This window comes from Bryocella sp. (assembly GCF_058498515.1).
Genome location: NZ_JBMHYI010000021.1, coordinates 56,328 through 171,670 on the forward strand (window position 1 = coordinate 56,328; position 115,343 = coordinate 171,670).

At 62.0% G+C, this 115,343-nt stretch carries 77 protein-coding genes and 1 riboswitch (2 of these 78 cut by a window edge); of the genes, 53 read left to right on the forward strand and 24 right to left on the reverse strand.

The features are described from left to right. A protein-coding gene (locus AC5E6W_RS06255; protein ID WP_491751405.1) for a family 78 glycoside hydrolase catalytic domain crosses the window boundary here: on the reverse strand, positions 1 to 104 show its start. The gene continues 1,693 nt to the left of window position 1, outside the view; the window shows 104 of its 1,797 coding nt (coding positions 1–104); the start codon lies at positions 102 to 104; the stop codon falls past the left edge of the window. A gap of 252 nt (positions 105 to 356) precedes the next feature. Next, positions 357 to 3,929: an outer membrane beta-barrel protein gene (locus AC5E6W_RS06260; RefSeq protein ID WP_491751406.1), complete on the reverse strand. Its 3,573-nt coding sequence runs from the start codon at positions 3,927 to 3,929 to the stop codon at positions 357 to 359. A gap of 389 nt (positions 3,930 to 4,318) precedes the next feature. Between AC5E6W_RS06260 and AC5E6W_RS06265 the strand changes: the two genes are divergently transcribed. Beyond that, positions 4,319 to 5,653, forward strand: coding sequence for a hypothetical protein (locus AC5E6W_RS06265; protein WP_491751407.1), 1,335 nt, complete (start codon positions 4,319 to 4,321; stop codon positions 5,651 to 5,653). Between the two features lie 88 nt (positions 5,654 to 5,741). Then, positions 5,742 to 9,002 (forward strand): glycosyl hydrolase, encoded by a 3,261-nt coding sequence (locus AC5E6W_RS06270; protein WP_491751408.1) that lies wholly within the window; start codon positions 5,742 to 5,744, stop codon positions 9,000 to 9,002. 83 nt (positions 9,003 to 9,085) lie between these two features. Here the strand turns inward: AC5E6W_RS06270 and AC5E6W_RS06275 are convergent, their stop codons facing one another. The 5 genes from AC5E6W_RS06275 to AC5E6W_RS06295 form a co-directional block, all read right to left on the reverse strand. Continuing rightward, the gene (locus AC5E6W_RS06275) at positions 9,086 to 10,363 is read right to left on the reverse strand and encodes a hypothetical protein (RefSeq protein WP_491751409.1); all 1,278 of its coding nucleotides are present in this window, start codon (positions 10,361 to 10,363) and stop codon (positions 9,086 to 9,088) included. A 1,008-nt stretch (positions 10,364 to 11,371) separates the two neighbouring features. Next, positions 11,372 to 11,920: a DNA-3-methyladenine glycosylase I gene (locus tag AC5E6W_RS06280; protein ID WP_491751410.1), complete on the reverse strand. Its 549-nt coding sequence runs from the start codon at positions 11,918 to 11,920 to the stop codon at positions 11,372 to 11,374. An 89-nt stretch (positions 11,921 to 12,009) separates the two neighbouring features. Further along, entirely contained in the window at positions 12,010 to 12,423 is a 414-nt protein-coding gene (locus tag AC5E6W_RS06285; RefSeq protein WP_491751411.1) for a hypothetical protein, read from the reverse strand. Between the two features lie 219 nt (positions 12,424 to 12,642). Next, positions 12,643 to 13,320, reverse strand: coding sequence for a response regulator (locus tag AC5E6W_RS06290; RefSeq protein WP_491751412.1), 678 nt, complete (start codon positions 13,318 to 13,320; stop codon positions 12,643 to 12,645). Then, positions 13,313 to 16,963 carry a CheR family methyltransferase gene (locus AC5E6W_RS06295; protein ID WP_491751413.1) on the reverse strand — a complete coding sequence of 1,217 codons (3,651 nt, stop codon included), beginning with the start codon at positions 16,961 to 16,963 and terminating at the stop codon, positions 13,313 to 13,315. Before AC5E6W_RS06295 ends, AC5E6W_RS06290 begins: the two co-directional genes overlap by 8 nt. Before the next feature lie 254 nt (positions 16,964 to 17,217). On the opposite strand from AC5E6W_RS06295, the gene AC5E6W_RS06300 reads away from it, so the two are divergent. Beyond that, entirely contained in the window at positions 17,218 to 18,306 is a 1,089-nt protein-coding gene (locus AC5E6W_RS06300; RefSeq protein WP_491751414.1) for an ATP-dependent DNA ligase, read from the forward strand. Between the two features lie 19 nt (positions 18,307 to 18,325). On the opposite strand, the gene AC5E6W_RS06305 is transcribed toward AC5E6W_RS06300, so the two are convergent. After that, complete coding sequence (locus tag AC5E6W_RS06305) at positions 18,326 to 19,333, reverse strand: SDR family oxidoreductase (protein ID WP_491751415.1); 1,008 nt, start codon at positions 19,331 to 19,333, stop codon at positions 18,326 to 18,328. Positions 19,334 to 19,676: 343 nt separating this feature from the next. On the opposite strand from AC5E6W_RS06305, the gene AC5E6W_RS06310 reads away from it, so the two are divergent. Next, positions 19,677 to 20,195 (forward strand): Dps family protein, encoded by a 519-nt coding sequence (locus AC5E6W_RS06310; RefSeq protein WP_491751416.1) that lies wholly within the window; start codon positions 19,677 to 19,679, stop codon positions 20,193 to 20,195. Positions 20,196 to 20,310: 115 nt separating this feature from the next. Further along, positions 20,311 to 20,424: riboswitch (cobalamin riboswitch) on the forward strand. Here the strand turns inward: AC5E6W_RS06310 and AC5E6W_RS06315 are convergent. From AC5E6W_RS06315 to AC5E6W_RS06325, 3 genes are all read right to left on the reverse strand, one after another. Then, the gene (locus AC5E6W_RS06315) at positions 20,402 to 20,839 is read right to left on the reverse strand and encodes a helix-turn-helix domain-containing protein (RefSeq protein WP_491751417.1); all 438 of its coding nucleotides are present in this window, start codon (positions 20,837 to 20,839) and stop codon (positions 20,402 to 20,404) included. It overlaps the preceding riboswitch by 23 nt. Before the next feature lie 226 nt (positions 20,840 to 21,065). Continuing rightward, positions 21,066 to 25,226 carry a carboxypeptidase-like regulatory domain-containing protein gene (locus AC5E6W_RS06320; protein WP_491751418.1) on the reverse strand — a complete coding sequence of 1,387 codons (4,161 nt, stop codon included), beginning with the start codon at positions 25,224 to 25,226 and terminating at the stop codon, positions 21,066 to 21,068. 384 nt (positions 25,227 to 25,610) lie between these two features. Further along, entirely contained in the window at positions 25,611 to 27,059 is a 1,449-nt protein-coding gene (locus AC5E6W_RS06325) for an amidohydrolase (protein WP_491751419.1), read from the reverse strand. 443 nt (positions 27,060 to 27,502) lie between these two features. Here AC5E6W_RS06325 and AC5E6W_RS06330 point away from each other — a divergent pair, with 443 nt between their 5' ends. The 3 genes from AC5E6W_RS06330 to bglX all read left to right on the forward strand — a co-directional run bounded on the left by AC5E6W_RS06330 (position 27,503) and on the right by bglX (position 33,654). Beyond that, entirely contained in the window at positions 27,503 to 28,786 is a 1,284-nt protein-coding gene (locus AC5E6W_RS06330; protein ID WP_491751420.1) for a M20/M25/M40 family metallo-hydrolase, read from the forward strand. A gap of 54 nt (positions 28,787 to 28,840) precedes the next feature. After that, positions 28,841 to 31,084: a transferrin receptor-like dimerization domain-containing protein gene (locus AC5E6W_RS06335; protein WP_491751421.1), complete on the forward strand. Its 2,244-nt coding sequence runs from the start codon at positions 28,841 to 28,843 to the stop codon at positions 31,082 to 31,084. Positions 31,085 to 31,344: 260 nt separating this feature from the next. After that, the gene (gene bglX, locus AC5E6W_RS06340; RefSeq protein ID WP_491751422.1) at positions 31,345 to 33,654 is read left to right on the forward strand and encodes a beta-glucosidase BglX; all 2,310 of its coding nucleotides are present in this window, start codon (positions 31,345 to 31,347) and stop codon (positions 33,652 to 33,654) included. A gap of 24 nt (positions 33,655 to 33,678) precedes the next feature. Here bglX and AC5E6W_RS06345 read toward each other — a convergent pair whose 3' ends face one another. Beyond that, complete coding sequence (locus tag AC5E6W_RS06345; protein WP_491751423.1) at positions 33,679 to 35,400, reverse strand: pectate lyase-like domain-containing protein; 1,722 nt, start codon at positions 35,398 to 35,400, stop codon at positions 33,679 to 33,681. 223 nt (positions 35,401 to 35,623) lie between these two features. On the opposite strand from AC5E6W_RS06345, the gene AC5E6W_RS06350 reads away from it, so the two are divergent. Further along, entirely contained in the window at positions 35,624 to 36,682 is a 1,059-nt protein-coding gene (locus AC5E6W_RS06350; protein WP_491751424.1) for a LacI family DNA-binding transcriptional regulator, read from the forward strand. Here AC5E6W_RS06350 and AC5E6W_RS06355 read toward each other — a convergent pair. Then, entirely contained in the window at positions 36,679 to 37,839 is a 1,161-nt protein-coding gene (locus tag AC5E6W_RS06355; RefSeq protein ID WP_491751425.1) for an MFS transporter, read from the reverse strand. The two genes, AC5E6W_RS06350 and AC5E6W_RS06355, sit on opposite strands and share 4 nt — an antisense overlap. 293 nt (positions 37,840 to 38,132) lie before the next feature. Between AC5E6W_RS06355 and AC5E6W_RS06360 the strand changes: the two genes are divergently transcribed. From AC5E6W_RS06360 to AC5E6W_RS06420, 13 genes are all read left to right on the forward strand, one after another. After that, a complete protein-coding gene (locus AC5E6W_RS06360; RefSeq protein WP_491751426.1) occupies positions 38,133 to 38,504 on the forward strand; it encodes an NADH-quinone oxidoreductase subunit A in 372 nt (123 codons plus the stop codon). Positions 38,505 to 38,583: 79 nt separating this feature from the next. Next, complete coding sequence (locus tag AC5E6W_RS06365; RefSeq protein ID WP_491751427.1) at positions 38,584 to 39,270, forward strand: NADH-quinone oxidoreductase subunit B; 687 nt, start codon at positions 38,584 to 38,586, stop codon at positions 39,268 to 39,270. 3 nt (positions 39,271 to 39,273) lie between these two features. Continuing rightward, on the forward strand, positions 39,274 to 39,942 hold the full coding sequence (locus AC5E6W_RS06370) for an NADH-quinone oxidoreductase subunit C (RefSeq protein WP_491751428.1): 669 nt from the start codon (positions 39,274 to 39,276) through the stop codon (positions 39,940 to 39,942). Further along, the gene (locus tag AC5E6W_RS06375) at positions 39,939 to 41,093 is read left to right on the forward strand and encodes an NADH-quinone oxidoreductase subunit D (RefSeq protein WP_491751429.1); all 1,155 of its coding nucleotides are present in this window, start codon (positions 39,939 to 39,941) and stop codon (positions 41,091 to 41,093) included. The genes AC5E6W_RS06370 and AC5E6W_RS06375 overlap by 4 nt, the downstream gene beginning before the upstream one ends. Positions 41,094 to 41,169: 76 nt before the next feature. After that, entirely contained in the window at positions 41,170 to 41,835 is a 666-nt protein-coding gene (locus tag AC5E6W_RS06380; RefSeq protein ID WP_491751430.1) for a 4Fe-4S dicluster domain-containing protein, read from the forward strand. Position 41,836: 1 nt separating this feature from the next. Beyond that, positions 41,837 to 43,027, forward strand: coding sequence for an NADH-quinone oxidoreductase subunit NuoH (gene nuoH, locus AC5E6W_RS06385; RefSeq protein ID WP_491751431.1), 1,191 nt, complete (start codon positions 41,837 to 41,839; stop codon positions 43,025 to 43,027). A 4-nt stretch (positions 43,028 to 43,031) separates the two neighbouring features. Beyond that, positions 43,032 to 43,559, forward strand: a complete 528-nt coding sequence (locus AC5E6W_RS06390) for an NADH-quinone oxidoreductase subunit J family protein (RefSeq protein ID WP_491751432.1) — start codon at positions 43,032 to 43,034, stop codon at positions 43,557 to 43,559. After that, complete coding sequence (gene nuoK / locus AC5E6W_RS06395; protein ID WP_491751433.1) at positions 43,556 to 43,867, forward strand: NADH-quinone oxidoreductase subunit NuoK; 312 nt, start codon at positions 43,556 to 43,558, stop codon at positions 43,865 to 43,867. The genes AC5E6W_RS06390 and nuoK overlap by 4 nt, the downstream gene beginning before the upstream one ends. 30 nt (positions 43,868 to 43,897) lie before the next feature. Then, the gene (nuoL, locus tag AC5E6W_RS06400) at positions 43,898 to 45,991 is read left to right on the forward strand and encodes an NADH-quinone oxidoreductase subunit L (RefSeq protein ID WP_491751434.1); all 2,094 of its coding nucleotides are present in this window, start codon (positions 43,898 to 43,900) and stop codon (positions 45,989 to 45,991) included. Next, positions 45,988 to 47,547: a complex I subunit 4 family protein gene (locus AC5E6W_RS06405; protein WP_491751435.1), complete on the forward strand. Its 1,560-nt coding sequence runs from the start codon at positions 45,988 to 45,990 to the stop codon at positions 47,545 to 47,547. Before nuoL ends, AC5E6W_RS06405 begins: the two co-directional genes overlap by 4 nt. 24 nt (positions 47,548 to 47,571) lie before the next feature. After that, a complete protein-coding gene (locus AC5E6W_RS06410) occupies positions 47,572 to 49,107 on the forward strand; it encodes a complex I subunit 4 family protein (RefSeq protein ID WP_491751436.1) in 1,536 nt (511 codons plus the stop codon). Beyond that, positions 49,104 to 50,576 (forward strand): NADH-quinone oxidoreductase subunit N, encoded by a 1,473-nt coding sequence (locus AC5E6W_RS06415; RefSeq protein WP_491751437.1) that lies wholly within the window; start codon positions 49,104 to 49,106, stop codon positions 50,574 to 50,576. Before AC5E6W_RS06410 ends, AC5E6W_RS06415 begins: the two co-directional genes overlap by 4 nt. A 157-nt stretch (positions 50,577 to 50,733) precedes the next feature. After that, on the forward strand, positions 50,734 to 51,045 hold the full coding sequence (locus AC5E6W_RS06420; protein ID WP_491751438.1) for a hypothetical protein: 312 nt from the start codon (positions 50,734 to 50,736) through the stop codon (positions 51,043 to 51,045). A gap of 13 nt (positions 51,046 to 51,058) precedes the next feature. Here AC5E6W_RS06420 and AC5E6W_RS06425 read toward each other — a convergent pair whose 3' ends face one another. Further along, positions 51,059 to 52,378 carry an L-fuconate dehydratase gene (locus AC5E6W_RS06425; protein WP_491751439.1) on the reverse strand — a complete coding sequence of 440 codons (1,320 nt, stop codon included), beginning with the start codon at positions 52,376 to 52,378 and terminating at the stop codon, positions 51,059 to 51,061. Positions 52,379 to 52,588: 210 nt separating this feature from the next. Here AC5E6W_RS06425 and AC5E6W_RS06430 point away from each other — a divergent pair, with 210 nt between their 5' ends. From AC5E6W_RS06430 to AC5E6W_RS06455, 6 genes are all read left to right on the forward strand, one after another. Then, positions 52,589 to 53,365 (forward strand): SDR family NAD(P)-dependent oxidoreductase, encoded by a 777-nt coding sequence (locus AC5E6W_RS06430; protein ID WP_491751440.1) that lies wholly within the window; start codon positions 52,589 to 52,591, stop codon positions 53,363 to 53,365. 166 nt (positions 53,366 to 53,531) lie between these two features. Next, on the forward strand, positions 53,532 to 56,609 hold the full coding sequence (locus tag AC5E6W_RS06435; protein WP_491751441.1) for an amidohydrolase family protein: 3,078 nt from the start codon (positions 53,532 to 53,534) through the stop codon (positions 56,607 to 56,609). 56 nt (positions 56,610 to 56,665) lie between these two features. Next, positions 56,666 to 58,255, forward strand: a complete 1,590-nt coding sequence (locus AC5E6W_RS06440; RefSeq protein WP_491751442.1) for a flavin monoamine oxidase family protein — start codon at positions 56,666 to 56,668, stop codon at positions 58,253 to 58,255. Positions 58,256 to 58,375: 120 nt separating this feature from the next. After that, positions 58,376 to 58,861 carry a Rid family hydrolase gene (locus tag AC5E6W_RS06445; protein ID WP_491751443.1) on the forward strand — a complete coding sequence of 162 codons (486 nt, stop codon included), beginning with the start codon at positions 58,376 to 58,378 and terminating at the stop codon, positions 58,859 to 58,861. A gap of 263 nt (positions 58,862 to 59,124) precedes the next feature. Further along, positions 59,125 to 61,584 carry a putative bifunctional diguanylate cyclase/phosphodiesterase gene (locus tag AC5E6W_RS06450; protein ID WP_491751444.1) on the forward strand — a complete coding sequence of 820 codons (2,460 nt, stop codon included), beginning with the start codon at positions 59,125 to 59,127 and terminating at the stop codon, positions 61,582 to 61,584. Positions 61,585 to 61,646: 62 nt separating this feature from the next. After that, positions 61,647 to 63,086: an FAD-binding oxidoreductase gene (locus tag AC5E6W_RS06455; RefSeq protein ID WP_491751445.1), complete on the forward strand. Its 1,440-nt coding sequence runs from the start codon at positions 61,647 to 61,649 to the stop codon at positions 63,084 to 63,086. 70 nt (positions 63,087 to 63,156) lie between these two features. Here AC5E6W_RS06455 and AC5E6W_RS06460 read toward each other — a convergent pair whose 3' ends face one another. Continuing rightward, a complete protein-coding gene (locus tag AC5E6W_RS06460) occupies positions 63,157 to 64,239 on the reverse strand; it encodes a zinc-dependent alcohol dehydrogenase family protein (RefSeq protein ID WP_491751446.1) in 1,083 nt (360 codons plus the stop codon). Continuing rightward, entirely contained in the window at positions 64,199 to 64,801 is a 603-nt protein-coding gene (locus AC5E6W_RS06465) for a hypothetical protein (RefSeq protein WP_491751447.1), read from the reverse strand. The genes AC5E6W_RS06460 and AC5E6W_RS06465 overlap by 41 nt, the downstream gene beginning before the upstream one ends. 156 nt (positions 64,802 to 64,957) lie before the next feature. Between AC5E6W_RS06465 and AC5E6W_RS06470 the strand changes: the two genes are divergently transcribed. Both AC5E6W_RS06470 and AC5E6W_RS06475 read left to right on the forward strand, forming a co-directional pair. Next, a complete protein-coding gene (locus AC5E6W_RS06470) occupies positions 64,958 to 66,580 on the forward strand; it encodes a sensor histidine kinase (protein WP_491751448.1) in 1,623 nt (540 codons plus the stop codon). Positions 66,581 to 66,624: 44 nt separating this feature from the next. Further along, positions 66,625 to 67,041, forward strand: coding sequence for a response regulator (locus AC5E6W_RS06475; protein WP_491751449.1), 417 nt, complete (start codon positions 66,625 to 66,627; stop codon positions 67,039 to 67,041). 28 nt (positions 67,042 to 67,069) lie between these two features. Here the strand turns inward: AC5E6W_RS06475 and AC5E6W_RS06480 are convergent, their stop codons facing one another. Continuing rightward, complete coding sequence (locus AC5E6W_RS06480) at positions 67,070 to 68,416, reverse strand: sigma-54-dependent transcriptional regulator (protein WP_491751450.1); 1,347 nt, start codon at positions 68,414 to 68,416, stop codon at positions 67,070 to 67,072. Positions 68,417 to 68,759: 343 nt separating this feature from the next. On the opposite strand from AC5E6W_RS06480, the gene AC5E6W_RS06485 reads away from it, so the two are divergent. Beyond that, on the forward strand, positions 68,760 to 69,449 hold the full coding sequence (locus AC5E6W_RS06485; RefSeq protein WP_491751451.1) for a Crp/Fnr family transcriptional regulator: 690 nt from the start codon (positions 68,760 to 68,762) through the stop codon (positions 69,447 to 69,449). A 212-nt stretch (positions 69,450 to 69,661) separates the two neighbouring features. Here AC5E6W_RS06485 and AC5E6W_RS06490 read toward each other — a convergent pair whose 3' ends face one another. The 3 genes from AC5E6W_RS06490 to AC5E6W_RS06500 all read right to left on the reverse strand — a co-directional run bounded on the left by AC5E6W_RS06490 (position 69,662) and on the right by AC5E6W_RS06500 (position 72,618). Further along, positions 69,662 to 70,561, reverse strand: a complete 900-nt coding sequence (locus AC5E6W_RS06490) for a universal stress protein (protein ID WP_491751452.1) — start codon at positions 70,559 to 70,561, stop codon at positions 69,662 to 69,664. 122 nt (positions 70,562 to 70,683) lie between these two features. After that, on the reverse strand, positions 70,684 to 71,433 hold the full coding sequence (locus AC5E6W_RS06495; RefSeq protein ID WP_491751453.1) for a cytochrome b/b6 domain-containing protein: 750 nt from the start codon (positions 71,431 to 71,433) through the stop codon (positions 70,684 to 70,686). 30 nt (positions 71,434 to 71,463) lie between these two features. Then, complete coding sequence (locus tag AC5E6W_RS06500) at positions 71,464 to 72,618, reverse strand: hydrogenase small subunit (RefSeq protein ID WP_491751454.1); 1,155 nt, start codon at positions 72,616 to 72,618, stop codon at positions 71,464 to 71,466. Between the two features lie 574 nt (positions 72,619 to 73,192). Between AC5E6W_RS06500 and AC5E6W_RS06505 the strand changes: the two genes are divergently transcribed. The 6 genes from AC5E6W_RS06505 to AC5E6W_RS06530 all read left to right on the forward strand — a co-directional run bounded on the left by AC5E6W_RS06505 (position 73,193) and on the right by AC5E6W_RS06530 (position 81,434). After that, on the forward strand, positions 73,193 to 74,947 hold the full coding sequence (locus AC5E6W_RS06505; protein ID WP_491751455.1) for a nickel-dependent hydrogenase large subunit: 1,755 nt from the start codon (positions 73,193 to 73,195) through the stop codon (positions 74,945 to 74,947). Positions 74,948 to 75,008: 61 nt separating this feature from the next. Beyond that, complete coding sequence (locus AC5E6W_RS06510; protein WP_491751456.1) at positions 75,009 to 75,539, forward strand: hydrogenase maturation protease; 531 nt, start codon at positions 75,009 to 75,011, stop codon at positions 75,537 to 75,539. A 479-nt stretch (positions 75,540 to 76,018) separates the two neighbouring features. Continuing rightward, positions 76,019 to 76,858, forward strand: coding sequence for a DmsE family decaheme c-type cytochrome (locus AC5E6W_RS06515; RefSeq protein ID WP_491751457.1), 840 nt, complete (start codon positions 76,019 to 76,021; stop codon positions 76,856 to 76,858). 291 nt (positions 76,859 to 77,149) lie between these two features. Beyond that, the gene (locus tag AC5E6W_RS06520; RefSeq protein ID WP_491751458.1) at positions 77,150 to 79,501 is read left to right on the forward strand and encodes a hypothetical protein; all 2,352 of its coding nucleotides are present in this window, start codon (positions 77,150 to 77,152) and stop codon (positions 79,499 to 79,501) included. Between the two features lie 54 nt (positions 79,502 to 79,555). Beyond that, positions 79,556 to 79,858 (forward strand): c-type cytochrome, encoded by a 303-nt coding sequence (locus tag AC5E6W_RS06525; RefSeq protein ID WP_491751459.1) that lies wholly within the window; start codon positions 79,556 to 79,558, stop codon positions 79,856 to 79,858. 142 nt (positions 79,859 to 80,000) lie between these two features. Next, on the forward strand, positions 80,001 to 81,434 hold the full coding sequence (locus tag AC5E6W_RS06530) for a cytochrome c3 family protein (RefSeq protein WP_491751460.1): 1,434 nt from the start codon (positions 80,001 to 80,003) through the stop codon (positions 81,432 to 81,434). A 70-nt stretch (positions 81,435 to 81,504) separates the two neighbouring features. On the opposite strand, the gene AC5E6W_RS06535 is transcribed toward AC5E6W_RS06530, so the two are convergent. After that, entirely contained in the window at positions 81,505 to 82,107 is a 603-nt protein-coding gene (locus tag AC5E6W_RS06535) for a hypothetical protein (protein ID WP_491751461.1), read from the reverse strand. 307 nt (positions 82,108 to 82,414) lie between these two features. On the opposite strand from AC5E6W_RS06535, the gene AC5E6W_RS06540 reads away from it, so the two are divergent. The 9 genes from AC5E6W_RS06540 to AC5E6W_RS06580 all read left to right on the forward strand — a co-directional run bounded on the left by AC5E6W_RS06540 (position 82,415) and on the right by AC5E6W_RS06580 (position 99,411). Continuing rightward, positions 82,415 to 83,293 (forward strand): universal stress protein, encoded by an 879-nt coding sequence (locus AC5E6W_RS06540; RefSeq protein ID WP_491751462.1) that lies wholly within the window; start codon positions 82,415 to 82,417, stop codon positions 83,291 to 83,293. A gap of 77 nt (positions 83,294 to 83,370) precedes the next feature. Next, a complete protein-coding gene (locus AC5E6W_RS06545) occupies positions 83,371 to 84,690 on the forward strand; it encodes an acetyl-CoA hydrolase/transferase family protein (RefSeq protein WP_491751463.1) in 1,320 nt (439 codons plus the stop codon). Between the two features lie 102 nt (positions 84,691 to 84,792). Beyond that, positions 84,793 to 85,743, forward strand: a complete 951-nt coding sequence (locus tag AC5E6W_RS06550; protein ID WP_491751525.1) for a carbohydrate kinase family protein — start codon at positions 84,793 to 84,795, stop codon at positions 85,741 to 85,743. A 381-nt stretch (positions 85,744 to 86,124) separates the two neighbouring features. After that, positions 86,125 to 89,733 carry a TonB-dependent receptor gene (locus tag AC5E6W_RS06555; RefSeq protein ID WP_491751464.1) on the forward strand — a complete coding sequence of 1,203 codons (3,609 nt, stop codon included), beginning with the start codon at positions 86,125 to 86,127 and terminating at the stop codon, positions 89,731 to 89,733. A 151-nt stretch (positions 89,734 to 89,884) separates the two neighbouring features. Further along, entirely contained in the window at positions 89,885 to 91,378 is a 1,494-nt protein-coding gene (gene glpK, locus AC5E6W_RS06560; protein WP_491751465.1) for a glycerol kinase GlpK, read from the forward strand. After that, the gene (locus AC5E6W_RS06565; RefSeq protein WP_491751466.1) at positions 91,375 to 92,946 is read left to right on the forward strand and encodes a glycerol-3-phosphate dehydrogenase/oxidase; all 1,572 of its coding nucleotides are present in this window, start codon (positions 91,375 to 91,377) and stop codon (positions 92,944 to 92,946) included. Before glpK ends, AC5E6W_RS06565 begins: the two co-directional genes overlap by 4 nt. Positions 92,947 to 93,147: 201 nt before the next feature. After that, complete coding sequence (locus tag AC5E6W_RS06570; protein WP_491751467.1) at positions 93,148 to 94,320, forward strand: glycerophosphodiester phosphodiesterase family protein; 1,173 nt, start codon at positions 93,148 to 93,150, stop codon at positions 94,318 to 94,320. Between the two features lie 33 nt (positions 94,321 to 94,353). Then, on the forward strand, positions 94,354 to 95,178 hold the full coding sequence (locus AC5E6W_RS06575; protein ID WP_491751468.1) for an MIP/aquaporin family protein: 825 nt from the start codon (positions 94,354 to 94,356) through the stop codon (positions 95,176 to 95,178). Between the two features lie 312 nt (positions 95,179 to 95,490). Next, on the forward strand, positions 95,491 to 99,411 hold the full coding sequence (locus AC5E6W_RS06580) for a carboxypeptidase-like regulatory domain-containing protein (protein WP_491751469.1): 3,921 nt from the start codon (positions 95,491 to 95,493) through the stop codon (positions 99,409 to 99,411). 137 nt (positions 99,412 to 99,548) lie between these two features. On the opposite strand, the gene AC5E6W_RS06585 is transcribed toward AC5E6W_RS06580, so the two are convergent. Genes AC5E6W_RS06585 through AC5E6W_RS06595 form a run of 3 tightly spaced genes read right to left on the reverse strand, consistent with a single transcriptional unit; the run spans position 99,549 to position 106,367 of the window. Further along, positions 99,549 to 101,597 carry a glycoside hydrolase family 88 protein gene (locus AC5E6W_RS06585; protein WP_491751470.1) on the reverse strand — a complete coding sequence of 683 codons (2,049 nt, stop codon included), beginning with the start codon at positions 101,595 to 101,597 and terminating at the stop codon, positions 99,549 to 99,551. Further along, positions 101,594 to 104,383, reverse strand: coding sequence for a glycosyl hydrolase (locus tag AC5E6W_RS06590; protein WP_491751471.1), 2,790 nt, complete (start codon positions 104,381 to 104,383; stop codon positions 101,594 to 101,596). The genes AC5E6W_RS06585 and AC5E6W_RS06590 overlap by 4 nt, the downstream gene beginning before the upstream one ends. 1 nt (position 104,384) lies before the next feature. Further along, entirely contained in the window at positions 104,385 to 106,367 is a 1,983-nt protein-coding gene (locus AC5E6W_RS06595; protein WP_491751472.1) for a glycoside hydrolase family 35 protein, read from the reverse strand. Between the two features lie 191 nt (positions 106,368 to 106,558). Between AC5E6W_RS06595 and AC5E6W_RS06600 the strand changes: the two genes are divergently transcribed. The 8 genes from AC5E6W_RS06600 to AC5E6W_RS06635 all read left to right on the forward strand — a co-directional run. Further along, positions 106,559 to 106,873, forward strand: a complete 315-nt coding sequence (locus AC5E6W_RS06600) for an L-rhamnose mutarotase (protein WP_491751473.1) — start codon at positions 106,559 to 106,561, stop codon at positions 106,871 to 106,873. 91 nt (positions 106,874 to 106,964) lie between these two features. Then, positions 106,965 to 108,401, forward strand: a complete 1,437-nt coding sequence (locus AC5E6W_RS06605) for an aldehyde dehydrogenase family protein (RefSeq protein ID WP_491751474.1) — start codon at positions 106,965 to 106,967, stop codon at positions 108,399 to 108,401. A gap of 168 nt (positions 108,402 to 108,569) precedes the next feature. Next, the gene (locus AC5E6W_RS06610) at positions 108,570 to 109,805 is read left to right on the forward strand and encodes a sialidase family protein (RefSeq protein WP_491751475.1); all 1,236 of its coding nucleotides are present in this window, start codon (positions 108,570 to 108,572) and stop codon (positions 109,803 to 109,805) included. A gap of 141 nt (positions 109,806 to 109,946) precedes the next feature. After that, complete coding sequence (locus tag AC5E6W_RS06615) at positions 109,947 to 111,101, forward strand: four-carbon acid sugar kinase family protein (RefSeq protein ID WP_491751476.1); 1,155 nt, start codon at positions 109,947 to 109,949, stop codon at positions 111,099 to 111,101. A 14-nt stretch (positions 111,102 to 111,115) separates the two neighbouring features. Then, on the forward strand, positions 111,116 to 112,102 hold the full coding sequence (gene pdxA / locus AC5E6W_RS06620) for a 4-hydroxythreonine-4-phosphate dehydrogenase PdxA (RefSeq protein ID WP_491751477.1): 987 nt from the start codon (positions 111,116 to 111,118) through the stop codon (positions 112,100 to 112,102). A gap of 9 nt (positions 112,103 to 112,111) precedes the next feature. After that, complete coding sequence (locus AC5E6W_RS06625) at positions 112,112 to 113,656, forward strand: sodium:solute symporter family protein (protein ID WP_491751478.1); 1,545 nt, start codon at positions 112,112 to 112,114, stop codon at positions 113,654 to 113,656. Between the two features lie 16 nt (positions 113,657 to 113,672). Further along, positions 113,673 to 114,467 (forward strand): HpcH/HpaI aldolase family protein, encoded by a 795-nt coding sequence (locus AC5E6W_RS06630; RefSeq protein ID WP_491751479.1) that lies wholly within the window; start codon positions 113,673 to 113,675, stop codon positions 114,465 to 114,467. Beyond that, positions 114,467 to 115,343: the 5' portion of an iron-containing alcohol dehydrogenase gene (locus AC5E6W_RS06635; RefSeq protein ID WP_491751480.1), read on the forward strand. The gene runs 275 nt beyond the window's last position; only the first 877 of its 1,152 coding nucleotides appear in the window; it begins with the start codon at positions 114,467 to 114,469; its stop codon lies beyond the right edge, outside the window. The genes AC5E6W_RS06630 and AC5E6W_RS06635 overlap by 1 nt, the downstream gene beginning before the upstream one ends.

Consider the following 115,343-nt stretch of genomic DNA (forward strand, 5'->3'; position numbering starts at 1 on the left):
GATGCAACCTCCTGCCCCCGTGCCAAACACGCCAGCGTTCCCACAACAAGAGCAATCAACCAAAGTCTGAGCATGTTTGTTCCCTGACTAAGCGTGCCATACAAGGTTCCAATGAGCCATCCACCGTTTCACTGCGCCGTCGATGCGTTGCTTGCAGTGAAGCCGCCCCCCGCAGTTTTATCGAACCAGCTCGAGCGCTAGCACACGAAGTCGTCCCACAAGATTCTCACTACCGACGCGCCGTGCGCGCCGCAACCTTCTGAGGGCTTGTTCTCGTAGAGTGCGCGCCGCCGCGATGGACTTCCGCATCTGCGGGCCAATGGGCTCCGGGCGGAGCCCATTGGACACGCAGCAGGCTAGAAGTTGAGGCGGACAGTAAGTTGACCTACTCGGGGATCGTTGGCTTGAGTCAAGGTCACCACGCCGAAGGTGGAGCTGCCTATGCTGGTGCCCGGGCCTCCAAAGTTCGGCGTGTTGAGGACGTTGAAGAACTCGCCACGGATTTCCAAGCTACTGGATTCCGTGATCGCGAACTTTTTGAAGAGGGAAGCGTCCATCAGCGGGTGAATTCTCGCGCGGACATCGATGACCGTGCTGTTGGCTTGCGACGTATAAGAGAGCCGCTGCTGGTACGCGGGTACCGGCGAGAGAGAGTCGCAGGCAGGAGCAGACGGAGTCGATTGCACCAGCTGGCCGCTGACGTTTTCGTAGCAGGTGTTGAAGAAGCGGGCATAAGTCCGGTTAGGCTGGTTGACCGGTCCAATGATGTTGACGTTGCTGGGCGCCGAGATAAGCCCGCCATTGGCGGCGCGGAAGACACCGTTGAGTTGCCAGCCGCCCAGAGACTCCCGCATCCAAAGAGGCCGGGCCTCGAACTTTGGCAGTTGCCATGATCCGAAGACGTTGGCCAGTACTGTGGAGTTGGCGTCCTGGACGGATTCGAGCTTCGTGTCGAACGGATTCAGATAGCCGGTGTGCAGCATCACCTTATCCCAGGTGAAGTTCGCTTGCAGCGAGAAGTGATGCTTCATCGGCTTACTCACCTGGATCTGCAGAGCGTTGTAAGGTGCCGTGCCGATGGAGGAGTAATTCTCGGTGACCGAGCCGAATTCCGGGTACGGTTGCAAAAGTAGATACTGCTGAATGGTCGTGGCATTCAGCGTGGCATTGCCAGGAATCGAGCCAGCCAGGGGGTTCGGGACTTTGTTGTTGAGATAGGTTACCTCAGCGCTTCCCTGGTTGTAGTACTGGGCTGGCAGGAAGTTGATATTGTGATTGACATCGAGTCTCGTCGGTCTCGCACCCACATATCCGATCTGCAGGGCGAGATCGCCAGGGAGCTGCTGCTGGACGTTGAGGGTATAGTCCGCTGTCCTCGGCTGCACGTGGCTCTGATCGTTGTAGTTTACGTTCTGCCCCAGAGCGGTTCCCAGACCGAGTGTGTTCCCGGAGGGCAACGTTACGCCAGTCGGGAACGGATTAGTCATGGTGTTGATGGGCGTTCCGTTCGACGGTGCACTGGGCGCATAGGTGTAGCTCGTCGACTGGCTGTAGCCGGAGGAGAACGGCGTCTCCAGCGTGTTGAAGAACATGATCCCAAAACCCGCACGGACAACGGTACCGGGATAGACCTGGTAGGCGCCTCCCACGCGCGGCTGCCAATTGTGTAGATCACGAGGATAGGGGAAGCGATCGGCGGGATTGACGAACTGCAATCCTCCCTTGAGGGCCATACCTGGCACCGAGGCTTGCAGCGGGCTCGTGCAGGTCGTGCAGAAGTTCGAGATCATGCGGTTATACCGCTCGGTAAATGGAGATTCATAGTCCCAGCGGCCGCCTAGATTGAGCGTGAGCTTATTGCTCACGCGCCAATCGTCCTGCACATAAGGCGCCATGTAGATTTGTTGCATGGCATACGCGATGCTGATGTTGTAGTTAGCAGTGGTGAAATATCCCAGCAGCATCGACGCCAGGGGATCCCCCGAGTTGGCTTCCGAGCCAACCGGGACATTAACATTCTGCTGTGTAAAGCTTCGGTCGAAGACAAAGCCGGCGCCGCTCTGGGAGTTGACGCCGAAGCCGCTCTGCGGATTCTGCACGTTGTACCGCGTAAAATTGCCCTCAAATCCGAAGCGGACGGAGTGCCTACCCCAGACCTTGCTCAGGATTTCGTCGAGTGACATGAGGGCATCCGTACTGACCTGGCCCCCTGCGCCGGGCGCCAGACCCGCATACCCGTCGCTGTTCATGTATTCGCCGGGGAACGTGTTATAGGGAAGGCCTGTCGTCGTCATGTTCAGGCTGCTCAGGCTGAACCCGGAGTTACCGGGATACACCAGGCCGAAGGGGTGATAATCCACTCCAAAGCGCGAGTCCAACACCATCGTTGAGGAGAACTGCTGCACATCGTCAATACTGCCGCCGCGGTTGTTCCGATGAACGCTATAACCATAGCCCGTTGAGCTATTGGTAGGGCCGATGCCTTTGGGGAAGCCTTCCAGCGGGTAGCTCTGGGTCAACCCCGAACGGAACCCAATGATGTTGATCTTGTTTTTCTGTCCAAAGGCATGGTCGAAACGCCCGATGAAGGAAGGGTATGTGCTCGGATACGTGGTTTGGGTGGAGATGTAGTTGGGGTTGGTCAGCGCCGTAGCGTTCGTCACGTTAGGGCTTGGGAGATACAAAGCAAAGGCCTTGCCGGTGGCATTCAGCGCCGCAGCGATATTGTTATTGGGGAAATACTGGGTGCGGTTTCCATTGGCATCCAGCGGAGAATTAGGAACGTAGAGCTGAACTCCCGAGGTGCACAGTCCATTGCCATTGAACGCCGAGCAAAGGCCGGAGAAATCACCATTCAACTCCGCAGCTGTTGGCACGCGTGTGCTGTAATTTTGCGGGGTATGCGTGGCATAGCGTTCGAAAGAAAACATGAAGAACGTCTTGTCGCGCCCGTTGTAGATCTTCGGCAGCACGACGGGCCCATCGATCACAAGACCGGTTTGGCTCACCTGGTCGTTATTGCGTGGCTGGCCGAGTCCGGCCTTTTCGTAGGTGTTAGCATTCAGGTAAGTATCCTGGAAGACATAATAGGCGGAGCCGTGAAGGCGATTCGTCCCATTGCGAACGACGACGTTGGTCACGGTTCCATCGCCATGGCCGATCTGGGCGTCGAACATGCCATTTTCCACCTTGGTCTCCTGCACGGCTTCCGGTGAAGGTACGAAGTTGGTGTAGCTTGCTCCTGAGAAACGTTCGGCCGCGTCGTTGGGTATCCCGTCGAGCGTCAGCCTGTTGTGGCCGCTGATCCCATCTACGGTGACGGCCACGGCGAAGCCGCTGTACGGGTTGGTATATTGGCTCGACTTTGCCTGAAAGTAATTGCCTGTGCTCGGAATCATGCCGGGAGCCAAAGCCTCCTGCACATAAGGATTTCTCCCCTCGTTGGGCAGGTCGGTCACCTCCTGGGTACTCAGTGTGGTGGCGATGTTGGCGGAGCCAGTATCGAGCAGAGTATTTTCGGCCGTCACCTGAATGGTCTCCGCCTGGGCACCAGGTGCGAGCCGGAAGTCAACCTCCTGCAATTGACCCGCGGTCAGGATGACTCCGGTTTTTGTCTCAGTCTTAAAGCCGGGGGCTTTGATGGTGACCGTGTATGTGCCCGGATTCAGGGACGAAACGCTGTAGGTTCCCGCGGCACCGGAAGTGTCGGTCGTCTTGAAGTGGGTAGAGGTCTCCTCGACGACGACTGTGGCGGCGGGGATCTTTGCTCCTGAGGGATCGCTCACCTCGCCTTGGATGCTTCCCAGATACCGTTGTGCCGATGCTGGCAATACCGTGAGCAGAGCGGATAGCAGGGCGAGCGCCCAGAGTGAGCCTTTGGCTTTCAGGGCATTCTTGAATAGATTGTCGTTCGATTGACGATTGCGCACGTGATCCTCCGAAGCGTGACTTAGCCCGATGGGGACGGAGGCGTTGAGCCCATCCTGTCGATTTCCCCAATTCGTTTGGCTAATGGGTCCCTAAAGCGGCCCAATCCTCGCTGTGACGGTTCGCGTGCAGCAAGTTAATTTACCGGAAGGCATGATGGTGAAGAGTCGGCTCCGACAAGGAGGGTGGCGACTCAAGACCAACTGACTCGCTTTGCCCGCAATGTGACGTCTTGCCTCAGGGGCAGAAGCCCGAGATTTTGGTGGATCAGGGAGCAAGTCTTAACGGTTAGAAGTCCGGATATTGCTGCTCCATGCTTGGGCCTGCCGCACTCGCCAACGATTCACAACCCGTGCTAGACTCTGCACCGGACGATTCCCTGGCGTGATCCATGAAGGCGACGATTGAGGCACCGGAGCTCCAACCCACTGCGTCCCCCGGCCAGGAGGAGCAACGGGCGCTCGTGCAGAGGATCGTTGGGAGTTCCCCGTTTCGAAGGTCGGCTCGACTTCGCGACTTTCTGATCTTTGTTGCCGCGGAATCTCTCCGCGATCCGCATGCGGAACTGAATGAGCAGGAGATCGGCGAGAAGGTCTTCGGCCGGCCTGCCTTCTACAACCGGAGCCAGGACAACATTGTTCGTGTGAATGCGACCGAACTACGCCGCCGCATCGAGCAATACTTTGCGGAGGAAGGCTCTCGCGAAACGCTGGTCCTGGAGATTCCTCGCGGAGGATACAAACCTGTCTTCCGGCATCGCGCGATCCCAGAACCATCGTCGTTGGCTCCCCTGGTGCCCGCACCACCTCACCCGCCGGTCGAGGTGGCCAGCTCCGGCTTCCGGCTGGTCCGCTGGCAGTACGTCGTCTGGGCCGTTGGGAGCGCCGTATTGCTGCTCTGGTGCGGCTTCCTCTGGCAACAGAATCGGACCCTTCGCGAAAATGCTTTCCCAGCCACGTCCGGACCTGCGCTGAAAGATTTCTGGAACTCGTTTGCGCAGAATCATCAACCCGTCGACATCGTTCTTCCCGATGGCTCAGCCAGTGTCGTGGAGGACATCACGCGTCAGTCCATCTCACTACATGATTACCTTCGCAGCGAATACATGAAGACCGTCGATGCCTCGCATGTGAGCGCGGATCGCAGGATGGACCTCGATGAGATTGCGAATCATGACCTCATCACCTTCGGAGATATGAAGGCAGCACACCAGGTGACACAGGCGATTCCAAAGATGCCGGCCCCGCACCTTACGTTCGCCCGCTATTACTCCGCTGACGATATGAAGCGCAACAATGTCATCTTCATCGGAGGCCGGAAGGCTAATCCATGGGTCCGCCTTCTCGAAGACCATATGAACTTCGTCGTCGAGTTTGATTATGCCGGAGGATACGGGGTCGTGTTGAACACCCACCCTCGCACGGGAGAGCAGGCTCGGTACGTGGCGCCAAATTCTCCTAACACAATTACAGCGTATAGCGTGGTCTCCTATCTCCCGAACCCCAGCCAGAGCGGTCGCGTGGTGGTTCTTGCTGGATTGGACGCCGACTCAACCAGTGCGGCGGCGGAGTTCATCACCTCTGAGGCTCAGATGGAGCACTTCAGGCAGATGCTAAAGGTCAAGGAGTTCCCCTATTTCGAGATGCTGTTACGGACCTCGAAGGTCAAGGGCACCACCTTCAGCTCAGAGATCGTGGCGTATCGAACTTACCCCAATCTCAACTGACGCTCTCGCGCGCATCGCCGGTCCGCGCACCGGAACGAATGTTCTTCGCGAGAGATGTGAGCCCTCTGGGCACTAGAATGCGAGGGTCATGAAAATCCTCGTGTTTGCTCTCCTCAGTGCCTCGGCTGTTGCGCAAGGCGTGGGAACTCGTCCAGCGGATCCATTGCTCGATGGCTTCAAGAATCCACCGCAGAGCGCGCGCCCCTACGTGTGGTGGCACTGGATGAACGGCAACATCTCGAAGGAAGGTATCCGCGCGGACCTCGAGTGGATGCATAGGGAAGGGCTTGGCGGCGTACAGGTTTTCGATGCCGCACTCGCGACGCCACAGGTTGTGGATCATCGCATCGAGTACATGACGCCGGAGTGGAAGGATGCCTTTCGCTACGCGACGACACTGTGCGATCAACTGGGACTGGAGATGGCGATCGCGGGAAGCCCAGGGTGGAGCGAGACGGGAGGTCCATGGGTCACTGGCCGCCAGGCGATGAAGAAGTACGTGTGGAGTGAGACGGTCATCGAGGGCGGCAAACCGTTCGGAGGTACGATTGCTCATCCTCCAGTTGTGACGGGAAAGTTTCAGAACACACCGATTCTGAAGCCAGCCATCGACGAACCAGAGTTCTACGCTGATGCTGCTCTGATTGCCTTTAGAACACCGAGTGACGAGCGTCCCATGCCCGCGTCGCAAGTCGCAACCAGCGACGGTCCTGTCGCGGATGCGAAGGTTCTATCGGACGAGAATCTTGCGACGTCCCTCACGATTCGGAACCGGGAAGGTAAAGACAAACAATGGATCCAGGCTCGTTACGCGGAGCCGGTCACGATCCGATCCATTACAGCGTCGGTTGGCGCGCCGATGAGCGCAGAGCTGCAGGCGAGTGATGACGGCTCGAACTTCCGCACGATTGCGGCGGCCGACCTGGACGGTGCTGCAGAAGAGACGCTGTCCTTTGCGCCTGCCACAGCGCGATTCTTTCGTCTCACATTTGCTTCTCGCGCACCTTCCGGCGAAAGGATTGCGGTGAATGAGTTCACGCTGCACGCGGGGGCTCGCGTAAATCGTTTCGAAGCGAAAGCCGGCTTCCGGCCGGTCCAGGACCTCTATGGCTTCGCAAGCATGGAGGCAGACGCCGCGAGCACGATCCCGAAGTCGGAGGTGATCGACCTGACGGGTAAGCTTCGTCCCGATGGCACGCTCGACTGGTCAGCGCCTGCGGGACGATGGACGATCCTCCGCATCGGCTATTCGTTAATTGGGACGACGAATCATCCTGCGACGAAGGAAGCCACTGGCCTTGAGGTCGACAAGCTCGACCGCCGTTACGTCAAGGACTACATGGAGGCCTATCTCAATAGCTATCGCGATACCGTTGGAGCGGACATGATGGGCCAGCGCGGTATCCGTTCGGTCATCACCGATAGCTGGGAGGCGGGCACGCAGAACTGGACCGATAACATGCTCGCCCAGTTTCGTGAGCGCCGCGGCTACGATCCGACCCCGTGGCTGCCTGTGTTAGCCGGCTATGTAGTTGATAACTCGAAGGCCAGCGACCAGTTTCTCTGGGATCTCCGCAAGACCATTGCGGATCTCACCGCAGACGAGCATTACGGCCAGGTACAGGCTTCGCTCGCCAGCCGCAACATGACTCACTACGGCGAATCGCACGAGTCGGGCCGCGCCTTTGTTGGCGATGGCATGGAGGTGAAGAAACTCGCCGATGTCCCCATGGGAGCGATGTGGACACAGACGCTTGGGGTGAATGATGAGATCTATCGCTTCAACGCCGACGACCGCGAGTCGGCATCGGTCGCGCACATCTATGGCCAGAACCTCGCGGCGGCGGAATCCATGACCGCAAAGTTCGATCCCTGGGGCTGGTCGCCCGCAACCCTGAAACCCACCGCGGACCAGGAGTTTCTCAATGGGATCAACCGCATCGTCATCCATGAGTCGTCGCATCAGCCGCTCATGAACTGGAAGCCGGGTCTGACGCTAGGCAAATACGGGCAATGGTTCAATCGTAATGAAACATGGGCCGAGCAGGCGCGTCCATGGATCGACTATCTCGCGCGGAACAGTTACATGCTGCAGCAGGGACGATTCGTCGCCGACATCCTCTATTTCTATGGCGAGGATTCCAACCTCACAGCGATCTTTCGCGACAGCGCTCCAAACATCCCGCCGGGCTATGGCTTCGACTACATCAATGCCGACGGCCTGATTCACGCGGTACATACTGCGGGCGCTCAGATCACGACCGCGTCTGGGATGAGGTATCGCTTGCTGATCCTCGATCCCTATTCACGCCATATGTCGCTGCCGGTGTTGCGCGCGATCTATACGCTCGTCCAATCGGGCGCAATGGTTGCGGGTCCCAAGCCTCTGGATACTCCCAGCCTGGCGGATGACCGCGCCGAGTTCGATCGCCTCGCCACGGAGCTCTTCGGAGAGGGGACAGGCACACACACTGTTGGCAGGGGCAGGGTCTTCGCGGGTGTTGATGCCTCGACAGCGTTGCGCACGCTGAACGTCCTTCCCGATTTCGATTACGACCTTTCGCAACCGGATCATCGCGTCGAATTCGTGCACCGCACCACACCCGACGCCGAGATCTATTTTGTAGATAATCGCAGCGATCACGATGTGGCCCTGGATGCTACCTTCCGCGTTGCAGGCAAGGCTCCTGAGTTATGGCGCTCGGAGACCGGGACGAGCGAAGCGCTCTCATATCGCATCGTCGGAGAACGGACCTCCGTTCCGCTACGACTCGAGGCCTGGGGCTCGGCGTTCATCGTCTTCCGCCATCGCACGACAGTGCCGTCGGTTTCCGTGCCTGCGAAACTCACAGCTAACGTCGCTACCGTAAGCGGACCATGGACCGTCGCTTTCCAGCCAAATCTCGGGGCACCAGATTCAATAGAATTGCCGTCGCTCATCTCCTGGTCAAGCAGCTCGAATGCAGGCGTGAAGTACTATTCAGGTGCCGGCACGTACACCACAACGATCGACGCTAAGAAGAAGTGGTTCGAACGGGGCTGTCATCTGTGGCTCGATCTGGGCGACGTGAAAAATCTTGCCTCGGTTAGCGTGAACGGTCAGGACCTGGGCATCGTCTGGCACGCGCCGTATCGCGTCGATGTGAACTCTGCCCTGCGACCAGGAACGAACACGCTTCGCATCACCGTGATCAACGCGTGGGTCAATCGACTAATCGGTGATCTGCAGCCGAATGCCACCACGTACACTCACGCGGACGTCACGCCGTATCGAGCCGATTCCGACCTCTTACCGTCAGGACTTCTCGGCCCAGTGAAACTCGTTCAAGAATCCGATCGCGAACGATGAGGGTTGACGCCGCCTTGGCAACAGCAGATATGCCGACCTAGGTATGCCCCGGTCCGCAGCGGACCGGGACTCACTCGAGGCTTCTAGGTCTTCGGACTTAGCTGAAGGATGAGGTGCCATTTATTGAAACCCGAAGGGCTGGTGGTGTCAAAGGCCGCTGAGGGACCAAAGAACCGTTGCGCTCCGATTTGAAGCAGTCCCGCGAACTTGACCCCGAAAGAAACCTGATTCAGATAGAAGTTATGGTGAGAGAGGCCGGCGTTCTCGGCGAAGCCTCCTGGAACGGACTCAAGACCGCCTCTGTAGTCAAAGAACAGTCCTCCTAGGTTAGCGATCCCATTCACGCTCGCGTTCACGTCGAGTGGGAAGTTGAAGTATTGCTCTGTTCCCTGCGTAAGTGTTGCCTGCTGCCCGAAGCCATTGAAGTTGAAGCCAACCTTCGGGTCCAGGGCGGCAACCAGACTAGCATGGGTTGTCTTCTCGTACAGGACGGGATACAGAACGTGGATAAAGAAGTTCCCTCCCGCCTCGACGGTTTGCAGTGCTGTCGCGGTTGTAGTGTCGGAAGGCGTGCTTGTGGTCGCTGCGCCCCTGCTCGCTGCGTTCGTGATCGATGTAGTCGTGGTCGATGCGTTCGTGGAACTCGATGAGCCTGTCACGCTGGTTCCCAGAGAGATCTGTGTTCCGAGTGGAGCGAAGAGCTGGAAAGAGACCAGGTCCGAAGAAAGAGTATTCGCGCCGCTTCCGAATCCATAGATGTACTGGACTTGTGTAATTGCTGCAGTCGGTCCACCAGTGCTGTAGAAACACTGGACGTCGGAATCGGTCATGTTGGAGTAGACACCAGCGCCATAGGGATCAACGTTGACCTTGTGGGACAGAGGAACGAAACCCTTGAAATAACTTCCATCGGTATATTTGGCCGCGTTACATCCTGGAGAATCGAGGATCTCGGCACCGATCTTCATCGTCTGAGAACGATTGCTATCGTCCGTTGCGGTCGCACTGATCTGATAGGTTCCAGCGGTTGTGGGCTTTCCGGAGATCACACCATTCGCATTCGCGACGAGGCCCGGGGGAAGCGTGGAAGGATCGATGTTCCAGACGTAGTGAGCCTCCGGGCTCTCATGCACTGTGAGGTACTCATAGTAGGCCTCGTTCACTGGCTGAGAGGGGAGACTGCCGGACAAGATCGTCGGCGATGCGACCAGCAACACCTGAATGGTCACTTTCGCTGGTGCTCGCAGGGGATCATTTGGATCGAGGGCTATCCCGTGAGGCCGGGATGCGGTTACCGTCGCCTGGAAACTGACGACGTGGCTGGGCGTCCCTACGAACGCCCCATCCGGGTCGATTGCCATCCCCGGGACAAGCCAGGGCTCAACGGTCCACGTGCAGTCCGTACATTTGGATTTGAGAAGGCTGGGCAGAGCGGCGTCCGGTTTCTGCCCTTGAAGAAAGCTAATCGATCTAACAACCTGAGCACCGGACGTTGTCACCGCGGCGGTTGACGTCGCGCCAGGTAGAGTCGGCTGTGCTCGCCACGTTATTGACGTCGTCCCATTGGCAGAGTTACTCGGGGAGAGCGGTGCTAAAGTCGGCGCGGGCCTCGATTTGGCCGGCGGCGCCTTGGTGAGACTTGGATTCAGTTGGGCGTGGCTGCTTACGACGCCCGCAAGCAACGTGATGATGAGCAAGACGAGTTGACGACGATTGCCAAATAGCATGGTGCCTCCTTGCGTGAGTTGAGCGCTGTACTCATGTGAGCGGGCGCGGGATTTTGCGATGTCGGACGCGCTAGCAGCTGTTTCCACGGTCCCTATGGCTTGCCTGCGTGACGGAGAGGATCTTCGCCGAACTCACAGGAAGAGCACCCAGCGATCCCAAGCACCGCGGGCAGGACGTAAGCGATGGCGATGATGGCAAGTCGAACGATGGAACGACGGGTCTGGGCGCGCATGGGAACCCCGCGACGGAGTCAAGATATGCACCCATGCAGCAGAGGGTCGCGACCGTCCTGCTCGACAACGCAAGTTGCGATTCGGCGCAGCTCAACCTGGTTCCGTGTCTCGCTGCATGTGGTGCTATCCGTGTAGGCGCGACGCGGCGGAAGAAAGGGACACGGAGAAAACGCACGTCCTAAGTCGTGTCGTGCAGGTGAGTGGATTTTCGGGAGTTCGCTTCGGGGAGTGCTGGTGACGCACGGCGCGAGGTCGCGGTTCGATGCAAAGGCAAAGCGCGTGGCGTACGGCCTGAAGATTGCGCGGCCTCCGCGGAGACCGCGCTTCCTGCGGGCATTGTGCTTCAGCGTCAATGCCCGCAGACGGCCGACGATCCACCGGCTGTCTATGAAGACGTCAAGGGCCTCGTTACGACTTTCTGCGGAAGCAGTCTGCAGAGTGATCGTCGACCATGCCGACTGCCTGCATCCACGCGTAGACGATCGTCGGTCCAACGAACTTGAAGCCGCGCTTCTTCAAAGCCTTCGAGATCTCCGCCGACTTCTCTGTCTCTGCGGGGACAGCGCCGAAGTTCTTGACCGGCTTGCCGTGCAAGGACCAGACCCATTTGCCAAAGTCCTCGCTGCTCTTCTCCATCTCGACGAAGATCTTCGCGCCTTGAATCGTTGCGTTGATCTTGGCGCGTGCTCGGATAATGCCGGGGTCCTGCATCAATCGCTCGACATCCAGCTCGGTCATCTTCGCGACCTTCTTCGGGTCAAATCGATGAAACGCCTTGCGGAAGCCTTCACGCTTGCGCAGAACAATCTGCCACGACAGGCCAGCCTGGAAGCCTTCGAGCATCAGAGTCTCCCACAGCTCGCGTGGGTCGCGAACGATCCGACCCCATTCCTTGTCGTGATATTCCGCCATGAGCGGATCGCTTTGCGCCCAGCGGCAGCGTACTTTTTCGACCATGGTTCAAGTCTATCGGGGCATGACTGCCGGAGTGCTCTCGTGCGGAGGTTTTGGCGTTGCGTGGCTCGATCACATCGAGCGCCACATCTCTACTGCTGCGACGTGACACTTGGTCCCGAGGAAATGAGGCGACCGATCTCTCCCAGTAGGGATCGTGGCGTCAACGCACCTGTTACCAGAAGCTCACTTGCATCGGCATGGCCGTCCGCGGGAGTGGAGAGATACAAGACGTTCAATGTGGGCGAATGCTCATGGGTGCCTTGTCGGATCGATTCAAAGGTGCTTCGAGCCACAAAATGGCAGACGATTACGAGATCGACGGTTTGCCACAGCACGCGCTCCTCATACGCATTGGTTCCGCGGATGATCGCGGAGTAACCGTCTCGCTGCAGAATGGCCGCACGAGTACTTTGCAGGGTTTCATCATCGCCAATGAGGAGGATCTGACCTTTGACTCCTGCTGGAGGGGATGCCTTTGGATCGGCGCTGTGGAGTCCAAGCATGGGCGTCAGTTGCTGGGAACGCGACGCGGGATGGCCCTGCTCCTGACCTTCGCCTTCGCCGGATCGGTCGCGAGGGGAATAGTCCCTTGATGGATGGAGCCCTATCTCAGGGAAGGGAAAGAAGAGCGCTCTATCCATTCCGCGAAGGTAACTGGAATTCTGCGCAGACGCACCTAGGGAATTCCCTAGCCCCCGGCGTGCGTCGATCTATCCATTGATCTATTCGACGCCGAGGACCGCGCTCGGCGTCGGCTCATGAGCGATCAGGTGATGGCTGAGGGCATACCGTGTGAGCTCCGCCGTCGTTCTCAGGCCGAGCTCGTCCATCACGCAGCTCCTGTGGAATTCGACCGTCTTGGGGGAGATCTTCAGCAGCGTCGAGATCTCTTTGGTGGTTCTTCCCTCTGCGATCGACTGCAGTACCTCTCGCTGTCGAGGAGTAAGTGCGTCGGTGAACGCGCCTCCCGGGTTGAAGGCCAGTTCCTTCGGATCATGCGAGATCTTATCCGCAAGCAGGGGTGTGATGAATGTCCCTCCGTTCATCACGGTTCGCATCGCCGTCATAAGCTCGCTTCCCGCAGACTGCTTTGCGACGTAGCCCACACCGCCGGCTCGGAACGCGGCGCGCAGGTACGGGAGTCCGATCTGCTGCGTGACGAAGATGATCTTCAACTTAGGGTGCATCCGATGCAGCTCCAACGCGGCCTGAATCCCATTGAGGCCCGGCATCCCAATATCCAGGCAGACAAGGTCAGGCATTACCCGTGACGTTTCCGCGAGGATCTGCCGCCCATTGGAGACGACGCCCACAATCTCGAACTCGGAGGCGAGAATACTTGCCAGACCTTCCGCCATCAGGGAGTGGTCGTCGGCGATGAGAACTTTGGCTTTACGCATGTTCCTCCAGCGGCACTTGCAGCACAACCGTGGTTCCTACGCCGAGCGATGATCTCACCTGCAGGCTTCCACCGACAATCCTTGCCCTCTCTTTCATACTCACAAGCCCAAGTCCACGCCTTGGGATCTCGGCATCCAGGTCGAACCCTGTCCCGAGATCCTTCACCGTAAGCTGGAGCCATGGGCCGTTACCTTCCAGCATTACCTTTACATGCGTTTTGCCGGCATGTTTGCTCACGTTGCGCAACGCCTCCTGGGCGATGCGGTAGACGGCCGTGGCTGAGGTCGCCGGGATGTGTTCGGGAATGTTGTTTCCGATGTAGCTTGCGATCATGTGCTCGTGCTCGCGGAAGTCATCGACCAGTTCCCGCAGCGCGGCAGGCAATCCGAGATCGGTGAGAATCGAGGGATGAAGCTGGTGCGAGAGCTTGCGGACATCTTCGTTGAGCGTCTTCAGATCCTGATACATCTCCTCGAAGTGCGCGTCTTCGGGTGAAGTGTTTCTGAGCCGCTCGAACGCGATCTGCATCAGGCTGAGGCGCTGGGCGACATCGTCGTGCAGCTCGCGGGCAACGCGCTGCCTCTCGGACTCCTGCACCGAGAACAGGTGCGCCGCGAGATCGCGAAGCTCTTCCTGCGCGGCCGACAGCGTGATGTTCGTTCTCTCGACCTCGGCCTCAAGCTCGGCCTTTTGCTGCGAAAGCATCTCCTCAGCGCGGCGGCGGAGCGTGACGTCCTCAATCGTCAGGAGGATGACGCGGTCGCCATCGGTCGCGTGCGCCTGAGCTCGAAAGAAGAGGACCTTGTCGTCCGAAGTGGTCGAGACGTGTTCCACCTCGAACGTCGCCCCAGCCTCTCCGTCGAGGAGAGTATCGATTCTTTGACCCAGCTCGACTCCCCAGAGGTGTTGCACAAGGTCAGGGAATGAGCGGTCCACCAGCTCCTTGTCCCGCATCTTCGTAAGCGCGCGGAAGGCAGTATTGACGGTTCGTATGGAGCCGTCCTTCTTCAGCACAACGACGGGAACGGGCACACCCTCCACCACGGAGCTGGCGAAGTCGCGTGCCTCGCGCAACTCCTGCTGGCTGTTGCGGAGCTGATCGATATCGACCAGCACCACGACCAGGCCTTCAATCTTGTTGTCGGAAGTCCGGTAGGGACGGACGCGCATGAGATGCCATCGTCCGGCCTTGTCTTGCACCTCCAGCTCCCGGGTTCCGAGCGTGTCCAGGACATCGCGAAGGATGGGTTGCACATCCTCAACGGAGAGCTGGAGCCGGATCTCACTGATCGGTCTGCCGACATCCGTGGAGCGGACATTGAGGAGCTTCTCCATCGGCGGAGTGAATTGCCGGATCGTGAAATCATCCGTGAGCATGAGCAGCGGGATGTTCACGCTGGTCAGCAGATTGCTCAGATCGTTGCCGGTCTGTGTGAGCACGGCATTACGCTGCTGCAGCTCGTCATTGACCGTCTGCAGCTCTTCGTTGGCGCTCTGCAGCTCTTCCTTGGTGGTCTCCAGCTCTTCGTTGGTGCTTTGCAGCTCTTCGTTCGCGGACTGGATCTCTTCGTTCGCGGAGACGAGCTCCTGGTTGCGCGCATCGCGCTCTTCGATCAGCGACTGCAGATGATAGCGGGTCGCGGACAGGTCTTCGCGCAGTTGCAGATTCTGGCGGTCGCGCTCTTCCTCAGGCACGTCCGGGAGCCGAGGCTGGTCGACGGTGTGAGCCGAGCGGCTCTCTTCCCGTTCGGAAAAGAGAATCATGAAGCAGCGTGCGCGGGATCCTGCTCCTGGGATCGGCAGAACATCGATCTGAATCTCTTGCTGGTTGTCTTCAGGCCCGATGCTGCCCGACCGCGACACCGGGATGTTTTCGCGGATGGCCCGTTCCACGGCGTTGAGGACTTCTTTGTTGATCGAGGAACGCACGATCCGGCCAAGGTTGAGGGTGACGGCGCCGCTGGAAAACTCCACGTAAGGCGCCGTCTGACCACGCGCCTGCAGCACGTTGAGCCGGTCGTCGACGATCAGGCCCGGCGGTCCGAAGCGCGACAGGACGATGCGGTCGGCAGCGCGTTGCAGCTCCAGCTCCGGCCAGCTCTCATCCAGATGCAGGTGTTCGGCAGGTCGCATTCCCAGGGGAAGCAGATTGTGCAGAAGAGGGAAGCGTGGAGTCCCTCCGGCCTCTCCATCCTTCCTCTGGTAGATCTTCTGCTTGCGATCGACGATGGAGAAGCCGCTGTCATAATCGCGCAGCGTCTCGGAGAGACCCAGCAGCATGTACCCGTCGGGCTCGAGGGCGTAATGGAAGGTGGCGATCACCTGTCGTTGCAGGGACTCGTTGAAGTAGATCAGAACATTTCTGCAGGCCAGAAAGTCGATATGGGAGAACGGCGGATCGTTGGCCAGGTTCTGACGCGCAAAGATGCAGCAATCCCGCAAGCGCTTGGAGACCTGGTAGCCGCGAGCGGTCTTGGCGAAGAATCTCCGCAGCCGCTCCTGGCTGATGTCCGCGGCCAGCGACTCCGGGTAGGTGGCGTTCCGCGCCATCTCGATCGCTCGCTCGCTGATGTCGGTGCCGAAGATTTGGACCGTTGTCTCGAGTCCGTTCGCGATGAGGTACTCAAGAATCGCGATGGCAAGAGAGTAGACCTCTTCGCCCGAAGAACATCCCGCGCACCACACGCGAATCCCCTTCTCGGTCGGTCGATCTTTGAAGAACGTTGGCAGGATGTCCCTGCTCAGCGATTCCCAGAACGCAGTGTCGCGGAAGAAGCGCGTCACATTGATGAGGACGTCTTCCTGCAGGACCTTCAGCTCATCGGAACGCAGCTGGAGGAAGCGCGCATACTCGGCGAGCGTCTCGATGCGCAGGAGCACCATGCGGCGGGCGATGCGTCTGCGGATCGTGTCCGGCTTGTATTGTCGAAGGTCAAGGCCGGAGGCTGCCCTGACGATCTGCAGGACTCTTAGGAAGCTTTGGTCGTCTGTAAGTGGAGCCTCTGGCTGCTCCAACAGGCGAACCTGAGGGTGAGTGAACTGCGCAGCCAGCCGCCCAAGTTCGAGGGCGAGTTCACGCGGAGGGACGACGAGGTCGACATGGTCCGCAGCGATGGAAACCCGCGGCATGCTGCTGTGGAGCGCCGATTCGGGGGATTGCACCAGCGCGAATCCGCCTTCGCCTTTGATGGTCTTCAGCCCCAGTGCGCCGTCAGAGTCCGCTCCGGAGAGGACGACACCGATGGCGTGGCTCTTTTGGTCCGCAGCCAGGGACCGGAAGAAGATATCGATGGGCATCGGAAACCTGCCGTCTTCCGAGCGAGGCTGGACCCGCAAGCGGCCCTGCTGCAGACGCGCGATCTGATTGGGCTGCAGCACGTACAGATGGTTTGGTTCGGGCGTCATCCCATCGCTAATGGGATGAACCGGCATCGCGGTCAGGTGAGACGTGATCTCGGCAAGGTAGCTCCGTTGCTCGGGCGCGAGATGGCTCAGCAGGACGAACGCCATCCCTGTCGTCGGAGAGAGATGCTGCAGGATCTCCTTCATCGCCTGCAGACCGCCAGCGGAGGCCCCGAACGCTACGACCGGGTAGGGCAGAGCCGGGGTCGACGGCTCCTCGTCCGTCGTGACGGTCGGCATTCGCGCGTCGTACCCGTCTTCGCTCCCCGTGAACACTCGGACGGCCGGCCCCGATTCTATTTCAGCTCTCGAGGATTCTCCGGGTTGTGCCTGCTGGTCTTCTTCCACTGGAGCTCTCTCCCGATATCCGGATCTCATGAAGTCCGGTAACCCATGATAGGGGAACAGGGCCAGGACGACACGCGGCATGCAACCAGAGATTGGCCTCCACAGTCAGACGGAGGAGCGCATCGCTTCAACCGTTGGCTCTTGCGATGCGTCGGAGGCTCGTTATCGACCTTGTGCTCACCCCCCCGCTGCTTCCCATGCTCGCCAAGCGGGTAGAGGCCATCCCCCAGGAAGGCTCGTGGATCTTCGAGCCTAAGTGGGACGGTTTTCGCACCGTCGTCTTTCGCGATGGCGAGGAGCTTCTTCTCCAGAGCCGTGATGGAAAGTCGCTGAACCGATACTTCCCTGATCTGATCGCGCCGTTGCTCCAGCAGCTGCCATCCCGGTGCGTGCTGGATGGCGAGATCGTCGTGGTTACAGGGCGCGGCCTGGACTTCGATGCGTTGCAGCAGCGCATCCATCCTGCGGCATCGCGTGTAAAGCTTCTCTCAGCACAGACCCCCGCTTCGGTTGTCTTCTTCGATCTCCTTTGCGAAGAGGACGCAGATCTGACGTCGAAGCCGTTCTCGGAGCGTCGCGCCCGGCTGGAGACGGTGTTGCGGTCTGCCAAGCCGCCGCTGCACATCACACCGTCGACCACTGATCGCGAGACCGCACTCGACTGCTTCAGTCGCTTCGAAGGCGCAGGGCTGGATGGCGTGATGGCCAAGGCAACAACGGGCTCTTATGAGCCTGATAAGCGGGTCATGCTGAAGGTGAAGCACGAGCGCGACTGCGATTGTGTGGTGGCGGGCTTCCGCTGGCACAAGTCCGGTGAGGATGCCGTGGGTTCGCTTCTGCTGGGTCTCTATGACGATCAAAGGAGGCTCCAACACGTCGGTGTCTGTGCAAGCTTCACGATGGCGAAGCGCAGGGAACTAGTGGAACTCCTCACGCGATACCGCCGCGATGCATTAAGAGATCATCCGTGGGCTTCATGGGCAGAGCAGGGAAGCGATGGCCGCATGCCGGGAGCGCAGAGCCGGTGGAGTCAGGGGAAAGACCTTGCGTGGGAGCCGCTTCGCCCCGAACTCGTGGTGGAGGTGGCGTACGACCACATGCAGGGTGATCGATTCCGCCACACCGCTCAGTTCCGCCGCTGGCGTGACGACAAAGCGCCGGCGGCGTGCACTTATGCCCAACTGGAGGTAGTGCCGCCGGAGGAATTGAGGAACATCTTCGCCCGCGGCCGTTGAGTCCACAAGCGGAGCGGGCCTATGGCTGGCCTCCGCCTCCGCCTGCGCCATAAATGTTGCCCGTGGTGTAGCTCGCATCGTTGGAGGCAAGTTGCACATAGATGCTCGCGAGTTCTGCAGGCTGTCCCGCACGCTTAAGGGGATACGTCTCGCCGAAGTGGATGAGGTGCGCCTGCGTTGCGCCGCCGGAGACCTGAAGAGGTGTCCAGATCGGCCCCGGCGCCACGCCATTCACTCGAATGCCCTTCGGGCCAAGCTGCTTGGCGAGAGACTTCACGTAGTTCATCGTCGCAGCCTTGGTCTGCGCGTAGTCGTATAGATTCGCGGCCGGGTCATACGCTTGCTCCGACGTAGTGCCGATGATGCAGGATCCCGGCTTCAGATGCGGGACCGCTGCCTTGATGATCCAGAACGGCGCATAGATGTTCGTCTTCATCGTGGCATCGAATGCTTCCGTCGTCAGCTGGAGGATGTCCTCGCATTGCTGCTGACGCCCCGCGTTCGAAACGACGATATCGAGTCCTCCCAAGGCCGCAACGGCCTTGGCGACCAGCTCCTTGCAATAATTCTCCTGGCGCAGATCGCCGGGTAGCGGAATCGCCTTGCGTCCCTCCGCCTTGATCAGTTCGATGACTTCCTTGGCATCAGGTTCCTCCGTCGGGTAGTAGCTGATCGCGACGTCCGCACCTTCACGCGCGTAGGCGATCGCCGCCGCGCGGCCCATCCCGGAATCACCGCCGGTGATCAACGCCTTACGACCCGCCAGACGCCCCGAGCCCTTATAGCTGGTCTCACCATGGTCCGGGCGCGGATTCATCTTGCTCGCGAGGCCCGGCCAGGGCTGCGACTGGCCCGGATACGGAGGCTTCGGGTACTTGGTTGTGGGATCGACGAAGGGCGCGGCGGTTGTACCTCCCGTCGCCTGTCCCTCGAGGGGAAGGGCTGCGCTGAGAGCTGCACCGGTGATGCCCGCTCCGAGATGGCTGACGAGCTTTCGCCGGGAAATTGCATTGTTGTCCGACTGCATTCTTATATCTCCTGTGTTTCAGCATGTGCGTGCAAGAGGGACATTCCGTTCGCCCTGTCCAGTACATGGAGGCTTTCCCAGACCATTACGTTGCCTCACGTGGTAGCGGCGGATGCGGTACGCAGGCTCACGCAAAATCGCGCCTGATTTGTCGATCAGCCGATGATCGCCTACTCTTTTGGGTCTATCCGAGCTTTCACGTACATGGTGTATTGCTAGGAGTGCCTTTGCTGGAACTACGTGCCGGTTCGCGACATCTAACGGAGGTAAAACGTCGGGACCGGAACATCTCAACTGGCCTGCCATCTGGTTGCGGGCCATCACGCAAGAAGGAGAAAGCATCGTGTCTACAACGAGCGAGAAGATCGCACTACAAAAGTCGCCCTTGAACGTCCATTCCGACCTGCCCAAGGAGGCAGTGCAGCAGCTAAGCGGCGCGCTGAACGCATTGCTGGCAGACGTATTCGCCCTCTATCTCAAGACCAAGAACTTCCACTGGCACATGAGCGGACCGCACTTCCGCGACTACCATTTGCTGCTGGACGAGCACGGCGATCAGATCTTCGCGATGACCGACGACATCGCCGAGCGCGTGCGTAAGATCGGCGGCACCACCATCCGCTCGATCGGTCAGATCTCCAAGCTGCAGCGGATCCTCGACAACGACGCCGACTTCGTAACCCCCCAGGACATGCTGGCCGAACTGCACGAGGACAACAAGGCGCTCACGCTGAGCATGCGCGCCGCGCATGACCTGTGCGACGACACCGGCGACGTGGCCACAGCGAGCCTGCTCGAAAACTGGATCGACGAGACACAGCGCCGCTCATGGTTCCTCTTCGAGACCACCCGCAAGGCGTAACGAAGATCTCTGCGAAGAACGAAGCGAAGCGGCCGGGAATCTTCCGGCCGCTTCGCTGTTGCCTGCGGATGGCTTATCCATAAGGACTCGTATGGTGTTGGCCCGTGGCCCAGATTGTGGGCGTCACTCTGTTGGTTCTTCCGGCGACGGAAGATGAAATGGGAGTCCGGTGCGACTCCCGAGCCGCCTCGCAGACCTGAAGCAGGCTAGCTCATGGGATGAAGTGATGCTGACCTGACCTCAAATATTTCGAGGGGCTGCCGCCGAAGTCCCGCATATCCTCGAAGCTCGGAACCGTGTTGCGTGCGCCAGCGTGCCGGGGAAGTTCCGACGCTCGCTGCGAAGGTGCGACTGAACGCCGCCTGGTCGGAGAAGCCGGTTTCAGCCGCGATCGCGGCGAGCGCGAGGGACGAGCGCAGCAGCAGATCCTTGGCCCGCTCCACCCTCCTGCCAATGACAAACTGATGCACGGACGTGCCAAAGGACACGCGGAAGCAGCGGCAGTAATAGCTGGTGGAGAGCCTGCATTCGGTGGCAAGCCGGGCGAGACGAAGATCGCCTCGCAGATGGAGCTCGATGAGCTCGAGGGTGCGACGACGCTGCCACGGCGCGAGCCCGCCGCGATGGATTGGTTGAGCCGGCACGTCCACCTCCTGAAGCATGGAATGACGTTCAGTCCTTGCATTCTGTGCCTAGCGTAGGTGTTTCAGCGTTGAAGTGAAACCACTGGGATTGGCGAAAGGAGGCGGTCCTTTCGAGGGGCAGGCGTAAGCCTGCTGCGAGATCGCTTTAGGCGAGAGTTTGCGCGTACCAAAGAAAGGCGGCGCGGGAGGATATCCTCCAGCGCCGCCGGGTTTGTGTTGCGTTGAGTTAGAAGTTGGCGCGAAGGCCCATCTGGATGGCGCGCGGGCTGTTACCCTGCGTCTTCGTGACGCCCCATGCCGTCGTGCTCTGCAGGCTGAGGCTGGGGTTCGCGAAGTCCAGGTGATTCATGGCGTTGATCAGGACGCCCGAGAACTCGACGCTGTACTTCTCCCAGATGCGCATCTCCTTCTTGACGCTGAAGTCGAGGTTCAGGTAGCCAAGACCGGACATAGTGCTCGAAAGGCTGTCCTTGGTGTCGTAGCCGAGGATCGGAGCGCGAGCGAGAGCATAGATCGCGTCCGGGTTGGCGAACATGTTGACGGCAGCCGAGCCCGAACCCTTGACGGCAGTACCGACACTAGAGCCGGTAACGCCGCGGTAGGTGTGCTGGATGGCCGGCAGCGACTTGGAGAAGATGCAAGTTTCGCTGTCGGTGAAGGTCGAACCGTCTTCACCACCGAAGTTCTGACCGCTGTTGTTGGTGGTGCAGACCAGAGGCTGACCGCTCCCCGCCGTGACTACCGGCGCGAACGTCCAACCGCCGGCGAGCCGGCCGATGATGCCTTCCTGCCCCTTGTACCACTCAGGCGTGTAAACCAGGAAGGTGTTGAAGATGTACTTCTGATCGAAGCTCTGACGACCGTACTGGTTCTGCAGGTTGTACGAGTCCTGCGCCGTGATGGACGACGTGGACTGGTTGTAGGTGCCGAGGCCGAGCGCCTTGCTCCAGGTCAGGTTCTCCTGCAGCGTGATGCCGTGGAAGTTGCTCATCTTGTACGAGACGTAACCGCCATGGTAGTTAGCCCAGCCGTCGGGTGTTCCGATGCTGATGCCGGTGACGGTCTGTCCAGCCGAGCCGTAGGTGGTGTTGCCGGTTGCAGTACCAGCGAGCGAGCGGGGAACGGTGGTGGGGTTGAAGATACCGGTGTCAAGCGCCTGCCAGAGTGAGAAGACCTGCTGGGCGCGGAAGTTGCTGACCTTCGAGTTGACGAGTGCCTGCGTATAGCTTCCGGCAGCGCTGGCGGTGGAAGTAGATATGGATCCTCCCGCTAGGGCCTTCTCAAAGAACGGTTGAGCCGACACGGTGGGCGTGGCGCTCGACTTGCAAGCGGCAGCGCTCAAGGTGCAACCCATGGCCGATTCGACTGCAGCATAAGCCTGCGCGAAGGACTGGCCATTCAACGTCAGGTTGTAGGGCACCTGATTGGGGTTCTTCATGATGTAGTCGTGGTTGATGTAGCGGCCGATGTAACCGACCTCGAGCAGCTGACGATGTCCGATCTGGCGCTGGATCGACAGATTGAACGTATCGGCATAGCTGGGACGGAGCGACGGATCGAGCGGCGAAGCGATCGAAACGCCAGGGCCGTCGATACCGGGACGGTAGGGCTGTGGGAGGTTGGTGGGGGGCGCAGCCGATGCGAGGACGGGCGAGGTGCCGTCGGTGCCGAATCGGAAGGCCGTAGTTTCGTTGTAGTTACTCTGGTTGCAACCGCCCGATCCAGTGGTGGATGACTGTGCGCCTTTGCACTGCGTCGCCAGGATGAGGCCCGGGCTCAGCAGCGGATTCAACACCTGCAGGTCGCCGTTGATGCGGCCATACAGACGACCGTAGCCGCCTCGGATGACCGTCGCACCGTCGCCAAAGAGGGCCTTCATGCCGGAGCTCTCGAACTTGGGGTTCCACGCGAACGAGATGCGGGGGCTGGCCGAACCGTAGTAGGGGTTGTAGGCATACTTGCGTCCGCCGCCGTCGACGTTCTTCAGCAGGGCGAAGGCGAAGAATGGGTTGTAGACGGTGCCGTTGGAGGCTGCGGTGTACCGGTTCTCGAGCCACTTGTCGGTGCTCAGCTCGTTGCCGGAGGGATCGGTCCACATCACCTGGTTGCCGTTCGCTTCATGCGGCGGCATTTCGATGGCGTAGCTGATGCCGTAGTTGAGGGTCAGCGTCGGGCTCACCTTCCAGGTGTCCGTTGCGTAGATGTTGTAGTACGGAATCGTGGTGTGGGCTCCGATGGGAGTTGCAGCCGGGTTCAGGGTGAGCACGCCGCCGTTGTTGGTGTAGGTGTTGGCCACCTGCGTGTCGGTCACGATGCCGTAGTACGTATCGAGAATACGAGCATACGCGGGGGTGCCAGCACCGACGCAGTTGAGGCCGATGGCCGTGCAAGGGACGCCGACATTGCCAGCACCTGTGCCGTTATATGTAACGCTGCCACCGCCGCCTGCATCGCCGATCTGGTAGGTCGGTGTGTAGTTGATGCTGGCACCGTTATCGGTGCGCTGGTGATAGTTGAAGTTGTGCTGGTACTGAAAGCCAGCCTGCAGGACGTGGTTGCCCTTGATCTTTGTGAGGTCGTCGCGGAAGAAGTTATCCTTGCCCAGCCAGATACGGGTACGGATGTTCTGCGCGTTGACGTTGTACGGAGCGAGAACCGTGGTCGCGGAGCTCTCACCGAGGGGCTCGACGACACCACCCGCACCCGAGATCTGCGGAGGAGCGCCAGCGCCCTTCCACTGCCAGAAGTTGCGCAGGTAGCTATAGTGGAAGTCGTTGGTCAGCGAGGAACTGATGTTGGTGGTCATGCCAACGGCCAGAAACCATGGCTGCTGCGGACGCGGGGTGAGGGCCGTCGGTACGCCCAGCTTGTCGGTACCGATGCGGCCGCCGATATCAACCTGGTTGCTGGTGACGTTCTGCAGGTTGTAGTAGCGGTAAGTCGCCATGAAATGCCACTTGTCCCCGAAGTCGTGATCGATGCGGGTAGCGAGGAAGTTGGAGCTCTGTGGAATGGAGATGTTGGCGCGGTACCCGACGGTGTTGACGCCGTCGCAGTATGCCGCTGAAAGGGACCCGCAGCTCGAATCGAAGGTGCCGTAGTAGGACTTACCATCGCCGCCGGTCGGTCCGTTGGAACTCGCAGGGGCCACTGGGAGCTGGCTGGCATAGAAGCTCTGCATCGTCGGGTCGAAGCTGTTACCAGAACCGGCGCCGCGTGGATCGGCGGCGTTCAGCTGCGCCCTGGAGCAAACGCTGTTTCCATTATTCCCGGTCGTGGGGACGAAGGTGCAACCAGGGAGTGCGGTGGTTGTGGTAGTAGCAAAGGTCAACTGGCCGTTTTGCAGGAAGTTGTACGAAGGAACCGAACGCTCATACGTGGCAGCCGCCGGATAGCGGAAACCTTCGTAGTTGGCGAACAGGTAGGTCTTTCCTCCTAGCAGTTTGGGAAGGACTGGTCCGCCTGCCGCAACGCCAAAGCGGCTGAAGTGGTAGCTGGGCTTGGCCGTATAACCGGTGCCTGGGAAGTTGTTCTGCCAGCTGTTGGCGTTGAAGGTGTTGTCCAGGTAGTACTCGTAGACCGTGCCGTGAAGCTGGTCGTGGCCGCGCTTGGTGACGACCTGCGAGCTGGAGCCGGTGGAGTTGTTGAAGTCCGCCGTCTGGCCTGAAGTGGACACCTTGAACTCTTCGACCGAGTCCTGAGGCATCGGCATCACGCCCGAAGCGCCAGCGCCGAGGAAGCCGCCCGTGGTGGAACCGAGGTTGTTGGAGGTGTAGACGCCCTGTGTGCCGTCCATGTCGGCGGAGTTCTGGCCGCCATCGAGCGAAATGCTCGCCTGGTCCTGCGCGGTACCTGCCACATAGCCAGCCGGCGAAACGCCGGGCTGCATCGTGACGAACGTGGCCACGTCGCGACCGATTGCCGGGAGTGCATTGACCAGAGCCGGTTCAACCGTCTGACCTGTAGTGGCATTGATCGTCTGCAGGTCGGCGTTGGAAGCCTCGACCGAGATGACCGTGCTCTCCGCACCAACCGCCAGCTTGAAGTTGGCGGTTGACTGGGTGTTGACGCTGACGGTCAGGTCCGGAATCTCATCGGTAGAAAAGCCGGGCTTGGTGACCTTGACGTCGTACGTACCGGGGGGAACATCGGGAAGGATGAACAGGCCGTCCTTGTTGCTGACGGTGTTACGCGTGGTAGCCGACTTCGGATCGGACACCACGACCGTGGCGCCCGGGATGACGGCCCCGGTGGGATCGGTTACGGTGCCGGTAATGACACCGGCATTCGCGGACTGGGCTCTGGCTGAGCCTGCGCCAGCCACACACAATGCTGCGAGCAGCACTGCACAGGAGATACGGCGATATAGCGATGAGAATCGGTCCATCGAGAGAAAACCTTTCCCTTTGCGTCCACCGGACGAAGGACGAAATGGCCAAAATGTTGAAGTAAAAGTGATACAGCGGGGTACGTACACCAGGTTTGTGAAGCGGTCAGTCTTGAACGAGACAGCCAGCGACATCGACTACAAAAGTTCCGACACGACGCCCTCAGCGGGTAGGGACTGGCGCTGTGCCGAATGTCCGGAGAAGGACACTTCGGACTTCAGTGGAGGAAAACTGCTTTGTGACGATGTGGTGAATGTACTATGATTTTGCTCCCTGTGCAACCAACATTTGGTCTTTTTCCGTCTCCTGATATGCGCTATTTCAGAGGGATAGAAAAAGGGCGGAAGGTTATCCCCTCCGCCCCCTATCTATCTTTGTTTGAGCTATTTGCCGCGGTAGTCGATCAGCGGCTTCTGTCCCGGCGGGATCGGCGAGCTGTACGTTTTGCCTGCCGTCTGCTTGGCGAAGTCAACCTTGGCGTCTGCCACCAGCTGGGGGGTGGTGAACAGGTCGATCGCGGTCAAAGCAAGGGCTTTGGACGCGACCACCATGCCCGTTTGACCGATGCTCATGCCAGCTGAGGCGGCTGCCTGCCAGGAATGGGCCGCCACGCCCGGCACAAAGGTCGCCGTCGAGAAGCCGATCGTCGGCACATTCCAGCTCACGTCGCCTACGTCGGTCGAGGCCGAAGGCTGGTTCGGGTCGTAGACGTGCAGCGGCTGGATCTTCTCGGTGATGTCCAGCGGCGGGATGCTCTCCGCGTTCAGCGACTTCTGCAGCTCGAGCGCGAAGGCCTTCTGCTCGGCCGTCATGGTGTAGCCGCCGACCTCTTCTAGGTTCTTCTGCGCGACCGGGGCCAATGCATCGTTGGGGATGATGTTCGCGTCGCTGCCGATGTCCGTCACCTCAAGGGTTGTTCCGGTCATCAACGCCGCACCCTTGGCGACGTTCAGGATGCGCTCCCATACCCCCGCGAGGGTCTGGTTGAAGGGGCTGCGGGCCATCAGGTCCATCTGCGCCAGGTCGGGGACGATGTTCGGAGCCGCCCCACCTTTGGTGATGATGTAGTGAATGCGGGTCGTCGCGGGCACGTGCTCGCGCATGTATTCCAGGCCCGTGCCCATCAGCATCACCGCGTCCAGTGCCGAGCGGCCACGGTCGGGAGACATCGCCGCATGCGCAGCGACGCCATGGAACGTAAACTTCGCGGAATCAACGGCCAGGGCTCCACCATTCGCGACGACGTTGGCGTTGCCCGGGTGCCACTGCAGCACCACGTCGACGTCCTTGAACAGCCCGTCGCGCACCATGTAGACCTTGCCGGAACCGCCCTCTTCCGCGGGAGTCCCGTAGTAGCGCAGCGTCCCTGCGATGTGGTGCTCGACCATGTACTGCCGCACGGCAACCGCAGCCAGCGCGGCGCCGGCGCCTAGCAGGTTGTGTCCGCAGCCGTGGCCCGGAGCGCCGTCGACGACGGGATCGCGATCCGGAACGGCCTTCTGCGAGAGGCCCGGCAGGGCGTCGAACTCGCCCAGAATGGCAACGACCGGCTTGCCTGATCCATAGCTGGCGATGAAGCCTGTTGGCTCATCGGCTACACCGGCCTCGATAGAGAAGCCAGCCTCCTTGAGGTTCTTCTGCAGCAGAGCGGAGCTCTTGGTCTCGTGATATCCCATCTCGGCGTTGTCCCACACCTGCTTGGAGACATCCTTCCACTGCTGCGCGTGCTCATCGACGAGCTTTTGCAGCTCTTTGTGGGAAGAGACGGAAGACTGCCCCCAGGTGACGGGAGCAAGGGCGAGCATGGCGCAGGGGGCAAGCAGACGCTTCATAAAAGAAATCCCTCGTGGTTTGGGTGCTGAGGTTAAGCGGCGAAGGCCAGTAAATACGCGGGTGCGGCGCACCGGCAGATGCGCGTTCGGTGCACCGGCGCAGGGCCTTCGCGCAGGGGAGCAGGGTTGACACTCGATGAAACTGTGATTACAACCGATGCTATCGCGATACATGCGGTGTCACGCAACCGGAGCCAGGAAACTGGCTTCAGCAACCGGCACCACCCTTCTGGCGCCACGCAATCAAGGGGAGCGGCGGGCCCATTCGCTCTGCTTTCCTCGCCGCCGTGTCTCTGCAGTGTTCTTCGCCGGCGCGAGAGGTAGACGCTTCGGGTTCCTACGCTCTCGCAACGAGTCTTCCAGCCTGTCTTGTCCCGGCGCTGTGTGACGGTAGAGTCCACCCGTGGCTCGCCGGACTCCCGCCGGATCTCCCGGAGTCCCGCATGTTTCTTGGAAGTCAGAAGCAAGCCACTCGCCGCGCCGTCGCGGCTGGTTGCTGTATCGCCCTCGCCCCTCTCTTCGCCGTTACGTCGCCAGCCGCCGCGCAGACGCCTACTGAGATCCTTGCCAAGCCTGAGGTTCAGAGGGCGATGGCGACGATCAAGGAGAGCGAGTCGCACTTCGTCGACGAGCAGATTCGTCTCTGCGAGATTCCCGCGCCGCCGTTCCACGAAGACAAGAAGGGTGCCGAGCTCGCGAGGCTCTTCAAGGCCGCGGGCCTGCAGAACGTGCGCATCGACAAGGCCGGGAACGTCCTCGGGGACAGGCCTGGCGCGCAGGCGCATCCGCATCTCGTCATGGCTGCTCACCTCGATACGGTCTTCCCCGAAGGCACCGACGTGCACGTGACGCGCACCGGAAACCTGCTTAAGGGGCCCGGCATCGGTGACGACTGCCGCGGACTGGCCGCGCTGCTCTCGGTCATCAACGCGATGCAGAAGAACGCCCTGAAGACCAATGGCTCCATCACCTTCGTCGCCGACGTCGGCGAAGAGGGCCTGGGCGATCTGCGAGGCATGAAGGAGCTCTTCGGCACCACGATGAAGGGTCAGATCGACGAGTTTATCTCGATCGAGCCGGGTGAAGCGGACCGCGTGAGCAATGGCGGCGTCGGCAGCTATCGCTACAAGGTCACCTTCAGTGGCCCGGGTGGTCACAGCTATGGTGCCTTCGGGCTCGTAAATCCGATCGCGGCGATGGGCCGTGCGATCGCATACATCGATCAGATCGTTCCGCCCAAGGATCCCCGTACCACCTTCAACGAAGGCGTGGTCGGCGGCGGAACGTCGGTGAATTCGATTCCCTTCGAAGCCTGGTTCGAGTTCGATGAGCGCTCGCCCGACGTGAAGTCGCTCGATGAGATGGACGCGAAGTTCAAGGCCGCTGTGCAGAAGGGTGTCGATGACGAGAACGCCCGCTGGGGGAAAGGCAAGATCACCGTCAAGCTGGAGACGCTGGGTGTGCGTCCCGCCGGCCAGACGCCGCTCGATTCGCCCATCGTGACCACTGCCTCCGCCTCCGTCAAAGCGCTGGGCTTCGGCGAGGCCAGCTACGGTGCGGGCTCGTCCGACTCCAACGTGCCCATGCATCTCGGCATTCCGGCCATCACCATCGGCGGTGGCGGCAAGGACGCCGGAGCCCACTCGCTCAATGAGACTGACGACATCACCGATTCCTGGAAGGGGCCGCAGAACGCCCTCCTCATCGCTCTCTCCCTCTTGAAGTAGCAGTTTGCCGACTTCTTCACAAAACGATTCAAGCAACCTCATTGAGGAGTTGTTATGCGTAAGTACAGTGCCCTGCTGCTGACGATGTCGATGGCCGCGTATGCGGTCGCACCGATGCAGCCCGCCCCGCTTCGTGGCTATTCCGCGGAACATTCCACTGCTGAGATCGACTGGGAGAAGAAGTTCCGCGCACTTCCCGAACAGGACCGCCTGCGCGAGAACATGCGCCGGCTCGCCGCCCGCCCGCACCACGTTGGCTCGCCCTATGACAAAGACAATGCCGAGTGGATGGTCGCGCAGCTGAAGTCCTACGGCCTCGATGCCAAGATCGAGGAGTTCGAGGCACTCTTCCCGACTCCGAAATCCCGCAAGCTCGAGTTGCTGGGGCCGAAGCCCTTCACGGCGAAGCTCCAGGAGCCCGCAATCGCCGTCGATCCGACGTCGAACCAGAAGGACGAGGCGCTGCCTACCTACAACGCGTACTCCAGGGACGGCGATGTGACCGCGCCGGTGGTGTACGTAAACTACGGCGCACCTGCCGACTACGAAGAGCTCGAGCGGATGGGAGTCTCGGTCAAGGGTGCGATCGTTCTGGCTCGCTACGGTCAGACCTGGCGTGGCATCAAGCCCAAGCTCGCCGCTGAGCACGGCGCGGTGGCCTGCCTCATCTACTCCGATCCGAAGGACGACGGCTACGAGCGCGGCACCATCTACCCCGAAGGCCCAATGCGTCCGCCGGATGGCGTGCAGCGTGGCTCCGTGATGGACATGCCTGTGTATCCGGGCGATCCACAGTCGCCGGGAGTCGGTGCCAAGAAGGGCACCACCGGTCTGATCCCGCTGGACAAGGTCCAGACGATCACCAAGGTTCCGGTGATGCCGATCTCCTACGCGGACGCGACGCCTTTCCTCGAGGCTCTCGGCGGCCAGACGGTGCCGGAGTCATGGCGCGGCGCTCTGCCGCTGACCTACAAGACCGGCCCCAGCACGGTGAAGGCGCACTTCGCGGTGTCCTTCAACTGGGACCGCAAGCCGCTGTATGACGTCATCGCGACGATCCCCGGCGCGGTGTATCCGGACCAGTGGGTAATCCGCGGCAACCATCACGATGGCTGGGTGAACGGCGCAGGCGATCCTATCTCCGGCGCAAGCCCTGAGCTCGAAGAGGCACGTGGCCTCGGCGAGTTGCTGAAGCAGGGATGGAGGCCCGCGCGCACCATCATTTACGCGTGGTGGGACGGTGAAGAACCCGCGCTGCTCGGCTCGACCGAGTATGCGGAGTACCACGCCAAGGAGCTCAAGGAGCACGCCGTGGCGTACTTCAACTCCGACGGCAACAGCCGTGGCTTCTTCCGTGCCGAGGGTGCGCATTCGCTGGAGAACTTCATCAACAACGTAGTCAAGGACGTCGACGATCCTGAAACCCACATGCCGGTATGGCAGCGCGTCCGCATGGCAGGCCGCGTCCGTGCAGGCCGTGGCGGTGGCGAAGGCGGCGCAGAAGACCGCAACCGCGCTGACACGCGCATCGGCGCTCTGGGCTCAGGCTCGGACTACACCGTCTTCATCGATCACCTCGGCATCCCCAGCGCTAACATCGGCTACGGTGGCGAGGACGAGGGCGGCGGGCAATACCACTCCATCTACGACGACTTCTATTGGTACACGCACTTCCAGGACACGGACTTCGCCTACGGCAAAGCCCTCGCGCAGACCGGCGGCACGCTGATGATGCGCATGGCCGACGCCGACGTGATTCCGTTCCAGTTCACCGACGAAGCCGAGACCATCAAGGGCTACGTGGGTGAGGTGGAGAAGCTCGCAACCACGCTGCGCACGCAGATCAAGGAGCGCAACGCGAACCTCTCCGAGGGGGCGTACAAGGCGGCAGCCGACCCGAAGAAGATCAGCGTTCCACCGGCCGTCGACACGGTTCCTCCGTACTTCAACTTCGCTCCCCTGGACCAGGCGTCGGATGACTTGACGGCTGCCGCGGCGGCGTATGAGAAGGCCGCGACGGCCCACGCCACCTCGGCTGATCCGAAGGTGAACATGGAGCTGATGAAGGCGGAGCACGCTCTTACCGACAGCAAGGGCCTCCCGCACCGTCCGTGGTTCGAGAACATGGTCTACGCTCCCGGCTTCTACACCGGCTACGGCGTGAAGACGCTGCCCGCGATTCGCGAAGCGATCGAGCAGAAGGACTGGCCGATCGTCGACAACGAGATCGCCCGCACTTCCGCGGCGATCGAGCGCGAAGTGGAGGTGTTGAAGACCGCTACTGCCGACCTCAAGTAACCACCAATCAGTACGACACAACAGGTGCTGTCCTCGTGCCCCAGGCACAAAGGCAGCACCTGTTTTTTACGTCGATCAAGTCCGCCGAAGCAGGGCTGTCTCGGTCGCGTCTCTGTCGATCTCGCTCGAAGTCTGTTCCATGATCTGGAGACAACCGATTGTCTAGAAGGATTTTGTCGCCGCCTTTGTTGACAATGACTGTGCGCATGTTGCCTCATGGGAAAGCTTTGCGATTCTCCTTCACGGAGTTGCTCCTCTTCATGCCCCCTTTTCGCAATCTCACTCGGGCCGTCTGCAGGTACGACTTCTTCCGTACGATCCCACTTTCGGCGCTCGCTCTGTGCCTCGCTGCGCCCTTCGCCGGCGCGCAGGCGCCACAGGATCGCGACGCCGCGATGCATCGCTTCGTCAGCGGCCTGATGGCGAAGATGACGCTGGCGGAGAAGATCGGGCAGATGTCGCAGATCGCCCAGCATGCCCCGCCCGTGATTCCGCATGAAGAGAGCATCCGCAAGGAGCAGGTGGGGTCGTTCCTCTTCGTGCGCGATCCAAAGGAGATTGATCGGCTGCAGCATATCGCTGTCGAAGAGACGAGGCTGCACATCCCACTCATCTTCGGTTTCGATGTCGTGCATGGCTACCGCACCATCTATCCCATCCCTCTCGCGATGGCTGCATCGTGGGATCCTTCCGTCGCCGAACACGCACAGCATATGGCCGCGCGTGAGGCCAGCGCGGTGGGTGTGCGCTTTGCCTTCGCGCCCATGGTCGACATTGCGCGCGACGGCCGATGGGGTCGCATCATGGAGGGCGCGGGCGAAGATCCGTACCTTGGATCGAAGATGGCGGCAGCGCAGGTGAAGGGTTTCCAGGGTGACAAGCTCGGCGCGCCGGACAGCATCCTTGCCAGCGTGAAGCATTTCGCCGGCTATGGCTTCGTCGCGGGAGGGCGCGACTATGACGAGTCGGAGATCAGCGAAAATCTGCTTCAGAACGTGGTCCTGCCTCCGTTCCATGCGGCCGAGCAGGCCGGAGCGGCGACCTTCATGGCCGCTTACATGAACCTCAACGGTATCCCTGCGAGCGCGAACAAATGGCTGCTGACGGATGTGCTTCGCAAGCAGTGGGGCTTTCAGGGCTTCGTCGTCAGCGACTGGGAGACAGTGCCGAACCTCGTGACCCATGGCTACGCCGTGGACCATACGGACGCCGCGGCGCGAGCAGTGAACGCGGGTGTCGACATGGAGATGACCTCGCACGACTACATCGATCATCTGGAACAGGATGTGAAATCGGGCAAGGTCAGCATGGTGACGATCAACGACGCCGTCCGCCGCATCCTCGAAGCAAAGTACAGGCTCGGGCTCTTCCAGCATCCCTATGCACCAGCGGGAGCGGCTGAGCGCGAGCTCGTCTCGGCAGAGCAGCGACATGCTGCGAAGCTTGCCGCAGAGCGCACCGCGGTCCTGCTCCGCAATGAGAACAAGACCCTTCCGCTGAACCGCAGCATCCGCTCGCTCGCTGTGGTTGGAGTGCTTGCCGATTCGAAGGCCGACACGATGGGCTCCTGGAGCCTCGCCGGCCACTACGACGACACGGTGACGATCCTCGAGGGCCTGCGAGCGAAGGTGGGCAAGAGCATCGATGTGCGCTACGCGAAGGGTGTCGAGCTCGAGCGACCTGACGAATCCATCTTCGACGCGCAGTTCCATAGTCCGAAGCCAACACTGCTCACTCAACAACAGAAGGACGCGGCGTTCCAGGAGGCGATCGACACCATCAAGCGCAGCGATGCTGCTGTGCTAGTGATGGGCGAGTTGCAGAGCATGAACGGTGAGCGTGCCTCACGCCAGTCTCTCGATCTGCCGGGCGATCAGGAGAAGCTGCTCGAGGCGGCGGTGGCTACCGGTCAACCCGTGGTGCTGGTGCTCCTCGCGGGACGGCCGCTTACCATCACGTGGGCTGCTCAGCATGTGCCCGCCATCCTCGACGCCTGGTACCCCGGCACCGAAGGTGGCAACGCTGTCGCCGATCTGCTCTTCGGCGATGCGAACCCGGGAGGCAAGCTGCCCATCACATGGCCGCGCAACGTGGGCCAGGAGCCGCTCTACTACAACCCCACCGAGAGCCAGATTCCCCATGATCGCAACACCATGTACTGGGATGGCTCCAACGCTCCGCTCTATCCCTTCGGCTATGGCCTTAGCTACGCGAAGATCGGCATCGGAGGCCTGCAACTCTCAGGTGGCGAACTGCACGCCCGCGGCACGCTGAACGCGAGCGTGACGCTGCACAACGAGAGCGACGTCACCGGCGACCAGGTAGTACAGCTCTACGTACATCAGCGCGCGGGCCTCGCCGCAAGGCCGGTGCGCGAGCTCAAGGGCTTCGAGCGCATCACGCTGCAGCCTGGCGAGACCCGCATCATCACGATCCCCGTGAAGGCGGAAGACCTGCGCTATTGGAGCGCTGCCGACCATGGCTGGCATGAGGGGGCGGGCGCCTTCGACGTTTGGGTAGGTGACTCGTCGATGGCGAGCGAGCATGCGACGTTTGTCGAGAAGCCGTAGCGCGGTCGCGAGAGTCCACGCGCTCTACTTCCCTGAAGACACGGGAAACTCCGTCAGCCTGGGGTCCACGCGGTTTGGCCCACATTTCGTAGGCTCGCCCGCGTCGTCGACGATATGCCGAATGCCGCCGTTGGTCTCCAGGCAGACGGTGACCATGTCGTGGAAGCGCACGCCTGGCGTCTTCGGCGTCTCGAACGCATGCGAGAGAAAGACGTCCGGATGAGTGAAGACGCTGTAGACGCCGAGCCCCCACGCCTCGTGCTGCTTCACGCCATCGGCTACCTTGTAGGCAGCCCATCCCTCCACGCCTTTCGCGCTGCTGTAGGCGGCCTGCGTCGGTGGATCATAAGGGATCTCTGACTGGTAGAAGTACGTGCGTCCGCGCTCGCCATTCCACTGCACCTGGAAGCGCTGATGGTGCTCGACGAAGAGGCCATAGACCGTCACATCGTCGCCGTTGACCAGTAGGCCGGTGTTGCTCAGGTTCTGCGTCCAGCCGACGCCCTTGCCGTGGTCTGCGCGCCAGATCCAGGTATGGTCCACGATGGTGCCGAGGCTGTTGATCTCCAGGTTCACATCGGCCTGGCCCAGGCTGGCGCCGCCGATGCGGAAGAAGACATCTTGCAGTGCGATCGGACGGTCGCCGTGGTCAGCCTTGCTACCACGCGGCCCGACCTGCAACAGCACGGGCGATTGCTGTTCTCCGGCGTCGATGAGCACACCCGCGATGTCGATCCCGTCAGCATCCGCGGTCTCGATGGCCGCAGTACCTCGCGTGGGCTTCAGAGTCGCAAACCCGAGGCCCAGCACGACAGTGTTCGCGCGCGTGACATGTAGCGCGCCGTCGAGCTCGTAAGTCCCGGGTGTCAGCAGCAGGTTCTTTCCGTCCGCGAGCTGCGCATTGATGCTGGCAGCCGTATCGCGGCCGGGCTGCGCGATGTACACCTCGGAGAACGGGACGCTGCGAGTTGTCGCAATCGAGCCGTGGCTCCAACTCGTCCCGGTCGTATCCTTCATCAGCGCGGGGACGACGATTCTCCAGTGCTGCGGATCATCGGCGACAAGGTAGGGTTTCTCGATCTGGAGCGGCGTTCGTGCGATGGTGGTAAACGCCGGCGAAGGCCACAGGTTCGCGGGCGCCTGCGGCACACCGACGAAGACCATGTTCCAGTTCGACCCCGTCCAGCTCTTCCACTCGGAGTTGCGCGAGATCCACTGCTGCTGCGAACCGGAGTCCACACGGCCGTCGACGAGAGTGTCGGAGATCCACCCTCCAGAGGCCCATCCCCGGTGCCTGTGCAGTGCGAGCGCGCCCATCACGTGCAGGCGGCGCATCGGTGCGGCCTGCGAAACGGCCCACTCCATGACGCCATCGGAAGGGGTGACGGAAAGGTTTTCTATCGCACGCCAAAACGTCGTGGTTGCGTTGTTGTCACGGCTGGCGGGTTCCGCATACACGTCCCCGGAGAGATGGGTCGCATCGGGCGTCGCGCCGAGCCCCGCGACCTCGGTGTAGAAGCCGACCGGCAGATTGAGGTGGTACTCGCCCGGGAGAAAGAGGAAGGCGTGGCGACCGCTGCCGAACTCGGCGTGGCGCTGGGTGGCATAGAGCTCGTTGATTGCCTTCTGTATCTGCGCGGGCGGGGTTGCAGGGGAGAAGATCGTTACGTTGGGGCCCAGATCCGGGCCCTGGGCCCGAGCCGCGAGCGCCAGGCTGAAGAACGCCAGGGACAGCCGAAGTCTCATCGCGCACAACCATAGCGTAGAAAACAAGCGTTTGTCTCCAACTTTCTTATCCCACGATGTTTCGTCTCCCGTCTTGAAAAATGCAGCTGCTCTTTCGAGCCGTTAGGACGGGCAGGCTGGTGTAGGAGCTTCTCGCCCGGCGCCTCGCAGGCCGTCTTCAACGGCGTTGCCAGCGCCCCGGCGTTTGGAGCGTTGTTTCCCTTGCACTAGACTGGCAGCGTCCATGCCTCGCAAACGCGCTGCCGATCCCAAACCCGGCGAAGCCAGCCGCCCCGTAAGTCTCAAGATGCTCGCCGAGTATCTGGATCTGAGTCCTGCGACCGTCTCCTTCGTGCTGAACAATGCCCCCAATCGCTCGATTCCGGAGCGCACGCGCGAACGAGTGCGCGAGGCGGCGAAAAAGTTCGGCTACAAGCCGAGCCATATCGCCCGGTCGCTCCAGGGTGCGCGCACCTTCACCATCGGTGTGCTGCTGCCGGAGATAGGAAACGGCTATCACTCGCAGGTGCTGGAAGGCGCTGCCGAGGTGCTGATGAAGAATGGCTACTTCTTCCTCACCGCGCACCACCGGCACAAGGTGGACCTGGTGGACGAGTATCCCGGGCTCCTCATCTCGCGCGGAACGGAAGGCCTGCTGTTCATCGACACGCATCTCGAGAAGGCTCCAGCGTGCCCCGCGGTGACCATCGCGGCGCATTCGGCGCTGGCCGGAGTCTCGAACGTGGTCCTGGACCATGAGCGCGCCGCGGAACTCGCGTTAGGCCACCTCTATCGCCTTGGACACCGCCGCATCGTCTACATGCGCGGACAGGAGTTCAGCTCGGACTCGCGCGCTCGCTGGAACGCGACCCTGCATGTGGCGCGTTCGCTGGGACTGACCATCGCGCCGGAGCTGGTGATGCACCTGGACCGCGACAGCCATTCACCGGAACTCGGCTACGAGCGCATGCAGCAGATGCTGATGCGCCGCCGCGACTTCACGGCGGTGCTTTGCTTCAACGACGTGGCGGCATTTGGCGTCATCCGTGCGCTGGCTGATGCTGGTCTCCGCGTGCCGGACGATGTCTCGGTCGTGGGCTTCGACGACATTCTCGCAGCTGAGTTCTACACGCCGCGCCTCACCACCATCCGCCAGCCACTGCAGCAGATGGGAGCCGTTGCGGCATCGCTGCTGCTGGAGAAGATCAAGGGCGCCAGGACCGCGGATCTCACACGCATCGAACCCGAGCTCATCGAGCGCGAGTCGACCGCGAAAGCCGTGGCGGCGAAGAAGCGAAGCTAGCCTGCCTCTGCCCGGCCGCGCCTGGCCAGCAGCGCATTGGCAATCGCGCCAAGCAGCATCAGAAACCCGCCCACCAGCGACACGTAGAGCCCTCGTGTCAACGAGTGCGTCGCGTTCGACACGATGCCTGTGAGCAGCGGCAGCGCCGAGGCCCCGCAGCCCGCCGCTAGGAAGACCAGGTTGCCGCGCTCGCCCTGCTCCAGCCAAAGCGCTAGCGCGAGCGGGTAGACCGGTCCCAGCGCGAAGCCTGCCACCAGCGCACTCAGAGACATGCTCCAGCTGGTGTGAACCACCACCAGCGCCCCGATCGCGGCGGTGAGCAGCGCGGGAGCCACCGCCAGCACCTTGCGCTCGCTCAACGCCGCCACACGCGGGAACGAGTGCACCAGCCGCCCCAGCAGAAGACCGAGCCAGAGGCAGGTGATCGTGTCCAGCGTACCGGTTGTCGCCAATCCCGACCGGCGGCTGTAGGTCGTCAGCCAGCCGCCGAGGCTGCTCTCGACTCCCGTCGACATGGGGATGACCACGAGTAGCGCGAGGCTGACCCAGGCCGCATGGCGCAGGACGGACGGGGCGCTGGGGGCCACCCGTTCTGCGAAAGACACCGGTTCCGTCTTTGCCGCGGAAACCTCGGTCAGCATCAGGAGAGCCGCTACGGCCAGCAGGAAGAACGCGATCGCGGCCCCCATCAGCACCGCATTGAGGCTCCAATGGGAGGCGCCGCGCAGCAGGATCGAGGGCGCGAAGCAGGCGCCCAGCGACCAGACCAGGTTGAGTCGCGAAAGTTCGGCGGAGCGACGGTCGGCGTGTCGCCGCGATTGCATGAGGCTTACCGACGTCATCACCGCGCCTAGTCCGAAGCCCAGCAAAGAGATGGCGATGTAGCTCCCCAGGCGGCTGCCGGAAGCCATGCCCACGAGCCCCGCGGCGACGATCAGGCAGCCCGCCGGAGCGACTCGCGTCAGTCTTCCTCGTGCGGTGAGGGCCCCCGCGCTGGAGAAGAGAAATGACAGGAAGAGCAACACGCCGGCGTCGCGGTCGTTGAGGGACCAGCGGGCCAGCAACTGCGGCAGCACGGTGCCCGGAAGAACCACGCCAAAGGCGGTCGCGGCAAAGAGAGCGTAATTCAGGCCTTCACTGGGACGATCGTTCGACACGCGAGAGCGAGTGTACCGTGGACGAGCGCTTGCCAGTGCGAGAACCTGGCGCGTTGAGCGCTGGCGGTCTGCGCGTTCTTCTCCAAGTTGACGGCGGCTTCACATCACCGCGAACCAACGGTGCTGCCATCACTTCCACGCTGTATGCGGTGGCTGGAGACGAATCTAGCGCGCGTGGTTTCCAACGGCGGCGTACCCAGGATGAACATGCAACTGTGCGCGCCATCACTTTCAATGCCGCGCTGGTCAGGGAATCTGGTACGGTGTTGTCGTCATCACGAAGGGATTAGAGCGTGTTCGCTGGTCCATATCTGCCGATCGTCGTGCTGCTGGCTGGAGGTCTCGGCTTCGCGCTTGCTCCCCTGGGGATGGCGTGGCTGTGGGCCTATCTGTATTCGCCGAACAAGCCTGGGCTGGACAAAAACGCCATCTACGAATGCGGTCTTGAGACCCATGGCGATGCCTGGGTGCAGTTCAAGCCCGGCTACTATCTGTACGCAATCATCTTCCTCGTCTTCGATGTTGAGGTCGTCTTTCTGTTGCCCTTCGCTACCGCCTTCACAAGGCTCGGCGCAGGCGAGTGTGTCGCCATGTTGGTCTTCATCCTTCTGCTGGTGGAGGGCCTTGCCTGGGCCTGGCAAAAGGGTGTTCTCACGTGGTCCTGATGTCTTGTCATCTTCCTTTGCTGCGGCGGTGGGACGTCGCGCGTGGTTCTAACTGCTGCATGAGCAACCGGGATCTGCTATGGATCAAACACTGAAGCACGAGCTCAGAAGCCAGGGTGTGATTGCCACCACCCTGGAAGAGCTTTACAACTGGGGCCGCCGCAGCTCTCTGTGGCCGTTGAACTTCGGACTGGCCTGCTGCGCCATCGAGATGATCGCGACCACGATGGCCCGCTACGATCTCGCGCGCTTCGGCGCGGAGGTCTTCCGGCCCTCGCCGCGCCAGGCCGACCTCATGATCGTCTCCGGCACCATCACGAAGAAGATGGCGCCGCAGGTGGTGCGCCTCTACAACCAGATGGCCGAGCCCAAATATGTGATCTCGATGGGCGCCTGCGCCATCTCGGGAGGCCCATTCAAGCAGGGTTACAACGTGCTGAAGGGCATCGACCGCTACATCCCCGTAGACATCTACATTCCTGGCTGCCCTCCGCGGCCCGAGGCGCTGCTGGAAGGCTTCATGGCCCTGCAGCGCAAGATCGATGAGCAATCACTGACCGGTCCGGATCGCCCCCGCCACCTGAACTCCGCGGAGCCCAGCGAGTTTGTGGCGCCGAAGTTCGGAGCGCACGATCTCGAGCCGCCGATGAATCCCAGCGTGTGGCATCCGCCGCTGGTGCAGATTGGCGTGGCTCCTCCCAAGCCAGCCCCTGCAGCACACGCCGCAGCAAAGCCCGCAGTCACTCCTACGACGGGGGGCGCATAGACCATGGAACTTCAAGCCCTCAAGCTGGAGATCGAGAAGAACGTGCCTGGCGCGGTCGTGGAGATCATCCCCAACCCGAGCCCCTCGGCGCAGCACTCGCTGCTGGTGGACAACGCGCATGGTTTTGCCGTCGCAACCTTCCTGCGCGATGCCACGGAACTCAAGCTCGACTACTGTTCGAATGTCACCGGTGTCGACTGGCCGACGCGCGAGATGAGCGAGAAGATCAAAGTCAAGAAGACGGTCGAGGGCCCCGATGGTCCCATCGAGAAGGACGTCGACGAGGTCCGTAAGTGGACCACGCCCGCCTATCTCGAGGTCGTCTATCACCTGTACTCGATGACCCTCGGCACCGGCCCGGTGGTATTGCGCTTCCGCACCGCGGACCGTGGCGAGAACGTCCATGTGCCTTCGATGTATTCCGTTTGGCGTTCGTGCGATCTGCAGGAACGCGAAGTCTTCGACCTGTACGGCGTAATCTTCGACGGCCATCCCGACCTGCGCCGCTTGCTGATGTGGGAAGAGTTCGCTGACTTTCCCATGCGCCGTGACTACGTCGATCCCGATGACTACGAGTACGAGCCCACACCGCACGATGAGGTGCTGGTCCGTGCCAAGGCGCACTATCCAGCCGCGCCGGTTGCATCCTCGACAGAGGAGGGAAACGCATGAGCGCCATCGCGACACTTCCTTCCACCGCGACGTTCCTTGAAGGCGAAGATGGCGGCCAACTGCTTGAAGTCTCCATGGGGCCGCAGCACCCGTCCACGCACGGTGTCTTCCGCATGGACGTCGCGCTCGATGGCGAGACGGTGGTGAAGCTGAAGCCCGTCTTCGGCTACCTGCACCGCAATCACGAGAAGATTGCCGAGAACGAGACCTACCTCGGCTCCATGCCGTACACCGATCGCCTCGACTACTTTTGCTCGCTGACCAACAACTGGGGCTATGCGCTGGCCGTCGAGACACTGGCAGGCATCGAGGTCCCGGAGCGCGCGCAGTACATCCGCGTCATCACAGCGGAACTCACGCGGCTGCAGAACCACGCGTCGCTGGTCGGCTTCCTGATGCAGGACATGGGCGCCAGCGGCACGCCGCTGATGTACGCCTTCCGCGAGCGCGAGAAGATCCTCGACCTCTTCGAAGGCCTCACCGGCGCACGCATGATGTGCAACTACATGCGCTTCGGCGGCTGCCGCTGCGACCTGCCCGCGGGCTGGCTCAACGGAGCGAAGAAGGTCGTCGCCGAGTTCCCCAAGTTCCTCGATGAGTTCGAAACACTGCTGGTCGGCAATGAGATCATCATGGCCCGCACGCAGGGGGTGGGCGTGCTCTCCAGGGAGCTCGCCATCAGCGCCGGCATCACCGGCCCGATGCTGCGAGCTTCCGGCGTGAACTACGATCTGCGCAAGGTCGACAAGTACGGCATCTACGATCGCTTCAGCTTCCGTGTTCCCCTCGGCGATCACGGCGACGTGTACGACCGCTACATGATGCGGCTGCTGGAGATGCGCGAGAGCCTCAAGATCCTCGAGCAGGCCATCAAGGACATTCCGGAAGGCCCATTCACCGACCCGAAAACCAAGGTCCGCAACTTCCGCCCCAAGGTTGGTGAAGCCTACGGCCGTATCGAGGCGCCCAAGGGCGAACTTGGTTTCTACGTCATCAGCGATGGCTCACCGAACCCGTATCGCTATCGTGTACGGCCACCGAGCCTCATCAACCTCACCGTGCTCGAGGACATGTGCCTCGGCAGGAATATCGCCGACGTGGTCATCACGCTCGGCTCGATCGATATCGTCCTGGGCGAAGTCGATCGCTAGCAGCAGACGGTTTCAATATTGAACGATTGTGCGTACGCGCGCCGAAGCGCAGCGAAACGCAAGGGGACTAGGCGCAATGGTCGGTTCGGGAATTCTGAAGGGCCTCGCGGAGACAGCACGCAACTTCCTCGGCAGCTATGCCAGCGAAGAGCGGTTGACGACCGTGGAATATCCGGAGGAGAAGCTGCCACGCATCGAGGCCAGCCGCAACTTCCCCTTCCTCGTCTATGACGGCGATGACTGGCACGCAGGCATGCGTTGCGTCTCCTGCCACATCTGCGAGAAGGAGTGTCCGCCCAAGTGCATCTACATCGAGAAGAGCACCGATAAGAAGCCGGATGCCGCAGGCAAGATGCAGGCCTATCCGGCACGCTTCGATATCGACATCTCCGTCTGCATGAGCTGCCAAATCTGCACCGAGGTCTGCCCCTTCGACGCGATCAAGATGGACAACGCGTTCGACTACTACGCGACGGATCGCTTCAACGATCTCGTGCTCGATAAGCAGGAACTCTCCAAGCCCAACGAGTACTACCACCAGATCCATCCCACCGAGGCTGCGCATGTGGATGCAGAGCTCGCCGCCGCCCGAGCGAAGGCCGCGCCCAAGCCTCCTGCGGCTCCCGCCGCCGTAGCCGCTGCGCCAGCACCCGCTGCGAAACCTGGCGCCGCGCCTGACGTGACAGCGAGCACAGCACCAAAGCCTATTGTCAGCGATCCTGCGAAGGAGAGCAATGGCTAGCATGAGCGCAGGCATCGTCAATCAGGCAGACCAGATCTTCGTCATCCTCAAGGATGTGGTTGTCTCCCATCTTCCAGTGGTACTGCAGCCGCTGGCATCGGCCATCATCTCCATGATTGGCGTCGTCGCAGTCTTCGCTGGCCTCTTCGCGATTACGACGGTCTTCGAGCGCAAGGGCCTCGGCCGCATGCAGAACCGCCTCGGCCCAAACCGTGTCGGCCCCTTCGGCTTCTTTCAGCCTGCCGCCGACGGCATCAAATCGCTGACCAAGGAAGACCTGGTTCCCCGTGCCGCGGACAAGGTCGTGCATTTCCTCGCGCCGGTGGTGCTCGTCGCCGCATCGTTCCTGGGATACGCCGTGGTCCCCGTCGGCCGCAATATGGTGGCATCCAACCTCGACGCTGGCGTGCTGTACTTCTTCGCCGCAGGCTCGATGGTGGAACTCGGTGTCTTCATGGCCGGCTGGTCAAGCCACAGCAAATACTCACTGCTTGGCGCCATGCGCGCCGTCGCGCAGATGATCAGCTACGAAGTTCCACTGGTGCTCGCGTCGATCACGGTCATCATGGCCGCAGGCTCACTCTCCACCGTCGACATCGTGGAGAAGCAGGCCCGGTACGTCGGCGGCCTCGCCCACTGGTACGTCTTCACACCGTGGGGCTTCGTGGGCTTCCTGCTGTTCATGATTGCAGCAACGGCCGAGTCCAACCGCTGCCCCTTCGACCTTCCCGAAGGCGAGAGCGAGATCATCGCCGGCTACTTCATCGAGTACTCGGGCTTCAAGTTCGCACTCTTCTTTGCGGGCGAGTATCTGGGCATGCTGGCGACCAGCGCGCTCGCCATCACACTGTTCCTCGGCGGCTGGACTTCACCGTTCTCGTTCCTTACCTGGATCCCATCGTGGATCTGGTTCTTCGCCAAGCTGCTGACGCTGATCTTCTGCTTCATCTGGGTGCGCGGCACATTGCCTCGCCTGCGCATGGATCAGCTGATGGGTCTGGCCTGGAAGTTCATGTTGCCCATGACGCTGCTCAACCTCATCATCGCGGCCGTCTGGCGGTTTCTGCCGGGAGGTGTGCTGATTCGCTGGCCGGCCTGCGCATTGATGGTGGCAATCCCGTTTCTCCTGCTTAGCCGCGGACTGCGCTCCGAGAAACGGCTGCAGACACGAACGTACCGGTTCGCGGAGTGATTCGATGACGATCCTCTTTCTCATCCTCGCGATTCTCGCCATTATGGGCGCCTCGGCGGCCATGGCCTTCCGCAGCGCCGTGCATGCCGTGCTCGCCCTCGCGCTGGCCTTCGTCGGTCTCGCTCTGCTGTACCTCAGCCTGGACGCGCAGTTCGTCGGCTTCACGCAGGTCATCGTCTATGTAGGCGCAGTCGCAATCCTCGCGGTCTTCGCCATCATGATGACTCGCAGCGATAGCGCGCACCATCATCTCCCAGTCTTCTCGAAGACCTGGCTGACGGGCGTGGTGCTCGCGGGCGGCGTCTTCACGGTGCTCGCATGGGCAGTGCTCACCGACCACTCGCAGCAGGCCTCGGCCGATGCTGCCGCCCCGGTGACAACCGTCACCCAGATCGGTGAGGCGCTCATGCAGCGTTATGCCTTCCCGTTGGAGATCATGGGCCTGTTGCTTACGGCAGCGCTGGTGGGAGCGGTGGTGCTTGCGATGCCGTTGATCACGAGCAAGTCAGAAGCGAAAGGAGACGCACAGTGACAGCACTGAATGGATATCTTCTCCTTGCCGCACTGCTGTTCTCCATAGGTCTCGCCGGTGCGCTTACGCGGCGCAACGCCATCCTTGTACTCGCTGGCATTGAGCTGATGCTCAACGCCGCCAACCTCAACTTCATCGCCTTCTGGCGTTACGGCGCACATCCTGAAGCGCTCACCGGAACGATGTTCGCTATCTTCTCGATCGGCATCGCCGCAGCGGAAGCTGCTGTCGGACTCGGCCTGATCCTTGCTGTCTATCGCCACTTCAAGACCACCGACCTCGATGAGATCGCCTCGCTCAAGGGATAAGAGAGCGGGATTGCACGCACGATGACGAACATGCCCTGGATCGTTCGAAACCTCTGGCTGATACCCGCGCTGCCGTTGCTGGCAGGCGGACTCATCGCCCTCGCAAGACAGCGCCACCGCAGCTTCGCCGCTGTGGCCGCCATCGGCTCCATGGTGCTTGCGTTCCTGCTCTCGGTCGCTGCGTTCGCGCAGGCGCTGGGGCATCCGGAGCTGAAGCAAGTCGTCAGCGTCCCCTGGTTTCAGGTGGGTTCCGGTTGGGTCCAGCTCGGCTGGGTGCTGGATCCGCTTACCGCCGTGATGCTGCTGATGGTCACCTTCGTCGGCACGTTGATCTTCATCTACTCCACCGGCTACATGCACGAGGATGAGAACTTCACACGGTTCTTCTGCTTCCTCGCACTCTTCGCCGGAGCGATGCTAGGCGTGGTCCTCTCGAACTCCCTGCTGCTGCTGTTCATGTGCTGGGAGATCATGGGCCTCACCTCGTACCTGCTCATCGGCTTCTGGTTCTTCAAGCCGAGCGCAGCCGCCGCGGCAAAGAAAGCCTTCCTGGTCACGCGCATCGGTGACCTTGGCTTCTTCCTCGGCATGGCATGGCTGTATGCTCACACCGGCACACTGCTCTTCTACGATGGCGGTGCAGGCTGCCTGGAGCATTCGGCGATCGCTTCGCTCGTCGCGCACACCACAGCCTTCGGCTGGCCACTGGCGACGATGATCTCGCTGCTGCTCTTCTGTGGCGCGGTCGGCAAGAGTGGTCAGCTTCCGCTGCACGTGTGGCTGCCGGACGCGATGGAAGGCCCCACACCCGTCTCCGCGCTGATCCACGCGGCAACGATGGTCGCCGCCGGCGTCTTCCTCATGGCGAGGATCTATCCCATGCTGAGCGCTCACGCGCTGCCCATGCCGGACCTCTCGCCCACACTCGCGCTGGAAGTGGTCACGTGGGTCGGCGCGCTCACTGCGATCTTCGGCTCGCTCTGCGCGGTCGCGCAGTTCGACGTGAAGCGCATCCTTGCCTACTCCACGGTCTCGCAACTCGGCTACATGATGATGGGCATCGGCGTCGGGGGCGTCTCGGTGGGGATGTTCCACCTCATCACGCACGCCTTCTTCAAGGCGCTGCTCTTCCTTGGTGCGGGCTCGATCATTCACGGCTGCGAAGGCGAGCAGGACATCCGGCGCATGGGCGGCCTGCGCGGCTACATGCCGATCACCTTCGCGGTCTACGCTGCCGGAACGCTGGCGCTCTGCGGCTTTCCTCTCTTCTCCGGCTTCTGGTCCAAGGACGAGATTCTCGGCTCTGCCTTCGTCTGGAGCGTCTCGCGCGTGCCGTTTTATCTCGGTGCCTTGGGCGCTCTGCTCACCGCCTTCTACATGACGCGCCAGATCGCCTATGTCTTCGCGGGGCCGCTGCGGCTCTCGCAGACCGAGATGGAGCAAGCCGTCCACGCAACCCACCACGACGGTACGGACCACAAGCATCACCCGCACGAAAGCCCGTTGGTGATGACGATCCCCCTGATGCTGCTCGCGTTCTTCGCAGTGTTCCTCGGCTTCATCGGCACAGCAGCATGGCCATGGTTCCAGAGCTTCCTCGAGGGCGAAAACGCAAAGGTCGACTTTGGCGCTTTCAGTGCCGTGTACCCGCTGATGCTTGTCTCCATCGTGCTGGTACTCATCGGCATCGCAATCGGCTGGGCCATCTACCATCGCCGCCGCATTACCGAAGCCGCAGCCCCGGATCGCCTGCAGCAAGCACAGCCACAGCTCTTCGCTCTGCTTGGCAATGCGTTCTATATCGAGCCTCTCTACTACGCCACGCTCGTGAAGCTCAACGATCTTCTGGCTGTCCTTGCAGACCTCTTTGATCGCTACCTCTGGGGTGGAATTGTGAAGCTGATCTCAGGGGTCACCGTAGGGCTCGCACACCTCGATAGCTTCATCGACTCGCAAGGCATCAACGGGGGATTCGACGAAGGCTGTGCGACCGTTTCGCGCGGAGGCAAGCTCACCTCGATGCTGCAGGCTGGCCGCGTGCAAGGCTACCTCCGCGCCATTGGAGCAGCGCTCATCGTTGCCGCCGCATTGCTGCTGTGGACGGTCGGGAGGGCCCACGCATGATCTCCCCATCCTTCCCCTGGATCAGCTTCCTTACAGCTCTGCCCGTTGTAGGCGCGATCCTCACCCTCCTAGCCGGTCGCAGCAAGAACGCCGCACGCTGGATCGCTGTAGTTTTCGCTGCAGCATCGCTCGTCACTGTTCTGCTGATGTGGCACAGCTTCAACTCAGCCTCCGGCCTCCTGCAGTTTGAAGAACGTCACGCCTGGGTGCCTGCACTGCACATCGACTACCGCGTCGCGGTCGATGGCATCGGCATCCTGATGCTGCTGCTGAGCACGATCGTGACCCTGATTGGTATGGCTGCCTCGTGGAAGATCAGCGAGCGAGTCCCACTCTACTTCGCTCTTGTCCTCCTGCTGCAGGCCTGTCTCTTCGGCGCATTCACCGCGCTGAACTTCGTGCACTGGTTCACCTTCTGGGAGCTCAGCCTCGTTCCCGCATTCTTCCTCATCAAGCTCTGGGGAGGACCCCGCCGCTCGCCGGCTGCTACCCAGTTCCTCGTCTACACGATGGTTGGCAGCGTGGCGATGCTGCTCAGCTTCCTGGCACTCTATCTGGGCACCGGGCAGTTCGACTTCACGACCCTCGCGCAGCTTGCGCAGTCGGGCTCGTTGATGCCGGAGACCTTCGCCTCACTGCATGTCCAGCACTTCTCGCAGCATGGCTTTGCGATGCTGCTCTTCACCGGAGTGTTCCTTGGTTTTGCGGTGAAGGTGCCGATCATGCCCTTCCACACCTGGCTGCCGGAAGCCTACAGCGAGGCGCCCAGTGGAACCACCGCGATTCTCACCGGAGCGATGTCGAAGATGGGCCTTTATGGCTTTCTTCGTATCCTGCTGCCGATCTTCGGTGTGGAGATGCAGAGCGCACGCACATTACTACTGTGGATGGCAGCTGGCACCATCATCTCGTCCGGCTATGCCGCCCTCGCGCAAAAGGATCTGAAGCGCATCTTTGCGTACTCGTCGATCAACCACCTTGCATACTGCCTGCTCGCGATCTTTGCGGTGGCTTCGGCCGGTGGAATGAATCCGGCGAACGTGGCGCAGCAACAGGCAGCATTGAGCGGCGTACTGTTCCAGATGTTCAACCACGGTCTTACCGCAGCAACCATCTTCTGGTTCATCGCGCTGATCGAGAGCCGCAGCGATGGCATCCGCGGTCTGAACGACTTCGGTGGTCTGCGCAAAGTCGCCCCCGTCTTCGCCGGGTTGATGGGTATCGCACTCTTCTCCTCGCTCGGCCTTCCCGGCCTCAACGGGTTCGTGGGCGAGTTCCTGATCTTCCGCGGAACGTTCCCGCTGGCCATCGCCGCAACCTCCGTCGCTGTGCTCGGCCTGCTGCTCACCGCAATGTTCATCCTCAACGTGATCCAGCATGTCTTCGCCGGGCCGCTCGCGCCGCAGTGGTCGAGCTTTCCGGATCTCACGCGCAACGAGCGCATGGCGCTGGCTCCCGCAATCGCATTGATGTTCCTGCTCGGGCTCTTCCCGCAGCTCATCCTTGGCCCCATTCACGGCACCATCGTTGCGATGGTGCAGCAGCTCAAGTTCTAGCAAACTCGAACCGGTCTCTTACGCATGCTCGCCTGGACGATCTACATCTCGATGGGTGCCGCCGCCCTCCTCCTCCTGTTGCCGCGGCGAAGTGCGCAGGCAGCACGCGTGATCGCGCTGGCTGCGGCGATCGGCGGCTTCGTGGTCGCGCTGCTCGGCTTCATCGCGCAGCGACCGGGTGACACCGTGACGGTAGCCCGTGTGCCATGGGTTCCAACGCTCGGCATCGAGTACCACCTCGCCGCCGATGGCATCAGCGTAAGTCTTGTGCTGCTGACCGGCGTCGTCGCTATCACCGGCGTGCTTTTCAGCTGGAACATTGAGGAGCGCGCGAAAGAGTTCTTCGCGTTCTTCCTTCTGCTCATCGGCTCGGTGTATGGCGTCTTCCTGAGCTGGGATCTCTTCCTGCTCTTCGTCTTCTACGAAATCGTCATCATCCCGAAGTACTTCCTCATAGCCATCTGGGGCTCGACCCGCCGCGAGTACGGCGCGATGAAGCTGGCGATCTACTCCTTCGTTGGCAGCGCGATGGTGCTCATCGGCCTCATCGCCACCTACGTGGTCTCAGGCGCGCATTCGCTCTCGCTCGATGTGCTCGCTGGCCATTACCTTCCGCAGCACTTCCAGATGTGGGCGTTCCCGCTCGTCTTCGTCGGCTTCGGCATCCTTGCCGGCCTGTGGCCCTTCCACACCTGGGCTCCGACCGGCCACGTCGCAGCCCCAACAGCAGCCTCCATGCTGCTTGCTGGCGTGGTGATGAAGCTCGGAGCCTATGGTTGCCTGCGCGTTGCAATGACGCTCTTCCCGCTGGGCCTCGCACCCTGGGGCTTCCACGTCATGGGCTTTGGCTCCTGGCGCGATGTCTTCAGCATCCTCGCGGTCATCGGCATCGTCTACGGCGCCACGGTGGCGATGGTGCAGAAGGACTTCAAGTTCGTCATCGGCTACTCCTCCGTAAGCCACATGGGCTTCATCACGCTGGGCCTCATGACGCTGAATCTCACCGGCCTCAGCGGTGCGGTTCTGCAGATGATCTCGCATGGTCTGCTGGCCGGCCTGCTCTTTGCGGTTGTCGGCCGCATGGTCTATGAGCGAACGCATACACGCGAGCTCGCACTCCTCGGGCCGATGCAGCTCAATAAGGCGATCCCATTCGCTGCGGTCACCTTCATCGTCGCCGGCATGGCCAGCATGGGCCTTCCGGGCTTTAGCGGTTTCGTGGCCGAATTGATGATCCTCCTCGGCGCGTGGAAGGCTTTCCCTGCGCTCGCCGCGCTTACGGGCGTGGGCATTGTGCTGGGCGTCGTCTATGTGTGGCGCGCCATGCAAAAGGCGTTCTTTGCGGGAGACTCCAAGCAAGCCGCAGAACCTCCAGGCAAGCATCACGATCCTTTACCCCCGATCACATTCCCCGAGAAACTCGCTGCGGGCATCCTCATCGCGTCGAGCGTCTTCGTAGGCGTCTATCCCCAGTTCCTGCTGCGCCTGATTCAGCCCGCGCTCAACTCCCCGCTCTTCGGCGCACTGCATAACGTCGCGAACAACGGAGGCTGGCAATGATCGCGTCTCCGTTCCTCGATCTTCTTCACCTCGCGTGGCCTGAGCTCTTCCTGGATATCGCGGCGCTGGTTGTAGTCGCGCTCGATCTCCTCGTACTTCGCCGCCGCTCGATCGCGCTGCGCTTCAGCTTCGCTGCGGCCTTTACGGCGCTCGGCTGCGCCATCGCGATCATCGCGCTGATCACCCATCCGATCGATGGCGGTGTCTTCGGCGGCATCCTGGTCAGCTCGGCGCTGATTCGTTCGGTGCAGGTGCTCATCCTGCTCATCGCGATGGCGACTGCGCTCATCAGCACACGCTCCGACTTCACGGAACATGTGGGCGAGTTCTTCCTCCTCCTCATCTTGGCCACCGAAGGCGCACTCACGCTGGTTGCAACGACGGACCTGCTCGTGATCTTCGTCTCGCTGGAACTGCTCAGCCTCTCGCTCTACGCCATGTCTGCAGCGGACAAGCGCAGCAAACGAGCGGCCGAGGCGGGGTTGAAGTACTTCCTCTTCGGCGGTATGTCGGCGGCGTTTCTCCTCTTCGGTTTCAGCCTCCTCTATGGCGCCACCGGCTCGACGAGTCTGCCCGTGATCGCAGCCAGCCTGCACACGCTGACTCCGCTGGTTGCCATCGCCATCGTGATGACCGCGATCGGCTTCGGCTTCAAGGTAGCTGCCGCTCCGTTGCACTTCTGGGCGCCCGACGTCTACCAGAGTGCCCCTGCTCCGGCCGCCGCATTCATCGCATCTGCTTCTAAGGTCGCAAGCTTCTTCGTCTTCTTCGAGCTGCTGCATGCGGCCCTCGGTCCGGTCGCTGGCAGCGCGGTGTGGGGACACTTCAGCACCGGCTGGGCGCCTGTCATCGCTGCGTTGGCCGCAGGCTCCATGGTTCTCGGCAACCTGGGCGCGCTGGCGCAGACCAGCGTTCGCCGTCTGCTTGCGTACTCAGCCATCGCGCACGCCGGCTACATGCTCGTCGCCATCATTGCCGGCACGCCGCAGAGCCTCGCAGCGCTGCTGTACTACGTCTTCACCTACGCGCTCACGACCGTCGGCCTCTTCGCCATCGCGGCCATCGTGGAGCACGACACGGGCAGTGACTCGCTGACGAGCTTCAACGGCCTCAGCCGCCGTGCTCCGTTCCTGGCTCTCTGCCTGTTCGTCTTCCTCCTCTCGCTGGCAGGCATTCCGCCGCTCTCCGGCTTCTTTGCGAAGTTCTTCCTGTTCGCCGCAGCCTTGTCTTCACCAAGCGGCCTCGGACTGCTGTGGCTGGTCGTGCTGGGCATCGCGATGAGCGCCGTCTCCCTCTTCTACTACCTGCAGGTGCTCAAGCGCGCGTTCGTTACGCCGCCTCAATCCGGCTCACCGGAGATGGCCGTGCCGTGGTTCACGCAGGCTGTCATCGGGGCGCTTGCGCTGCTCACGCTGCTGCTTGGCTGCGCTCCGCATGTGTTGCTGGGCTGGTTCGAGCGCGTGATCTAAGCGCGCTCGAACAGCAGAGTAGGAGATGTCGATCGTCCTGTTCCCAAGCCTGCGAGCGCTCTGCTAGACTGGGCCGCTCTGCGGGGAGTGGTGCATCGCGCGATGCGCCCAACCGCATGCATCAACTGCAACCAATGGATACCAAGGAGACTCGCGCATGACGTCGGAGCAACTCAAAGAGATCGTCGATCAGCGCATGCGGGACCCGCACGTCCTGGGCCGCGTTGCCTGCAACCTCCGCAGCAGCACACCCGTCGAGCAGACCCATCACGACGAGCAGCTGTTTCAGGTGGCATGGGAAGACTACGGCGACTTCTGGCGCGCGATCGTGACCGAGGATGGTGGCGCGAAGCTAGCACAGGTGGACGTGCACGAGAACGGCACCACGCGGGTGGATGCGTTCTCTCCGGCGCGCGTAACGGTCTCCCCCGAAGAAGAATTGCTTTGCATCACGCGCTATCGCGCATAGCAGGTAAGACGCTTCACTCCGCCGTGGCGACCACAGCGTCTTCCTGCCACGCTGCGCCCGCCGGGAACTCGAAACGGGCCAGCGACTCAGGCTTGATCTGGATGCTGTAACCAGGCTGCGTAGGCAGCAGGTAGTGTCCGCGGCGGATGCGCACAGGATCGAGGAAGTGTTCGTGCAAATGGTCGACATACTCGATCACGCGATCCTGCAGCGTGCAGGAGATACCGAGAAAGTCAAACATCGATAGGTGCTGCACGTACTCGCACAGCCCGACGCCGCCGGCGTGCGGGCACACGGGTACACCGAACTTCGCGGCCATCAGCATGATCGCCAGGTCCTCGTTGACGCCTGCAACACGGCAGCTGTCGATCTGGCAGACGTCGATGGAGCCGGCCTGCAACAGCTGCTTGAACATCACTGCGTTGTGGCAGTGCTCGCCGGTTGCGATGCGCACGCCCGACTCGCGCCGAATGCGTGCATGGCCCAGGATGTCATCGGGGCTGGTCGGCTCCTCCATCCACCACACGTCCACCTCGGCGAGCTGCTTCGTGCGCTCGATCGCCGTCTCAACGCCCCACTTCTGATTCGCGTCCACCATCATGCGATTGTCTGGACCGATGGCGTCGCGCACGATACGCGCGCGTCGCAGGTCATCGGCCGCATCGCCGCCCACCTTCAGCTTGAAGTGCGTCCATCCCTCTGCAAGGCCTTCCTGACACAAGCGGCGGATCTTCTCTTCGCTGTATCCGAACCAGCCTGCTGACGTTGTGTAGGCGGGATAGCCGCTCGCCTCGAGCTGCGCGAGGCGCTCAGCCTGGCCTTCCTTTCCCTTGCGCAGGATCGCGAGCGCCTCCTCCGGCTTCAGCGCATCGGCGATGTAGCGGAAGTCAATGGCCGCGACAATCTGCTCGGGGGTCATATCCGCCAGCAGCCGCCACACGGGCTTGCCTTCAGCCTTCGCGTAGAGATCCCACACCGCATTGATCAGCGCCGCGCAAGCGAGATGGATGACACCCTTCTCGGGCCCCAGCCAACGGAACTGCGTGTCGCCTGTGAGCTCCAGATAGAAGCCGTTGAGATCGGAAGTAATCGACTCCAGCGTGCGTCCTTCGATTCGCTGCGCGAGGTATCGCAGTGCCGACACGACGATGTCTGTGCCGCGTCCCAACGTGAAGGTAAGGCCGTGGCCCTCAAGCCCCGTGTTGGTCTCGAGGATGCAATAGGCCGCCGAGTAGTCAGGGTCCTTGTTCACCGCATCCGAGCCAATCTGCTCTCGTGAGGTGGGGAAGCGGAGGTCGAGAACGCGGGCGCGCTGAAGGATGATCGGTGGCAAGGGCCCTTCCAAGGTGTTTTGTCTTCCATCCCAGGCCGGGTGGTAGTTGGGAGACAAGTGTAAGTGTGAAAATCAACTTTCGTCAATGAAATCATAGCTCGTGGGTACTCCGTCCGGCGATTCTGAAATTTCCCAGGCGAAAGCTTCTTTTGACATTCAAAATCGTAAGAGGGTAGAACGAAGCGGGCGGCCATGCCGCCAATGGAGCTCATGAAACCGATGTTCGAGTATGAGGGCAAGCGCGTAGTCGTCACCGGAGGCGCCAGTGGCATTGGTCTCGCCATCGCCAGACTCTTCGCAGAGCAAAAGGCAAGCGTGGTGATTGTGGACCTCAACCAGCAGGCAGCCGACGAAGCGGCCTCCGAAATTGCGGCCACCACCGGCGTCGCCGTCGAGAGTGCAGCGTGCAACGTCGCGCTGGAGAGCAGCGTGGCCGAAGCTTTCGCGAAGATTGGTGGCCCCATCGATGTGCTGATCAACTGTGCGGGTATTGCGCATGTCGGAACGCTCGCGTCGACGGAGCCCGCGGACTTTGACCGTCTCTACAACGTGAACGTGCGCGGAACGTACCTCTGCATGCGCGCCGCGCTGGCGTCGATGCAGGAAAAGGGAAGCGGTGTCATCCTCAACATGGCGTCCATCGCGGCCACCACAGGGCTTGCCGATCGCTTCGCCTATTCAATGACCAAGGGCGCAGTGCTCTCGATGACACTTTCCGTGGCGAAGGATTACCTGACGAAGGGCATCCGCTGCAACTGCATCTCACCGGCGCGCGTTTTTACGCCGTTTGTAGCAGGCTTCCTCGCGAAGAACTATCCTGGGCGCGAGGAGGAGAAGAAGAAAGAGCTCGCGGCGTCGCAGCCCATCGGGCGCATGGGGACGCCGGAAGAAGTGGCGACGCTGGCGCTGTATCTCTGCTCGGACGAGGCATCGTTCCTCACCGGCGTCGACTATCCCATCGACGGCGGCTTCTTCAATCTGCGATAGAGTAAGCCCCGAGGTGTGGCGCGTGAACATTCCCGCGCTCGCTGCTTCTCTCGGCCGGCCGCGCTTCCTTGCGTACTCCCGCGATTCAGCGTGACGGCGTTCGCGGCACGCCCTACAATCGTCTTGACTCCCGGCTTCAGAAACTCTTCAACGCCCACGAGGTTGCATGCTTCGCGCGGTTGCCGCCCGTTTCGCTCTGCCATTCTCTTTGGCTCTGTTCATGCAGCCCACGCTGCATGCAGCCGTTCCGCCGCCGCATGCGATCCCGGTCACGGAAGGCACGAACATGCAGGTGACGGTGTCACCCGATGGCAGGCGGCTGCTGGCGAACATCCAGGGCCTCATCTTCGCGATGCCTGCCGCTGGGGGCGCTGCGAAGCAGATCACGCAGCCACTGCAGGAGGCCTCGCACCCGGACTGGTCCGCGAAGGCCGGCCTGGTGGCGATTCAGTCCTACGCCGGTGGCGCCTTCCATGTCTGGACGATGAAGCCCGATGGCAAGGGCCTGAAGCAGGTCACCTTCGGCCACGGAGACGACCGCGAACCCTGCTTCTCGCCCGATGGCAAGACCATCGCTTTCGCTTCTGATCGCGCGTTTGAAGGCTCCTACGACATCTGGACAGTCGAGGTTGCGACCGGCAATCTCAAGCGCATCACCTCTGCGGCTGACGATGAGTTTGGTCCCGACTGGACGCCCGACGGCACGCATCTCGCGTTCATCAGCGGCGCCGGTTCGGCGGGTCGCGAGATCAAGCTCGTCGATGTCACGAGCGGCAAGCAATCGACGCTGGTGTCGATCGCGCCGACGAAGGGAACGCTGGAGGCGCCGAGCTTCTCTCCCGACGGCCACAAGCTGGCCTATGTCCGCTTCGATCTGGCCGAGGGACCGCCAGGCAGGCCGTCGATGCTCAACGCCGCGCACCTCATCGTGATCCCCGTCGCAGGCGGTGAAGCAATCTACGAGGGCAAGGCTGCAGACACGTTCCCGTTCCCTGCGGTATGGCGCTCCAGCGCGGAGCTCTACTACACGGGCGATGGAAAGATCCTGAAGACGAACATCCTTGACGGCACAGAGACAGCGGTAAACTTCACTGCGCCAATCCCAACCAGCAAGCCTACCTACACGCCAAAGAAGTATGACTTCGACTCGACGGCTGCGCATTCCGTCAAGGGCATCTATGCTCCGGCGCTCTCGCCAGATGGCAAGAGCGTTGCGTTCGTCGCGCTAAACCAGGTGTACGTGATGCCGCTCGGCGGCAAGCCCGTTGCTATTACGCACGATGCCTTCTACAAGCAGGGACCAGCGTGGTCTCCTGATGGCAAGCAGCTCGCGTACGTCAGCGATTGTGATGGCATTGAGAACGTCTACCTCCATGACATGAGCGCGGCAGCGGAAGCGGTCGACAAGCGTGCGTTCCCCAGTGAGTCCGCGCAGATCATGCCTGCGTGGTCTCCGGAGGGGAAGCTCATCGCGTTTCAGGATCAGAAGATGGCAACGATGGTCGGCGATCTCGCGACGAAGAAGATTCGCTTGCTCGCGCCGGCAACGTTCTTTCCTGGTCGTGCCGCGTTCGCACCCAACGGCGAAACCGTTGCCATCGCGACGATCAAGCCGTACACCAGGCGCTTTCGCGAGGGTACAAGCTCCATTGTCACGATCGACCTGTCGACCGGCAGGCAGGAAACGTTCGCTCCGGCGCCGTTCGAGTCCGTGACTACGCGCACAGAGGATGGGCCCATCTACTCACCCGATGGCAAGTCGATGGCTTTCGTGATGGACGACCTGCTCTATGCGATGGACGTCGATGCAACTGGACATCCCACAGGCAAGGCGTACGCACTGAACAACGAGACCACCGATGCAGTAACCTTCAGTGCCGACTCGAGCAAGATTCTCTACCTCCACAACGGCGACCTACGCCTCCTCGATCGCGCCACGAAGACAACCACAACAATTCCCGTGGACCTGATGTTCGCGCAGGCGAAGCCAACACAGAAGCTGCTCATCCATGCAGGCCGCTTCTGGAAGGGCGAAGGCGCGCAGGAACTTACCGACGTCGATATCCTCATCACCGATAACCGCATCACCAGCGTGACGCCACATAGCGCAACGCAACCCGCAGGCGTGACGCGCGTAATCGATGCGAGCCACGAGACTGTGCTGCCGGGCCTCTGGGAGAACCACGCGCACCCTGATTCCGACAACGGCATCTACTACGGTGCGCGCATGGGCCGGCTGTGGCTGGCGTACGGCATCACGGAACTCAAGGGCCTCGCCGACAATGCGTATCGCGCGGTCGAGCATCGTGAGATGTACCAGGCAAACCTCGCGCCGGGACCGCGGCTGTTCAACACGGGTGAAGCCGTCGATGGCGAACGTGTGTACTACCCCATGATGATCCCCACAACCTCCGAGGCACAGCTACAGCGCGAACTCGATCGGCTGAAGGCGCTCGACTTCGACTTCGTGAAGCTCTACGTGCGGCTTCCGTTCGCTTGGGCACAGAAGGGAGCGGCCTTCGGACATGAACAGATGGGCGTGCAGTCGGGAGGCCACTATCTCCTGCCCGAAGTTGACCTCGGCGAAGACGGCATGAGCCACATCAGCGCAACGTCGCGCTGGGGCTGGGCCTACTCGCGGTCTCTGGTCGGACGCAGTTACCAGGACGTGCAGAAGCTCCTGGTTGACTCGGGCATGTGGGTCATCAGCACCACCTTCTCGCAGGCGCCCTACAAGGACGACCCCGGCATGGCCACCGATCCGCGGCAAGGCATCGCTCCGCCGTGGGAAAACAAGCGGCTGCAGGTAGCGGTCGATGGCGCTGCTAGCGTAGACCAGACCGCTGCGCTCCAGCACTTGAAGGACGAAGAGGTCACCGTAGCCGAGGACTTCCGCAAGGGTGGACTGGTACTGGCCGGTACCGACTCTCCACTCGACATCCCTGCGACCAGCCTCCATGCCAATCTCCGCGCCCAGGTCAAGTTCGGCCTCGAGCCGTGGCAGGCGCTGGAGACGGCGACGTATCTTCCCGCCAAGGCCTATGGCCTGACGAAGGATCTGGGAACGCTGGAGCCAGGCAAGCTCGCAGAGCTTATCATTACGTCAGGCGACCCGCTCAAGAACATCGACGACGTGATCAAGGTGCAGTGCGTGATGAAGAACGGCTTCCTCTGGAGCGTCTCTGACATCGCAGCGCCCTTCACCAGGATCAGCGCCGGCACAGACATCTGCCCCGCGCAGTAACCGCGCATCACTGTTTACCAGAACCGCAGCTCCAGCAACCTGAGGGATACGCTTCGATGGGAATGACTCGCCGTGACTTTCTTACGCGTGTCGGCAATGCCGGCGGTTATGCAGCCGCCTTCGCCACCATGCAGTCGCTTGGCCTGATGCCCATGAAGGGCCAGCGGCCGACGCCGATGCCCGTCGCTCCGGGTCTCGGCAAAGGAACGAAGGTGCTGGTGCTGGGCGGCGGAATCGGCGGCCTCGTCACGGCATATGAAGCACACAAACTTGGCTATGATGTAACGCTGCTGGAAGCTCGCGATCGTCCCGGCGGTCGCAACTGGAGTGGGCGCAAGGGTACGGTCATCGAGTTCGTCGACGGTACGAAGCAGACCATCGACTGGGAAGAAGGGAACTACCAGAACCTCGGCCCCGCGCGCCTGCCCAGCACCCACTGGACGATGCTCAACTATTGTCGCGAATTGAAGGTGCCGCTCGAAGTTGAGATCAACACCTCACGCTCGACGCTGCTGCAAAACGACAAAGCCAACAGCGGCGCTCCAGTCGTGCAGCGCAAGGCGATGAATGACACGCGCGGCCGCATCAGCGAGCTGCTGAACAAGTGTGTGGCGCAGGGAGCGCTCGATGCCGAGCTGAGCGCGGAGGATCGCGAGCGCATGAAGGACTTCCTCGCCACGTACGGTCCGTTGGATAAGTCCGGCAAGTACGTGGGCTCGGACCGCGCCGGCCTCAAGGTGACACCCGGGGCCGGCAGTCAGCAGGAGGTCATCGAGAAGCCGCAAGACATGCATCTGCTGCTCGACGAGGGGTTCTGGGGCGGCCTGCTCTATGAAGAAGCGTGGGACTGGCAGGCGACGATGATGCAGCCGGTAGGCGGCATGGACCGCATCCCGTATGCGTTCGCTAAAGCGCTCGGCCCCATCGTGCATTACAACTCGCCAGTAACGGAGATTCGCCGCTCGGGCAATGGTGTGAAGGTCACGTATCTCGACAAGGGATCGCCGAAGCAGATTGAGGCGGCCTTCTGCGTGGTGGCAATGCCGATGTCGATCCTCAAGAAGATCCCCAATGACTTCTCGCCCGAGTACAAGGCCGTCATCAACGGAGCAACGATGGCGAACTCCTACAAGATGCCATGGGAAGCCCCGCGATTCTGGGAGACCGACTACAACATCTACGGTGGCCTCTCATTCCTCGCGCAGGGGCCAAGCCCGGTCTGGTACCCCAGCGCGAACCTGATGGCCGAGACGGGCATCATCGTCGGCGGCTACACGGATGAATACTCGCAGCCCGGCTTCGCCGCCATGTCGATCGCGGAGAAGTTGGAGCAGTCGAAGATGTCCATCGAGAAGCTGCATCCAGGCTGCTCGAAGCTGTTGCGCAAGGGCATCTTCATGGGCTGGGCTCACGTGAAGTGGAACGAGGGTTCGTGGATCCGCAGCTACGGCGGCGGCCCCAAGGGCTACGACACGATGATCCAGGCCGATGGTCCCTTCTACTTCGCGGGGGACACGATCAGCAACATCGTCGGCTGGCAGGAGGGTGCTGCGCTCAGCGCGCGGCGTGTGGTCAACATGATCGGCGATCGCACGAAAAGCACGCAACTAGCTTCGCCGCACGCTTCCATCGCAACGGGCTCATAGCAGCTGAGTATTTCGCAGGGCCACTCGCAATCGCTGAGCGGCTAACACCACATCAGCGTAGCTCGCGTGCTATCGTCGCGAGTACACAACCCATCGCAACTGCATCCCTGGAGGCACATCATGAAGTTCGCTCTCAAGTTCCTTGCGCCTGCCCTGCTCGCCTTGACGGGCGTCGCTCAGGCTCAGATCCCCGTGAAGCACATCCAGACTGAAAAGGCTGCCATCGCCACCGGCGTGTGGGCAGGCGATACCTACTATCTCAGCGGCCAGCTCGCTTCGCCCATCACCGCGGCAGACACAGCCAAAGGCACTACGGCCGACTATGGCGACACCAAAGCGCAGGCCGCCAGCGTCTTCGCGAAGATCCAGGCCGCCCTCAAGGAGCAGGGGCTGGATATGGGTGACGTCGTGAAGATGACCGTATTTCTCGGTCCTGATCCGAAGACCGGCAAGATGGACTTTGCCGGCATGCAGTCCGAGTATCTGAAGTATTTCGGGACCAAGGAGCAGCCCAACAAGCCGGCGCGTTCGGCCTTCCAGGTAGCTGCGCTTGCCGCTCCGTGGGCGGCATTGGAAATTGAGGTCATCGCGGTCAAAAGTAAGTAGCGGCGCTACGCCGTCCGCTGTGAACCGCTTCAGATCAAAGGGGGAAGGCCATGCGGCCTTCTCCTTTTTCATGCAACGGAAATGCTTGATCCCGCGCGCAAAAGCGCATTTCCTGCACCCAGAAATATCAGTTCAGAGATGCCACCGGCGGGATAGGCCCGTTGTTTAGCGATGTTTTATACAACTTTCGCCTTATAGATGACTGACTGAGGGGCCGATAGCCTCGAACACAGATTCTTCGCCTGTGCGCGAGCTGTATCCCGATGCAGACAGAGCTGTTGGACATCATCATCATTGGTTGTCTGGTCCTGTTATTCGCCGCGACCTACCAGACGCGTGCGACGACCATGGTCCGCGCCTGGACGGTGGGCTGGGTTCTGGTGCTGGTGCATTTCGCGGCGCTCATGGTCCATCCTCCCAGCGGGTTCGGCCTTCGGCTGATGCAGTCGCTCAGCCTCTCGGCACTGGTGGGCTGTGCTGCGGCATTCCTCCTGCCTACAGCTCCGATCGAGGATCGCCCCCGTCAGACCCGGGTCATCGTCGTGGCGGGAATCGCCTCGATCTGCGGCATCCTGCTCGCGGTTTGGGATGTGCAGCCGATGCTCCCTTACTTCATCGCGATGGGCGTCGGCGAGTCCGCCGCGGTGCTGTATGGCCTGCGTCTTCGTCGCAGCTCTGGGACGGTCACTGTTGTGGCCTTCCTTCTCGCTGCCGGCGCCGGAACCGGCTGGATCACCTGGACCATTCTGCACGGTCGGCACGAAACCGGCATCTCGGCCCTGTTGTTCGAGTTCTACCTCTTCGTTGCTGTCGCCTACATGGCGCGCTTCCATCGCATCTCGGGTGGATCGTTGGCCGTCTCATGCGGCCTGGTCGCGTGGTCCTCGGTCTTTCCAGCGGGCGAGTTCTGTGCGCACCTTGGCATCATCAGCAGCATCAGCCCGGAGTTCTGGAACATCCCAAAGTACTTCGTAGCTTTTGGCATGATTCTGTTCCTGCTGGAGGACGAAGTTCGGTCCGCCTCCAGCGCCAGCAAGCACTACCAGCTTCTCTTCGAAGGCAATCCGCAGCCTATGTGGATCGCAGATCCTGAGACCCTGGCGATCGAGAGCGTCAACGCCGCCGCAGTGAAGCAGTACGGCTTCACGCCGGAGGAGTTCTGCCGGTTGCGCGTGATCAGCCTCTTTGCCGATCGCGACGACGAGACGGACGTCCTCAAGGTACGAGCGCTGCTGGCCGATCCTGAGCCTAGAGAGCACCGCCGCCGCGACGGCTCTACCTTCCTGGCGCAAGCCACAACGCGCCGCATCGACTCCGCCGGTCGCACCCTCGCGCTGACCCTGATCGAAGACATCACCGAGCGCCAGCAGCTCCACGACCGTCTGCTGCATCAGGCCCACCACGATCTTCTCACCGGCCTTCCCAACCGCGCGTACCTCGAGCAGACACTCAAGCACACGCTCATGCATTCGCAACGCTACAGTCGCCAGTCTGCGCTGCTCTGTCTCGACGTCGACCGCTTCAAGCAGATCAACGACACTTACGGCCACGCCATGGGCGATGCCTGCCTGCAGGAGGTCTCGCGCCGCCTCCGCTCGCGCCTCCGCTCCGTTGACATGGCGGCCCGCGTCGGCGGTGAGGAGTTCGCCGTCGTGCTGCATGAGATCTCTGTGCCCAGCGACGCGCAGCGCGTCGCAGCGGATCTTCTCCAGACGCTGGTTGCTCCGTTCCGCACCAATGGCTTCACCATCGAGCTCACGGCGAGCATCGGCATCGCGGTTTACCCGCAGGACGCTCCCGACGCCGCGCGGCTGTGGCGCAACGCTGACTGCGCGATGTACCGCGCCAAGCGCGCCGGCGGCAATCAATACCTCTGCATGTCGCCGGAGATCGGCATCGAAACCTCGGAAGCCAACGAGATGGAGATCCTCCTGCGTCACGCGCTCAAGGGCGGCGGCGGCCTCGAGATGTACTTCCAGCCTCTCTACAAAACCTCCGGCCAGCTGGCGAGCCTGGAGGCGCTGGTGCGTTTCCACCATCCTCGCCTGGGCATGATCTCGCCCGACCGCTTCATCCCGATCGCCGAGGAGAACGGCCTCATCGTTCCGCTGGGAACCTGGGTGCTGGAGCGCGTGTGTCAGCTGCTGACAGAGTGGCGCAGTCAGCGGCTTCCACTGGTGCCGGTGGCCATCAACGTGAGCTCCCGGCAGATCACGCGCCCGGACTTCGCACACACTGTCGTGGACATGCTCGAGCGCTTCCGGCTCGATCCCCGGATGCTCGGCCTCGAGATCACGGAGACCGCAATGATGCGCAACGTGGCTGAGGCCACGCGTCAGGTCTCGATGCTGGCCTCACTGGGCATCGCCTTCTCCATCGACGACTTCGGCACCGGCTACTCGTCGCTGGGCCAGATCGACAAGCTACCCGTGCAGACGTTGAAGATCGATCGCAGCTTCACGCAGCGCCTGTGCCGCCCCAACGGCACGTACTCCATCGTGGACGCAATCATCTCCATGGCGCACAGCCTCGGCCTCGAGGTCGTGGCCGAAGGTGTGGAAGATGCCGACCAGCTCCATCGTCTGCGCGAACTGCGCTGCGACGTTGTGCAGGGCTACCTCTTCTCGCGGCCGGTGCCGGCAGGCGAGGTCCCAGGTCTGCTGCAGCACCGCGGAACGCTGCAGGAGTTTCTCCCCGAGCGCATCACGACCTGGGTCGCATAGCTCCCGCTCCTATCCGAGTCGAGAAGAGCCGCGAGAACCCCTCGCAAGGTAGCATCGTGAGCATGGCTGTGCAGGACAACACCATCGCCTGGGCCCGTGGCACGCAGGGCGGCGGCTCGGACTTCAGCGCCGACTACCTCACCGATGCCTCCGGCTATACCGGTCATGCCGAGCGCGTGCTCCTCCCTGCCAACGAAGCGGAGCTGCAAGCCATGCTCGCCGAGGCCGTCCGCACACATACTCCCATCACCATCGCTGGCGCTGGCACGGGCCTCACGGGCTCGCGCGTGCCGCAGGGCGGCTGGGTCGTCTCCATGGAGCGCTTCACGAAGCTCGAGGTGCATGAGAGCTATGCGCTGGTCGGTCCTGCCGTGCGACTCATGGACCTGCGCACAGCCGTTGCGCCAACCCGCCAGTTCTACGCTCCCGACCCCACAGAGATCAGCGCCTCGATTGGCGGTAACATCGCCACCAACGCCAGCGGATCGAGGAGCTTCAAGTTCGGCGCGACGCGGCGTCATGTGCGCGCACTCAAAGTCGCGCTGCTGGATGGCTCGTTGCGCTGGTATCGGCGGGGTGAAGCCATCGACTTCGAGGTTCTCGCGCTCCCTCGGCCCAGCGTCACGAAGAACACCGCAGGCTACCAGCTGGCGCCCGGCATGGACTGGGTAGACCTCTTCATCGGCTCGGAGGGAACGCTTGGAGTGGTCGTCGAGGCCGAGCTGGCGCTGCTCCCCGAGCCTGCCGAAGTCTTCTCTGGCGTGGTCTTCTTCGCGAGCGATGAAGCTGCGCTCGATGCAGTCCGCGCGTGGCGTCCCATCGCCGAGCTCCGCATGATGGAGTATGCAGACGACCTCTCGCTGGAGCTCCTGCGCACCCGCTACCCTGAGATTCCCGCGGCGGCCAAAGCCGCATTGATGATCGAGGCCGAGGGCTCAGATGCCGATGCGGAACTCGCCTCCTGGTACGAGCGCCTCGAGGCTCAACAGGCACTGCTCGACGACTCCTGGTTCGCCTTGAACGACCGTGACCGCGAACGCTTCCGCGCCTTCCGCCATGCGATGCCGCAGCTCGTCGTCGAGACGATGACGAAGCGCGGCTTCCTCAACATGGGAACCGACTACGCCGTGCCGTTAGACCGCGACCGCGACTTGCTGGCGTATTACCGCAAGCGCTGCGGTGAGGAGTTGGGCACGCACTACGTGATCTTCGGCCACATCGGCGATGCGCACCTGCACCTCAACATGCTTCCCGCAACCACGGACGAGGCGGAGCGCGCCGCCGCGCTGTTGAAGGAGTTCGCGGCATACGCTGTGCAGCTCGGCGGCACGGTATCGGCCGAGCATGGTCTCGGCAAGCGCAAGGCTCAGCTACTGGAGCTGCAGTACACACCGGCGCAGATTGATGCGATGCGCGCCGTCAAGCAGCGCTTCGATCCTAAGTGGCTACTGGGTCGGGGAACGCTGTTCGCACCAGTTGGAAGCGGTGAGCAAGAACAGTAGCCTCCTGCCCGGAAGCCTGAAGACCTCGCGCCTCTACAGACAAGCGGGAAAGCTGACGACGCCCAAGGCGTCATCCCATCACGATCACAGCCGACCCCACCACATCCTCCTGCTTCGCCGCCAGCAGTGCCTCGTTCGCGCGCTCCAGCGGAAACTGCTGCGAGGCAGGCCGGATGCCGATCTCCGCAGCGATGCGGAGAAAGTCCTTCGCATCCTGACGCGTCATGTTCGCCACGCTGCGGATCTGCCGCTCCATCCAGAAGTACCGGTCGTAGTCGAACGCCGGCATTTCGTCGAGGTGGATGGCATTGATCGCGACGATGCCGCCCTTATCCAGCGACTTGATCGCCGCGAGCACCACGCTGCCTACCGGAGCAAAGGTCACCGCCGCATCTAGCTTCACCGGAGGTTGGTCGAGCGCGTCGCCCACCCAGCGCGCTCCCATGCCCGAGGCCTCTTCGCGGTGCCGCTCTCCGCGTGTGGAGACGTAGACCTCGCAGCCCCACGCCTGCAACACCGGCATCACCAGCCGCGCAGAAGCGCCAAAGCCAAACAACCCGACGCACATACCCGGCTTCACCTCCGCCACACGCAGGCTGCGGAAGCCGATCATCCCCGCACACAACAGCGGCGCCGCCACCGTCGGTTCCAGCTGCGTGGGCAGCGGCGTTAGGAAGTCCGTGCGCGCGGTGGCGTACTCCGCATATCCACCATTGCGCGAGTAGCCCGTAAACACAGCGCTGTCGCATAGATTCTCGCGGCCGCTCGTGCAGAACTTGCAGGTGCCGTCCACGCCTCCCATCCACGACACGCCCACACGATCACCCGCCCGAAGCTCCGTCGAGTCCGTGCTGACGATTTCGGCAACGATCTGGTGGCCGGGGATCAACGGTCGCAGCTTCGCAGGCAGGTCACCCTCGACGATGTGCAGGTCGGTGCGGCAGACGCCGCAGGCCAGCACCTTCAGCAGCGACTCGCCCGCCGCCGGCTTGGGGATCGCAACGTCCTCGAGCGTCAGCGCGGGGTGCTCCGCTGTCACCGGCCCTTTGCCGGTCGTGCCGTGGAATACCGCTGCGCGCATCGTGTCCTTCGCCATCGTTCCTCGCTCGTGCTTACGACGCCCCGTCTGTGGGTGCGAGATGGTAATCCGCATACAGCATCCGCGCCGACGTCAGGCACAGCGACGTACCGAAGGCAATCAGGTAGCCATAGATCATCAGCGCCAGCTCCTGCGCGGTCAGCACGTGGACGAGGAAGACGCGCGCGCCGACGTAAAGCAGTGCCGCGATCAGTGCGACCGTTGCCGCCGTGTAATTCCAGCGCGAGATGGAACGTATCGAGGCATGGCGGGCGATCGCAAACTCCGCCATGGAGGTCACCAGAGCCTGCAGCGCGATGAGCGAGAGGAACCAGTGCAGCCCGGCGCGGCTGAAGAACGTCGCGTAGATCAGGATGCCCACACCGATCCCGAGCGCACCCTGCACGCGCAGCGCAAATCTTGCTCTGGCCGTCGCAGCCATGTAGCTCGATACCAGGACCAGCACGCCATCGAAGACGCCATAGGCCGCCAGGGAGACGATCGACACACTCATCGCCAGCGGCAGCAGCAGGATGGTGCGGGCCATGTCGGGGACAACCAGAATCGCGCTCCCTGCAATCAGCGCCAGCAGGCCGCGTCCCAGGGTGGTCCACCAGAAGTGTGTCTCATGCCGCATCGTTGGCCCTCCTGGCCGTCATTGTCGACGCATCGGAGCCATTGTGCAACGCCCTGCCGAGTGGGCGAACGGTCACAACTGGGAATCGAACGGGACAAAGTTGCTGTGTACTCGCTAGGGTGTAGGATGTGCCCCGATAGAATGAGTTATCCCAGCATGAGCGATATCTCCCTCCCGAAACCCTCGCATCCCTTACCTGAGTGGCTCAATCCGGAGCGATGGCTGGCGTCCATCGTCGAAAGCTCGGAGGACGCGATCATCGGCGAGAGCCTGGACGGCGTCATCATGAGCTGGAATTCGGGCGCTACCAGGATCTTCGGCTACAGCGCGGAGGAGGCGGTTGGCAAGCCGGTGACCATGCTGGCGTGGCCTGGCGAAGAAGCCCGCGTAGAGGCCTACCTCGAGCGGCTTCGCGAGGGCCAGCGAGTCGATCACTTCGAGGTGTTGCGCCGCCATCAGGACGGGCACAGAGTCATCGTCTCCCTCAGCCTCTCGCCGATCATGGACAACACCGGGAGCATCGTCGGTATTGCAAAGATTGCCCGCGATCTCACCGCGCAGCGCAATGCCACCGACCTGCTCGCCGAGCGCGATTCCCAACTCGCTGTCATGACCGAGCAGGAGGCGCTTGCACGAGCCGAGACAGTCTTCGAACGCCGCTTTCACGAGCTTCTGGAGTACGCCCCGGACGCGATCGTCCAGGTGGATGGCCAGGGCAGGATCGTTGTCGCCAACCATAGTGCGGAGCAGATGTTCGGCTATTCCCGGCCGGAGTTGATGCAGCTTCGCGTCGAGGACCTGATGCCCGAGGGCGTAAGGCACGGCCATGACCGCCACCGCGCAGACTTCATGGCCGCCAACCGCACCCGCCCCATGGGCCATGGCCTGGACCTCTACGCCTTGCGCAAGGATCGCTCAACCTTCCCGGTGGAGATCAGTCTCTCGCCGGTACGCGCCGGTGAAGACACCTTCGTCACCGCCGTGATCCGCGACGTCTCGCAGCGCCGCGAGGCCGAAAGCCGCATGCGCGAGCTGCAGGAAAGCTACATGGCCGAGCTGCGCGACCGCCAGGCCGAGGCAGAGCGCCTGAACCGCCTCAAGAGCGAGTTCATGGCCTCCATCAGCCATGAGCTGCGCACGCCGTTGCACACCGTCATCGGCTTTGCGGAGTTGCTCGCCGAGGAGACCGAGGCCCAGCTCAGCGATCGCCAGCGCCGCTTCCTCACCCATATCCGCAAGGATTCCGAGCACCTGCTCGGGCTCATCAACGATGTGCTGGACCTCAGCCGCATTGAGGCTGGGGGCCTCACCTTGCACACCGAATCGCTGGGGTTGCACGCCGTAGCCGATGAGGTGGTGGAATCCATCCGTCCCTACGCGGAATCGCGCTCGGTCTCGGTACATCTGGCCGCGCCCATGGACTTCGACGTTCTCGCCGACCGGCTCCGGTTGCGCCAGATCCTCACCAACCTGCTTTCGAACGGGGCCAAGTTCACGCCTTCGGGCGGCTCCGTCACCGTGCACGCGCGGCGCGACGCCGATATGGTTGAGGTCGCGGTCGTGGACACCGGCGTCGGCATCCCCAGGGAGGAATCCGGACGGATCTTCGAAAAGTTCTACCAGGTCGGGTACACGCCGGTGGGCGTGCGCGAGGGCACCGGTCTCGGCCTCGCCATCTGCCGGCAACTCGTGGAGATGCAGAGCGGCCGCATCTGGGTGGAGAGCGAGCCGGGGCAGGGAAGCCGTTTCATTTTCACACTTCCCGCGGCCTCCCTGTGATTTGGATCACCGTCGCCTGAGATTCGCGCCCGTAACGTCATATAGTGAAGCGTGAAGATCAGGCCCCGAAGGACTACCGTTCCCTCGCTGCCAAGCGGGCTCTCGTTGTCGACCCCAGCACCACCAGCTGCGAGCTTCTTTGCGCCATTCTTGAGGACAGCGGGATGCAGGTGCGGTCGGTCTGCTGCTGGAACGGCCTGGCGGAGGCGGCTCGTGCCTTCGCGCCCCACGTGGTCCTGCTGGACGTCACGGACTTCTCCAGCGGAAGCCGCGCAAACCTCGCTGATCTTCGCGCGCTGCCCGAATGCCGGATGACTCCCCTGATCGCGCTGGCGCCCACCCCGTTGTACCCGGAACCGCACATCATGGCGCAGGCCGGATTTGCTGCTGTGCTCGCCAAGCCGATCAGCCCGCAAAGGCTGCGGGCTGCTGTGCAGGAACAGTTGAACGCAAGCCTTTAGGGTTCGGGATGGCTCGCAACAGCCCCGGTCAGAGCAGCTCGAATCGCTTCATCTTGTAGCGCAGCGCATCGCGCCCGATGCCCAGGCGTCTCGCGGCCTCGGACTGGTTGCCGTCGGCCTCTTCGAGGGCCTGTACCACCAGCCGCCGTTCCTGATCCTCCAGCGTGACTCCCGACCCCACGACGTATTCAGCGGCATCCACTCCATTGACTCCGTCCGGATGGACGAGGTGATCCGGAAGCGCGTCTACGTCGATCATCGGGCCCTCCGTGAGCATCGCCGCACGCCCGATCACGTGCTCCAGCTCGCGCACGTTGCCCGGCCAGTTGTGGCGCTCCAGCACCAGCGTCGCGCGTGGCGTCAATCCGTCCAGTGGCTTGGCAAACTCGTGCGCAAACTTCCTCAGGAAGTGCCGCGCCAGCAGCGCAACGTCCTCCGGGCGATCATGAAGGGAGGGCACCACGAGCTCCACCATCGCCAGCCGATAGAAGAGGTCCTCGCGAAACCCGCCCTCGGCGATCGCGGTCTTCAGATCCTTGTGCGTTGCAGCCACAATGCGCACGCTGACGCGTTTCGGAGTGAGCCCTCCGACGGGCATCACCTCCTGGTTCTGGATCGCGCGCAGCAACTTGGCCTGCGTCGCCATCGGCATGTCGCCGATCTCGTCGAGAAACAGTGTGCCGCCGTTCGCGAGGTCGAAGAGACCCGTCTTGTCGCGGTCCGCGCCGGTGAAAGCGCCTTTGACGTGACCGAAGAGTTCGCTCTCGAATAAGGTCTCCACCACCGCCGAGCAGTTGAGCACCACGAAGCGTCCCTTGACGCCGCTGCGCAGATGCAGCGCCTGCGCGATGAGATCCTTGCCCGCTCCGGTCGGACCCTTGATCAGGATGGATCGGAAGTGGGGCGCGACACGCTCGATCATCGCGAACAGCTCCCACATGCGGTCGCTGCGCGCCACCAGCCCTTCGAACTCCAGCTCGGCGCCGGAGTGCGCTCGCTGCCGCCGTGCCGCGGTGTCAATCAGAGCCGCCACCCGCTCGCGCAGTATGGAGAGTTTCACCGGCTTTTGAAGATAATCTGCGGCGCCCGCGCGGATGGCTGCTACCGCGGTCTCGGTTGTGTAGTGTGCGGTCATCAGGATCACGTCGATCGCAGGATCGAAGGCGATCACCTGGTCCAAGACCTCGAGGCCACTCATCACGGGCATGACCAGGTCCGTCAGGACCAGCCGCGGCCGGTGCCGCTTCACCAGTTCGAGACCCTCCACTGGAGTCGAGGCCGTATAGATCTCCAGCCCTGGACGCGCAAGAGCTTCGGAAAGCAGCTCGAGGCTGCCAAGGTTGTCGTCGATGACGACGATCGAGGTTTCGTTCATGCTCTGTGCGTGATGACCCTGCCGGTAAGGTGCCCCACTTGTCGCGCGGGTTAAACAGCATGGTACCTCGCGCATCACACCGGGCACCACCGCGGCAAAGGCCCAGGGGCAGGCCTGTAGACCCGCAGTGGGCCCGTCTCAGCTCTCTCCCCGCCGCGCTGCGTGATGCAGCTGCGCGATTTGACGCAGCAACTGGGCCAAATCGCGCACAAATTGCGCTCCTCTGTGTGATGGAGACCCCGAATCACAAGCAAAAGTGACCCAAAAGCGAGAATCCGAGTTTGGCACTGCAGTTGCTCTAGTGAGGGTGTAGCGAAAAAGATCACCCAACCGGAGCGACGCCATGATGAGCAAGTGCACCACCTGCCAGAACGCCAATGGATTCGCCTTCTGCAATGTCAGCGCAGAGGCTCGCACCTTCCTGGAAGCCAACTCCGTGTATATGGAGTATCCGCGCGGCAGCGTGTTGTTCCGCGAGGGTGATCAGCCCAACGCCATCTATGTCCTGTGCTCCGGCAAGGTCAAGGTTTCGGTCAGCTCGCAGGAGGGTCGCACTATGATCCTGCGCATCGCCAAGGCTGGGGACGTGCTTGGTCTCAGCGGCGCTCTGGACGGCGCCGAGCAGGAGACCACCGTGGAGGCTCTCGAGCCGGTGCGCGCTCGTGTGCTCCACCTCAACCACCTCACCGCGATGATGCAGCAGTATTCCGAAGTCAGCCTCGGCGCCGCCCGTTCCATGGTTCGCGACTACCGTGCCGCCTTTGAGGAAGCTCGCCTGGTGGCGCTCCCCAGCTCCCCGGCCGGCCGCATCGCTCGTCTCATCCTGGATTGGGCCGAAGAGGCTCGCCGCAACGCCAGCCCGTTCGTCACCATGTCGCTCACGCACGAGGAAGTCGCTTCGATGGCCGCCACCACGCGCGAGACCGTCACCCGCACCCTCAGCCGCCTGCGCAAGGAAAAGGTCATCTCCACCCGTGGCGTCGCCATGACGGTCTTGCAACCCACCACGCTGGAGCGCATGTCCGCCTGCTAGTCCGCTCATTCTGCTTTCGACGGCCTCGGATGGCTGCGAAGTGAGTTCAAGGTCTACGGCCAGTGTCATGTTGAACCGAGAGGGAGCGAATCTGCTCCCTCTATTTTTTTGGTGTGGCGCGTCATTGCCACGTCACCCCGAACAAAAAATGCGGTCCGCCTCGTCCAGTCGGACCGCAAAGAAAGAAAAGTCTGCCTTCCGGCAGAGGTTGTCTAGTTCCGAAGCAGCAGCACCGGGCATTCTGCCTCGGCCATCACCCGGAACAACCGGCTCTCGTTCAGCAGCGAAGCGGAAGTCTGCTCATCCGTCGCAAAGACAATCCAGTCCGCTCCGGCCTGCCGTGAGATGCGTACGACCTGGTCTGCGACCCGGCCTTCGACCACCTGCAGATGCACCAGCTCCGGGGGAAGCCCCGATGCCGTCGCCAGCTGTCCCAGCGCGTGGTGGGCCCACTGGAGAATGCGGCCAGGGTTCACCTTGTCCTCCGGCCCGCCGTCGAGGATGTGGAGCAGCGTCAGGTGCGCTCCGGCAGCCTTGGCCAGCTCATAGACCTGCCGCGCCGCTGCCTCATAGTTTCCTTCGAAGGACACGGGGTGGAGGATGTGGCGGGGCGTCGCGGCGCGTTCATCGCTGCGGGCGTTCGGCCCCACGATGAACAACGGTGTACTGCCTTCGCCGATCAACTGATGTGCGACGGATCCCAGAGCCAGCTGCTTGAGCTTGCCGCGGCCGTGTGTGCCCATGATGATGCGTGCTGCACCGTGGGCCGCACGTGCCTCCTCGCCGATCACCTCGGCCGGAGTTCCGATGCGGACGACAATCTCGCAGCGGATGCCGGCAGTCTCGATACGTGCCGCCGTTTCCACCAGGGACAAACGGACCTCGTCGATCAACTGCGCGGGGCTCGCGACGGGAACCTCTGCTCCTCCCATGGAGGCCGCGTAGAGCGGAGAGATCGCGTTCACGATCACGATGCTGGCCCCGGTGGCCTGGGCCTGCGCGATCGCATGTGGGACCAGATTGCCTAAGTCCGTCAGGTCGGTCGCAATCAGAATCTTCTCGGGATGCGCTACCGAGACACGACGTACGGGTTGAACAGTGCTCGCTGCCATGGGGTCACCTCTTTGTTCCTCCATGTTTGGGTTGTAGTTCGCCGCTCGAGCGGGGGCCGTGCGAGGGAGTACGCGGGGCGGTGATGAAGATCACTCGGTGATCGATGGATCACCGGGAACGCTCAATGCGAGGACTGGTTTTCCTCATTCAGCTCTTCCTCGGAAACGAACTTATAGCCCGAAAAAATCGAATCCATCAACCCGGTCTCCTCTTCGATCGAGACCAGCACTGCGGTGTAGAGGTGCTGCATGAAAAACATCCAGAAGATGAACATGATGCAGAAGTGGATCTCGCGAATGTACTGAATGCTGATCACCAGCTGCACCCAGCCAAACGCTCCCCGGATCCACGGCGTGTCCAGCGTCTGCGAGTACAGCGTGAATCCGGTGAAGATCTCGATCAGCGCCAGCGCGTAGATCCCGGCATAGGAAAGTCCCGCCAGCGGATTGTGGCCAATGTATGAGACCGGCCTCCACCTCCGGAACGAGTAGTACTTCGCGACCCGGAAGATGCCCAGGAAGCGTTCTTTGGCGATCGGAAGATACTGATCGATCCGGACATACTTGTTGCCCAGGAAGAACCATACGATCCGTAGCGCGATGGCGATGGTGAACACATACGCCGAGAGGATGTGCCAGAACCGCATATCCCCCATCGCCCAGTCGCCATACTGGTGCGCGCTCACGTACGGCGAATGCATGTAGTAGCCGGTGATGGAGAGCGAGGTGATGCTCACGACCATCAGCCAGTGCGACAGACGCACCGGAAACTCCCACATGTACACGCGCACCTGGTTGTGGTGAGGTTCCTGCCATTCAGGAATGTGCCGGGTGCTGGCGGGTACCTGCCTGGTGCTATCTGCTGCACTCATCGTGCGCCTCCGATCTTCGCGTGCTACGGTCTACTGTCCGTTGTGGCTGCTGCCTGGCTGTTGAGGATCTTGCGGAGGTGGCGGAGTCTGTGGGTGTGCCGTGGCCTCTGGCGGACGGATCTTGTCGCGCACCATGTTCGCGCCGATCTGTACGATCGTTCCCGCCGCCACAACGCCAACCGCGGTCCAGCCAATCTCTTCCGCCTTCACATCGACGCCAAAGCCCGGAACCTTGGGCAGGCGGTCATAGAACGGCGATCGCGTATCCCAGAACTTCGGAGCTGCGCAGCCAATGCACCCGTGCCCAGCCTTGATAGGCCAGCTCGTTGCATCGTTCCAGCGCACTACCGGGCAGTTGAAGGTGGACTCAGGACCCTTGCAGCCCATCTTGTACAGGCACCAACCCTTGCGCGCGCCCTCGTCGCCCCACTCCTCGACATAACGGCCCGCGTCGTAATGGGCGCGGCGCTCGCATTGCTCGTGGATCAGGTTGCCGTAGGCAAACAGCGGCCTGTTGAACTGATCCAGCGCCGGCATCTCGCCAAAGGTCAGGTAGTGCACCAGCACGGCAGCCGTGTTCTGCGGGTTGTGCGGGCATCCGCCCAGGTTCACCAGCTGCTTGATGCCAGGCACAGCCTGCTCCACACCCACAGCGCCCGTTGGATTGATCCCGGCGCCGACGATGCCACCGTCCCAGGCGCATGCCCCAACCGCGAGCACAGCTGCCGCCTTGGGCAGCACTTCCCGCGCGATGTCCAGCGCGGTGCGGCCGCCAATGGTGCAGTACACACCGTCATCGCCCATCGGGATAGAGCCTTCCACGACGGCGATGAACTTGCCATCGTGCTCCTTCATCACGCGATCAAGGGCAGCCTGAGCCTGTTTGCCGCTGCCCGCCATGATGGTCTCGTGGTATTCCAGCGACAGCACTTCCAGCACAATGTCGGCGATGCCCGGGTTGCTCACCCGCAGCATCGATTCCGTGTTGCCTGTGCAATCTTGGAACTCGAGCCACACCATAACGGGCCGTTTGGTCTTTTCCAACGACTGCGCGATCAGGCTTGTGTAACGTGAAGGCAGCGCCATCGTGGCGGTCATCACGCTGCAGAACTTAAGAAATTTGCGCCGCGACACGCCGCGTGCTTCCAGTGCCGACCGCAGATTGAACTCCGGTGCCGTGCTCATACGCTCGCCATCCTTGGCTGAGGGTGCAGTGCGCGTTTTGCGCTCCGCAACCCGAGGCAGAAGGCGAACCTCCTTCTCCGGGCTGCTAGCAAGTATCAGCAACTGCGTGTACAAGTCGATGTGACTTCCATCACCCGCGCAGGTGCAAACCGGCGGCTAGGGTTGTATTGGGAGAAAACGATCATGAGCACCGGGTGTTCAGGAAAATGTCCAGGCTGCAAGAAACGTCAGGCCGCGGAAGGCAAAGCGGCTTCGCTGATTCAGATCGCGGCCGACAAACTGTCCGGAAGCGGAGAGACCGAGACCTCGGCGGAAAGCTCAACCCGAGGGTCGCTCGTCGCTGAGATCCTCGCGCACGCTGGCAGCTTCGTGTTGTAACGAAAGCCTTTACGCGACGGCACAGGGCCGTGTGACTCTCATCACCGACCATGCCATGTCGCGAAACGTAGTTTCTTGCCCTGAAGACGCGGTGCGATGTTCGCCCTTCGCAATCACGTCCCGCGATCAAGCCGCATGAGCCAGGCAGTGTAGGTGGAAACCTCACTTCCGGCGGAGAAGAAGGAGAACAACAGCCATGGCACGTGTGGTTATCGATCCCGTCACGCGTATTGAAGGTCACCTCCGCATTGAGGTGGAAGTCCAGAACGGCAAAGTCACCGAGGCTTGGAGCTCCGGCACCATGTTCCGCGGCATCGAGAAGATCGTCCGCGGTCGCGACCCTCGCGAGGCCTGGATCTGGGCGCAGCGCATCTGCGGTGTCTGCACAACCGTGCATGCGCTGGCTTCGGTCCGCGCCGTTGAGGATGCCCTCGGCATCGAGGTTCCCGAGAACGCTCTGCTGGTGCGCAACATCATCGCCGGCACGCAGAACGTCCACGACCACATCGTGCACTTCTATCATCTGCACGCGCTCGACTGGGTCGACGTCACGCTGGCGCTGAAGGCCGATCCCGCCAAGACCTCGCAACTCGCGCAGTCTCTCTCCGACTGGCCGAAGTCCTCCACCGCCTACTTCAAGACCGTGCAGGACCGCGTGAAGACGCTGGTCGCCAGCGGTCAGCTGAGCTTGTTCTCGAGTGGCCCTTGGGGGCACCCGGCCTACATTCTTCCGCCCGAGGTCAACCTCCTCGCCGTCGCGCACTACATCGAAGCGCTCGAGCTGCAGCGCGAGGTGGTGCGCATCCACGCTGTGTTAGGCGGCAAGAATCCTCACCCGCAAACCTACCTTGTCGGCGGCATGGCCTCGGGCATGGATCCCGACGAGCCAGGCGCGGCCATCAACAACGAGACGGTGATGCTGCTTAACCAGCTCGCCAAGAATGCTGAGACCTTCGTGAAGCAGGTCTATCTGCCGGACGTCGTAGCCATTGCCGGCTTCTACAAAGACTGGTTCAAGATCGGCGAAGGCATCGGGAATTACATGGCCTATGGCGACTTTGCCCCGGGCGATACCAAAGGCCCCGCAGGCTTCCTCTTTCCGCGCGGCATCATCCTCAACCGCGATCTCTCCACCGTGCACACGATGGATCCGAATAAAATCGCCGAGTACGTGGCCCACAGCTACTACGACTACGAGGGCGGCGAAGCCGGTCTGCATCCTTCCAAGGGCCAGACCAACCCCAATTACACCGGCCCCAAGCCGCCGTTCGAGCACATCAACACCGACGGCAAATACTCGTGGGTCAAGTCGCCGCGCTATGACAACCAGGCGATGGAAGTTGGTCCCCTCGCTCGCACGCTCATCGCCTATGCCAGTGGCCGCGAGAACGTGAAGCAGCAGGTGGATGCCACACTCACCAAGCTGAATCTCCCGGCAACAGCCTTGTTCTCAACGATGGGCCGCATCGCGGCACGCGCGATCGAGGCCGGCATCATGACCGGCGAGCTGGAAACGTGGATCGCGAAGCTCGAAGAAAACCTCGGGCATGGCAACGTCAAGATCCACAACGGCGCCATGTGGAACCCCGACAACTGGCCGAAGTCCTGCGCAGGCTTTGGCCTCGAAGAGGCGCCCCGCGGCTCGCTGGGCCACTGGATCGAGATCGAGGACAAAAAGATCGCCAATTACCAGGCGGTCGTGCCTTCAACCTGGAACGCCGGCCCACGCGATGGCACAGGCCAGCGCGGAGCGTATGAGCATTCGCTGCTCAACACCCCCATCGCCGATCCCGAACGTCCGCTCGAAGTCCTGCGCACCGTTCACTCGTTCGATCCCTGCATGGCGTGTGCGGTCCATGTGGTACAGCCGAACGGCCAGCTTTATAGCACAGTACAGGTGGAGGCCCTGGCCTCCGCAGCCGCCAGCGGAGCGCTCGACCTCAGTCGATAGAGGGTAGAGCGAAGCCACCAGGTCATCAAGCTGCAAAGCCGTTGCAACAACCGGGAGCGTTATGACTGATTCTTCTTCCACCCGCGGCGTTCTGGGCCTCGGCAACCTGATGCGAACGGACGATGCCGTGGGGATGCTCGCGCTCGACGAGCTCGATGCCTCCCCAGAGTTCCCGCGCAATGTGCGGCTCGTGGAGGGCGGCACACTGGGACTCGAGATCATGGGCCGTATCGATGGCCTCACGCACATCGTCACGCTGGACGCCGTTGATTTCGGCGGCGAGCCCGGAACGGTGGCGCGCTTTGAGGGCGAGCAGCTGTACCGGCTGCCCGTCTCGAAGAGCGTGCATCTGCTCGGCTTCGCTGACCTGCTCGCCGCGCTGCAGCTTCTCGGGACCCCTCCTGACGAACTTGTGCTCTTCGGCGTTCAGCCGGCTTCGACCGACTGGGGCACCGTGCTCACGCCGCCCGTACGCAAGGCGATGCCCACGCTGTTGGACCTTACCATGCGCCAACTCGCTCAGTGGGAGACGGTCAAACCGGCACGTGCTTCCTCACGCCAGTTGGAGCCCGCAGCCCCCGCGCTGGCCTGACGCAACGTCGTTTTGCATCACGGTGTCGCTTCACGTTCCGAATTGAAACTGCCCTTCGCACGGCTAGCTCAACCGATTGCAAACTGTCCGACTAACGAACGCGGTCTCACCGCCCTCTCTCGACCCGCTTTCCCGAAGTGAACAGCTGAAATCACGGGGGTTCTTGTAGGAATTGCAATTCCCTTGTGTTCATGCGGGTGCGAACGCATGCTGGCCATGACCGTACCGTCATAAGCCGCTTTCCGGTAACAGAACATTCGTGCGGTAAGCGCCGGGCGGATTTTGGGAGCGCACATCCGCCCGTGATGACTGTCACAACCCATCCCGGCGATTGTTCCTACTCTCTAGGTGAACAAACAAAGTCCTGGCGCACGTTTGGCCAGGCTGAATGAGCGGGACGTATGTACCTTTTGCGGGTCGCACTTTGTAAGCGAGGCTGGACGCTGGTTCTGCTGCCTCTGATCGCGACGATGCTCTTGATGGCATCGGGTAGATCTGTGGCAGTAGCACAGGATGCAAAGCATCCTGCTTCGGATTTCGTGGGATCAGAGACGTGCGCGACATGTCATGAAGACGTCGCGAAGAAATTTGGAGATAACCCGCACAGCCGCATCGAAGCGATGCACGGTAAGGCTGGAGCGTCATGCGAAAGCTGCCATGGACCAGGCAGAGCGCATGTCGAAGGCGGCGGCGACATTACCAAAATCATCAACCCGGCCAAGGCAAACCCGAAGCAGATCAGTGAGACCTGCCTCACTTGCCATGCCGGAGCACACCCTAACTTCCTCCAGTCGAACCACGCCAAGGCGGGCCTCAGTTGTGTGAGCTGCCATAGCGTGCACGCGGCCAAGGAAGAAAAGGCGCTGCTCAAGGCTCCACAGCCTCAGCTGTGCTTTTCCTGCCATGCCGACGTGAAGCCTGCGTTCGGCGCTCCGTTCCACCACAAGGTGGAGGAGGGGCTGATCAAGTGCAGTGACTGCCATGACTCGCACGGAACGTTCGAGGATAAGCAGCTGCGCACCACCGCGGATAAGAATGCGATCTGCACCAAGTGCCATACCGAAACGCGCGGACCCTTTGTGTTCGAGCACGCTCCGGTAAAGGGCGAAGGCTGCATGTCCTGCCATACACCGCATGGTTCGCAGAATGCCCGGCTACTCAATGTGCCGAATGTCAACCAGCTTTGCAACCAGTGCCACAGTCCAGTAGCAGCAGCGACCGTGCACGGGATGAATGCTGGATCGGCCGACCAGGAGCCCTGCATCACCTGCCACACGTTCATCCACGGATCGAACGTCAACCCGGCGTTCATCCGATAAAGACTACCGCGGCGTTCGTCCGGAACCGGACGCCGCGGTCACTCGAAGGCCAGCGACTGACGCGCTTGACGGATGGATTTCCCTACGAAGTTTTCTTACAAGAAGAGGCTTGAGATGACGAACACAGAAATGTTTTCTCGCCTGCCCGATGAGCCCCGATACCGTAACAGGTGTCAAGGGGTCACAAAGAGCATCGCAATCGTTACTTTACTGTTAGCGGCAGGTGCCGCGGCAGCCCAGGATACTACCAAGGCGCCGCCGACAGGCGCTATCGTTCAGGACGGTTACATCGTGCACCAGACCGCCGATCTCGGCGGCCATGCGGTGGGGCTCTCCGGCAGCGGAGCCATGTATGACACGCTGATCAACATCCATTCCGGGCCGCGCGTTCTTGGTGAGACGTTCACCCTGCACGCCCTCCCCGGAACACAACACAGGTTGTTCGACTCGCTCACCGCGACCAGCAATGGCTTCGGTGGCGACCCGATCAACGTGGTGAAGATGGACTTCTCGAAGGGCAAGCTCTACGAGTTCTCCGGGATGTTCCGTCGCGACCGCCAGTACTTCGACTACGATCTGCTCGGTAACGCAAGCGTTCCGAACCAGACGATCCCTTACGGCATGGTCGGCGGTGTAGCTACAGCTGCCGGGATCCCGTTCAACTCACTCCAGCAGTCTCCGCTGCTCTTCAACACCGTTCGCCGCATGACGGACGTGCACGTCACCGTCCTTCCTCTGGCGAAGGTCACCTTCCGCGCCGGCTACTCGCAGAACATCTTCCAGGGACCGTCCTACACGCCGAATCGTTCGATCGGCAAGTACGACGCCCTGCTGATGGAGTACCAGCGCAACAGCACGGACGATTTCCAGGGAGCTGTTGACTGGAAGCCGCTCGCGCAGACGCGCGTCTCCTTCGAGGAGATGGTCACACACTATAAGGGCGACTCCTACTTCACCATCGCCCCCAACCAGTTCATCGCGCAGGAAGCGGACGGAACACCCGTATCCATCGGTAACTTCGATGCGACGGCGAACCCCTACACCATCGCTGCCTGCAACACCAATAGCATGGGCTCGGGTTACACCAACGCGACCAACTACACCATCTTCACAGCGCCGACGAGCACGGGCGGCAAGCCTGTCATCAACCCGGCCTGCGATGTCATCACGAATTACAGCCGCACCCAGCCCACGCGCTCGATCATCCCCACCGAGATGCTGCGCTTCCAGAGCTCCAGCATCCACAACATCGAGATGACTGGCGACGCACGCTACACCATCGCCAACACCAACCTGGTCAACTACTACGAGAACTTCCAGGGCCTCGATGGCGTCATCCGCAACGCAACCTTCACGGGTGGCGGAACGGTTCAGCGCAGAGTTGTGAGCTTCGACTACGGCATCGTTTGGAACCTGACCAAGACGTTCACCCTCTCCGACCAGGCAGACTACTCGAACACTCATCAGCCTGGCAGCACGCTGGTCTCCGCCGGCATCACGCAGAACACACCTGCCACGGCGACCAACGAAACCATCAACTACGCGGGCGTACTGGCGGCTGGAACAGCGTTCAGCGTAACCGGCAACCCGAACGGAACGACCCTCTACGGCTACTTCGGCCAGCGCATCGTGACCAACAACGCGACCGCGGCCTGGGATCCCGGCTCGAAGGCCTCGTTCTCGGTCACCTACCGCTACAAGAGCCGCATGATCCTGCAGAACGCAGGTAGTGGAACAGCTGCGCTGTTGGTCGGCATCGACCAGAACGCCGGTGTCTTCAGCGCAAACTTCCGGCCCACCAAGCAATGGACCATGAACGGCTCCGTGGAAGTGTCCTACGACAACAATGTGCTGACGCCTGTCGCTCCGCGCGAGCTCCAGCACTATCGTTTCCACACGTTGTACCGGCCGAAACCATGGGTCTCCATCTCGGGCGCCTACAACGACCTCGAGCGTCATAACAACACCAACAACACCGGCACGGCTTCAGTGGACGGTCCTATCGGACATGTCGATCACACTCGCAATATCAGCACAGGAGTGGATCTCTCGCCGAATGAGAAGTACTCCTTCAACTTCAACTACTCCTACTATGACGTCTACACCTCGACCAACGCCTGCTACCTGAGTGGCGCGACCGCACTGCTTCCTGGTACGGCCTCCCTCAACGCGGCGGGCGCGAACAACATCTGCCCGAACACTACAGGCGACTGGGGTCCGGTGAAGGACTTCATGGACGCACCCACGCAGTACGCCTCCATGGGCCTCACCTACACACCCAACAAGAAGGTCCGTACAGGAGCCGGCTACCGCATTAGCGCAGTCAGCGGCAACCAGTTCTTCGCGGATGCACAGCAGGTGAACGGTTCGCTGCAGTCGGCGTACCAGTCTCCTTATGTCAATCTTGCCTGGATCGTCCGTCCGCAGTGGATCTGGCGCGCAGAGTACAACTACTACGGGTATGGTGAAGGTGGACCGTCTGGGCCGGTATATTGCAGCTCGGCTACCTCACTCACCACGCCGGTTGTTCCCTGCACGTCTCTCACCGGCCCCAGCGGGCGCACAGAGCCTTCCTCTGGTTTGAGCGCTCCACGCAACTTCCACGCAAATGTTGTGACCCTCTCCATGCACTACGAGTTCTAGTGCATGGGGGGTCACCCTCATCAACGCAGTTCAACCGGAACGAGGAGATTTGGGATGAACAGAATCATCAGGATCGGACTGGCAGTGACCCTGGCGCTTTCGGCCAGCGCTGCCATGGCCCAGGCCGGTGCGGATACCTTCAAGGCCAAGTGTGCCATGTGCCACGGTGCAGATGGCCTGGCTCAGACCGGCGCCGGCAAGGCGATGCATGTTCCTTCGGTGAAGGAGTTCAAGGCGGGAGACGATCTCGTTGCGATCACCACGGACGGCAAAGGTAAGATGCCGGCATACAAGGGCAAGCTGACTGACCCGCAGATCAAGGAAGTTGTCGGCTACCTCAAGTCGCTGGGTAAGTAACCGCAACACAACGGCGTCGCAGCCTCCGCGACGCCACCGCAGCGAGGACGCGCTGACGCGACAGGCCGATGGGCCCGTCAGCTGAAGCGCGTCCTCGCCGCGCATACCCTGCCCACGACGGAAGCGAAAGGAACACAGAACGATGGCTGACTTCGAAAGCTTCAGGAAGAACTGGATCCGGCCGTTCTTCTTCTATGGCAACAACCGGCTAAGTCTCATCGGCGGCGCGCTGACCAGCGCCTCCGCATTGGTTCTCATTGGCTTCTGGGTCGTCGACGTGCTGGGCCATGCGGGCAGCAACAACCCGTACATCGGTATCATCGTCGACTTCGCGCTTCCGGCGCTGTTCGTACTCGGTCTCGTGATGATCGCGGTCGGTCTTCTGCTGCGGCAGCGTGGCCTCAAGGCTGCGGGAGAGATTCCGTCTGTCTTCCCCGCGATTAACATGAGCGACCCGGTCTTTCGCCACGGCATCGAGTTTGTGGCGATCGCGACCGCGATCAACTTCGTCATCGTAGGCACCGCGGCCTATCGCGGCGTGGCCTACATGGACACTCCCAGCTTCTGCGGCCAGGCCTGCCACGTGATGGATCCTGAGTTTCAGGCCTACCACATGGCCTCGCACCGCGGCGTGCCATGCACGGACTGCCATATCGCTCCCGGTGTGGGCGGCTTTGTCCATGCCAAGATGAACGGCACCAAGCAGCTCGCACTTGTGCTCATGCACAAGTGGCCGACGCCGATCATGGCGGACAACAAGGTCCCCGCCGCCAATCTGACCTGCCTCAACTGCCACAACCCGGATCGCAACATCGGCGATCGCATTCACATCGATAACACCTTCGGAGACGATGAGAAGAACTCATTGACGCACACCGTGGCTGTCATGCACGTGGGTGGTGGCAATGTGCTCGGACAGTGGACCGGCATCCATGGCGCGCACTCCGCACACATCGAGTACATCGCAACGGATAATGCTGCGCAGACGATTCCGTATGTCGCCATCACCAATCCCGATGGCTCGGTCACGGAGTTCCTGTCCAGCGACGCCAAGGGAACGCCGGCAGGGAACCGCCACACCATGGACTGCATCGACTGCCATAACCGGGCGGCGCACTCCTTCGATACGGCGCAGCAGGCGCTCGACCGCTACATGACGGCTGGCACTCCCAACGCCGCTCTGCCTTTCATCCACAAGCAAGGCATGGCGTTACTGAAGACCGAGTACAGGACCCAGGAGGATGCCCAGACGGGTATCACCAAGGGGCTCGAGCAGTTCTACAGCGCACAGTATCCCCAGGTGTACGCTTCGCAGCGTCCCCAGGTGGAAGCTGCCGCAAAGGCTCTGACCTCGATCTACGATCACAACATCTTTCCGGCCATGAAGGTCACGTGGGGAACCCATCCCAACAACCTGGGCCACAACGACTATCCCGGCTGCTTCCGTTGCCATGACGGCAGCCACACGTCGAAGAGCGGGAAGACCATCAACAACGATTGCGCTACCTGCCACAACCTGGCGGCTACCGACGAGGCAAATCCGAAGGCGTTGGCGGACCTGGGCATACCGCAGTAGGACGAACATCATGTCAATAAGAAGAGCGCGGGCTTCAGCCCGCGCTCTTCTCTGTTTCAGGAACAAACGGTTATCGGCAGGTTGCCGGCTCGGCCTCGCGGACCAGCGAACCATCCTGGCTGGCGAGCATGCTTCCCGAGAGCACGATCAGCTCCGCACCCACGAGGCACAGATAGAGGTTGATACTCCAGGCCGCGAACGCATGGCCGAGCGAGGCGCTCCCGAGCAGCATTGCCGCGGCGATCAGCGAGATTGCCGCCGAGAGATAGCAGCCCGAGGCGCGGTACTTCGCCCCGGGACACGCCGCAGTCGCTAGCGCCGTCATCGCCGACGCAAGCGCCGGCAACGATGCCATGCCCAGCAGCCAGGGGGTCGAGACCTGCGTGGCCAGCATCGTCAGCAGCGAGGCCGCGACCACTCCGCCCAGCACTGCCTGTCCCCGCATCACCGCCCGCTGGTGGCGCGGACCACCGGCCTTCCATGCTGTCACCGCGACGATTGAGGAATCGATGGCGAGAAACGAAGCAAGGCACACCGTAGACGTGGACAAGCTCGTGCCTGAGCTCATCGCCGACGTGGCGATAGAAGGAAGAAACAGTGTGCCAGTACCGGCAAGCACGGCGGCAGTGCCGCGAAACAGTCCGGCTGCCCAATAGCGCGTGGTCTCTGTCATAGCGAGGGATCTCCCGTTGCAGCGTCAGGCACGGTGCGAAGCGTGCCCGATGCAGGATGCGATGGCCGCGGCCGTCGCGAAGCCCAGGCGGAATGCCTGGGCGGGTACCGGACTATCTTCGGCCATCGAACGTCGATCAGGGCGTGATATCGGTCACACGGAGCGCCTCCTTCGCCAATCCGGGAGAGGTGACCGGCCTCCCGAGCGAGGCGTGACCTCTATCACCGTGCGCGCTGGCAAGAAGGGATCGAATGAGGATGAAATGAGGGCAGATGCGGACTCCCGGCGTCGGCCCACGGAGGCACCTATGCCAGTCATCGGAACTCGTCCCGCGCTAAACGTGGAGCATATTCTCATGGCCACTGACTTCTCGCAGTCGTCACGCATTGCAGGATCCTACGCGATGGCCCTCGGCCTGCGCTTTGGCTCCGCGGTCGATGCCGTCCACATCTACGATCCCGCCCAGAATCGCACCTATGAGGACGGCGTCCTCGCGCCGCTCGACAACCTCCGCATGGACATGCGCCGTGAGCGGCTCCAGCTTGTCGAGCGCAAGATGCTCTCGATGGGCCTCGACGCACATGCAGTGCTCGCCGAAGGACATCCTCCCGCCCGGAGACTGCTGGACATGATCGAGGAGCGGCACGCAGACCTTATCGTGCTCGGCACAAGCTGCCGCACCGGCCTCGATCGGCTTCTGCTCGGCTCCACGGCGGAGGCTGTGCTGCGCGAGACCTCGCATCCTGTGCTCACGGTTGGACCGCAGTGCGAATCCCCCGCGCCCGGCCCGTTGACCTTCCGCAGCATCGTCTACGCCACCGATTTCTCACCGCAAGCCGCGCGGGCCGCGGCCTTCGCCCTCTCGTTCGCGGAAGACAGTGCGTCTGAGCTCTACTACAGCTACGTGGCCGGTCCCGGCGAACAGCTGACAGCGGAGAAAGAAGAGGGCTTCCGTGCAGAACTGCGTCGTCTCGTTCCCGATTTCACCTCCGATTGGTGCACGCCGCACACGGTCGTTGCGCATGGCGAGCCGGTAGCGGCGATCCTTGAACTCGCGGGGCGCGTCAAGGCAGACCTCATCGTGCTCGGCGCACGCCGCTCCACATTTGCGTTGCGTCATCTGGAGCGTGGTGTGACGCCGCAGATTCTCGCAGAAGCGAAATGTCCGGTGTTGACCGTCTGCTAACAGCGCTCCACTTCGCACCTCGCAGCAGGCTTGGCAACTCGCAGAGCAACCCGGATAGGGATCCAAGGAGAACCACGATGAACTGGGAGCAGCAATACCAGTCGAAGCTCACGGATGCGGACAACGCCGTGAAGGAAATCCCCAGCGGCGCCAGGGTGGTCGTAGGCCAGGCCATCTCGCAGCCCCCGGCGCTGATGCACGCTCTCGCGCGCCGCGCCGAGGCCGGCGCCATCGACCAGGTCCGCGTCTACTACTACCACTCCGAGCACCACATGCGCGAGTCCATCCTGCGCTATGAGCTCATGGGCCGCATCCTGCCGCACTGCATGTTCTGGCAGGCCGGTGAGCGAGAACTCGAACGGCGCGGCCTCGCCGACGGCGGCCGCAAGGTCGTCTTCTATGTGCCCAACTCCTTCAGCCAGGCCACCCGCTTCCTTACGGATGATGTGAACGTCGACACGCTGCTGATCACCGTTTCACCCATGGACAAGGACGGCTACTTCACCTTCGGCACGAATAACGATTACAGCTCGACGGTTGCACGCCACGTGAAGAGGCTGCTCATCGAGGTCAATCCCCAGATGCCGCGGGTCTTCGGCCGTTCGCAGCTGCATGTTTCGGAGGTGCACGCCATCGTCGAGAACAACGTGCCACTGCTGGAGCATGCACCGCGCACGGTGGTGGCGGAAGAAATTGCCATCGCCAGGCACATCTCAGGGCTCGTTCCGGATCATGCCTGCCTGCAGTTCGGTGTCGGCGGCCTTCCCAACGCCGTGTGCGATGCCCTTCGTGAGCGCAAGCACCTGGGAGTCCATACCGAGGTCCTCACGCCGGGCATCGCGAAGCTGATCCAGAGCGGCGCGGTAACCAATCGCTACAAGGCCGTCAACAATGGCAAGAGCGTCTTCACCTTCGCTCTCGGCGACCGCGAGATGTACGACTTCATGCATGAGAACATCGGGCTCGAGAGCCACCCTGTCTCTTACGTGAACGATCCTCACGTGATCGCGCAGAATGACAATGTCGTCAGTGTGAACTCCACCATTGAGATGGACCTCACCGGAGCCTGCAACTCGGAGCACGTCAACGGGCATCAGTTCACCGCCACGGGGGGCCAGCTCGACTTCGTGCGCGGAGCGTATGCCTCCCACAACGGTAAGTCCATCCTCGCCTTCCAGTCTTCATGCAAGGGCGGCGCCATCAGCAAGATCGTGCCCAGGCTCTCCGGCCCGGTGACGACACCGCGCACCGACATCCATTACGTGGTGACGGAGAACGGCTTCGCCAACCTCAAGGGAATGTCGTCGACGGAGCGGGCGACGGCATTGATCGGCCTCGCGGCGCCACAGTTCCGTGAAGAACTGACTCGCGAAGCCCACGAGCGGTTCCTGATCTAGACCCGACAAAGTTCCAACCGGACGAGACGCACGACGGGCGAAACATAAGCAAAATCGCTCCTTTATGAATAGGCCTTTACAATATGGAATATGTCTTTGCCTGTGCGGTCCGTGGACCTAGTCGGTGTTGGCCTGAATGCCACGGATACGGTGATCGCCGTTGACCATTACCCGGAGCGGGGCTCCAAGATCGGCTATCGCGATGAAACCGTGATGCCCGGTGGACAGGTAGCCTCGACGGTAGTAGCGTGCGCACGCTGGGGTCTCAACTCTCGTTATGTCGGCAAGCTGGGCGACGACGATGCCGCACGTCTTCATGCTCGCGAGTTCGAGCGCGCGGGCGTCGAGGCCAGGATCGTCAACGTCCCTGGAGCCGCCAGCCACAAGTCCCTCATCCTGGTCGACCACGACGGAGAGCGCACCGTGCTCGGCCGCCGCGATCCCCGCCTGACCCTGCGCCCCGAAGAGATTCAGCGCGAGTGGATCGTGAACGCTCGCGCGCTGCATGTCGATGGCTACGACACCGCCGCCGCGACGCTCGCAGCCACCTGGGCGCGCGAGGCTGGCGTGCCCGTCATCGCGGACCTCGACGAGCCCTATCCCGGTGTCGAGGAGCTGCTCGAAAAGATCGACTACCTCATCGTCAGCCGCGATTTCCCCTGCGCTCTCATGGGCGAGACCGACTACGCCAAGGCCCTGCAGGCGATGCATGAGCGCTTCGGCAACGCACTCTCCGCGACCACGCTGGGGCCCGGTGGGGTTCTTGCCTTCGATGGCAGGCAATTCTTTTACTGCGCTGCCTTCAACGTACCTGTCGTGGATACGACCGGAGCGGGCGACACCTTCCACGCCGGCTTCATCTTCGGTCTGCTGCAGGGCTGGCCGCTCGAGCGCATCCTGGAGTTCTCCTGCGCCGCAGCTGCACGCAACTGCATGTTTACCGGCGCTCGCGGAGGCCTCGGAACGGTTGCCGAGATCGAATCGATCGTTGCCGCGACCCCGCGTCACAGGGTGCCGGCGTACGTCGCTCCGCTGCTCGCCATACCCGCATAGCACACGGCCCGCAGCAAGTGCGCGGCCCCAAAGGCACGACCCCAAACGCACCATACGACCGGCTCTCCGCCGGTTGAAGCAGTTGTTTGCTCCCAAATCCCCTGGCGTTTGAGACCACTGCTTTGCGTGAACACACGATGAATTCGCGGCCGCGTTGCACATCGAAGGTCCTCGCCCTGTGGATGCATGTTGATGGAACCGCAACACGAGAACGGCATAGTGGGGTCAACCCCTGTCGGATCAGATTTCGTCTGCGCAACCCGTTGAGCCCATGCTGCTGCGCATTTCTCCCGTCCGGCACATAAAAGAGCCGCTGTTCCGTAACCGGTGACAGCGGACGCCATCCTTGCATTCCTACATACTTTCGGAGGCACATTCGATATGCAATTCAGATCAGGATTCCGTACCGATCTCACGAACAGGCTCGCCGCATTCCTGCTGGCCGCCGTCGCGTTCCTTGCGATCCTAGGCGTCGCGCCCGTCGCGCAGGCGCAGTATGACAACGGCAGTCTTCTCGGCACCATCAAGGACTCCAGCGGTGCACCCATCGCGAACGCCTCCGTCACCGTGACGGACATCGCCACAGGCATCGCGACGCAAACGAAGACCAACAGCAACGGCGATTACGAGGTCCCCACACTGCACGTGGGATCGTACCGCATCAGCGCTACGGCGCAGGGCTTCTCTGAAGCCATGGCCCAGAACATCGCTGTATCCGTCGGTGGCCGTCAGCGCATCGATCTCTCGCTCCCCGTTGCCGGCAAGGATGTCACGATTGAGGTCTCGGACGTCGCGCTGCAACTCGAGACCGAAACCTCCGAGCGTGGCCAGATCATCACGGGCTACCAGAGCGAGGCCTTCCCGCTCGTCAGCCGAAACTACTCGGACCTTCTCGCGCTGATTCCCGGCTCGCGCCAGGCGCCCACCGCGGCGACCACCAGCTCCATCAACTCGCTCGTCCGCGCCGGCGCCTACAACATCAACGGCCAGCGTTCGATGTTCAACAACTTCCTGCTCGACGGCCTCGACAACAACGCCTATGGCGAGTCGAACCAGGGCTTCGACAACCAGATCATCGCCGTCCCGCCCGACTCCGTGGCTCAGTTCCAGGTAGTGACCAACAACGAGAGCGCCGAATATGGACGCAGCTCCGGCGCAACCGTAAACGTGGCTACCCAGAGCGGTACCAGCCGGTACCACGCCACTCTGTACGAGTTCATCCGCAACACCGACCTGAACGCGACAGGTTTCTTCAAGCCAACGCAGGTCGGTGGCACCGGCATCACCACACCGTTCAAGAAGCCCACGTTCAACCGCAATCAGTTCGGCGTCAACTTCGGCGGCCCCATCCTCAAGGACAAGCTCTTCTTCTTCCTCGACTACGAAGGCTTCCGCCAGGTGCTCAAGCCGCTCAGCGTACTCACGCTACCCACGCAGAACGAGCTCAACGGCATCCTCGTCGTTCCGGTGAAGAACGCAACCACGGGCGCCACCTACGCCGCCGGCACCGCCATTCCGACCACCGCGTTTGACCCGCTCTCCCTGCAGATCGTGAACTACTTCAAGCAGATCTCCTCGGCACTTCCGATCAGCGGCCTTCCGACCACTGGCGCCGCCTCCAACGATTACGCCGTGCAGGTGCCCTTCACCGACAACGCCGACAAGGGCGACCTTCGCCTCGACTACCAGGTCAACCCTAAGCTCAGCACCTTCCTCCGCATCAGCGATCGCAAGGAGAACGGCGTCAACTATCCGGCGATCCCACTCCCGCTCGACGGCCAGACCAACGGCAAGATCCGCATCCTCGATCAGCAGATCATGATGGGCGCCACCAAGCAGATCGGCGACAACAAGGTGCTCGATGCCCGCATCGGCCTCAACCGCACCAAGGCCGGCAAGTACACGCTCTCCATCGGCGACAACGTCTTCTCGATCCCCGGCCTGCCCAGCAACCCGGTCGTCGCGGGCGGCCTTCCCTCCGTCGGCATCACGGGCGGCTTCACAGCATTCGGCCGCCAGAGCACCAACCCCCAGTGGCAGAACCCCGCCTTCCTCGACCCCAAAGTCAACTTCTCCTGGGTCAAGGGCAAGCACTCGATGAAGTTCGGCTATGAGTTCGAGCACATCTGGATGGCGGTGAACGACAACAACCCCCTCTACGGCTCCTACACGTATGGTGGCGGCTACAGCAACGCCGGCGGCTCCACCGTCGCCGATACCTACTGGGCCGACTTTCTCTTCGGCACTACCAGCGCTTACTCCCTCGCCAACTACTACGTCGCCCACCTCACCCAGAACATCGAGAGCGTCTACGCGCAGGATGACTGGAAGCCGCTCCCGAATCTGACGCTCAACCTGGGCTTGCGCTGGGAGTACGGCTCGCCCTACGCCGACCTGCACAACAACATCTCCAACTGGGATCCGACCACCCAGACCGTGCTCACCACAACACCGGGCGCCGTGCAGGGCAACGGCATCACACCCGTCTCCCTTGGCGGCGTCTACGGTCGCACCCTGGTCAATCCAGACCTCAACGACTTCGCCCCGCGCATCGGTTTCTCCTACGCCGCCACGCCCAAGACCGACATCCGCGGCGGCTTCGGCGTTAGCTACGTCCACTACACCCGCGCCGGTTCGGGCGACATCCTCAACATCAACGCTCCCCAGGCACAGTTTGCCTCGGTCACGCAGATCGCGCCCACCGTCGCCAACCACTGCGTCACGCCGCTGCCCCCGCAGATCATCGCCACCGGCGCCACCACGCCTTCCTGCTACGCCACCGCCAGCCAGGGCTATCCCAGCGGCCTCGTGACCAGCTTCAACCCCGCCACTGACAACATCACATGGGTCCCCAAGAACACGCGCGACAGCTACGTGGAGAGCTACTTCCTCTCGGTGCAGCGCACCCTGATCAAGAACTCGGTGCTCGATATCGCCTACGTCGGCAACCACGGTCTCAAGCTGCAGGGCTTCCTCAACGGCAACCAGAAGAACCCCTCCGCCGGCTTCGCTCGCCCATTCGGTAGCTGGCCTTCGGACATCACGGAAGCCCTCAACGAGTTCACCTCCAACTTCAACTCGCTGCAGGCCAAGTACGAACAGCGCTTCTCGGGCGGACTCACGCTGCTCAACTCCTTCAACTGGCAGCACTCGCTGGATAATGCCAGCGCCTCGCTCGAAGGCAACACACCCTCGCCGCAGGACGCCAACAACATCCGCGCGGACTACTCGCAGTCGGACTACAATCTTCCGCTCTCCAACGTCACCAGCCTCGTTTACGAGCTTCCCTTCGGCAACGGCAAGCCCTTCCTGCATGACATGAAGGGTGCAGGCGAGTCCTTGCTCGGTGGATGGCAGATCAGCCTCATCAACACCGCGCAGGCCGGCACGCCCTTCAACGTCACCTACTCGCCAAGCGGCGCCAGCACCCCTGCTTACACCGGCGGCCCCACGGTCTCCGGCGGCCAGCAGCTCTCGCCTCAGATCACCGCCACCTACCGCGGCGCCAACGAGTATCGTCCTGACCGTGTACCAGGTAGCAAGGTCACGAACGGCACCGGCATCCGCGCCACCAACGGAACGGGCTACGTCGACTACATCAACGTCAACGCCTTCGTCCTGCCGCCGGTCAAAGACGCCTCTGCCAACCTGCTCAGCCCCTTTGGCACCGCAAGCCGCAACCCCGGCCGTTCACCTGCCTTCTACCAGACCGACTTCGCGATCAACAAGAAGTTCGCCACGCCGGTCGAAGGTCTCAAGGTCGAGTTCCGCACGGAGTTCTACAACCTCTTCAATCACACCAACTACTACCTGCCCGGCGCGCTTTCGCTCTCACAGGGAACCACCACTACGATCGCTGGCGTCGGCGGATCGGTCCCGGTAAGTACCATCACCGCTCCCACCGTCACCAATGGCGTCACCAACACCGGCCAGATCACCAGCACCTTCACACCGCGCGTGATCCAGTTCGGTCTGAAGATCCTCTACTAACCCTCCGCACGCGGCCCGGGCCCCACACAGGCCCGGGCCGCGTCTTTGTTTCATTCGCTCTTTGTTGTAGCAACGCTTCCGAAGGTATGCTCTCCCTGCGCGCGGAATCGCGCTCCTGCACGTACGGAATGCGCAACGGGAAGAGGACACAATGGCAGACAAGCAATACATTCTCGCGCTCGACCAGGGCACGACCAGCTCGCGCGCGATGGTAATCGACGCCGCCGGCAACGTCGTCGCACTCGCGCAGCGGCCCTTTGAGCAGCACTTCCCGCAGCCCGGCTGGGTCGAGCACTGCCCGATGGACATCTGGTCGTCGCAGAGCGGTGTGGTCAACGAAGCCCTCGCCGCTGCCGACCTCACCGAGCGCAACATCGCTGCCATCGGCATTACCAATCAGCGTGAAACCACCATCCTCTGGGACCGCGAGACCGGCGAGCCCGTCTACGCCGCCATCGTGTGGCAGGACCGCCGCACCTCTGCATGGTGCGATGCGCTACGAGAACGCGGCCTCGCTCCCAAGATCCAGGAGAAGACTGGCCTGCTGCCCGATGCCTACTTCTCGGCCAGCAAGCTCGTCTGGATGCTCGACCACGTGGAGGGCGCGCGCGCCAAGGCCGAGGTTGGCAAGCTCGCCTTCGGCACCGTCGATAGCTGGCTCGTGTGGAAGCTCACCCAGGGCGAGCAGCACATCACCGACGTCACCAACGCGTCGCGCACGATGCTCTTCAACATCCACACGCTGCAGTGGGATGAAGAGCTGCTGTCGCTCTTCAACGTGCCTGCCTCCGTACTGCCAAAGGTCGTTCCATCCAGCGGAGAGTGCGGTCGCACGAAGGGCCTGCTCACTGGCATCGCAATCGCTGGCATCGCGGGCGATCAGCAGGCTGCGCTCTTCGGGCAGATGTGCACCAAGCCCGGCATGGCCAAGTGCACCTACGGCACCGGCGCCTTCATGCTGATGAACACCGGCGAAAAGCCCGTAACCTCGAAGAGCCGCCTGCTGACCACCATCGCTTGGCAGATCGATGGCCACACCGAATATGCACTCGAAGGCAGCATGCTCATGGCCGGAGCCGTCGTGCAATGGCTGCGCGATGAGTTGCAGATCATTCGCAAGTCGTCGGAGATCGAAGAGCTCGCAGCCTCCGTGCCGGACTCCGGCGGTGTCGTCATCGTGCCTGCCTTTGCGGGCCTCGGAGCACCGCACTGGGATCAGTACGCCCGCGGAACAATCGTCGGCCTCACGCGCGGCACAGGCCGCGCCCACATCGCACGAGCCGCCCTCGAAGGCGTCGCACTGCAGGCAGCAGATGTTCTCGAGGCAATGGAGGCCGATGCCGGCATGCCGCTCATGCAGCTTCGCGTGGATGGCGGAGCCGCAGCCAATAATCTGCTCATGCAGATCCAGTCGGACGTGCTGGGAATCGAAGTCGTACGGCCGAAGAATGCTGAGGCGACCGCGCTCGGAGCCGCCTATCTCGCGGGTCTCGCCGTTGGCTACTGGGCGAACACCGAAGCCATCAGTGAGCAGTGGCAGATGGATCGCAACTTCAAGCCGCAGATTGATGCCGACCAGCGCAAACAAGTCCGCGCCACTTGGCATCGCGCGTTAGAGCGAGCCCGCGAGTGGGAGCAGGCGTGAGGACACGAGAAGACCGACTGCGCGAACTCGGTGATGCATCGATCATCTGGGATGTCCTCGTGATCGGCGGCGGCGCCAGCGGGCTCGGCTGCGCGGTGGAGTCAGCCTCGCGCGGCTATCGAACGCTGCTCGTCGAGCGCACAGACTTCGCCAAAGGCACATCGAGCCGCAGCACCAAGCTTGCCCACGGCGGCGTCCGCTACCTCGAGCAGATGAACCTCACGCTAGTCCTCGATGCCTTGCAGGAGCGCGGCCGCATGCTGCGCAACGCGCCGCACCTCGCCCACGACCTCAGCTTCGTCGTGCCCGCCTACGACTGGTTCGCGCTGCCGTACTACGGCTTCGGCCTCAAGGTGTACGAGTGGATGTCGGGCAAGCTCTCGCTGGGCAAGTCCTACGTGCTCTCGCGCGACGAAGCGAGCGCGCTGCTTACTGGCGCTGCGCGGCACGATCTTCGCGGCGGCATCCTCTATCACGACGGCCAGTTCGACGACTCGCGCTACGCCATTACCCTGATGCGGACGGTCGAAGACCTCGGAGGCATCGCCCTCAACTACTGCGAGGTCACGAGCCTCATCGAAGACGCCGGAAAAATCCGCGGAGCACATGCTCTAGATCGCGAAACAGGAGCTGAGTTCGACCTGCGCGCCCGTGTCGTCATCAACGCGACCGGAGTCAACGTAGGCACGGTGCTCGCCATGGACGGTCACCCCAATCAGGCGCTGCTCAGCGTCAGCCAGGGCACGCACTTCGTGCTCCCGAAGGACTACCTGCCCGGCGACACCGCCATGATGATCCCCAAGACCAGCGACGGCCGTGTACTCTTCGCGATCCCCTGGCAGGGCGCGGTACTGGTGGGTACCACGGACGAACCTGTCGAGCATGGAGTCGACGAACCACGCGCGCTTCCCGTCGAGCGCAACTTCCTGCTCGAACACGTCACGAAGTACATGGGCCGTACACCCGCGCCAGCCGAGATCCAGAGCGTGTGGAGCGGGCAACGTCCCCTCGTACGCCACGGCAGCGGCAAGACCTCGCAGCTCTCTCGCGACCACAAGGTCATCATGTCACCCTCGGGGTTGGTCACCATCACCGGCGGCAAGTGGACCACCTATCGCCGCATGGGCGAGGACACCATTGACAAGGCCGCCGAGTCCGCAGGTCTGCCCAAGCATCCCTCACGCACCGCAACCATGAAGCTGCACGGCGCTCCGGCTCAGCCGCTCACGGACGCCTCGAAGTGGGAGCAGGTGTATGGCACGGACTTTCCCGCCATCGAACAAATCTCCGAAGAACGTCCCGAGCTGAACGACCTGCTGCATCCCGATCTGCCTTATCGCGCGCGTGAAGTGATCTGGGCTGCGAGGCATGAACTCGCTCGCACGACGGAGGACATCCTCGCCCGACGCACGCACGCTCTGCTGCTCAACTCCCGCGCTGCGATCGAAGCTGCGCCTCGAGTAAGTGCGCTGCTGGCTGCGGAATTGCACCGCACCGCCGAGCAGCAGCAGGTCGATCTCGACGCGTTCCTTCAGCTGGCGCAGGGCTACGTCTATCGCGAAGCCTAACCGCCGCCACCTTCGCACAACCCGTCAACCCCCCGAGCCACAACACGAGCCCAACCCTGAACGATCCGACGAAAGGACCACGCTGTGCACTCGAAGATCTCTTCCCCAAGCTCCACGCCCATACGCTATAAAGGTCGCTGCCCTATGTTGTTCCATACGCTCCTCCCGCTCGCGCTGTTCGCTGCTGCCCTTTGCGCCCCGATGCTCGTGGCACAGAGCAGCGACTCGGCCACGAGCGATCCCTACATGGAGCTCATGCAGAAGGCCGCGGCCCATGCCCGCGCCCACCACACGAAGTACCCGCCTGCACTCTCGCCGCTCTTCAGCACACTGCTAGGCCCCACCCCCGAGGTGCATGTCGCGGAATTGCAGAAGGCCGGCTTCAAGGTGGTGCCCTGGACCACCAACGATCCCGAGCAGATGAAGCAGCTCCTGGCCCTCAAGGTCGATGGCATCATCTCCGACCGGCCCGACATCCTGCACAAGGTCATCCTCGAAGCGCGTGACGCCGCGAAGGGCGATGCCGCGCAACTCGCATACCTTGAGCGCGTGGACGCCGAAGGTCATCGCGGCGGTCGCGGCATTCGTCCGGAGAACACGCTGCCCGCCTTCGAGGGAGGCCTCGACAACGGCATCCATACCATCGAGACCGACACGGGTGTGACGACTGACCATCAGTCCCTCATCTGGCACGATCAGTTCCTCAATCCGCAGTCCTGCCGTCGCGCCGACGGCAAACCCTACACACTCGAAGACCGCGTCTACACCAGAGACATTTCGATGGCGGACGCGCAGAAGACCTTCGTCTGCGACAAGCTTCACTTCGGCCCCGATCAAAAGAACGACCTCGGGCTCTCGCCCGTTGCCGTAGCCTTCGCGAAGCGCGAAGGCATGATCAGTCCCTACGCCCCGACCAACGTCGCGCAGCTCTTCCGCTTCGTAGCGTTCTACGAAAAGTATTACGAGAGCGGCCCAGGCAGCCACACCCCCGAGGCGAAGGCGCGTGCCTATACCGCGAAGCATGTGCACTTCAACCTCGAGACGAAGATCGTGCCTTCAGGAATCAGCGAAGCCTCGATGATGGCCTCGATGACAGGTCACACTCTCGCGGAGCTGAAGGCTTCCGGCAAGGTTCCCGCGAGTGCCTTCGAGGAGAACCACACCGTCGACCCCGTCACCTTCGTCGATACGCTGTGCGGCTTCATCCGCCAGTACCACATGCAGGAGCGCGCCGACGTCCAGAGCTTCGACTTCCGCACCCTGCTGCTGGTGCAGGAGAAGTACCCTGAAATTCCCACTTACTATCTAACGGATTCAGCCAGGCTGTTAAGTACCGAGATGGTGCCGGAGGAACTGCGCGCCGGCAAACGCTGACGCACTCCTCACTGCACCGGCAGGAGAAACACCATGAAGCGAGAGTTCCTTGGACAACTGATCTCGGAAGCCACGGCGATGTTCCTCATCATCGCCTTCGGAGATTCGGTCGCGGCGATGTACACGCTCTACACCCCCAGCCCCTATCAGCAGGCTTACTGGGGCGTGTGCATCGCCTGGGGACTCGCCGTCACCATGGCCATCTACACCACGGCCTCGGTCAGCGGCTGCCACGCGAACCCTGCAGTCACGCTGGCCTTGGCCATCTACCGCAAATTCTCCTGGCGCAGCGTGCTGCCCTATTGGCTGGCTCAGGTAGTAGGCGGATTCCTCGGCGCCGCGCTGGTCTATCTTCTGTTCTCTCCGGTCATCGATAGCTACAACGCCGCACACCAACTCACGCGCGCGGGTGGTGGTGCTGCCGGTATGTTCTTCACGCATCCCGGTCTGGCCATCAATCCCATGCACGCCTTCATGGATGAGATCATCCTGACCGCCTTCCTCATCTTCGGCATCTTCGCCATCACGGAGAAGTTCAACGAGAGCGCCCCCGGCGCCAACGGTGGAGCACTCATGATCGGCCTTCTGGTCGCGCTTATCGGCGCTTCCATGGGCTACCTCGAAGCCTGGGCTCTCAACCCTGCGCGCGACTTCGGCCCACGCCTCTTCTGCTTCTTCGCAGGTTGGGGAGCGTCCGCGCTTCCTTCGCCCGATAGCTATTGGTGGATCCCTATCGTCGCCCCTCTGCTCGGCGCCGTGCTTGGCGGAGGAGCCTACCAGGTCCTCATCTGGCCCTATCTCCCGGCCCGCCGCAAAGCAATGCTCGAAGCACAGCAGGAAGTGGCGAGCGGAGTGTAGACCGTCTCTTTCGGCCCTGTCTCAGCCGGCTGAGGAATCCTGCTAATCACCGTTTGTCGCAACGCGATCCCACTGTGGGCCAGCTCCTCTTCGGAGACTGGCCCGCGGTGCATGTGGGCCGTCCCCATGGCGTTCTGGGATCAACCACATAGCAGGGTCTAATCGGTGCTCTGCTGAAGAAAACGCGCACGGCTCCTCGCCGTGAATCTAGCTCATTGGGGAACAATTTACCTATTGACACTTGTGCGAGCGCCGACGTACGGTTTTATGCCGGTAAGACAGTACCCCTGCATCGCTTTTGGAGGATCCTCGATGACGCTTCGCCCTTTGTGTTTCCAACGCCACTCTGATCGCATCAGTGGGAGCGGCTTTGGCCGCTTCCTCGCGATCGCGCTGGCCCTCACCTGCCTGTTCTTCGGCCATCAGCCGATGCAAGCCCAGACCGGCGGCGAAGCCGGTATCCAGGGGACCGTGACCGACTCCACCGGCGCCGCGATTCCCAATGCCACCGTTACCGCTCATAACGACGCGAGCGGTACGGACACAACGCGTCAGTCCACAAGCGATGGTCTCTTCACCATCTCCCCAATTATTCCCGGTGTATATACGGTCACCGTCAAGGCCGCCGGTTTCGGAACCTTCGTCCAGAAGAACCTCAAGGTCGACGCGCTGGTGATGACCGGCCTCACCCCGGTCCTCAACGTGGGCGAGCAGGCCGCCGAGGTGACCGTTACCGACGCACCCCCGGCGCTCCAGACGACGAACGCGACCCTCGGTGGCGTGCTCGAGAACCAGGTCTACCAGAATCTTCCGCTGCAGATGAGCGGCCAGCAGCGTGACCCGACCTCCTTTGCCACCCTTCTTCCCGGCGCCCAGAGCGGAGCCCGTGCGCCGATCATCGGGGGCACCGGCAACTACCTCGCCGCCGTGTACGTGGACGGTATTCCGGTTACTACCATCAATCAGCAGGGCGACAACCGCGTCGTCTCCAACGCGCTTCCGGTGGAAGCGATCGACCAGTTCCAGGTCGTGACCAGCACCCCCGCGGCCGAGTACCAGGGCGCTGGCCTCATCAACTTCACCATCAAGGCTGGCGGCGACAAGTACCATGGCACCGTTGCGGCTTACGTTCGCGCACGCATGTTCGACGCTTACGCCTATGCCACCAAGGACCAGACGGTGGTTACCGCTTCCGGCCAGACCGTGGCCGCCCCGAAGCAGGACGAGCACCAGTTCGAGTTCGTAGCCTCCGGCGGCGGTCCCATTCCCTTCATGAAGAAGAAGGGTTTTGTTCAGGTCACGTATGACAAGTACCACGGCCGCTCCGGCATCAACCCCAACTTCCTGACAATCCCAACGGCGCTGATGCGCACCGGCAACTTCAGCGAGCTGGGCACTTCGGTCAAGATCTACGATCCGACCACCGATGGCGCCTGCGTGAGTGCAACCATCCCCGGTACGCCTCCGAAGGCGACCACGGCCTGCCGTTCCGCTTTCACCAACAACACTATCCCGACGGCGGAGATCTCGCCCCTCGCGCTGAAGATGCAGAGCTACCTGCCCACCAACTACGACAACACTGGCCTGGTCAACAACTTCTTCGGCGGCACTCCCTCCGGGTATGACAACTGGGAGATCGCAGGCCGTGCCGACTTCGACCTCACCTCCAAGCAGCGTCTGTCGATGGTGGGTGCGTATGGCGTGCGGAAGAACGTGCCCTTCACGGTGGGAAGCAACGTGCCAGTTACGGCAACCGCCGGAGTTGTTCTTCCGCTGCCCTATACCGCCGGCGGCTACGCAACGATCATCCCGGTCATTGCGGATATCGAGCATGCGTGGCAGATCAGCAACACGATGACCAACCAGCTGAAGCTCGGCTTCAACCGCTTCGGGCAACCCATCACCAGCCTTACGGATGGGGTCTCGCCCTACCGTGCCGCAGCCGACCTCGGCATCACGAATCTGCCTGCCGGCCAGGCTTCAACGGAATTCCCAGCCGTCGCATTCGGCACGACGACGGCCAACCCGACGGCAGAGGCGACCTGGACCTCTAACGGCGCCAGCGGAGCTACGCAGACCACCATCCCGAACACCTTCACGCTTCTGGATAACTTCCTGTGGGTGAAGGGACAACACAGCCTCACGCTGGGTTTTCAGTCGCAGTGGCTCGAAGACAACGTAGCCTCGCAGCTCGGCCCCTCGGGAATTTACCAGATGTCTGTCACCGCGAATTCCACGGCAGCCGTTGTAGGCGGTACCGTCCAGCCGAACGCCACCTTCACGCCCACCGGTGCAACCTCAGCAGTAGCCGGCAGTGGCTTCTCCTACGCCAGCTTCCTGCTGGGCGCCATCAGTCAGTCCACCTCTGGGATTGCGCTGCAAGCCGTATCTGAGACGGGTGGGCGTTACCATGACTGGTCGCCCTATGTGCAGGACGACTGGAAGGTCACGCCCAAGCTGACCCTGAACCTCGGCCTGCGTTGGGATTACTTCCCGCCGTTCCATGAGGCCCAGGACCGATGGAGTTATCTCAACCCGAGCCTGACCAACACCATTACCGGCAACCTGGGTATGCTCGAATTCGCTGGCACTCACGGTGGCGCGGGCGCGAGCTGCAACTGCCGCACCCCGGTAAATACCTACTTCAAGAACTTCGGCCCCCGTATCGGTCTGGCCTACTCCATCACTCCCACGACGATCTTCCGCGCAGGCTACGCGATCGTGTACTCGATCGGAGGCGGCGTCGGTGGCCGCGGCGGCGCAGGCAATGGCACCGGGCAGGCAGGCTTCAATGTGAATGCCAACACTCCCAACGAGATCACGTCAATCGCGAATGGGGCTCCTGGGCCGTCGTACTACCTCAACAATAGCGCCTACTTCCAGAGTATCGGCGCAGCGAACACAGCCTACGGTGGACCCAACTACGTGCTGCCCTCATTGCCTACGGTCAATGCCAGTGCCCAGACAGTGAACACTGGTAACTACGTCAGCGGGGGCGCAACCGTGGCTGCCAGTTCGGTCAGCTACGCCGACCCGTATCTCTCGGGCCGCGCTCCAGAATTCCCGATGTACAACGCCGGTATCCAGCAGGCGTTGACCAAGTCGTTGACCCTGACCCTCAACTATGCGGGTACGGAGAGCCATTTTGTCCTGACTGGCGGTTCCAATGCGCGGGGCTTGTGGTCCAACCAGCTGGACCCCAAGTATCTGATGGCACTCGCTGGTGTTGCCGACTCCACTGGCACGGCTCCCATCCTCGGTGCGTCTGCCACCCCGGCGAACGTGGCGATCGTGCAAAGCAAGCTCTCTGGCTTCCAGGTTCCTTATGCTGGGATCGTTGGTTCCTCAGCAACGATCTCGCAGATGCTGGTTCATTTTCCTCAGTACTCCGGTGTGAGCGATCTCTGGGGTCAGAACGTTGGCAACCTCAGTTACAACGCCCTGCAGGTCTCGCTGAATGAGGCCAGCTTCCACGGCCTTACCTACTCTGTGAACTACACGTGGTCGCGCAACCTGGGCGACGACGGCACTTTCCGCAGCGGCTACGATATCCCCGCCGGCGCTGTCTCCGGTTCGGGGAAGGCGTACTCTATGGATCGCATCGAGCGTTCTCTCACCCTCACCGACAACACCCATGCCCTCTCGGCCTTCGGCGTCTGGGCGCTCCCCTTCGGCAAGAATCACCTCGGTGGCGCTACTGCCATCGGACGTGCTCTTGCCAGCGGTTGGCAGGTGTCCAGCATCTACCGCTTCAACAGCGGCACTCCCTTTGTGCCGACGTATGGCGGCTGCACAGCCCCGGCGAACTCCGGTACCTGCATGCTGGATCTCAACCCTGCCTACTCGGGCAACGGAAAGTTGGCTTCGGGCTATCGTCACTTCAAAACCCAATACATCGATCCCAACGCCTTCAAGGCGCCGGCGACGTTTAGCTCGAATCTCTCAACCAAATACACCATGATCGGCAATGCGCCCCGCACGGCTCCGTACGGTCTTCGCAACCCGTACTTCTGGCAGGATGATGCCGCTGTCCAGCGCCAGTTTCACATCTATGACCGTCTGAACTTCCAGGCCCGCGTGACGGTGATCAACATCTTCAACCATCCAACGCTGAATGCTCCGACTGCGGCGTGGGGAGCCCCGGGAACCACCGCTGGCACCGCATTTGGTGTGATCACCGGCGCCCAGGCCAACCCTCGCGACTTCCAGTTCTCCGGAAGCTTCAACTTCTAACGGCTCTTTTCACTTCTCCCGCGTGCGGCGCTTTCCCAGGCCGCACGCGGTTTCTTTTGCGATTGCCCCTCGCAACGAAAAGAAAACGGGCTGCGACCTCGCAAGAGACCGCAGCCCGTTTGTTCGCGAACACCCGCTCATGGCTTGTAGGGAGCCACCGCGTCGCCCTTCGCGGACAAGTCCTTCGCCACAGGATCATGCTTCAGCGCCTTGAGGCCACTCACCACGGCCTCCGCGTTGATCGTCGCGCCAGCCGCGGTCGTGTGCGTATGTCCATCGCCGAACAAAGGCGTCGTGGCATCGTGCCCCAGCGCATCGTACTTGCGCCCGACGATCTCGTTCAGATCGATGAAGTCGACATGGTCGCGTGTAGCAATCTCTCTTGCCCAGCCCTGGTAGGAGTCGGCCTGCCGCTGCACGTGCCCATCCTTCCAGATATTGCGCGGCACCAGCGAGCAGAGAATCGGCGTAGCTCCCTTCGCACGTGCCTCCTTCACATACTCGTCGAGATAGTGCCCGAAGCTGTAAACCGTCTCGTGCACATGGCGCAAAGGGTTGTCGATCTCCTTCGCCTCATCGCCGACGCCATGGATGCTCCCACGTGCGCGGTCCTTGTCGTCCAGCGGGCCTGCATCGTTGTGGCCGAACTGGATCAGGATGACATCTCCGCGCTTGACCAGCTTCAGCGTCTCACCCCAGTGGCCCTCGCTGATGTACGTCCGCGAGCTACGTCCTCCGATGGCACGGTTCACGATGTTCACCTTGGACGTATCGAAGAACTGCGCCAGCTCGTCGCCCCAGCCCATCTGGTTGTGCGCTCCATCGCCATTGCCGTTGCGGACAGTCGAGTCTCCCACCAGGAAGATACTGCGCAGCTTTGGGTTCGCAGGAGTTTGCAGATGCAGCTTCGCATAGAGGCCGGGATCGGTGTTGGCGACCAGGTCCGGCGCAATTGCCGGAGTCACCATGCGGTGCAGCTCCGCAGCCGCCAGCAGGAAGCCTCCCACGCCATAATGGAAGCTAGACGATGGCAGGAAGTATGCAGGCTCCGCTCCTGTCTGCTGGATACCGCCCAACCGGCCATCGGCATAGACATGCTGCGTCACCATCGCGCGCCACGCCCGCTCGATCACCGGCCTGTATGTCGCCGCATCGAGAAAGCCCTCGTTGACGCCATACGCCATGCCAAAGACGATCAGCGCAGAGCCCGAGATCTCCGGTGCAGGGAAGTCCTTCGCATCCAGCAGGCTCGAGTGCCACAGCCCATCAGTGTCCTGCAGCTCTGCCGTGCGCGCCGCCAGCTCCCTCAAATTCTGGATGTAAAACGGTCGTCGCGGATCATCCTTCGGTAGGTACTGCAACGTGCGAGCAAGCCCGCCCATCACCCAGCCTTCCCCACGCGACCAGAAGATCTTCTTCCCGTTCGGTCCCAGCTTGCCCACAAAGCTTGCATCACGCGCATACAGGTGCTCGTCCTTATCCCACATCAGGTCGTAGCTCTTCGCCCACTGCGCGTTCAGGTAGTCGATGTACTTATGTTCACCCGTCGCGGCATACATGCGAGCCCACACCGGCGGAGCCATGAACAGCGCATCGCACCACCACCACGGGATGCGCGGATCGCCAGGTTTTAGTGTTGGCAGATCGATGGTCTGATCGAGGTTCGCGCGCACCGAATCCAGGATGGCCTGGTTCTTCTTGCCACCCTGCAGATACAGCTCCAGGTATGTCTGCGCGATGCTCTCATCGTCCGCGTTAGAAAGCTTGCTGCGGAAGCCATAGTGAAAGCCTTCCGCCATCGACGCCATCGCATCGCGGTACTTCGCGTCCCCCGTCGCATCGGAGGCAGCCATGAAGCCCGCATATAACACACTCTCCGTCCAGATCTGATCCCAGTAAGGGCGCGATCGCGCCAGGTCCCAATCAGCCACCTTGCGGATCATCTTATCGATCGCAGCAGCGTTCAGTGCCGGTGATACATCGGTAGCCAGCGGCCCAGGATCGGCTGGCGCATCGCCAAAGTGGCGGCTCGTGTCCTTGTCGATGCCAGCTTGCATGGCGGGCGTGGGCTGTGGCATCTCCTGCGCGGCGCAGGAGAGCGTAGCCATCGCCACGCTGCCCAGCAGGAACGCGCCGGCACGGCGAATTCGCATCTTCATCATCGGTACCTTAGCCACGCTCGTCATCGTGCCTCCACTTCCAGCTTCACCGTGCCAAGAATGCCCGACGGCAAGGAGTGTACCTTGTCGAGATCCTGCATCTGGAAGCGATCGCCATACTTCGCGATCAACGGCTTATAGTCACGCGGCGGCAATGCAGACCACGCGTTCAGCGCCGTGTTGTACACGTGAATCTCGATGTGGTTCACGCCCTGCTTGAGCAACGCTGTAACGTCGAGCCGATATGGCGGATGCCACAACGCTCCGGCGGCCTTGCCATTGACGGTGATCAGCGCAGCTTCACGGATGGGTGCATTGAAGTAGGCATGCGTGCCCGGTCCCGTGCGTGTGAGCAGTGGGTTCGGTGTGCCATCGGGCAGGAGATCGCTCTTGGCACGCTCCGGTCCCGCCGGAGCATTGGGTGCTCCGGCCTCGGGCGAGCCCCCCTCGACCGCGAGGTACACCTTGCCGCCGGGCAACGTATCTAGCGTCACATCCTGCGAGTAAATAGCCTCACCGGAGTAGTGCTGCGTTGCGCCTGCATTCCAGTCGAAGGGCAACGCCGTATGCTGTTGCTCGTCTGTTCCAACGAAACGAATATCCCATTGACCGCTCAGTCCCGCAAGCGGCGAAGCATTCGTGTGGACCGCCTGTTGCATGCGCCCACCACCGTTCGCGAAGACATACACCCGCGACTCATAAGGTGCCAGTTCGATGCTCACACCGCGCGCTGCGATGTCGCGGCGTGCAATGCCCGAGTCCGGAGACCACTCCTGCCCGCTCGCAAACTTCGTTCCGAAGTCCGCCGTGAAGTGCACGGGCTGATTGGAAGTATTCGCGACAAAGTAGGCATCAGCCCCAGGCATCGTGCGCCGAATGAATCCCACCACGCCGCGATCGTACTCGCTGATGTCGCTCATCGCGAGGTCGGGCTTCACCGCAGCGCTAAGAGCCTTCGTCGCACTCGCAGGATCCGGCGTGAGCACGATGCTCCGCGTTGCCTGTTTCACATCGGCCAGCGGCTTGCCGTCAGGATCGAGTGAGGGCAACTTCTCCATCGCGACGGCATGTCCACCACGGCGTACAAAAGCATCGATCGCCTTCAGTGTCGCAACGGGAATGCGGTCCGTCGGCGGAAGCAGCAGCAGCGTGTGGTCGCCCAGTCCCTGGCGATCGATCGTCTCCGCATCGATGAAGTCGAGGTTATAACCCGCCGACAGCACAGCGCTCATCAGCTCCTTCGGCACCAGCGTCTGCATCGCTCCACTCACCGTCACCTTGCCGGGCGCGAACGCGGTCCACGCATCGTCGGTAGGCAGCAGCAGCGCAACCTGGTTCGCGGCTTTGCCCTGCCGCAGTAGCCAGCTCATACGCGAGAGGTAGTCCGTGACCGCCGGCATCACCGGATGCCATGGGTTGTGATCATTGAAAGCCCCGGCGGCATAGAGGCTCCAGCCAGGCTCGTTCACCTCATGATCCGGCGGTGAGTAAGGCCACCCATGAAAGATCAGCAGGTTCTCGCCGGTAAGGAAATCGATGTCCGCCTCGGCCTTCATATCCAGCGGCGTCGCGCGAAACACCGGAGAGTGCAGCCACGTGAAGGTCTCGCCGCTGGTCACGGCCCGGCCGTTGAGATGATTCGCAGAGGTCGCCCAGCGCAGTGTCGAGAACGCACGCCACTGCGGTCCTTCGCCCTCGGCAAGGTCAACCAGCCGCTCGCTCGAAAGCGTGACCGCCGGCTCGCCGTAGGTTTGCGAACGGAAGCGTGTGCCATGCCCGAGCGCCCAATCGTTGATCTGTGTCAGGTAGTTCTCGTTGATGAGCTCGGTAAGCGTGATGCCCCAGTCATGGCGCACCTTCTCGGCAGCAGGCGTGCCGCCAAGCCAGAGCTCTGGCAGATGCGGCAACAAGTCATAGCCGCGTCGCTTCTTGAACTCCTCGGGCAGCGTCGGCGTCCAGTCCGCACCGTAAGCCTCCAGCGAGTCGGAGAAGATCGCATAGGGCGGAGTCGTTCCAAACGCCTTCACCAGCGGCTCACCGACGGTCTTCAAATGATTCGCAACAGCCTTGTGGCTGAAGGGATCGAGCACAGGACCTTCCGCTCCAACGGCCGCGCGCTTCACCTGCTGGCCCGTGTGGCCATCGATAAACAGCAGCGCGACATGGCCTGCCGGCACAGCATCAATGTGTGAGCCGGTGATCAGCTTCGCCGTTGCGGGATCCCACGTCTTCGCGTTGCCCACAGCAACAAACCGCGCGACAATCTCCTCCGCGTCCGCGAGCTTGGGCATCGGCAGGCTCGTCGCCCCCGCAGGCAGCGGCACGGCAAACAACCGCAGCCGTCGCGCGGCATCCTCCGCCGTGATGTGTGGCCCGCCATACGGCCATCCGCTGCACAGCGTCACATCGATGCGCAGACCCAGGCGCTTACCTTCGTCCTGCGCAAACGTCACCGCGTCCAGCATCTCGGGTGAAAGCCAGTGGAGGTTCTTCAGGTCCTTCGCGGGATCATCGAGGACCTCCGGATACACAAACGCCAGCTCCGCTCCACCAATGCCTGCGGCCTTCATCTGCGCCAGCTCGCGCGCAATCTCCGGCTTCACCACCGCCGGTCCAAACCACCACCACCGCACCATCGGCCGCGCATTCGCCGGAGGATGCTCAAATCCCGCATGCAGCGCGGCGAGACTCTCTGCGGGATAGACGTAACCATGCGCATCGGGCACAGGCGCCGGGTGTTGGGCAATCGCCAGCGATACATTGGCGCACAGCGCGACGACCGCGAGTGCCGGAAGAAGACGGTGCGAACACATACTACTTGCCTCCAGAATTTCCAGCAGAGTGCGGCTGCGAAGCCGCGGGCTTGGGAGTAGCTTGTTCAGCCGGGCCCGGAGCAAATTCATCGCTCGAGCTGGGCTTGCGATGGTGCTCGGGATCCGCAGCGTAGCCTGGCGTCGGTGCGTCGAGGATTGGCTGTGTAAGTCCCGCGAGCTTCGGAGCAGCATCGTTCTTCAGCAGCTCGAAGATCGTGACCTCGTTGCGCCCCTTCTTTAGCCACGGCGCGGGCACATACAACGTCCCCTGCGGGCCAATGTTCCAGAAGCGTCCCAGCGGATGGCCATTGATCCAGATCACCCCTTTGCCCAGCTGACGCACGTCGAGGAACATGTCCCCCGCATCGCTAAGCGTGAAGCTTCCGGCAGCGAAGTGCGGACCCACCGGAGTTGCATGCTTCATCGCAACCGAGCTTGGCGCAGGATCCATGGGCAGCGAGTAAATCTCCCAGCCGCGCAGCGGCGCGCCATCCAGCGAAGCATCGTGAATACCCTTGGTCTCGTCGCGCATCTTCTTCGTCGAGTTCAACCGTCCCAGGTTCTCCACGAGGATGTCGAGCTGCGCTCCCGCTGTCGCAGCGATGGCAAGATGATCCTGGTGGTAGTGGCGATCCAGCGTTCCCACCTGCTTGCCATCGAGATAGATAACGGCGAAGTCCTCGAGGTGATTGAGCGTGAGGGTCGCGGCGCTGGCGGCTTGCTGCAGCTTGGTGCGATAGAGGATGTAGCCATAAGCCTGCCCCACCTGCTCCATTGTCTTAGGCACATCGCTGGTGATCGGCGTAGGCAGCTTGTCCCACAGCGAAGCCGTGGGATGCAGCGTGAATGGCGCGACCGCGATGACGGGCGCTGCATCGGGCACCGGCAGTGGCCTCTCATGCGTGTACTTCAGGATCGTGTCACGGTAAGCGAAGAACTTCTTCGTCGCGTGGCCAGCCTCATCGATAGGAGCGTCATAGTCGTAGCTCGTCACGTTGCCGCGATAGGCCCCGGTAGACTCACTCGCCCCGGCCATCATGCCGAAGCTCGTTCCGCCATGCACCATGTAGATATTCAGCGAGGCCACACGGCTGAGAATCGTCTCCAGGTCTTCTACCTGTGGCGCGGTAGGCCGCGTCTCGTGGGGGTATCCCCACAGGTCGAACCATCCCGGCCAGTATTCCGTCGCGAACAGCGGCTGCCCCGGCCGCTGCTTCGCCAGGATGTCCAGCGCCGCTCCCGCGCGCCCCGTGCCAAAGTTCACACCGGAGTAGATACCATCGATCTCGCCGTTCGCCAGCGCCTTCGACGGGTCGACCGTATACAGCAGGGCATGCGTGAAACCCGCGTCGACGAAGACGTCGCGCATGTGCGCCATGTAGCTGTGGTCGTTCGAGAAGTTGCCGTACTCGTTCTCAATCTGCACCGCCAGAATCGGTCCGCCCAAACCCACCTGCAGCGGCCCCACCTCCTGCACAAGGCGCTTCATCCATCGCTCCACCGGAACCATGAAGGCAGGATCGTTGGTGCGCAGCGCCGTCTTCATCTTCGGGTCGGCCAGCAGCCAGGCAGGGAAGCCGCCGAACTCCCATTCCGCACACGAATAAGGCCCCGCACGCAGCAACACGTGCATGTGCTCTTCCTGCGCGGTCTTCAGGAATGCCACGAGATCATTGTTGCCACTGAAGTCGTACACGCCCGGCTTTGGCTCATGCACGTTCCAGAAGACGTATGTCGCGATAGTGTTCAGCCCCATCGCCCGCGCCATCTGAATACGCTGACGCCAATACGCGCGCGGCACCCGCGCATAGTGGATCTCTCCCGCCAGCACCTCGAACGGCTTACCATCAAGCTCGAAGCGATCTCCCGCGATGGCGAAACGGTGCGCATCCATAGCTTGTTGAGCGGCGGAGCCGAAGGGAACCAGCGACGCCAGCGCGAGAGCGGCGACCGGCAGGGCACGAGAAGAAAATCGAAGGCTCATGAGCGTTGCAATCAACCAAAGTTTTCGAAGCTCAGCCATTATCCGCGAACCGAGAGACACTCGGCAGCCGAAGGGTAAATTATTTTCCTATTGACATCCAAGGAGCGCGAATCCTATCGTCGATGGGTTCCAGCTGGCGGCCAATTTCCCGCGCCCGGCGGGACATGTCGTTCTCGCCAAGGAGATTGTCGTTGCAGCGTGTCTGCTTCCTGCTAAGGGTCCGTCCCGAGAGGATGGAGGAATACCGGGAGCGGCATCGCCACGTCTGGCAGGAGATGCGCGAGGCCCTCACCCGCGCCGGCTGGCGCAATTACTCGCTGTTCCTTGCGCCCGATGGCCTCCTCGTCGGCTATCTCACCTGCGACGACTTTCAGGCCTGCCTGCAGGCGATGCAGGCCGAGGACGTCAACCAGCGTTGGCAGGCGGAGATGGCGCCCTTCTTCCTGAACACCGGCAACGCGGACGACAACATGCATCCGCTCGAAGAGGTCTTCCACCTCGACTGATCAGTCCGTGGAACATGCTGTCGGCGACTGCCCGCGCGTATATCCTCGAACCTGTTCTGCAACAGGTTCGGTCTCTCTCGCCATCATGTCCATGCGCCTCGAAGCCGCTCGCACCGCACAACGACGCTGGGCCGCGCTTACCGTGCAGGAACGCGTACAGCGCCTGCGCCCCATGCGCCGCCTGCTGGCAGCGCGCATGGACGACTTCATCGCAACGATCTCCGCAGAGGTCGGCAAGCCTCCGCTCGATGCACTCTCCGGCGACCTGATGGTCACCCTCGAGCATCTGCACTGGTGCGAGAAGCATGCCGCGAAGGTCCTCGCCCCACGCCGCGTGGGAGCGCCGCCGATCCTCTATGCGGGTTGCCGCTTCACCGAAAGCTGGGAGCCGCACGGCGTCGCACTGGTGATCGCGCCGTGGAACTATCCACTGCAGTTGGCTTTCATCCCCGCGACCACCGCGCTCTTTGCCGGCAACGCCGTCATGCTCAAGTGTTCCGAGTTCACACCGAACACCGCTGCCATGATCGCAGCGCTCGTACGCGATGCCGACCTGCCCGAAGGACTGCTGACGGTAAGCTCCGGCGACGGTAGTGAAGGCGCAGCGCTGCTCGACGCTGGCCCGGATATCGTCTTCTTTACCGGCTCCAGCCACAATGGCCGCGCGGTCGCACAACGCGCCGCGGAAAAGCTCATCCCCTGCGTCCTCGAACTCGGTGGCAAGGATGCCTGCCTCGTCTTCGCCTCGGCCCCGCTCGCTCGCGCGATCGAAGGCGTCTGCTACGCGGCCTTCTCGAACGCCGGCCAGGTCTGTGTCGGAGCCAAGCGCATCCTCGTGCAGCGGCCCCTCTTCAATACATTCCTCCCACGCTTCGTCGAACGCGCAAAGCAGCTTCGCGTCGGTTCCACCCTGACCAGCGACATCGGCCCAATACGCCTGCCTCCCCTGCGACAATCCCTCGCCGCGTGGGCGGACGATGCCATCTCGCGAGGCGCAACGCTGCATACATCCTTCGATCGCGCCTCGGAGAACATCGGCCCGCTCATCTTCTCCAACGTTCCTCCCGAAGCTCGCATTCGCACCGAAGAAACCTTCGGCCCAATCGTCTGGCTCGAGCCGTTCGACGACGAATCCGATGCCATCGCACAAGCGAACGCCTCGTCCTTCGCGCTCTCAGCCTCTGTCTTCACCGGCGATCACGCCCAGGCCGCGCGCATCGCAGGCAGCCTCAACACCGGCAGCGTAAGCCTCAACGATGCGATCCGGCAGGTCGGCAATCCGCAGGCTGTCTTCGGAGGTAATCGCGCCAGCGGCTACGGGCGTTATCACGGTGTCGCCGGACTACAGGCCTTCTCGCGCATCAAGACCGTGATGGATGTCTCTGGAACCGGAACCCACGAGCGCCACTGGTTCCCAGCCTCCACGCGGACGTATCGAGAACTTCGAGCTCTGCTCGACCTGCGCCATGGTAGCGGTTCGCTGGTCTCTCGCATTAAGGCGCTGCTCACCGCACCACGAGAGCCCTAGCCACGAGCGACAGGCAGGAGCAAGCGGCGGAGAAGTCGACAGCACGGCGGGCACAAGAATCCACCATGCGGATTGAAGGTGCGCCGTCATAGATAAAATCGTCTCCAGCGAATTGCTCCATCTCAGCAACCATGGAAGGGATCGGACTTGTCCTCGCATCATGCACCGATGACCACTCGTCGAATCCCCTCAAGCCGCTTAAGCAAGCTCGGACTCGTGTTCGTCGCGGCGCATCTCGCGTCCATGGCGCTCGCGCAGACTGCGCCGCCCATGAAGCCGCTCGTCGACCCCAGCATTGTCGCGCAGGCCGATGGCATCGTCCGCGTCGACAAGTCCGACCCTCAGCTTCGTTACGCCTTTTTGCCCATCGCCTTTCCCAGCTCCCATGCCTCGAACCTGCTCCAGCTGCGTAACGGCGACCTCCTCTGCGTCTGGTTCTCCGGCACCTGGGAAGGCGAAAGCGGCGTCGCCATCGTTCTTTCGCGACTCGATCGCGGCTCGAAGCAGTGGACCAAACCTCTCGTCATCGATCATCACGACGGCCAGTCCTACCAGAACCCCATGCTCTTTGAGGCCCCCGATGGCGTGCTGCATCTGTACCACACCACGCAACCGTCGGACGGCGGCGAGAACCAGGCACGCGTGCTCGAGGTGACCTCGCACGATGGCGGCCACACCTGGTCGCAGCCGAAGCAGATGCTTGAGCGCGCCGGCGCATTCATACGCCATCCCATCGTCGTTCTGCCGGATGGCGCATGGCTACTGCCGCTCACCGTGATGACCAGCGAGGGCATCGGCTCCGGCGCGGACACCAACTTCTCCGTCATGGACATCAGCCGCGATCATGGTGCGACGTGGACCGAGTGCAACGTCCCGCACAGTGAGTCCCTGGTGCAGCCCACAGTCGTGCAGCTCGCACCCCACAAGCTGCTCTCCCTCTTTCGCGACCGCCGCTCACTGTCGATGTATCGCAGCGAATCAACCGACGGCTGCACCTGGACCGAGCCGGTAAAGATTGCTCTGCCGAACAACAACGCCTCGACGCAGATGATTCGATTACACGATGGACATCTCGCGCTGGTCTTCGACAACACAAGCAAGACCTTCGGCGAACCCGCGACACAAGCTCGTAAGCCACTCTCGATCGCCATCTCCACCGACGGCGGCGCGACCTGGGCCGCGGTGAGAGACATCGAGACAGGTCGCCCCGGTTATGGCTCAATCGAAAACAAACCACACATCCCCGGTCGCGAGGAGTACTCCTACCCCAGCGTCTTTCAAACCCGCGACGGCCGCATCCACGTCAGCTTCACCTTCCGCAGGCAGACCATCAAGGACGTAAGCTTCCCGGAGAGCTGGGTACGTGCAGGCTCGACCGTTGGACAATACCGCCCCGTGAAGTGAAATCCCCGTGGTTGCGCGAGGACCACACGAGCGAATAGATTTCAGGAGTGCAGTTGGAGTTTCACAGGTGGGCGACCGAATGAAACGCCCGGAACTCCGGAACGTCGCCCGCTGCAATCCCAGTGACGATCGAGAAAACGATTGCTGAACAACGTTGAAGATCGCCCCAACACGAATCACGCGCCCAGTCTGCGGCTCGCGATCCTTGCCGATGACCTCACGGGCGCCTGCGATGCCGCCGCGCCGTTCGCGATGCATGGCCTCCGCACGGAGGTAGGCGTCGCGAAAAATGCATCTCCATCATCCGCCTGCGACGTATGGTCCTGCAGCACCGAATCGCGCGATGCGGATGCAACATCCGTCGAGCACGCACTGGCACGCCACTTGTTCAACCTGCCTCCGGCAGGGGTGCTCTTCAATAAGATCGACTCCGTCTTCCGTGGCAACACCGTAGCCGAGATCGCGGCGATGCGCCGTCTTCGACCCAACCGCCTCGCGCTGCTTGCGCCAGCCTTCCCGCAGGCAGGTCGCATCGTGCATGACGGCGTGCTGAAAGTTTGCGACGTAGCCGGCGCGCGTACGCTGCCGCTATTCGCCGTGCTCCGCGAGCAGGGCCTTGAGGTCCGCCAGCTCGCAGCAAGCAGCAGCACGCACGAGCTGCGGTCCACGTTGGAGGATCATGCCGCTTCTACCGGCACACTCCTGCTATGCGATGCCCAGTCGCAGCAGCATCTCGACACGCTCGTGGAAGCTGCAAACGATGTCCTCGCCGACCCGCTCTGGATCGGCTCCGCAGGCTTAGCGCATGCGCTCGCAAAGAGTCTCGGCCCCACCGTCTCTATCAAGGATCCGGAAGACCGCGCTCCTCTGGATACAGCAAGGACCGTTCTGATGTTCATAGGCAGCACCCACGCCGTCACCCGTGCCCAGGTGGACGCAATCGCATTGCAGCGTTCGCAGCATGCTCATGTGCGGATCATAGCGGTGCCCCGCGGTGCTTCAGCGCGCGACTGTGTGCTCGATGCGATCTTGGGGTTCGAGCCGCAAGAGATCGGCTGCCTCTTCGTTACGGGCGGCGATACAGCATCGCTCGTCCTCGCGGCGCTTGGCATCACGTCACTTCAGGTGGTGGACGAATTTGCTGTAGGCCTGCCGCGCTGCGTCGCAATCGGTGGAAGGTTCCATGGAGTGCCTGTGCTGCTCAAGTCCGGCGGCTTTGGTGAAACAACCGTGCTGTGCGACATCGCGGAGAGCTTCCGCCCAGCACATGCAGAGGCAGGGAGGAGTTCGTTGTGAGCATAGAGGGAGCCATGCCGCGAATCGCGGTAACGTTGGGAGATCCCGCAGGCGTGGGTGTTGAGGTAACGCTCAAGGCGCTGCAGGACGTGGAGCTGCAGCAAGCCGCGCAGTGGTTGCTGCTCGGCGATGCCGCAACCTTGCGCGCCGGTCAGCGCGTCACGGGAGTGCATCTCGCGGACCTCAGTCCCAACGTGACCTTCGTCGACTGTCGTCAGCTTGATCCCGACGCCGAGATCGAGTTCGGCGCGCTGCGGGCCGAGTACGGCAAAGCTGCTGCGGCTTACGTACACGACGCTACGCTGATGTGCCTCAACGGCGAGGCCGATGCCATGGTGACCGCTCCGCTGAACAAGGAAGCCGTAACGCTCAGCGGAATGCACTTCACCGGCCACACGGAATACATCGCAGAGCTCTGCGGCGCGACCGATTCGCGCATGCTGCTCGCTGGCCGCAAGCTCAGCGTGGTGCATGTGTCCACGCATACCAGCCTGCGCAACGCCTGCAACCTCGATACGGATCGCATCATCCACACCATCGAGCTGGGCAACGAAGCGATGAAGCTGCTTGGTCACGCCGAGCCTCGCATCGCAGTCTGCGGACTCAATCCCCACGCGGGCGAGCATGGCCTCTTCGGCAGTGAAGACGCCGAGTTCATCGCGCCTGCAGTCGAGGCCTGCCGAGCGAAGGGCATCCTCTGCGAAGGTCCCGTCGCGCCTGACACCATCTTCTTCCGCGCCGCAGGCGGCTCGCACGATCTCGTCGTCGCCATGTACCACGACCAGGGCCACATCCCGATGAAGCTCCTCGACTTCGAGGCCACCGTGAATACCTCGCTCGGCATCCCCATCATCCGTACCTCGGTCGACCATGGCACCGCCTTCGACATCGCCGGCAAAAACATAGCTGGTGCAGCCAACATGCAGGCCGCAATGCGCATGGCCCTCACGATGGCCGCACACCGCATCGCAAAATCCGCGAAGCAAACGGTCGGCGCGTAACCGCACATCATGCGAGCTCTCGATCTCCTCGTCATCGCCGCCTATCTCATCGCGCTCGTCGGCATCGGCGCGCGCTTTGCGCGGCGGCAGCGCACCACCGAGGAGTACTTCATCGGCGGTCGCTCCGTGCCGGGCTGGGCGATGGGCCTCTCGCTGCTCGCGACGATCATCACCAGCGTCACCTTCATCGCCTACCCCGGCGCGGCCTACGCGGGCGACTGGTCTCTGCTCGTCCCGGGCTTCATGTTCGTCGCCACGCTGGCCATCGTGGGCGCGGTCATCGTGCCGTTCTTCCGCAGCGTCGTGCGCATGAGCGCGTATGAGTACTTCGGGCAGCGCTTCGGCTCAGGCGTTCGCCTCTATGCCTCGGCCACCTTCGCCGTCGGGCACTTCTCGAAGATGGGCTTCGTCTTCTATCTGCTCTCCCTCACGCTGGGCAGCATGACCGGCTGGCCCGTCGATCGCATCATCTTCCTCACCGCCGCGATCACGGTGCTCTATACGCTGCTCGGGGGCGTGGAAGCCGTCGTGTGGAGCGACGTGCTGCAGGGCTTCGTGCTGTGGCTTGGCATCCTCGTATCACTGGGCTTCCTCCTGTTCCTGCCGAAGCAAGGCCCCAGCGCTGCACTCGGGATGGCATGGCATGCGCACAAGATGAGTCTCGGCAGTACGGCCCTTCGCTTCGACAAGCCGACCATCATCGTGCTCATCGTCTATGGCTTCTTCTTCTATGTGCAGAAGTACACCGCCGACCAGACAGTGGTGCAGCGCTATCTCCTCGCGCGTACGGACCGCAGCGCACTGCGCGGCATCACTCTCGGCGCAGCGCTATGTCTTCCCGTATGGGCCGCCTTCATGCTCATCGGCTCATTGCTGTGGAGCTTCTATCGGCTCACCGGCGAGGCGCTGCCCAAGGGACTGAAGCCCGACCAGATCTTTCCGCACTTCCTCCTCACCCACATCCCACCAGGACTTGCCGGTCTGTTCATCGCCGCATTGATGGGCTCTGCGATGGCCATGCTCGCCTCCGACATGAACTGTCTCGCTGTCATCGGTGTTGAGGACTTCTACGCTCTGGCCAAACCACGCAGCACCGACGCACAGCGCCTGCGTGTCGGCCGCGTGCTCGTCGTCGTAAGTGGCTTCGCGGCAGCCGGCGTCGCGGAGCTGCTGGCGCATACGCATGGCAGTGCCCTCGCGCTCTACTACACCGTGACGGCCATCGTCGCCGGAGGGCTCGCAGGCCTGTTCCTGCTGGCGTTCCTCATCCCTCGTGCGACGAAGACTGGCGCAATCGCGGGCATTCTTGCCAGCCTCGCGCTCACGCTGTGGGCTGTCTTCACTGAGGGCGACAAGATCCTCAACCTTGGCCGCTTCAACTATGCCTGGCATGACTATCTCGTCGGCGCGATCGGCCACGTGTTGTTGCTCATCGTGGGTGTCGCCGTCAGCTATCTCGCTCCGGGAACGCCGCGCCGCACAGATCTTACCTTATCGGGCTGGCGTGCAGGCCAGCCCGCAAGAGATGCCGCTGCGGCGATCGCGCAGCCATGATATTCAGGAGACAAGTATGACCAATCGTCTGCATCGTGCGCTCGCCAAGGCCGAGGGCACTCCACTCATCGGAGCAGCCTGCTATTTCTACGACCCCATCTTTCTTGAGATGGCCATCCACATGGGTTTCAAGGTCATCTGGATCGAGATGGAGCACGGGCACATCACCTTTGCGGAAGCAGCAGACCTCTGCCGCATGGCCGCCGGGCATGATGTGCTGACGATGATCCGCATCGCCGACACGCGGCGAGAGAACATCCTCAAAGCCTGCGAGTGTGGTCCCGACATGATCGACGTGCCCATGGTCGATACGCCCGAGACCGCACAGGAGCTCGTGTACTTCGCCCGCTACCCCACCGAAGGTGGCCGCGGAGCCTTCGGCATCTCGCGTTCCCTGCGCTACGGTCTCGTCGATAGCCTCGCCGAAGCACAGAAGCAGCTGAATGAAGAACTGAGCCTGCTGGTGCAGATCGAGACCAAGGAAGCGCTCGCGCGCATCGACGAGATTGCCGCGGTGCCCAACGTCGACATCTTCATCGGTCCCGCCGACCTCGCAGCATCGCTTGGCCTCGCAGGACAGACCGCGCATCCTGAGGTACAGGCAGCGTGCGCCCGCATCGTGGAGTCCGCGAAGAAGCATGGCAAGAAGATCGTCACCGCATGCGCTCCCGCGGACTTTCCCTTCTGGACCAAGCAGGGCATCGACGTGCTGTTCGCCATCAACGACATCAGCGCCTTGCGCACGGGAGCAAAGCTCGCGCTCGATGCGGCGAGAAAAGCCGTGGCCGAAAGCGCAGGCGGAGCCCGGTGATGAGAACCCTCACGCTGCTGCATCCGCACAAGATCGTCTTTGGTTCCGGCTCACTCGACGACGCGTGCAAGTACCTCGCAGAGATCAAACAGCTGCGCGTCCACATCATCACGTCGCCCTCGCTCGCGGGCCATGCGGAAAACATCGCGGCTCGCCTGCGCGACGCAGCGAAGGCCGCGACCATCGACAGCTCCGTGACCAAGGAGCCCACCATCACCGCATTCCATGAGGCTCTGGCAAAGGCGCGCGATGCACGCGCCGACTGCGTGTTGGGTCTTGGCGGCGGCAGCGCGCTCGATCTAGCAAAGCTCGTCGCGGCGTTCTCAGGTAGCTCGCAACATGTGGAAGAGACCTTCGGCATCGGCCTGTTGAAGGGCCGATCCTGTCACCTCGTCTGCATGCCAACCACCGCAGGCACAGGCAGCGAAGTCTCACCCAATGCGATCCTGCTCGATGAAGAGGCAGCGCTGAAGAAGGGCGTCGTCAGCGAGTTCCTCGTGCCGGACGCCTCCTTCATCGATCCTGAGTTGTCCCGCAACGTGCCGCCGCATGTCACCGCATTCACCGGCCTCGATGCACTCACGCATTGCCTCGAAGCCTATACAAACAAGTTCGCGCATCCGTTCGTCGATGTCTATGCTCTGCACGGCATCGAGCTTTGCGCGAAGCATCTCGCTGCCGCCGTCGCAAATGGAGCTGATCTGGCCGCGCGTGAAGGCATGGCGCTGGCAAGTCTCTGCGGCGGATTCTGCCTCGGTCCTGTGAATACTGCTGCGGTGCATGCGTTGGCCTATCCACTGGGCGGTCAATACCACGTGCCGCATGGTCTCTCCAACGCCGTGCTGCTGCCAGCAGTCTTCCGCTTCAATGCGGAAG

Coding starts and splice junctions, on each gene's coding strand:
- AC5E6W_RS06265 (WP_491751407.1), top strand. CDS start 4,319: ATGAAGGCGACGATTGAGGCACCGGAGCTCCAACCCACTGCGTCCCCC.
- AC5E6W_RS06270 (WP_491751408.1), top strand. CDS start 5,742: ATGAAAATCCTCGTGTTTGCTCTCCTCAGTGCCTCGGCTGTTGCGCAA.
- AC5E6W_RS06275 (WP_491751409.1), bottom strand. CDS start 10,363: ATGGCAATCGACCCGGATGGGGCGTTCGTAGGGACGCCCAGCCACGTC.
- AC5E6W_RS06280 (WP_491751410.1), bottom strand. CDS start 11,920: ATGGTCGAAAAAGTACGCTGCCGCTGGGCGCAAAGCGATCCGCTCATG.
- AC5E6W_RS06285 (WP_491751411.1), bottom strand. CDS start 12,423: ATGCTTGGACTCCACAGCGCCGATCCAAAGGCATCCCCTCCAGCAGGA.
- AC5E6W_RS06290 (WP_491751412.1), bottom strand. CDS start 13,320: ATGCGTAAAGCCAAAGTTCTCATCGCCGACGACCACTCCCTGATGGCG.
- AC5E6W_RS06295 (WP_491751413.1), bottom strand. CDS start 16,963: ATGCCGACCGTCACGACGGACGAGGAGCCGTCGACCCCGGCTCTGCCC.
- AC5E6W_RS06300 (WP_491751414.1), top strand. CDS start 17,218: ATGCGTCGGAGGCTCGTTATCGACCTTGTGCTCACCCCCCCGCTGCTT.
- AC5E6W_RS06305 (WP_491751415.1), bottom strand. CDS start 19,333: ATGCAGTCGGACAACAATGCAATTTCCCGGCGAAAGCTCGTCAGCCAT.
- AC5E6W_RS06320 (WP_491751418.1), bottom strand. CDS start 25,226: ATGGACCGATTCTCATCGCTATATCGCCGTATCTCCTGTGCAGTGCTG.
- AC5E6W_RS06325 (WP_491751419.1), bottom strand. CDS start 27,059: ATGAAGCGTCTGCTTGCCCCCTGCGCCATGCTCGCCCTTGCTCCCGTC.
- AC5E6W_RS06330 (WP_491751420.1), top strand. CDS start 27,503: ATGTTTCTTGGAAGTCAGAAGCAAGCCACTCGCCGCGCCGTCGCGGCT.
- AC5E6W_RS06335 (WP_491751421.1), top strand. CDS start 28,841: ATGCGTAAGTACAGTGCCCTGCTGCTGACGATGTCGATGGCCGCGTAT.
- bglX (WP_491751422.1), top strand. CDS start 31,345: ATGCCCCCTTTTCGCAATCTCACTCGGGCCGTCTGCAGGTACGACTTC.
- AC5E6W_RS06345 (WP_491751423.1), bottom strand. CDS start 35,400: ATGAGACTTCGGCTGTCCCTGGCGTTCTTCAGCCTGGCGCTCGCGGCT.
- AC5E6W_RS06350 (WP_491751424.1), top strand. CDS start 35,624: ATGCCTCGCAAACGCGCTGCCGATCCCAAACCCGGCGAAGCCAGCCGC.
- AC5E6W_RS06365 (WP_491751427.1), top strand. CDS start 38,584: ATGGATCAAACACTGAAGCACGAGCTCAGAAGCCAGGGTGTGATTGCC.
- AC5E6W_RS06370 (WP_491751428.1), top strand. CDS start 39,274: ATGGAACTTCAAGCCCTCAAGCTGGAGATCGAGAAGAACGTGCCTGGC.
- AC5E6W_RS06375 (WP_491751429.1), top strand. CDS start 39,939: ATGAGCGCCATCGCGACACTTCCTTCCACCGCGACGTTCCTTGAAGGC.
- AC5E6W_RS06380 (WP_491751430.1), top strand. CDS start 41,170: ATGGTCGGTTCGGGAATTCTGAAGGGCCTCGCGGAGACAGCACGCAAC.
- nuoH (WP_491751431.1), top strand. CDS start 41,837: ATGAGCGCAGGCATCGTCAATCAGGCAGACCAGATCTTCGTCATCCTC.
- AC5E6W_RS06390 (WP_491751432.1), top strand. CDS start 43,032: ATGACGATCCTCTTTCTCATCCTCGCGATTCTCGCCATTATGGGCGCC.
- nuoL (WP_491751434.1), top strand. CDS start 43,898: ATGCCCTGGATCGTTCGAAACCTCTGGCTGATACCCGCGCTGCCGTTG.
- AC5E6W_RS06405 (WP_491751435.1), top strand. CDS start 45,988: ATGATCTCCCCATCCTTCCCCTGGATCAGCTTCCTTACAGCTCTGCCC.
- AC5E6W_RS06410 (WP_491751436.1), top strand. CDS start 47,572: ATGCTCGCCTGGACGATCTACATCTCGATGGGTGCCGCCGCCCTCCTC.
- AC5E6W_RS06415 (WP_491751437.1), top strand. CDS start 49,104: ATGATCGCGTCTCCGTTCCTCGATCTTCTTCACCTCGCGTGGCCTGAG.
- AC5E6W_RS06420 (WP_491751438.1), top strand. CDS start 50,734: ATGACGTCGGAGCAACTCAAAGAGATCGTCGATCAGCGCATGCGGGAC.
- AC5E6W_RS06430 (WP_491751440.1), top strand. CDS start 52,589: ATGAAACCGATGTTCGAGTATGAGGGCAAGCGCGTAGTCGTCACCGGA.
- AC5E6W_RS06435 (WP_491751441.1), top strand. CDS start 53,532: ATGCTTCGCGCGGTTGCCGCCCGTTTCGCTCTGCCATTCTCTTTGGCT.
- AC5E6W_RS06440 (WP_491751442.1), top strand. CDS start 56,666: ATGGGAATGACTCGCCGTGACTTTCTTACGCGTGTCGGCAATGCCGGC.
- AC5E6W_RS06445 (WP_491751443.1), top strand. CDS start 58,376: ATGAAGTTCGCTCTCAAGTTCCTTGCGCCTGCCCTGCTCGCCTTGACG.
- AC5E6W_RS06450 (WP_491751444.1), top strand. CDS start 59,125: ATGCAGACAGAGCTGTTGGACATCATCATCATTGGTTGTCTGGTCCTG.
- AC5E6W_RS06455 (WP_491751445.1), top strand. CDS start 61,647: ATGGCTGTGCAGGACAACACCATCGCCTGGGCCCGTGGCACGCAGGGC.
- AC5E6W_RS06460 (WP_491751446.1), bottom strand. CDS start 64,239: ATGCGGATTACCATCTCGCACCCACAGACGGGGCGTCGTAAGCACGAG.
- AC5E6W_RS06465 (WP_491751447.1), bottom strand. CDS start 64,801: ATGCGGCATGAGACACACTTCTGGTGGACCACCCTGGGACGCGGCCTG.
- AC5E6W_RS06470 (WP_491751448.1), top strand. CDS start 64,958: ATGAGCGATATCTCCCTCCCGAAACCCTCGCATCCCTTACCTGAGTGG.
- AC5E6W_RS06480 (WP_491751450.1), bottom strand. CDS start 68,416: ATGAACGAAACCTCGATCGTCGTCATCGACGACAACCTTGGCAGCCTC.
- AC5E6W_RS06485 (WP_491751451.1), top strand. CDS start 68,760: ATGATGAGCAAGTGCACCACCTGCCAGAACGCCAATGGATTCGCCTTC.
- AC5E6W_RS06490 (WP_491751452.1), bottom strand. CDS start 70,561: ATGGCAGCGAGCACTGTTCAACCCGTACGTCGTGTCTCGGTAGCGCAT.
- AC5E6W_RS06495 (WP_491751453.1), bottom strand. CDS start 71,433: ATGAGTGCAGCAGATAGCACCAGGCAGGTACCCGCCAGCACCCGGCAC.
- AC5E6W_RS06500 (WP_491751454.1), bottom strand. CDS start 72,618: ATGAGCACGGCACCGGAGTTCAATCTGCGGTCGGCACTGGAAGCACGC.
- AC5E6W_RS06505 (WP_491751455.1), top strand. CDS start 73,193: ATGGCACGTGTGGTTATCGATCCCGTCACGCGTATTGAAGGTCACCTC.
- AC5E6W_RS06510 (WP_491751456.1), top strand. CDS start 75,009: ATGACTGATTCTTCTTCCACCCGCGGCGTTCTGGGCCTCGGCAACCTG.
- AC5E6W_RS06515 (WP_491751457.1), top strand. CDS start 76,019: ATGGCATCGGGTAGATCTGTGGCAGTAGCACAGGATGCAAAGCATCCT.
- AC5E6W_RS06525 (WP_491751459.1), top strand. CDS start 79,556: ATGAACAGAATCATCAGGATCGGACTGGCAGTGACCCTGGCGCTTTCG.
- AC5E6W_RS06530 (WP_491751460.1), top strand. CDS start 80,001: ATGGCTGACTTCGAAAGCTTCAGGAAGAACTGGATCCGGCCGTTCTTC.
- AC5E6W_RS06535 (WP_491751461.1), bottom strand. CDS start 82,107: ATGACAGAGACCACGCGCTATTGGGCAGCCGGACTGTTTCGCGGCACT.
- AC5E6W_RS06540 (WP_491751462.1), top strand. CDS start 82,415: ATGCCAGTCATCGGAACTCGTCCCGCGCTAAACGTGGAGCATATTCTC.
- AC5E6W_RS06545 (WP_491751463.1), top strand. CDS start 83,371: ATGAACTGGGAGCAGCAATACCAGTCGAAGCTCACGGATGCGGACAAC.
- AC5E6W_RS06555 (WP_491751464.1), top strand. CDS start 86,125: ATGCAATTCAGATCAGGATTCCGTACCGATCTCACGAACAGGCTCGCC.
- glpK (WP_491751465.1), top strand. CDS start 89,885: ATGGCAGACAAGCAATACATTCTCGCGCTCGACCAGGGCACGACCAGC.
- AC5E6W_RS06570 (WP_491751467.1), top strand. CDS start 93,148: ATGCTCGTGGCACAGAGCAGCGACTCGGCCACGAGCGATCCCTACATG.
- AC5E6W_RS06575 (WP_491751468.1), top strand. CDS start 94,354: ATGAAGCGAGAGTTCCTTGGACAACTGATCTCGGAAGCCACGGCGATG.
- AC5E6W_RS06580 (WP_491751469.1), top strand. CDS start 95,491: ATGACGCTTCGCCCTTTGTGTTTCCAACGCCACTCTGATCGCATCAGT.
- AC5E6W_RS06585 (WP_491751470.1), bottom strand. CDS start 101,597: ATGACGAGCGTGGCTAAGGTACCGATGATGAAGATGCGAATTCGCCGT.
- AC5E6W_RS06590 (WP_491751471.1), bottom strand. CDS start 104,383: ATGTGTTCGCACCGTCTTCTTCCGGCACTCGCGGTCGTCGCGCTGTGC.
- AC5E6W_RS06595 (WP_491751472.1), bottom strand. CDS start 106,367: ATGAGCCTTCGATTTTCTTCTCGTGCCCTGCCGGTCGCCGCTCTCGCG.
- AC5E6W_RS06605 (WP_491751474.1), top strand. CDS start 106,965: ATGCGCCTCGAAGCCGCTCGCACCGCACAACGACGCTGGGCCGCGCTT.
- AC5E6W_RS06610 (WP_491751475.1), top strand. CDS start 108,570: ATGACCACTCGTCGAATCCCCTCAAGCCGCTTAAGCAAGCTCGGACTC.
- pdxA (WP_491751477.1), top strand. CDS start 111,116: ATGCCGCGAATCGCGGTAACGTTGGGAGATCCCGCAGGCGTGGGTGTT.
- AC5E6W_RS06625 (WP_491751478.1), top strand. CDS start 112,112: ATGCGAGCTCTCGATCTCCTCGTCATCGCCGCCTATCTCATCGCGCTC.
- AC5E6W_RS06630 (WP_491751479.1), top strand. CDS start 113,673: ATGACCAATCGTCTGCATCGTGCGCTCGCCAAGGCCGAGGGCACTCCA.